The following is a 113,771-nucleotide window of genomic DNA, read 5'->3' as shown; positions in this document are numbered from 1 at the left end:
CAGGGCCCGCCGATCGGTATCGGCATCCTGTGCGCGGGCGTCATCCTCGCGATCATGATCATTCCGTACATCGCCTCGGTCATGCGCGACGTGTTCGAAGTCACGCCGGTACTGCTGAAGGAATCGGCTTATGGCATCGGCTGCACGACCTGGGAAGTGATGTGGAAGATCGTGCTGCCTTTCACCAAGACCGGTGTGATCGGCGGCGTGATGCTCGGCCTTGGCCGCGCGCTCGGCGAAACGATGGCCGTGACTTTCGTGATCGGCAATACGAACCTGCTGGACAACGTCTCGCTGTTCTCGCCGGGCAACAGCATTACGTCGGCGCTCGCCAACGAGTTCGCCGAAGCGGGCCCGGGCCTGCACACGTCGGCGCTCATGGAGCTCGGCCTGATCCTGTTCGTGATTACCTTCATCGTGCTGGCCATCTCCAAGATCATGCTGCTGCGCCTTGAAAAGTCGGAGGGTGCGCGATGAGCGAGCCGATGCTGAAAATTCCCGGAGCGATCTACGGCTCCGAGCTGGACAAGATGCGCGGCAAGCTGCAAAGCCGCCGCCGCGTGACCAACGCGATTGCGCTGACGATGTCGCTCGCCGCGATGGCTTTCGGCCTGCTGTGGCTCGTGTGGATTCTCTATACGACGCTCTCGCTGGGCCTTGGCGGTCTGTCGGTCGAGCTCTTCACGCAGTCGACGCCGCCGCCGAACACCGATGGCGGCGGTCTGGCCAACGCGATCGTCGGCAGCCTGCTGCTGGTCGGTATCGCCACGGCCGTCGGCACGCCGATCGGCATTCTGGCGGGCGTGTATCTCGCCGAGTACGGCCAGAAGGGCTGGCTCGCGAGCGTGACGCGCTTCATCAACGACATTCTGCTGTCGGCGCCGTCGATCGTCGTGGGTCTGTTCGTCTACGCGCTCGTGGTGGCCAAGATGGGTCACTTCAGCGGCTGGGCCGGTGCGATTTCGCTGGCGCTGCTGCAGATTCCCATCGTGATCCGCACGACCGAGAACATGCTCAAGCTGGTGCCGAACGCGCTGCGCGAAGCGGCCTTCGCACTGGGCACGCCGAAGTGGAAGATGGTGCTGTCGATCACGCTGAAGGCGTCGATCGCGGGCATCGTGACGGGCGTGCTGCTCGCGATCGCCCGTATCGCCGGCGAAACCGCGCCGCTGCTGTTCACGGCGCTGTCGAACCAGTTCTTCTCGGCCGACATGAATCAGCCGATGGCGAACCTTCCGGTCACGATCTACAAGTTTGCGATGAGCCCGTTCTCGCAGTGGCAATCGCTTGCGTGGGCCGGTGTTTTCCTGATCACGTTGGGCGTGCTGGGTCTGAATATCCTTGCACGTACCATCTTTTCGAAAAAGTAAGGGCGGAGTCCATCCGATGAATATGGCAGAGAGTCACCTCAACACTACCGCGCCGTCCGGCTTCGACCCCGCCCAGGGCAACCGTGGTGCGATGTCGTCGCGTCCGAAGATCGAGGTCAAGGATCTCAACTTCTTCTACGGCAAGTACCACGCGCTCAAGAACATCAACCTGCAGATTCCCGAAGGCAAGGTGACGGCGTTCATCGGCCCGTCGGGCTGCGGCAAGTCCACGCTGCTGCGCACGTTCAACAAGATGTACGCGCTCTATCCGGAACAACGCGCCGAAGGCGAGATCCTGATGGAAGGCGAGAACCTGCTCACGACGAAGCGTGACATCTCGCTTTTGCGCGCGCGCATCGGCATGGTGTTCCAGAAGCCGACCCCGTTCCCGATGTCGATCTACGACAACATCGCGTTCGGCGTGAAGATGTTCGAAAAGCTGTCGCGCCCGGAAATGGACGACCGCGTCGAATGGGCGCTCACCAAGGCCGCGCTGTGGAACGAAGTGAAGGACAAGCTCGGCCAGAGCGGCTACGGCCTCTCGGGCGGTCAGCAACAGCGTCTGTGTATCGCACGCGGTATCGCGATCCGTCCGGAAGTGCTGCTGCTCGACGAACCGTGCTCGGCGCTCGACCCGATTTCGACGGGCCGTATCGAAGAGCTGATCGCCGAACTCAAGAGCGATTACACGGTGGTGATCGTCACCCACAACATGCAACAGGCCGCGCGTTGCTCGGACTACACTGCGTACATGTATCTCGGCGAGCTGATTGAATTCGGCGATACCGAGAAGATCTTCATCAAGCCGGTCCGCAAGGAAACGGAAGACTACATCACGGGCCGCTTCGGCTGATCCGTCTGGTAGCACATCAAGCGGAAGAAGGGAGAAAACACATGTCCGACAAGCATCTGTCCAGCCAGTTCGACGCCGACCTGAACCTCGTTTCGTCGAAGGTTCTGGAAATGGGCGGCCTCGTGGAATCGCAGATCATCACGGCGATGCAGGCCCTGAACGAGTTCGACGGCGAAGCCGCCGAGCGCGTGATCGCCGCCGAAGAGCGTCTGAACACGATGGAAGTCGAGATCGACGAAGAGTGCAGCAACATCATCGCGCGTCGCCAGCCGGCGGCACGCGACCTGCGCCTCGTGCTCGCGATTTCGAAGACCATCACGAATCTGGAACGCGCCGGCGACGAAGCCGAAAAGATCGCCAAGCGCACCAAACGCCTGATGGAAGACGGCAACTCGCGCGCGGTCAATATCGCCGAGATCAAGGTCTCGGGCGAAATGGCCGTGTCGATCCTGCGCCGTGCACTGGATGCGTTCGCGCGTCTGGACACGGTGGCCGCCGCGCAGATCGTGCGCGACGACAAGGCCATCGACGAGGAATTCCGCGCGTTCGTGCGCAAGCTGGTGAGCTACATGATGGAAGATCCGCGCACGATTTCGGCGGGCCTCGACTATCTGTTCATCGCCAAGGCGATCGAGCGCATCGGCGACCACGCGAAGAACATCGCCGAATTCATCATCTACATCGTCAAGGGCACCGACGTGCGGCACAAGTCGCGCGACGCGCTCGAACGCGAAGCGCTGAGCTAAGTTGTCCAGCGGGCGGTCCGGAATGCGCCTTGAGGGCGCATTTCAAACGTCGAGTTCTGAAATCGATACCGCCCATGTCACTTTCGTTATTCGTATCAACTGGTCTTAAGGTCAAGAGGTGCCGATGCCTAGCAGCATTCTCGTCATCGAAGATGAGCCCGCTATTTCCGAGCTGATTTCGGTGAACCTGCAGCACGCAGGTCATTGCCCGATCCGCGCCTACAACGCGGAGCAGGCGCAGAATCTGATCAGCGACGTGCTGCCCGATCTCATCCTGCTCGACTGGATGCTGCCGGGCAAGTCGGGCGTGAATTTCGCGCGCGACCTGCGCAACAACGAGCGCACGAAGCATATTCCGATCATCATGTTGACCGCGCGCGGCGACGAACAGGACAAGGTGCTCGGCCTCGAAATCGGTGCCGACGACTATGTCACCAAGCCGTTCTCGCCGAAGGAACTGATGGCGCGCATCAAGGCGGTCCTGCGCCGCCGTGCACCGCAGCTCACGGAAGACGTGGTGGCGATCAACGGCCTGAAGCTCGATCCGGCGACGCATCGCGTGGCGGCTCACGCGGAAGGCTCGGAGATCAAGCTCGATCTCGGCCCGACCGAGTTCCGCCTGCTGCACTTCTTCATGACGCACCCGGAGCGCGTGCACAGCCGCACGCAACTGCTCGATCAGGTCTGGGGCGATCACGTGTTCGTGGAAGAACGCACCGTGGACGTGCATATCAAGCGCCTGCGCGCCGCGCTCAAGCCGGCAGGGTGCGATGCTATGATCGAAACGGTGCGCGGCAGCGGCTACCGTCTCGCGAAGAGCGCATAACGCGCTTCTGCGCCAGGCTGATCAGCCGCAGTCACACACCGGCGTCGCATTGCGTGCGGCGCCGGTGCTCCGAATCCGCAGCGCCCCGGTACGGACAGTCACTCTCTTCGATCGCAGGAACATGAACATCATCTGGGCGCGCGCCCTCGTATCGATCGTGCTGCTTGCGCTCGTCTGCACGGGCGTTGGCGCGATTGTCGGCGTCAAGTACGGACTGGCCCTCGCCGTGGTGGCGCTGGTCGGCCAAATGGTTTTCAGCACCTTCCACAAGCAGCGCCTCTGGCGTCTGCTCGATGCTCCCGTGTACGGCGAAGTGCCGAGCGCGCCGGGCGTGTGGGGGGAAATCTACTACCGCCTGCACAAGCTCGCGAAGCGCTGGCACGCCCAGGTCCGCCAGGTCGAGCAGCAGCATTCGCGTTTCATCCAGGCAATCCAGGCGTCGCCCAACGGCGTGGCCATGCTCGACGATCACGATCAGATCGAGTGGTGCAACGCCATCTCCGAAGTCCACTTCGGCCTCGACGCCAAACGCGATCTGCGCCAGCACATCACCCATCTCGTTCGCCAGCCCGACTTCGTGCGCTATCTGAATTCGCACGACTACAAGGACATGCTGATCATGCGTGGCATGGGGACGAAGCGGCAGAACGTGCTGTCGGTGCAGGTGTTTCCGTACGGCGATAACCGCAAGCTGGTGCTCTCGCAGGACATCACCGAACTCGAGCGCACGGACGCCATGCGGCGCGACTTCGTCGCCAATGTCTCGCACGAACTGAAGACGCCGCTCACGGTGCTCTCGGGCTTCCTGGAGACGATGCGCGAGTTGCCGCTATCCGAAGAAGAGCGCATGCGCTACTTCGATCTGATGGAGCAGCAGGCGTCGCGCATGCGCCATATCGTGACCGATCTGCTGGTGCTCGCCAAACTCGAAGGCGAAGCGCGTCTGCCGGGCGACCAGATCATCGACATGCGTGCGGTGCTCGGCCACGTGCGCGAGGACGCGGAAAGTCTCTCGGGCGGCCATCACCGTATCAATGCCGATTTCGATGATGGCTTGAGCGTGACCGGTTCGGAAACCGAAGTGCTCAGCGCGCTGGGCAATCTCGCCACCAATGCGGTGCGCTACACGCCGGAAGGCGGCACCGTGCAACTGTCGTGGCGTCTTGAAGGCGGCAACGCGGTGTTCTCGGTGACGGATAGCGGCTACGGCATTCCCGCGAGCGATATTCCGCGTCTCACCGAGCGTTTTTATCGCGTCGATCGCAGCCGTTCGCGCGATACCGGCGGCACGGGGCTGGGGCTTGCGATCGTCAAGCACGTGCTGCAACGCCACGATGCCGCGCTCGAAGTGAAGAGCGAGGAAGGGCGGGGTAGTACCTTCACCGTGCGCTTTCCGGCCGCGCGCACGACGCGGCGTCAGCCTGCGCCGGTTTGAGGTGAATCGCTGAATTCCGCCGGATAGCAGAAGAAGAAAAAGCCGCTTCGTCATCCAGACCGAAGCGGCTTTTTTGCATCTTGCGCCTTAAACACCGGCGCAAGACAGCGTTACGGACAGAACTTCGCCAGCAGGCTCATCTGCGCATTGCGGATGGCTTTGCCCGCGCGGCGGCGCTTGTAGTGGCCGTCGCTTTGCATGAGCCACGCCGATTGATTGTCGCCGAGGAAACACGACAGACCTTCGGCGATCACGCGGCGCTTCAGACGTCGATCGTGAATCGGGAACGCGACTTCGACGCGGCGGAACAGATTGCGATCCATCCAGTCGGCGCTCGACAGATAGACGTTTTCCGCGCCGCCCGCATAGAAGTAATAGATGCGATGGTGCTCGAGGAAGCGCCCGACGATCGAGCGCACCGTGATGTTCTCCGAGAGCCCCGGCACGCCCGGCTGCAGCGAGCACACGCCGCGGATGATCAGATCGATCTTCACGCCGGCCTGCGATGCTTCGTACAACTCGTCAATCACCGTCGGTTCGAGCAGCGCATTCATCTTCGCGACGATGCGCGCTTTCTTGCCTTCGCGCGCGGCCTGAGCTTCGGCGCGAATCGCCTCGACGAGCTTCGGATGCAGCGTGAACGGCGACTGCCACAGTTCGTGCAACTGCAGTTCGCCGCCGATACCCGTGAGCTGCTGGAACACGTGATGCACGTCCTCGCAGGTTTTGGGTTCGGACGTCATCAGGCCGAAATCGGTGTACAGACGTGCGGTGCGCGGATGATAGTTGCCGGTGCCCAGGTGAACATAGCGGCGCAACTGCATGCGGCCGTTCACGGGCGTGCGGCGCACGATCAGCATCATCTTGGCGTGGCACTTGTGGCCGACCACGCCATAGACCACATGCGCGCCCACGGCTTCGAGCTGCGAGGCCCAGTTGATGTTGGTTTCTTCGTCGAAGCGCGCGAGCAGTTCGACCACCACCGTGACTTCCTTACCGTTGCGCGCGGCCTGCATGAGCGCGTCCATCAGCGGCGAGTCGGTGCCGGTGCGGTAGATGGTCTGCTTGATGGCGACCACGTTCGGATCGTTGGCGGCCTGCAGCAGCAGTTCCAGCACCGGCTGGAAGCTCTCGTACGGATGATGGAGCAGCACATCGCCCTGATCGATCACGTCGAACATATTGCCGCTCGCGGCGATACGCTGCGGAATCGCAGGCACGTGCGGCACGAACTTCAGGTCGGGACGATCGACCATCTCGGGCAACTGCATCAGGCGCACGAGATTGACGGGGCCATCGACGTAATAGCAGTCCTTTTCGTCGAGTCCGCTTTCGTCGAGCAGACGGCGCACCAGATGCACCGGCGTTTCCGCCGACACTTCCAGACGCACCGCATTGCCCAGATGGCGCGCGGGCAATTCGCCCTGCAGCGCCACGCGCAGATTGGTGATTTCGTCTTCGTCGACGAACAGTTCGCTGTTACGCGTGATGCGGAACTGGTTGCAGCTACGCACCACGAGGCTCGGGAACAGTTCGCCCACGAAGCGCTGCAGCAGCGAGCCGAGCAGCACGAAGCCATGCTGGAAACCCGACAGTTCCTGCGGCATGCGCACGAGGCGCGGCAGCGCGCGCGGCGCCTGCACGATACCCATCACGGCCTGACGCCCGAAGGCATCCTTGCCTTCGAGTTCGACCACGAAGTTCAGGCTCTTGTTGAGCACGCGCGGGAACGGGTGGGCGGGATCGAGGCCGATCGGCGTGAGCACGGGCAGCAGTTCGTCGAGGAAGTACTTGCGCGCCCAGGCGGTCTGCGCTTCGTTCCAGGCGTCGGTGCCGTGAAAGTAGATGCCTTCGAGTTCGAGCGCCGGCAGCACGGTGTCGTGCAGCATGCGGTACTGGCGATGCACGAGACGCTGCGCGCGCTCGACCACGAGGTCGTACACGTGTTGCAGCGACATGCCGTCGGGCGAGAGCGCGCCGGGGTTGTCGCGCATCTGTTCCTGAAGCCCGGCCATGCGGACTTCGAAGAATTCGTCGAGGTTGCTGCTGGTGATACAGATGAAGCGCAAGCGCTCCAGCAAGGGAACGGATGGGTCGGCGGCCTGTGCGAGCACACGCTCGTTGAATCCCAGAATGCCCAGTTCGCGGTTAAGGAGTGGATAGCGGATGGACATTGGTATTGAAAGCGGAATTTCAGGGGATGATTCGAACGGACGCTCGGAAATTCTCACAGTAATGTGACTTTATTGTGACATTGGGTGTGTCATAAATTTTACGCTGCAAATTCACGCTCCCGACACTCTGGAAAGTAATGATGCACAGTGGGTCAAGGCGTCCAAAAAGGGCGTTCCTTGCCGTCTGCTGACGATTACCTGAGCGAGGAGCGCCATGGGGAAGTCGGGTACGCTTAAAATGGCATATTTGGACAATGCGGCCGCCGCTCAGCGAGCGAGAATGGCTGCGTTCGCACGCATGGAGCCCGCCCCCTCGATGGTCACCAATCCGCAACTGCTTGCCGCCGTCGATCTCGGTTCGAACAGCTTTCGTCTGATCGTCGGCCGGGTCGAGGAAACCGACGCCGGCAGCCAGATCTATCCCGTCGATGCCTTGCGCGAACCCGTGCGGCTTGCCGCGGGTCTGTCGAAGGACAAGATGCTCGACCGCGCCTCGCAGGTGCGCGGCTGGGACGCGCTCAAACGCTTTGGCGAACGCCTGCGCGACTTCCACCCGGATCACGTGCGCGCCGTCGCCACCAACACGCTGCGCGTCGCCAAGAACGCGCGCGAATTCCTTGTCGAAGCCGAAAAGGCGCTCGGCTTCCCGATCGAAGTGATCGCCGGGCGCGAAGAAGCGCGCCTGATCTACGCGGGCGCCGCGCACTCGGTCCCGGCGAGCGCGGGCAAGCGCTTCGTGGTGGACATCGGCGGCGGCTCGACGGAATTCATCATCGGTTCGCACTACACGCCGATCCGCATGGAAAGCCTGTATATCGGCTGCGTGAGCCATAGCCGGCAGTTCTTCCCGGCCGGCAACGTCGACGAATACACCATGCGCCAGGCCGAACTGGCCGCGTCGCGCGAAATCCAGATCATCTCGGCCGATTACCGCAAGACCGGCTGGGATCAGGCGATCGGCTCGTCGGGTACGGCGCGGGCGCTGGCCGAACTGGTCGAAGCGAACGGTTTCAACGATCCGGGCATTACGCACGGTATTTCGCGCGGCGGCCTCGAGCGCCTCAAGCGCGCGCTCATCAAGGCCGAGAACGTCAACCGCCTGAAGCTCGTCGCGCTCAAGCCGGACCGCATTCCGGTGCTGGCGGGCGGGCTGTCGATCATGATCGCGGTGTTCGAGGAACTGGGCATCGACTACGTCGATACCACCGACGGCGCGCTGCGTCTGGGCGTGCTGTACGACCTGCTGGGCCGCTCGCAGCACGAAGACATGCGCACGGTCACGGTGGAGGGCTTCATGCGCCGCTACGGCGTGGATCGCGCGCAGGCGAGCCGTATCGGCGAACTGGCGACGAGTTTCTACGACCAGTTCGAGGAAGCCGACGAAGAGCGCCGCGAAGAAAACCGCATGTTCCTGAACTGGGCGGCGTCGCTGCACGAGATCGGTTTGTCGATTTCGCATAGCGCGTATCACAAGCATTCGGCCTATATCGCCAGCAACGCCGATATGCCGGGCTTCTCGCGCACCGATCAGGCGCGTCTGGCGGCGCTGGTGCTCGGCCACGTGGGCAAGCTCGGCAAGCTCTCGCAGACGCGCGACGTCGAATGGCCGCTGCTGTTCTGTCTGCGTCTGGCGGCGCTGCTGAGCCGCCGTCGCGCCGATGTCGGTTTGCCGAAGATCACCGTGGTGCAGGAGCACAACGGCTACGAAGTGATGTTGCCAAACGCGTGGGTGCAGAACAATCCGCTCACCGATTACAACCTCGTTCAGGAAGCGGCGGAGTGGGGCAAGATCGGCATTCCGTATCGTGTGGTGTATACGGACGAGTGATCGTGTTCGAATCGACGAGCCCGGCCGCGCGCCGGGTTTCTCCCGCGGATCGCTGAAAACGACAAAGCCCGGCTTCAAGCCGGGCTTTGTGTTTCTAGGCGCGGTTTCGGCGCGCCGCGCTTAACCGAGGAAGTGGCGCGCGTAACGCTCGTTGATGTCCGACAGGCGGAACAGCGTGAGGAAGTCGGCGGTATTGAAGTCGGGGTCCCAGGCCGGTGCGCCGCAGATCTTCGCGCCCAGGCGCAGATAACCCTTGATCAGCGGCGGCGGCACGGCCGACGCGCCGGTGCGCAGTTCTTCGACCGGCAGCGGCGTGTGCGGGAAGGCGCGGTATTCCGGGTCCGTCAGCGCGTCCGCGCCCATCGAGACGTACAGATTCGCCGCATAGTGACCGCCGTCGACCATCGCGACGCTCGCGCAGCCGAGCATCGTCTCGTAGCCGTTGTGCTTCATGTACGAGCCCAGACCGCCCCACAGCGACATGATGACGGAGCCGCTGCGGTAGTCGGGGTGCACGCACGAGCGGCCCACTTCGACCATCTTCGGGCGCAGGTGCGCGAGACGCGAGACGTCGAATTCGCTTTCGGCGTACAGGCGGCCGATGCGCGTGGCCTGGTGCGGCGGCAGCACGCGATAGGTGCCGACGACCTTGAGCGTGTCGAGGTCGCGGACGAGCAGGTGATCGCAGTAATTGTCGAAGGTATCGACGTCAAGGCCAGCCGGGCCGGACAGACGTGCGCCCATTTCTTCGGCGAACACGCGGTAGCGCAGGCGCTGGGCCTCGCGCAGTTCTTCGTCCGTGCGCGCCCAGGCTACCTGCAAGCGGTGCTGCGCGGTGACCGTCTCTTCGGCACGCGGCAGGCTCCGATTCGACTCGAAGAGGCTCGAGGCAAACGGCAGGGAGGGCGTCGGCAGATCTCGCATGGGGCGTCCTGTTCGAGAAGTAAGAGAACTTTCCCGGCAATGTAGTAAGACGCGGTTACGGTTCCATGAAAACGCAATGACGATTCGATGACGGGCTGTAAGCCGAAGGCAATGCAGCGGTGGCGCAAGCCCGCGCGGAGCCGTCTGTGCGGGGCCGCACACGGCTTTGAGGGGAAAGGTCAGGGCGCCGCAGTAAGACGGCGCGCAGGATGCGGGATGGGTAGGTTGTTGGATCGGCGCGACGCCGGGGGTTGCAAGGCGCCTGAGCGCGGCAGATGCGCTTCAGACCAGATCGGGCGTGATGGCGGCGAGCAGGACCGCTTCGCCATCGCCGTTGCGCTCGCGGCTCTTGACCCAGTAGACGCCGGACTTCTTCACGGCCCAACTGCGGCGGATGGCGCCGCTTTCGCTGACTTCGTTGCCGAGCAGGCGCGCCAGCACCTCGCCAAGCGTCGGCTGATGGCCGACCACCACGACGGTCGAGGCGAGGCCCTCAGGCCAGCCAGCGGCCTCCAGCACGGCTTCCACGCTGGCATTGGGGGCAAGTTCGCGCACTACGCGGTACTGGTCGGTGAGCGCCTCGGCGGTCTGCATCGTGCGCGCGGCCGGACTCGCGAGGATCAAAGCGTCCTCGGGCAGGCGCGTGCGCAGCCAGCGCGCGACGCTCTGCGCCTGCTTGCGCCCATGCGTGGTGAGCGGGCGGGCGAGGTCGCTGGCGGCGATTTCTTCGGCTTCGGCGTGGCGCCAGAGGATGAGGTTCATGGGCGGCTCTCCTGGGGGGATGGCGGAATGCCGCCATTGTAGTGGCGAGGCCAGGGCAGGATGACGTCAGGCGCGCACGGTCTGGCCGCGCTCGCGCCTGAGCGCACGACCCGGATCAGGACGCGTTGCCCGCCGTCATGCTGAGCGCGACGGCCTGCGCCACTTCGATGCCGTCGATGGCCGCCGAATAGATGCCGCCCGCGTAGCCCGCGCCTTCGCCGGCCGGATACAGACCTTCGACGTTCATGCTCTGATAGTCGTCCTTGCGGCGAATGCGCAGCGGCGACGAAGTACGCGTTTCCACGCCCGTGAGCACCGCATCGTGCATCGCGAAGCCGGCGATCTTGCGATCGAGCTGCGGCAGCGCTTCGCGGATCGCTTCGATCACGTAGTCGGGCAGCGCCGTGCTCAGATCGGTCGGCGTCACGCCCGGCTTGTACGACGGCACCACCGAACCCAGCGACGTCGACGGCCGCCCGGCGATGAAGTCGCCCACCAGCTGGCCCGGCGCCTGGTAATTGCTGCCGCCGAGCTCGAACGCGCGCTCTTCCCACTTGCGCTGGAACGCGATGCCCGCGAGCGGACCGCCCGGATAATCCTCCGGCGTGATGCCGACGACGATGCCCGCGTTGGCGTTACGCTCGGCGCGCGAATACTGGCTCATGCCGTTGGTGACCACGCGGCCCGGTTCGGACGTCGCCGCCACCACCGTGCCGCCCGGGCACATGCAGAAGCTGTAGACCGCGCGGCCGTTATTGGCGTGGTGGACGACCTTGTAGTCGGCCGCGCCCAGTTCCTTGTGGCCCGCAAACTTGCCGAAGCGGCTGCGATCGATCACGCCCTGCGGATGCTCGATACGGAAACCCAGCGAGAACGGCTTGGCTTCCATGAAGACGCCGCGATCGTGCAGCATCTGGAAGGTGTCGCGCGCGCTGTGGCCGACGGCCAGTACGACGTGGTCGCACGGCAGCGTCTCGCCATTCGAGAGCTTGAGCGCGCGCACCTTGCCGTTTTCGATATCGATGTCTTCGACACGGGTTTCGAAACGCACTTCGCCGCCCAGTTCGTGGATGGTCGCGCGCATCTTTTCCACCATGCTGACGAGGCGGAACGTGCCGATGTGCGGACGGCTCAGGTACAGGATGTCTTCCGGCGCGCCCGCCTTGACGAACTCCTCCAGCACCTTGCGGCCGTAGTGGTGCGGGTCCTTGATCTGGCTGTACAGCTTGCCGTCGGAGAACGTGCCGGCGCCGCCTTCGCCGAACTGCACGTTCGACTCCGGGTTCAGCACCGACTTGCGCCACAGGCCGAAGGTGTCCTTGGTGCGCTCGCGCACGGCCTTGCCGCGTTCGAGGATGATCGGACGAAAGCCCATCTGCGCGAGGATCAGCCCGGCGAACAGACCGCACGGCCCCATGCCGATCACCACCGGACGCTCACGCGTCGAATGCTCGGGCGCCTTCGCCACGAAGCGGTAGGTCATGTCCGGCGTCGGGCCGACATGCGGCTTGCCGGCGACCCGCTTGAGCACCTTCGCTTCGTCCTTGACCTCGATATCGACGATGTAGGTCAGCTTGATGTCCGAACGCTTGCGCGCATCGTGCGCGCGGCGGAACACGGTGAAGCTGACGAGGCCGTCCGCCGGAACGCCGAGATCCGCGAGGCGCTCCCGAATCGCGGCTTCAAGTTCGCTTTCGGCGTGGTCGAGAGGGAGTTTGACTTCGGATAGACGTAACATGAGTGCCAGGGTGCGGTCGCCACGGGATTCGTGGCCGATCTGTATTTTATAAGTTCGGCGGCTTTGCCAATGCAAAGGAGCCGCAGGACGAAACGCGAGCGCTTGTTTGACGGAGCCGGCGTGCGGGGTGAGCGCTGGCGAACCCGGTCGAGCGACCGCAGTTGATGTTGGGTTTGTTTTCCCTGGGGGGCAGGAAAAAGAAAGGGGCTACAGGCCAATGGCGTGTAACCCCTCGGTATTGCTGGTCGGAGCGATAGGATTCGAACCTACGACCCTCTGATCCCAAATCAGATGCGCTACCAGGCTGCGCTACGCTCCGACGAATCGTGGATTGTAGCGTCACTATTGCCGCGGCGTCAAATGGGTTTGTATCGCAAGGCGATATTTTTGTGCGGGCCGGGTTGGTGTGGCGTGCGTATGCCGCGTATTTGCCGTGCATGTGCCACTGTGCATACCGCTGGCAAGGCGGATTTTCCTCTGCACCGTCCCTAAAAAACCTCCTTCCAGGAAGCGTCACAAATACTGTATAAATATACAGGATAACGGCGCTCACTCATGCGTCCCGGAAACGTCCTCGTCATGCCCCATCCAGCGTCGGGCAGGGCGTCCTATTTTCTTTTTCCAGAGCGCGATCATGGCAGCAGCACTCCAGCTAGCGGCGACACACCTGCCGCCCCGGCTGCAAAGCCGGATCTGGCAGGGCAACCAGGTCGCCTGCGCGAGCGGGCGCACGGTGTCCAGCGGCCATGCCGCGCTCGATGCGCTGCTGCCCGGCGCGGGCTGGCCCGCAGGCAGTCTGACCGAGTTGCTGGTCGAGCAGGGCGGGATCGGCGAAATGCGTCTGGTGGCGCCCGCGCTGCGCGCGCTCACGGCGCGGGCCGGGCGCCACGTGCTGCTGGTCGCGCCGCCGTGGCGGCCCTATGCGTGCGCGCTCAAGGCGTGGGGCATCGCGCTCGAACGTCTGGTCTGGATTCGCGCGAGCGAGGACGAAGCGCCGTGGGCTGCCGAGCAGGCGCTCAAGCAGGACGGCATCGGCGCGGTGCTGCTGTGGCAGCCCAAGGCGCGCGCCGACGCCCTGCGTCGTCTGCAGGTCGCCGCGCAGGATTCGCAGGCGCTGGCTTTTCTGATGCGTCCGCCCGCGGCGCGCAACCAGTCGTCGCCGGCGCCGCTGCGCATGGTCTGCACGCCGGTGCCGCCGCCCGAAGCGGACACGCGCCTGAATCGCCGGGAGTGGATGCAGTTCACCGGCGTCAGCGTCGAAATTTTCAAGCGTCGCGGGCCGCCGCCCGCCCAGCCACTCGTCGTCACTTTGCCGTTGCAGGAGTCGGTGCTGCCCCAACCGGGCGCCGCGCCGGCCATGCCATGGCCCGGGGTCAATCATGCTGTGGATCGCCGTCACCTTGCCGTTGTTGCCGCTGGAGGCCGTGCGGCCGCCGCTTCCGCCGACCGGGGCGATCGCGTCGATCGCGTCGTCTGAAAGCGCAGCGCGCAGCGAAGCAGCCCAGCCCGAACGCTGCTACGCGCTCGCCGATCACGCGCGCATCCTGATCGCCGATCGCGATGCGTTCCGCCTCGGCGTGCAGCCCGGCAGCACGCGCGCGCATGCGCTGGCGCTCGCGCCCGGCCTCGTGCTGCTGGAACCCGATGCGGCGCGCGAGACGCGCACGTTCGAGGCGCTGGCGCTCGCGTTGCTCGCCTATACGCCGAAGGTGTCGCTCGCGCAGGCGGCGGGGCAGCCGCATACGGTGTTGCTCGAAGTCGGCTCCGGGCTGCGGCTGTTCGGCGGCGTGCGCGCGCTGCTGGCGAGAGTCGCGGCCACCGTGGCCGATTGCGGTCACGCCGCGCGCATGGCCTGCGCGCCCACCGCGTGGGGCGCCTGGACGCTCGCGCAGGCGCATGCGTGTGCCGGTGCGCACGCCGCGCGACGCTTCCACGTGCTCAAGGACAGCACGCTCGCCCACGCGCTCGACGCGCTGCCGGTCACGCTCGCGCCGTTCGCCGCGCAGCACGAACACGCGCTCACGCAGATCGGCTGCGCCACGCTCGGCGATCTGCGGCGTTTGCCGCGCGACGGCATCGTGCGGCGTTTCGGCGATGGCGTGCTCGCCTGGCTGGCGCAGGCGCGCGGCGAGGCGCCCGATCCGCGTGCGTGGTTCGTCGCGCCGCCGTCGTTTCTGGCCGCGCTCGAATTGCAGGCGCGCGTGGAAAGCGCCGAAGCGCTCCTGTTCGCCGCACGCCGCCTCGTGATGCAGCTGGCGGGCTGGCTCGCCGCGCAGCATGGCGCGCTGTCCGGTTTCGAGCTGCGTCTGGAGCACGAACTGGCGTCGCGTCACGCGTCGCGCACCTCGAGTCTGCGGCTCACGTGGGCGGCGCCTTCGCGCGACGCCGCGCATCTGCTGTGGCTGCTGCGCGAAAAGCTCAACCAGACCGAGCTGATCGCGCCGGTGATCGGCCTTGCGCTGGTCGCCGATCAGGTGAGCGAGTACGCGCCGCCTACCGACACGCTGTTCCCGTCGCCCGAGGCATCGGATGCGTCGCTCGCGCAGCTGTTCGAGCGCATCGGCGCGCGCATCGGCGAGCAGAACGTGTTGCAGCTGTTCGTCGAGGACGATCATCGGCCCGAGCACGCGATGTCGGCGCGCACGTATCGCGCGCCTACGCGTCGCCAGGCGTCGCGCAAGCCGGGCAAGTCGCATAAGCCGAATGGGCGCGCTGCGGCGCAGGAAGCGCTGGAAGAAAGCGCGCCGGTGCAGAGCGCCTTCGATCTGCCCGAGGTGCCGCTGCCTGCCCAGCCGCGCCCGGCATGGCTGCTCGAAAAGCCGCTCAAGCTGGCCACGCGCGACGACCGGCCGGTGTATCGGCGGCCGCTCAAGACGCTCACGCGCACCGAGCGCATCGAAGCGGTCTGGTGGGACGGCGAGGGCGTCGGGCGCGACTACTACGTGGCCGCCGACGATCAGGGGCGCATGTTCTGGCTTTACCGCGAACGCATCGGCGGCCAGTGGTATCTGCAAGGGCTGTTTGGCTGACCACGTCGGCTGACCACGTGGCCGATGGTTTGGCTCATATTGGCCGCCGCATTTTTTAACGCATCATGTCGATCCACGGAGCGGGCGCATCGTTGCCCGCACAACCTTCACCGCCGGCGCGGTTGCCCGAGTACGCGGAACTGCACTGCCTGACCAACTTCACGTTCCTGCGCGGCGCGTCGCGCCCGAACGAGCTGGTCGAGCAGGCGATCCGCCACGGCTACAGCGCGCTCGCCATCACCGACGAATGCTCGCTCGCGGGCGTCGTGCGCGCCTGGAGCGCGCTCAACGATTTCGACGAAGCGCGCCGCAAGGCCCACGAAGCCGCCACGCGCGCCACGCCCTTCGTGCCTGCGCTGCAACTGCTGATCGGCAGCGAACGAATCTCGTCGATGAAGACGGCGCGCCGTTCTGCACGCTCGTCGCATTGGCGATGAACCGCGAGGGTTACGGCAATCTCTGCGAGCTGATCACGCTTGCGCGTTCGCGCGCGAACAAAGGCGAGTACCGCGTGAACCCGGCCGATTTCACCGATCCCGAGCCGGATTTCACGCATCTGCGCCATCTGCGCGACTGCGTGCTGCTGCTGGTGCCGCAGCGCACGGCGACGCTTGCGCAAACGCTGCGCGCCGCGCACTGGCTGGCGGGTTTCGCGAGCGGGCGCGCGTGGCTTGCGCTCGAACTCTGGCAGACCGGCGGCGACGATACGCAGATCGAAGTGTTGCGCCATGTCTCTCAGGAAAGCGGTTTGCCGCTCGTGGCGGCGGGCGGCGTGCTGATGCATGCGCGCTCGCGCAAGCCCTTGCAGGACACGCTGAGCGCCGTGCGCATCGGCAAGCCGCTGGCATCGTGCGGGCGCGCGCTGGAGCCGAACGCGGAGCGCCATCTGCGCTCGCGCGTGCGCCTGAGCGCGCTGTATCCGCACGAGGCGCTGGCGGCGACGCTGGATGTCGCGCGGCGCTGCACGTTTTCGCTGGGCGAACTGGCCTACGAATATCCCGAGGAACTGGTGCCCGCAGGCGAGACGCCCACGACCTGGCTGCGCAAGCTCGTCATGCAGGGCGCCGCCGAGCGCTGGCCCGACGGCATGAACGAGAAACGCGTCAGCCAGATCGAGCAGGAACTCTCGCTGATCACCGAACTGCAGTACGAGAAATATTTCCTCACCGTGCACGACATCGTGCGCTTCGCGCGCGAGCAGAAAATCCTGTGTCAGGGCCGTGGATCGGCGGCCAATTCGGTCGTGTGTTTCTGTCTGAAAATCACCGAAATCGACCCGGTACGCATGAACATGCTGGTCGCGCGTTTTCTGTCCCGCGCGCGCAACGAGCCGCCCGATATCGACGTCGATTTCGAACATCAGCGCCGCGAAGAAGTCATTCAGTACATCTATGGCAAGTACGGCACGCGGCGCGCCGCGCTCGCGGCCACGCTCATCACCTATCGCTCGCGCAGCGCGTTGCGCGATGTGGGCAAGGCGCTCGGGCTCGACAACACGCTGGTCGAAAAACTCTCGGGCGCGCATCAGTGGTGGGACGGCCCGGATTCGATCGCGCATCACCTGGCGGAAGCCGGTTTTTCGTCCGATTCGCACGTCACGCAGCAACTGATCCGCCTCACGCGCGAGTTGCGCGGTTTTCCGCGCCATCTCTCGCAGCACGTGGGCGGTTTCGTGATCGCGCGCGACAAGCTTTCGCGGCTCGTGCCGATCGAAAACGCGGCCATGAAGGACCGCTACGTGATCGAGTGGGACAAGGACGATATCGACGCGCTGCGCCTGCTGAAAGTCGATGTGCTCGCGCTCGGCATGCTGTCGGCGATCCGGCGCTCGCTCGAATTCGTGGCGCTGCGGCGCGGGCTGCCGCAGTTCGGCGTGAAGGATATTCCGATCGAAGACCCGGCCGTCTACGCGATGTGCAGCCACGCGGATACGGTCGGCGTGTTCCAGATCGAGTCGCGCGCGCAGCAGAGCATGTTGCCGCGGCTGCGTCCGCGCACTTATTACGACCTCGTGATTCAGGTGGCGATCGTGCGGCCCGGCCCGATCCAGGGCGATATGGTGCATCCGTATCTCAAGCGCCGGCACGGCGAGGAGCGCGTCGAATACGCGAAGGACGAATTGCGTCCGGTGCTGCAGCGCACGCTCGGCGTGCCGATTTTCCAGGAGCAGGTGATGCATCTGGCGATGGTCGCCGCCGACTATTCCGGCGAGGAAGCCGACAAACTACGCCGCGCGATGGCCGCGTGGCGGCGCGACGGCAATCTGAAGCCGTATCAGCAGGACCTGACGGATCGGATGATGGCCAAGGGATACACGCAGGAATTCGCCGATCGCATCTGCGCGCAGATCGAAGGTTTCGGCGATTACGGTTTTCCGGAAAGCCATGCGGCCAGTTTCGCGCTGCTCGTGTACACGAGTTCGTGGCTCAAGCGCTATGAGCCGGCGGCGTTTCTGGCGGGGCTGCTGAACAGCCAGCCGCTCGGTTTCTATTCGCCGTCGCAGCTCGTGCAGGATGCGAAGCGGCATGGCGTGCTGGTGCGCGCGCCCGATATCGCGCTGAGCGACTGGGAAACCGTGCTGGAAGCGCGCGGCAAACCCGGCGTGCGGCTCGACAACGACACCGCGCGCGTGCGCCGCCGCCGGGCGGCGCATTATCACGCGCGCCTGCAGGCGGCGGTGGCGTGCGGCGCTGTGCCGGGCCTGCAGGCGCTGATGGAGCGGCATCGGCGGATTGCGCGCGTGCGGGCGGCTCAGGCGCCGCAGCAGTACGGCAGCGGCGGCCCGGCGGTGCGGCTGGGCTTCAGCCTGATCAAGGGTTTTCCGGAAGCGGCTGCGCTGCGCGTGATGGCTGCGCGCCTGCAGGCGCCGTTCGCCGATGTCGATGACCTCGCGCGCCGCGCCGCGCTGTCACGCCGCGAACTGGAAGCGCTGGCGGCGTCCAACGCGCTCGAAAGCATCGCGGGACACCGGCGCGAGGCGTGGTGGGCCGTGACCGCGCAGCATGCGGTGCCGGAGTTATTGCGCGATGCGCCGGTGGCCGAGGCGCGTATCGATTTGCCGCAGGCGTCCGAAGGCGCGGAAATCGTCGCCGATTACGCGAGCCTGCGCCTCACGCTCAATCGGCATCCGCTCGAATTGCTGCGCGAAGGGCTGGCGAAACAGCGTTTTCTCAGCGCGGCGCAACTGGCGCAGTGCGGCCACGGCAAGCTCGCGCGCGCGTGCGGCATCGTCACGGTGCGGCAGCGGCCGGGCACGGCGAAGGGGACGATCTTCGTGTCGCTCGAGGACGAGACCGGTTCGGTCAATGTGATCGTGCATGCGGCGCTGGTGGAGACGCAGCGCAAGGCATTGCTGGGCGCGTCGCTGCTGGCGGTGGCGGGCGTGGTGCAGCGCCAGGGCGAGGTCGTGCATCTGGTCGCGAACCGGCTGGAGGACCATAGCCGCCTGCTCGGGCGGCTCGCGACGCAGAGTCGCGATTTTCATTGAAGCGGGAAACGCGAATCCCGCGCGAGTTTCCGCGCGAATCCCGCGCCGGACTCGCTGCCTATGCCTTCGCGTGCTCGCGTTCGAAGGCGTCGAGCACTGCAAGAATGCCCGCATCGAACGGCGTGCGGCGCCCGATGCCCAGCGCTTCCAGCCGCCCCGAATCGAGGTGGCAGTCGCGCGGGCGCGGCGTGGCGTCGGCGGGTTCGGTCTGCGCGATCAATTGCGCGTCGATGCCGAGTGCGCGCGCGATGCGTTGCGCGATCTCGTACTTGGTCATCGGCTCGTCGCCGGACCATTGGGCGATGCCGCACACGGCGTTTTTATCGGCGCAACGGGTCAGCAGTTCGCGGATCACGAACGCCACATCGGGCGTGAACGTGGGATAGCGCGTGGCCCACGCGTCCATCACGGCCGGCGTGCTGCCTGGCTGCGCGGAGGCTCTGATCGCCGGCACGAGGCTCGTGACCGCCGACTCGTGCCAGCCGACGATCGGACCGTAGAGCAGCGGCAGACGTAGCACCAGCGCGTTATCGGTGGCGTCGAGCAGCGCACGCTCGCCCTCGAGCTTGCTGTGTCCATAGGCGTTGAGCGGATTCGGCGTGGACTCGGGCAGATAGGGCGGCGCGCTGCCGTCGAACACGTAATCGGTGGAAATCGACAGCACCCACGCGCCGCGCGCGCGGGCCGCCGCCGCAATGTGGCGCACGGCATCGACATTGAGCGCGCGCGCCGCGTCCGGATCGTGTTCGCAGACATCGGGACGGCGCTCGGCGGCCGCGATCACGATGGCGTCGGGCGCCTCGCGCGCGACGAAGGCTTCGACCGCAGCCGCGTCGCGCACGTCGAGCGCAAGCTGCTGCGCGCCGACGCGGCTGAACGCCGTCTGCACGACCTGCCAACCGGTCTGCGTGGCCAGCTCGCGCACGAGCGCGCGGCCCAGCAGTCCCGATGCCCCGACGATGGCGACCTTGAACATGGCGCGCGCCTCGCGTCAGGCCGCGGCCGTGGCCGTGACGGTGTAACCGGCTTCGTCGATGGCGGCCTTGAGCACGTCGGCGCTCTGGCTCGATTCGACGCTCACGCGACCGGCGGCCAGATCGATCTGGACCTGGGCGGCGGCGTCCTGCTCGTGAATGGCGCGCGTGACGGCGCCGACGCAGTGCTGGCAGCTCATGCCTTCGACGTTGAACTGGATCATGGTGAATTCCTTTTAAGTGGAGCTAGAGAAAAGCGTCGCCCGATTATGCCAGCGGAGTCTGGGCGGATCGGGCGAGGCGGCTGGACCTTCCCACCATGGGAAGGTGTAGGATCAAGAAATTGGCAAATTGCAGGAGAACAGCATGAACATCGGCGAAGCGGCGCGCGCCTCGGGCGTCACGGCGAAAATGATCCGCTATTACGAAAGCGTGGACCTGATCGCGCCCAAAACGCGCACGGAAGCGGGCTACCGCGTCTACGGCATGGAGGAGGTGCATGCGCTGCGGTTTATTCGACAGGCGCGCCGGCTGGGCTTTCTCGTCGACGATATCCGCCGGCTGCTGGCGCTGTGGCACGACCGCTCGCGCGCCAGCGCCGAGGTCAAGGCCATCGCGCTCGAACACGTGGCCGAACTCGACGTGCGGATTGCCGAACTCACGCAGATGCGCGACACCCTGCGCCACCTTGCGGCTCATTGTCACGGCGACGACCGCCCGGACTGCCCAATCATCGAACGCCTCGCCGACCCGGAACCCGTGGCGCAACCCGCGGATATTTGACGCCGCGCAAGCGATCGGCAAAAGGTGCAACCCGAACGGATTGCCGATCGCAACTTTTCCGCTTTCTTGCACAATCGTGGTGCAATTTTTGGCGATGCCAGCGGCAAGGTTCTGCATTTCCCGAAAAATCTGCCGATAAATCATGGTGTTGCTCAATCGTTGCCAAACATTTGCGGTGCACCATTCCAGATTGGAATGCACTGTATGCGAGCAATTCACTGGAAAAGTCAGGTGCAACCGCTATAATGCGGGTTATCCCTTACGAGGGTAATCCCTGATGCAAATCCACCGGGGATACATACCGATCCTTGGAGAACATCATCATGTTTGCGTACTTCCTCGAAAAGCTGAGCACCTGGTTTGAAACTGCAGAACGTCGTCGCCGCGAAGCGTATCTCGCCTCGTCGTCGGACATCGTGCAGCTCGAACAGCGCATCCGCTCGCTCGAATCGAACGGCTACTCGCTGTAAGCAGTCCGCTGGCCCGGCATCAGGCCCAGCGACTCGCCGCAAGCCCCGCATCTGGCGGGGCTTTGTCATTTCTGGGCCGCTTTTCAATGTGTCGATGTGTGCAGTCTGAACCTTGCCACCACGGTAAGGTAAAGTCCTTTTTGCGATTAGCCGACAACACATAGGTAAGGCCGGCTTCGCGAGGCGCGGTCGGCGTGGCTTTTCATCCGGGGGCTTTTATGGCGTCAGAACGGTTTTCTGGGAATGCGTTGGGCAATGCGTTGAGCCAATCGCTGGCTGTCGCGCTGATGGCGGCGGTCGTGACGCTGGCGAGCGCCGGCGCGCATGCGGCGGGCAAACCGCTGATTCTCGACACGCAAACGGGGATCAACGACGGGCAATCGGGCACGGTGCTGCAAACCGCGCCGCTCTCGCATCAGCCGATGGTGCAGATGCAGCAGTTGCCCACGCTCGATGGGAACGGCACGAGCGGCTCGCAGCCGATCATCGTCGCGCCTTATGTGGAAGTGCCGGGAGGAGGCGGGCGTCCACCGCGTCCGCGGACGCAGCAGTACGCGCCACAGCAATAGCGCCGTAAAAACCGCCGCACAAAAGAAAACGGCCCGTCTATCGACAGGCCGCTGGCTGACTCAATTCAGGCTCAATCGCCGCGCGATTCGATCTTGAACTGCGCACCATCGTCGATGCCGAGCGTCTTCACGAGGAACGGCATGGTTTCCTTGAGCGACGCCGCGAGCGTGTAGGGCGGGTTCAGGATGAACATGCCGCTGCCGAACAGTCCAAAACCATCCTGCGGCGGGCGGCTCACCGACAGCGACACGTGCAGCCAGTTCTTTTCCTGCAGGCGCTTGAGCTGTTCCGGGAAGCGCTGCGATTCAGGGCGCGTCACCTGCGGATACCAGACCGCATACGTGCCGGTCGCGAAGCGCTCGAGACTTTCTTCCACACACTTGATGGTGCGCGAGTAGTCGCGCTTGTCCTCGAACGACGGGTCGATCAGCACGAGCGCGCGGCGCGGCGGCGGCGGCAGGAGCGCCTTGATGCCGTCGAAACCGTCGCCCGGATAGATCATCACGCGGCGACCCGCGTCGCGGAAACGATGGCGCAGCACGTCGATTTCCGTGGTGTGAAGCTCGAACAGGCGCATGCGATCCTGCTCGCGCATCATGCGCCAGGCCAGATACGGCGAGCCCGGATAGAAGCGCAGATCGCCGTCCGGATTGAGCGCCGCCACTTCGTCGACGTATTCCGAGAGCATCGCCGGCAGATCCGTGCGGCCCCAGAGCTTGCCGATGCCGGTGTCGAATTCCGCGTTTTTGGTCGCGTAACCTTCGCGCAGCGCGTAGGCGCCCGCGCCCGCATGGGTGTCGATGTACCAGTACGCCTTGTCCTTCTTGCCGAGATGGTTCAGCAATTGCACGGCGACGGCGTGCTTGAGGACATCGGCGTGATTGCCGGCGTGAAAGGCGTGACGGTAGCTCAGCATGATGGGGCCAAAGGCAAGTTCGGGTGGCGCGGCGCTCTGTGCTTATCGAGCGATTAACCGAGGCGCGCGGCCCGATGGCGGGTGAGACGGACCGGCGGCGCATCGTGCGCGCCGCCGGAGAAAGGCCGCGTATTGTACAGGGCCTCTGCAGCGCAGCCGCACAAGCTGCGGGCGGGCCCTGAACGCGGATCTTCGGGCGCGCGCCTTACTCGAAAGCTTCGCCGACGATCGCCTCGATCTTCTCCTTCACTTCGGGCGTGATCTTGTCCGCGACTTCGCGCGCCTTCATGTTTTCGCCGATCTGTTCGACCCGCGACGCGCCCGTAATGACCGTGCTCACGTTCGGGTTCTTGAGAATCCACGCGAGCGCCAGTTGCCCGACCGTGCAGCCCAGTTCCTTCGCGAAATCCGCAAGCTTGCCGACGATGGCGTTTTTATCCGCGTCCGTGACCTGCTTGCGCAGCCAGTCGTAGCCTTGCAATTGCGCGCGGCTGTCGGCGGGCACGCCGCCGCGATATTTGCCGGTCAGCAGACCTGAAGCCAGCGGGCTCCACGTGGTCAGACCGAGGCCGATGTCTTCATACAGGCGCCGATACTCGTCTTCCACGCGGCGGCGGTGGAACAGGTTGTACTGCGGCTGTTCCATGACGGGCTTGTGCAGATGATAGCGTTCGGCGATTTCCCACGCGGCGCGGATTTCGTCCGCGCTCCATTCCGAGGTGCCCCAATAGAGCGCCTTGCCGCGCGTGATCATGTCGCTCATCGCCCAGACGGTTTCCTCGACCGGCGTGTTCGGGTCGGGCCGATGGCAGAACACCAGATCGACGTAATCGAGCTGCAGGCGCTTGAGCGAATTGTCGATGGCGTCCAGCAGATATTTACGGTTGAGCGTGTGGTACTGGTTGGGCGCTTCGTTCAAGCCCCAGAAGAACTTGGTGGACACCACGTAGCTCACGCGCGGCCAGGCGAGCTCTTTCAGCGCCTGGCCCATGATTTCTTCGGATTGGCCGCCTGCGTAGACTTCGGCGTTGTCGAAGAAGTTGACGCCCGCGTCGCGCGCCGCAGCGAGCGATTCGCGCGCGAGATTGCGGTCGACCTGGTTGCCGTACGTGACCCACGAGCCGATAGATAGTTCGCTGACTTGCAGGCCGGAGCGGCCCAGTCGCCGGTAGTTCATGAACGTCTCCTTTGCGTAGAGCAGGCAAATTAGCACGATCTGCGCAAGGGCGCAGAAGGCCTGCGCCGCGCTGCATCAAGTGCGCTGCAAGTAAAAGGCAAGTCAGCCGGAAGTCTGCCGAAAGCCCTTGCCAGCTTCACGCGCGTGACAAGCGCCTTCATGCACAATAGCGCGATTGGCCGCGGCGCAACATTCCGGCGAATGGCCTATGCCATTCGGCCGATTTGACGGCGTGTGTGTGTCGAGGTCTCATCTTGTCCACTACCTGGAGGTACTCGATGTCGTCTCTCACCCTGAATTCGAAGCTCGATGGCAAGGTCGCAGTCGTTACCGGCGCCGCCAGCGGCATCGGCAAGCAGATCGCGCTTACGCTGGCCCAGGCCGGCGCGGCCGTCGCCATCGCCGACCTCAACCAGAGCGGCGCAGACGCCGTCGCGGAAGAGATCAAGGGCGCGGGCGGCAAGGCCATCGGCGTCGCCATGGACGTGACGAGCGAAGAGGCCGTCAACGAAGGCATCGACAAAGTCGCCGCTACCTTCGGCTCGATCGACATCCTGGTGTCGAACGCGGGTATCCAGATCGTCAATCCGATCGAAAACTACTCGTTCGCCGACTGGAAGAAGATGCAGGCGATTCACGTCGACGGCGCCTTCCTCACCACCAAGGCCGCGCTCAAGTACATGTACAAGGACGATCGCGGCGGCGTGGTGATCTACATGGGCTCGGTACACTCGCATGAGGCGTCGCCGCTGAAGTCGGCCTATGTGACGGCCAAGCACGGTCTGCTCGGCCTCGCGCGCGTGCTGGCCAAGGAAGGCGGCAAGCGCAACGTGCGCTCGCACGTCGTGTGTCCGGGCTTCGTGCGCACGCCGCTGGTCGACAAGCAGATCCCCGAACAGGCCAAGGAACTGGGCATTTCCGAAGAGGAAGTGGTCAAGAAAGTGATGCTCGGCGGCACGGTGGACGGCGTGTTCACGACCGTCGAAGACGTGGCGCAAACGGTGCTGTTCCTTTCGGCGTTCCCGAGCGCGGCGTTCACGGGACAGTCGTTCGTCGTCAGCCACGGCTGGTTCATGCAGTAACGCGGGGGCCGGCTATGGCGCAGCGCAAGAAAGGACAGGTCCAGTCGAGCGCGGTCGCTGACGAGGCCGTCGCGCTTACCGGGGCGGGCACGCAGCCGCAGCCCGGCGACACCTCGATTCACCACGAGCCGCACGATCAGGCGCACAACCAGGCGCGCACGTCGCGCTGTAGCAGCGACTCTGCGCAATGGGAAACCGTCGCGCTCACGCTGCAAGGCGGCGGCGCGCTCGGCGCGTACCAGGCGGGCGTCTATGAAGGCCTGTTCGAGGCCGGCATCGCGCCCAACTGGATCGCGGGTATTTCGATCGGCGCGCTCAATACGGCGCTGATCGCGGGCAACGCGCCCGAGCATCGCGTGGCGCGGTTGCGCGAGTTCTGGGAAACGATCTGCCAGCCGGCCTGGAGTCCGCCGTTGCCGGCTTTTGTGGAGCACGCGCTCTTCAACGCAGGCGATGCCGTGCGCAAGACGTTCACGGCATTCCAGGCGGCAGGCGCAGTGGTGGAAGGGCAGAAGGGTTTCTTCACGCCGCGCTTTCCGCCGCCGCTGCCGACGGCTTCCGGGCATCCGGGCAAGGCCAGCTATTACGACACCACGCCGCTGAAGGCCACGCTCGAGCGGCTATGCGATTTCGATCGCATCAACTCGGGCGAGGTGCGCGTGTCGCTGGGCGCGGTGAACGTGGGCACGGGCAACTTCGTGTACTTCGATAACACCGACACGAAGCTGCGTCCCGAGCATTTCATCGCTTCGGGTGCGTTGCCGCCGGGTTTCGCAGCCGTGGAGATCGACGGCGAGTATTACTGGGATGGCGGGCTGATGTCGAATACGCCGCTCTACGAAGTGATCCAGACCACGCCGCGGCGCGACACGCTCGCGTTCCAGGTCGACCTCTGGAGCGCGCGTGGGCCGGTGCCCGACAACATCACCGACGTGCAAGGCCGCATGAAGGACATCCAGTATTCGAGCCGCACGCGTCTCGTGACCGACATGCTGCAACGCTCGCAGCGTTTCCGTCATGTGTTGCGCGAAGTGCTCGATCGCGTGGCGCCGGAGCATCGGCACGATGCGTGGGTCGAACTGGCGGACGAACTCTCGTGCTCGAAGAAGTACAACGTGCTCCATCTGATCTATCGGCAGAAGGAATACGAAGGGCACTTCAAGGACTTCCAGTTCGGCACCACGACGATGCGCGAGCATTGGTCGAGCGGTTTGCAGGATATTCGCGCGACGCTCGAACAACCGGGCTGGCTCGACAAGCCGGATAACGACTCGGGCTTCGTCACGCACGATATCCATCGTGACCGACGCGGGCCGGGCACTGGCTCCAGGTAACACCGCAAGACGCCCGGCAGCAAAACAAAAGGCGCCCGTTCTTTCGAACGGACGCCTTTTTTATCGCGTTTTCGCCTGATCTGGCGTTAAAGCGTGTGGCTTACTTCAGCACAGCCGAAACAGCGCTGGCGACTGCATCGAGGTTACGCGTGTTCAGCGCAGCCACGCAGATGCGGCCCGTGCTGACGGCGTAGATGCCGAACTCTTCGCGCAGGCGGTCGACTTGCGCAGCCGTCAGGCCCGAGTACGAGAACATGCCGCGTTGCACGTTGATGAAGTTGAAGTCGCGGTCGACGCCGGCGGCAGCCAGACGCTCGACCAGGCCCGTACGCATCGCGCGGATGCGGTTGCGCATTTCGCCGAGTTCCGCTTCCCACATTGCGCGCAGCTCAACCGAGCCGAGCACGGCTGCGACCACCGAACCACCGTGCGTCGGCGGGTTCGAGTAGTTCGTGCGGATCACGCGCTTGAGCTGCGAGAGCACGCGCGACGATTCTTCCTTGCTCGACGTGAGGATCGACAGCGCGCCGACGCGCTCGCCGTACAGCGAGAACGACTTCGAGAACGACGACGACACGAACGCGTTCAGGTCCGACGCAGCGAACAGGCGCACGACTTCGCCGTCTTCGGCGATGCCGTCACCGAAACCTTGATAGGCGATGTCGAGGAACGGCACCAGGCCACGCGACTTGACGGCTTCGATGACCTGCTTCCACTGGTCGATCGTGAGGTCCACGCCGGTCGGGTTGTGGCAGCACGCGTGCAGCACGACCACCGTGCCGGCGGCGTAGCCGTTCAGCGCCGAGAGCATGCCCTCGAAGTTCACGCCGTTGGTCTGCGCGTCGTAGTACGGGTAGGCGACCACTTCGAAGCCTGCGCTTTCGAACAGGGCGCGGTGGTTTTCCCAGCTCGGATCGCTGATCGCGACCTTGGCGGCCGGGTTCACGCGCTTGAGGAAGTCGGCGCCGATCTTCAGCGCGCCCGTGCCGCCGATTGCCTGCGCCGTGACGACGCGGCCGGCTGCGATCAGCGGCGAGTCGTCGCCGAGCAGCAGCTTTTGCACAGCGGCGTCATAGGCGGCGATGCCTTCGATCGGCAGGTAGCCGCGCGGCAGGCCGGCTTCCACGCGGGCCTTTTCCGCTTCGCGCACGGCGCGCAGCAGCGGAATCTTGCCTTCTTCGTTGGTGTACACGCCCACGCCGAGGTTCACCTTGGTCGCGCGTGCATCGGCGTTATAGGCTTCGTTCAGACCCAGGATCGGGTCGCGGGGGGCGAGTTCGACAGCGGAAAAGAGGGACATGATGGTTCGGCAAAAGTGAAGGAAGAAGCTCGGTGGTCCGCGCGCCGCGGGTGTTTCTGATCGTCTCGTATGACTTCTGGTGCGCCCCGTGCAGCGAAGGAGCGCGAGGCGGCCGGCCACGCAACGCGCTATTGTAACGAATCCTCAAGCCGGTTTTTCGCCGACTGTGACGCCAGCGTGGCCTTTATGCCCACACGGTCGTGCGATCTCATCCCCGCCTGGTGCCGGAAATGCGCGCTTCGCCTCTTGCAGCACCGCGCTGGCAGCCCCATCTGCACGAAGTTGTCCGCTCCGCCCACGCCAGAAAGCGTCTCGCGCCCGCCAGGTGGCGAAACGCTAGAATGTTTGTTTGCTCCGCGCACAGGATGTCCCCCATGTCCGACCACACCGTCGCCGACGCCCCCGCGCTCGACGAGTCGAAATTCGTCCAGTACGAGGACTCGCCGTTCCAGCTTTACCAGCCGTATCTGCCGGCCGGCGACCAGCCGACGGCGATCGAAACGCTCGTCGAAGGCGTGGGCGATGGCCTGTCGTTCCAGACCCTGCTGGGCGTGACGGGCTCGGGCAAGACCTTCACGATGGCCAACACCATCGCGCGCCTGGGTCGCCCGGCGATCGTGTTCGCGCCGAACAAGACGCTGGCCGCGCAGCTTTACTCCGAATTCCGCGAATTCTTCCCGCGCAATGCCGTCGAGTACTTCGTTTCGTACTACGACTACTACCAGCCGGAAGCCTATGTGCCGCAGCGCGATCTCTTCATCGAGAAGGATTCGTCGATCAACGAGCACATCGAGCAGATGCGGCTTTCCGCGACCAAGAGCCTGATGGAGCGCCGCGACGTGGTGATCGTGGCGACGGTGTCGGCGATCTACGGTATCGGCAATCCGTCCGAATATCACAAGATGATTCTGACGCTGCGTCAGGGCGACAAGCTGGGCCAGCGCGAGGTGATCGCGCGCCTGATCGCGATGCAGTATTCGCGCAACGAGCAGGATTTCCAGCGCGGCACGTTCCGCGTGCGCGGCGACACCATCGACATTTTTCCGGCCGAGCACGCCGAAATGGCCGTGCGCGTCGAACTGTTCGACGACGAAGTGGAAACGCTGCAACTGTTCGATCCGCTCACGGGCCGCGTGCGCCAGAAGATTCCGCGCTTCACGGTCTATCCGTCGTCGCACTATGTGACGCCGCGCGAAACCGTGCTGCGCGCCGTCGAAACCATCAAGAGTGAATTGCGCGACCGGCTGGAATTTTTCTACGCCGAAGGCAAGCTCGTGGAAGCGCAGCGGCTGGAACAGCGCACGCGTTTCGACCTGGAAATGCTCCAGGAACTGGGCTTCTGCAAGGGCATCGAGAACTACTCGCGGCACTTTTCGGGCGCGATGCCCGGCGAGCCGCCGCCCACGCTCGTCGACTATTTGCCGCCCGACGCGATGATGTTCCTCGACGAATCGCACGTGCTGATCGGCCAGTTCAACGGCATGTATAACGGCGACCGCGCGCGCAAGGAAAATCTGGTCGATTACGGTTTCCGGCTGCCTTCGGCGCTCGATAACCGGCCGCTCAAGTTCAACGAGTTCGAGCACAAGATGCGCCAGGTGGTGTTCGTCTCCGCCACGCCCGCCGATTACGAAAAGCGGGTCACGGGCCAGATCGCCGAGCAGGTGGTGCGGCCGACCGGGCTGGTCGATCCGGTGATCGAGGTGCGTCCGGCTTCCACGCAGGTGGACGATGTGCTGGGCGAGATCAACGAACGCGTGGCCGTGGGCGAGCGCGTGCTGGTCACCACGCTCACCAAGCGCATGGCCGAACAGCTGACCGAATTCCTCGCCGATCACGGCGTCAAGGTGCGCTATCTGCATAGCGACATCGACACGGTCGAGCGCGTGGAAATCATCCGCGATCTGCGTCTGGGCACCTTCGACGTGCTGGTCGGGATCAATCTGCTGCGCGAAGGTCTGGATATTCCGGAAGTCTCGCTGGTGGCGATTCTCGATTCCGACAAGGAAGGCTTCCTGCGCGCCGAACGCTCGCTGATCCAGACGATCGGCCGCGCCGCGCGTAACGTGAACGGCAAGGCGATTCTCTACGGCGACCGCATCACCGATTCGATGCGCAAAGCCATCGACGAAACCGAGCGCCGCCGCGCCAAGCAGATGGCCTTCAACGAAGAACACGGCATCGTGCCGCGCGGCGTGGTCAAGCGCATCAAGGACATCATCGACGGTGTCTATAACGTGGACGACGCGCGCGCCGAACTGCGCGAGGAGCAGGAGCGCGCGAAGTTCGAGGATATGTCCGAGAAGCAGATCGCCAAGGAAATCAAGAAGCTCGAAAAGCAGATGATGGGCCACGCGAAGAATCTCGAATTCGAGAAGGCCGCGCAGGCGCGCGACCAGCTGGCGGTGCTGCGCCAGCGCGTGTTCGGGGCGAACGTGGGCGATCATCCGGCTTGAAGTCCGGGCCGACGCGATTGTCTGCGGCAAGGTAGAGAAAGCAGGGCGCGCGGTCACCGACCGTCGGCGCCCTTTTTATCGTCTTGCGCGCGCATGAAGCAAGCGCCGCCCGCTCTTAAACGCACGCTGAAATTAAAATGCCAGCTTGCCGTAAGCATGCGTTAACGCAACGCTGCTAAAACCCTGCTGCGAAGGGGTTTTCCTCACGCATCAATTTGTTCCCCATCGGCTTCGGTGTTAAACTTCGCCATTATTGAGAATTGTTCGCATTAACGTTTTTACGTAGATGCACTCGATGATTCGGTGGTACCTCTCATAAAAAAATCAGGAGTTTCGATGCGGATCCATTCTTTCGTGCGCGGCACTGCCGTCATCGCGGCTGCGGCTGCAGCGTTCTCGGCTCAAGCGGCTGAGTACCCGATCGGCAAGCAGGTGATTCAGGGCGGTATGGAGATCGGCGCGGTCTATCTGCAGCCGATCACGATGGAACCGGAAGGCATGATGCGCAAGGCGTCGGATTCCGACATCCACCTGGAAACGGACATCCACGCGGTCAAGAACAACCCGACCGGTTTCGCCGAAGGCGACTGGATGCCGTACCTGCAGGTGCACTACGAGTTGACCAAGCCGGGTTCGAGCTACGTGCAAAAGGGCGACCTGATGCCGATGGTCGCGAACGACGGTCCGCACTACGGCGACAACGTCAAGCTCGCAGGTCCCGGCAAGTACCACCTCAAGATGATCGTCGAAGCGCCGATGCAAATGGGCCACATGGCTTTCGGCCGTCACGTCGACAAGGAAACCGGCGTGGGTCCGTGGTTCAAGCCCATCACGGTCGAGTACGATTTCCCGTTCGCGGGCATCGGCAAGAAGGGCGGCTACTAAGCACGCCCGGCCAGGTTCGCCGCGCACGCGCAGGTATTGTTTAGTGCGCGGCGAGCGTGAAGTCCATCGCGGACATCAAGGAACAGGTAACACTGATGACTGGATTGCGTAAGTTTGCGGCGCTGTTTGCACTGGCTTCTGTGGCGTCGCTCGCGCACGCCGAAGATCTGCCGACTTTCAAGCTCGACATGAACGACGGCAAGCTCAACCCCGCGCGCATCGAAGTGCCGGCGGGCAAGCGCATCAAGATCGAGGTGCGCAATGTGGGTAAGGGCGCGGCCGAGTTCGAAAGCGTCCAGTTGCGCAAAGAGAAGGTGCTGGCGCCGGGTGCGGATTCGTTCGTGGTGATCGCGCCGCTCGATCCGGGCGAGTACAAGTTTTTCGACGATTTTCATCAGCAGGCGCAGGGCGTGATTGTTGCCAAATAAGCGTTGCCAGATGCGTGTTGCGCCGTGACAGGCGCGACGACATGAAATCGGCGTTGCAAAGTCAGTACGCGGCCGGCGCGAAAGCCGGCGGCAGGAGGTGTTGAATGGGTCAGGTATTGTTCATCGTCTGGCGTGAGAGCGTGGAAGCGCTGCTCGTCGTCGGCATTCTGTATGCGTGGCTGAAGAACGGCGACGCCGATGCGCGTCGCGGCCTGCCGTATCTGTGGGCAGGCGTCGGTGCGGGCATTCTGGCGGCGGTTGCGCTGGGCGCGGCGCTGGTCGGCTTCACGGAAGTGCTGTCGGGCGACGCCCAGGATTACTTCCAGACCGGCATGGTGCTGGTGGCCTGCGTGCTGATCGTGCAGATGGTGCTGTGGATGAAGCAGCACGGCCGCACGCTCAAGCGCGAGATGGAAGAGTCGCTGCAAAAGACCACGCGCGATGCCAACTGGTGGGGCATTACGTTGCTCGTCGCGCTGGCGATCGCCCGTGAAGGCAGCGAAACGGTGATCTTCCTGTACGGCCTCGGTTTCGGCCAGTCGGGCCATGTGGATGCGAGCCAGTATGTGGCCGTGCTGCTCGGTCTGGGCCTCGCGTTCCTGACGTTCTATCTCCTGCAACTCGGCGGCAAGGTGTTCTCGTGGCGTCTCTTTTTCCGCGTCACGGAAATCATGCTGCTGTTCCTCGGCGCGGGCCTGTTCCAGACCGGCGTGGACAAGCTGATCGACAAGGAGGTCCTGCCGACCATCGTCGACCAGGTCTGGAATTCGTCGATGATCCTCGACGATTCGAGCACCTTCGGTTCGCTGGTCGCGACGCTGACCGGTTACCGCGCCCATCCGGCGTTGATGAACCTGATCGCTTACGCGGTGTACTGGCTCGTGGTGTGGTTCCTGGCGCGCCGCGCCAGCGGCCGTAACGCCGCAGTGAGCAAAAGGAAAGCAGCATGAGTTGTGCATCGGCCCAGCCGCCCGGGATGCGGCGGCAGGGCAGGCTGGCCCAGGCGGGCCAATGGATGCAACGGCACGGCGCGATCATTCGCGGCGTGCAGTGGGTCGTGGTCGCCGTCTACGCGTTCCTGATTCTCGTACCCGCGGTTCTGCCGCTGCCCGACGATACCTCGCACCTCTGGAACAATCTGACGCTCGCCGCGCAGTTCGTGTTCTGGGGCATCTGGTGGCCGTTCGTGCTGCTCTCGATGGTGATGCTCGGACGCGTGTGGTGCGGCGTGCTCTGCCCCGAAGGCGCGCTCACCGAATTCGCCAGCAAGTTCGGCCGCGGCCGCGCGATTCCACGCTGGATGCGCTGGGGCGGCTGGCCCTTCGTGGCCTTCGGCCTGACCACCATCTACGGACAGATGGTGAGCGTCTACCAGTATCCGAAGGCGGTGTTGCTGGTGCTGGGCGGATCGACGCTCGGTGCGATGGTGATCGGCTTTCTGTACGGACGCGAGAAGCGCGTCTGGTGTAAATATCTCTGCCCCGTGAACGGGGTTTTTGCGCTTCTGGCGCGCCTCGCTCCGTTCCGCTTCAAGGTCGATGAAGACGCGTGGCGCAACTCGTACACGCACGGCGAGCACGGCGGGCATCGCGTGATTCCCGTCAACTGCGCGCCGCTGGTGCCGCTGCGCAATATGAAGGGCGCCGCGCAATGCCATATGTGCGGCCGTTGCAGCGGTCACCGCGATGCGATTGCGCTGACGTGGCGCTCGCCGGCCGAAGAAGTCGTCGAACTCGGCGACAGCCAGGCCGATGGCTGGGATACCGCGCTGATTCTGTACGGACTGCTTGGTATTGCTATCGGTGCGTTCCACTGGACCGGCTCGCCGTGGTTTATCGCCATGAAGCAGTGGCTCGCGGGCTGGCTGATCGATCGCGATATCACCTGGCCGCTCGAGACCAACGCGCCGTGGTTCCTGCTCACGCATTACCCCGAGCAGAACGATGTGTTCTCGTGGCTCGACGGCACGATGATCGTCGGTTATATCGTCGCCACGGGGCTGGTCTACGGCACCGCGCTGTTCGCGATTCTCGCGGCGTCGACGGCGACGCTCGGCCGCTTCGAAATGCGCCGTCTGCATCACTTCGCGCAGTCGCTGATTCCGCTGGCGGGCGCGGGCGTGTTCCTCGGTTTGTCGGCGACGACGCTGTCGCTGCTGCGCGCCGAACACGTGCCGCTCGACTGGGCGACCGAAGTGCGCATTGCAATTCTCGTCATCACGAATCTGTGGAGCGCGTGGCTCGCCTGGCGCGTGACGGGCCGCTACAGCACGCGCTTCTGGCAGCGCGGCCTCGCCATGCTGGGCTTCGCGCTCGCACTTGCGGTGGTCGATAGCGCCTGGTGGCTGATGTTCTGGGGCTGGACGCGTTGAGCATTTTTCCGGTGCTGCTGATATAGGCGGTATACGCCGCATCGGGGCGTCGCAGCGCAAGTGTGGGTGCTACTCTCAAAAAACCGGGTCGACGTTCCGTCACCCGGTTTTTGACTTTTCGGAGACACGCATGCGAACGCGAGCAGTATTGACGGACGAAGATGTGATCCGGGTAGCCGACGCAGCCGTCGCGCACGCCCGCGCGAATGAATGGAACGTGACGATCTCGATCGTCGACGATGGCGGCCATCTGCTGTACCTGCGCCGCCTCGACGGCGCACCGCCCATCAGCGCCGAAATCGCCCACGGCAAGGCGCGCACCTCCGCGCTGGGGCGCAAGGAAAGCAAGGTGTACGAAGAGGTGATCCGCCAGGGCCGCACGGCGTTTCTGAGCGCGCCGCTGCCGGCGATGCTCGAAGGCGGCGTGCCCATTGTCGTGAAGGGCGATGTGATCGGCGCGGTGGGCGTGTCGGGCGTGAAATCCGATCAGGATGCGGCGATTGCGCAGGCGGGCATCGCGGCGCTGAACATCGATTGAGCGCGATCTGGCAGGCGTCGCACCGCCGCCGATGAAATTCAGATCAACGAAAGGGTTTACGAGTAGGGGGAGGTCGCGGTTATAATCGCGGCTCGGTATCGCTGCTGATAAAACGCGAACCGCCGCTGCCTTCCCCATGCAGCATGCCTCGACGGCAAAAACAAAAGCCGCGGACTCTGCCGCGGCTCTCGCCCAGGGCGGCTACGCTTCACGCGCCGCTCCCGTAGTCAAAGGTGAGAACAAAAAAATGGCTTGGCTTGCTGTGACGGCCGGCTTGAAGGATGTGTGCACGAAGGGGTCTAGATCTCGCGTGCAAGCCGTCGTTGCTGGCTACTGCCCAACGCCTCTCGATGGAGGCGGTCCCCACAATACCCGGTACTAAAAAACTACCACCTCACTTGGTGAGAATCAGCTTGCCCAGACGCGTGGCGCGCAGCTGATAGGTCTCGCCGTTGTGCAGGATGCTCACATGGCTGCGGCCTTGCAGCAGGGCCGTGCTGTCCAGCGAGCGTTCGTTGCTGGGCGCGCTGGCGGCTTCCGTGTTGCGCGTGACGCTGGCCGGTGCGGCTGCCTTGGGTGCTCGCGTGGTGGTCAACGCGGAACCCGAACGGCGCAGGCTAAGAGTCGATGAGCGGTTGAATTCAGTCATGAACGTGACGGTCTGTCTGTGTCTCGATTCGATGGATGAATTCTAAATGATAATTGTTCTTATTTTCAATTGCGATAAATTGATCGAAATCGGGTAGCGATAGCTTTATGCCCGATGCGCGCGTTTATCCCTGAAAAAACAACGCCCGGCGCGAGGCCGGGCGTGTGGGATGGGTTGCCAGCGGGCAAAATTTTTAGTGCAGCGGCGCTTCCGGCTCGCCCGGACCCTGCACGTATTGGCGGATCAGCCGCACGGTGTCGATATCCGACTCGCGGTAGGCCGACTTCACGATCTCCGATGTCTCATGCTGCTCGCCCGAATCGGCGGTCGGCAGCGTCGTGCTGTATTCGAAGCGCAGGAATAGCTGCTGCGCGTCGGGTTCCTCGATCGTCATCGTCAGCGAGCCGCCCACGTAGTCGGCGGTCGCGAGGATGTCGTAGCGCACGCTCGCGTGAGGGGTGAACGTGACGCGATCGCGCACCGTGGCCTGACCGTAGTGCAGTTCGCGCTCGAGCACATCGCCTTCGCGCGAGAGGATCGTGCAGCTGTCGAGGCCGAGCACGAAGAGCTGCGGCTGTTCGGCGCGCAGCACGAGGCCTTCCCACAACTGCTCGCGCGTCATGGGCAGCACGAGCGGGTTGGTCGGATCGTTGATCTGGATAAGGTGTTCGAAATTCAAGGCGACGGCTTCCTGTGATGTCCGTCCGCGCTTACGCGGCCACGAGGCCCGAGCGGATGTGAATCGTGTTCGTGAGGATCTTGTGGACCGGGCAGGCGTTCGCGATCTGCAGCAGACGCTCGCGCTGCTCCTCAGAGAGCGGGCCTTCGAGGGCAATCTGCCGGTCGATTGTGGTGCCTTCGCTGCCGGTTTCCATCGACAACTTCACGCGCACGCCTTCGAGCGGCCACTCCTTGCGCTGCGCGTACATCTTCAGCGTGATGGTCGTGCACGCGCCCAGGCTCGACAGCAGCAGGGAGAAGGGCGTGGGCCCGCGGTCGCCGCCGCCGAGCGTCGCCGGTTCATCGGCGATCCACGTGTGAGTACCGTCGTCGAACTGGACCTGATAGTTGGTCGAGCCGATATGGGCTGTAACTGCGTGTGCGGTGACTGCGGTGTCGGCCATGCGCTCCTCGCGGACGGAACGGTTGAATGGAGACGGCCGCGCCCAGACCGAAGTCCGGCGCGCGGCCAGCAAAACCTTATTGTGACAAAAAGCGGCGCGGGCTGTGGCTTAGCCTCGGCGCGCATAGGGCGTGCCGGGGCCGCTCGATGTCAGCTCGCATCGCTCAATGCGCAATCCGCCCCATGCGTCCGGCCTGGTAATCGAGCACCGCCTGGCGGATTTCCTGCTCGGTATTCATCACGAACGGGCCGTAGCGCACCACCGGCTCGTTGAGCGGCAGACCGCCGATCAGCAGCACTTCCACCGCTTCGCTCGCATCGGCGGGCGCGGCGATCGTGACGGTTTCGCCGTCGCCGGCAAAGGCCACCATCTGCTGCGCGGCGATCGCTTCGCCTTCGGCGCCATACTGCGCCGTGCCCGAAATCCCGTAGGCGAACACATTCCACGCATGCGGCACCGGCTGCTCCACGCGCGCGCCGGGCGCCAGCGTGAAATGCAGATAAAGGATGGGCGTGCGCGTTTCGATGGCCGCCTTCGCGCCCAGCGATTCGCCCGCGATCACCTTTACCGTCGCCTTGCCGTCCGCCGAGCGCCCTTGCGGAATGCCCGCGTGCGGCATTTCCTGATAGCGCGGCGCGATCATCTTGTCCGATGCCGGCAGGTTCACCCACAGTTGCAGGCCGTGCATGCGGCCGCCCGTGCGCGTGAATTCGGGGTCGGGCATCTCGCTGTGAATCACGCCGGCGCCGGCCGTCATCCACTGCACGTCGCCGGGATTGAGCGTGCCCGAATGGCCGACCGAATCCTTATGGCCGAAGCGGCCCGCGAGCATATACGTGACGGTTTCGAAGCCGCGATGCGGATGGTCGGGCGCGCCCTTGGCCGCGCCGGGCGCGTAGTCGGTGGGGCCCATCTCGTCGAGCAGCAGGAACGGATCGAAATCCATCAGTTGACGGGTAGGGAAGGGACGATGGACGACGAACCCACCGCCCTCGGTTGTACGAACCGCGGGAAAAACGTGGGCGATCGAGCGGACGGCCGACATGGATATCACCTCGAAAAAATGGGAATTGCGCGATATGCGAAACAAACCGCTATTATAGGTAGCCGATTTGGCCTGTTTGACCGCCTGATCGCAATGGATTGTCCCATCGCTGGAACGACGACATGAAAATCGATTCGCACAACCTGAACGACCTGATGTACTTTTCGCAGGTGGTCGAACACGGCGGATTCTCGGCGGCCGAGCGGGTGCTCGGCATTTCCAAGTCGCGGCTGTCGCGCCGCGTGAGCGAGCTGGAGGCGTCGCTGGGCGTGCGTCTGCTGCAGCGCTCCACGCGCAAGCTCGCGCTCACCGAAGCGGGCGAGCTGTTCTACCAGCACTGCCGCGCGATGCTCGCGGAGGCGCAGGCCGCCGTGAACGTGGTGCAGTCGCTGCGTTCGTCGCCGCGCGGCACGGTGCGCGTGAGCGTGCCGGTCACGCTGTCGCAGACCATCTTTTCGCAGATCATTCCCGAATTCATGCATCGCTTCCCCGAGGTACGGGTGGTGATGCGCGTGACCAATCGTGTGATCGATCTGTTCGAGGATTCGGTGGATATTGCCCTGCGGGTGCGCTCGGAGCCGCCGCAGAACGCCAACATCGTCGTGCGGCCGCTGTGGCGCACCGAGCAGATGCTGGTGGGCGCGCCCAGCCTGCTGGCGCAGAATGCGCCGCCGCTCACGCCGGACGATCTTTCCCGCTTCGAAACACTCGATACGCCCACTGGCGACGGCCGTCATGTCTTTCATCTGATCGCGCCGGACGGCACGCGCCATTCGCACGAACACGAGCCGCGTCTCATCAGCGCCGATCTCACGACGATCCGCGAAGCCGCGCTGCAAGGTCTGGGTATCGCCGCAATGCCGGAGATGATGTATGGCGCCGCGCTGCGCACCGGCAAGCTCTCGCCGGTCATGCCGGGATGGACGCTGCCGGTGCCGCAACTGTATGCGGTATTCCTCTCGCGTCAGGGCATGGTTCCGGCCGTGCGCGCGTTTGTCGATTACCTCGTCGAAGTGCTCGATGCCGACAAAAGCCTGCAGCAGGAATGTCCGCTCAGAAGCGATGTTGCGGCCTTGATGGCAAAGAATGGTGTTCAGACGCAGCCGCCTGTGACGTCGGGTTTGCCTCGCACCAAGTCCACGAGCAACATCGAAACGGCCTGAAAACAAGGCTTTTTGTTACGTCATCGCCACGTTTGAGAGCTTTGCGAACATCGTGCATTTGCGTTTAGGCATTTAAGCGTCGCCGGCAATCGTTACTTTCAATGGGCAAAGTCTTGAAGCGGGCGAGCGAGAGGCATATATTGAAGTCCTCTCGCCAAGCACCGGTCTTGTGCGGGAACAGATGGCCGCTATCATAGCGAGCCTTCAGGGCTGAACGCGCAGTCCGTGTCGATCACGGCAGTCGCATGTGCCGACGTGAACCGAGCGATTGTCGGGGAGTGTCGCCACCGCCCGAATGCGCCGCGTGCGCTCGAAAAAAGGCCTTCATCCGACGATGAAGGCCTTTTACTTTGCACTGTAATTATTCGGTATCCGAAATAATTCGCCGCAAAAGAAAACGCGCGGCCGGTGAGCCGCGCGTTCGGTGCCTGCTAAAGCAAGCGGTGTGTTACTTGTGCGCCGGATCGGTCACGAAGCCGAGCTTCGTCAGACCGCCGCTTTGCGCCGCCGACATCACCTGCGCCACCTTCTCGTACTGGACCTTGCGATCCGCGTTCAGGTGCAGTTCGGGCTGCGGTTCCTGCTGCGCCGCTGCCGCGATCTTCGCGGTGAGCTGGTCGTCGCTGACGGCATTGCCGTCCCACAGCACCGTGCCGTCCGCTTCGATCGACACATTGATCTGCGCGGGCTTGGTGTCTTCCTTCTGGCTGCTCGCGTGCGGCAGGTCGATCTTCACGGCATGACGGATCACGGGGATCGTCACCATGAAAACGATCAGGAGCACCAGCATGACGTCGACGAGCGGCGTCATGTTGATTTCGTTCATCAGGCCATCGTCGTCATCGCTGGCAAAAGGGCTCATCGCCATGTTGCTTGCCTCCGCCGATTAATGGTTGCGTGCGGCGACGCGCAGGTTGCCGTTGCCCGCGTTGCTGCCCTTGGCCGTCGACGACAGGCGTGCGCCCGTCACGAAGAAAGCGTGCAGGCCGTGCGCGAAGCGGTTGAGCTTCGTGACGATGGCCTTGTTGGCGCGCGTCAGGGCGTTGTAGCCGAGCACCGCCGGAATCGCCACGAACAGACCGAAGGCGGTCATGATCAGCGCTTCGCCGACCGGACCCGCCACTGCGTCGATCGAGGTCTGGCCCGATGCGCCGATCGAGAGCAGGGCGTGATAGATGCCCCACACCGTACCGAAGAGGCCGACGAACGGCGCCGTGCTGCCGATCGAGGCGAGGATCGCGAGACCCGATTGCATCTTCGCGACGGATTCGTCCATCGTGTCCTTCAGGCAGCGCGTGACCCAGTCGGACACGTCCATGCGGTCATGCAGATGCGGTTGCGTCTGGTGATGGTGATCGGCGGCTTCCTGGCCTGACAGCGCGAGCGCGAGGAACGGGTTGTCTTCGCGCGTGCCGCTGCCGAGCTTCTTCACGCCATCGGCGAGATCGTCCGAGTGCCAGAACTTCTGTTCGGCGTTCTTGGTCTGGCGCTTGAGGCGCGCGACGTTCCAACCCTTCACGACGATCACGCACCACGACAGCACCGACATGATGAACAGTGCCAGCGCGATGCCGCGCGTCACGAAATCCCCTTGCGCCCAGACGTGAGCGATACCGTAGTTCTGCATGTTTTTTCCTTTAATTCAATTCATCAAAACAGTGTGATTCTCATTCAGACGCGCCGCGCCGGCAGCGTGCCCGAAACCCGCGCGATCAATCGTGCAGGCTGAAATCGAACGGTTGCGAGTAAGCCGCGCGCACCGGCTGGCCATCCTCCAGGTATGGCTTGCAGGAGCTGTTGCGCATCGCGTCCATCGCCGCGTCGTCGAGACGGCTGTAGCCGCTGGACTTGCGCAGTTCGATGTTCTCGATCTTGCCGGTCAGGCCCACCACGAAGTGCACGAGCGCGGTGCCGGTTTCGCCGCGGCGCTTCGAGAGCGTCGGGTAATCCGGCTCGACGATACGGCAGTCGAGGTGCGAAACGTTCTTTGGTGCGGACAGCGCCATCACCGGCTTGGCCGGCGCCGGAGCGGCGGCTTGTGGCGGCGGGGGCGCGGCGGGCGTGGGCGGCGACGGATCGGCGGGCGCGGGCGTTTCGATCGCGTGCTGCGAAGGCGCAGCGGCGACGGGCAACGGCGGCGTGGGCGTCGGTTTCTGCTTCGGCTGGGCCTTGGGCTTTTCGCGCTTGACCGGCACCGGCTTGGGCGGCGGCGGAGTCGGCGTGGACTGAATCGCGGCGGGCGCGGCGACCGGCTCGGGCTTGAGCAGTTCGGCCGTGATCGATTGCGATTCGAGTGCGATGGGCTTGGCGTCGTCGTGGTGCGTGAGCACGACGGCGATGAGCGCGGCGTGCAGCGCGAGCACGATCGCCGTCGCGGTCACGACTCGGCGGTTCGTGCGGAAGGCGGGGAACGTCAGCGCTTGGGCGGTGGTTTGAGAAGCCTGCATGTTAGCGTGGCCGCCCTGCAGACGACGGCGCAAAAGGCAGGCAACGCGTCGCTACGGGCAGCTTTATGGGCGAAAGATCAACAGCGAGATGCACACGGTGGTTACAAATCCGATCAGCAATTCCATCCCATCCTCCAGAGAAAGGTGCGAGGGCTAGCTGGCTGGTCGTGAAACTGGCTTGCTGTCGGCGATAAAGCGCTCGATGCCTTGAGCGTTTGGGCGATGCGCGTTTTTGCAGGCTGGAAACGCGCATCACGAAAATCAGGCGGCCTTGCGCTCGTAAAACGTCATCGGCACGACATGCGGCACGGCCACGACCGGCAGGCTGTGGTGATGCGTCACGCCGCAGCGGCTGGCGCACACGCCGCTTTGCGCCATCACGTCGCGCACGGACTCCTCGCACTTGCCGCAGCAGGTCGCGACGCCGAGCTCGAATTGAAGCTCGTCGAAAGAGTCCATGCCTTCCGCAATGGAAGCACGGATCGTACGGTCGGAGACGGACTTGCACACGCAGACAATCATGATGGAGCGCGAGAGTGAGTTAATGCGAATTATTATCATTATGTTTGTCCCGTTTGGCAAGCATACAGACAGAATTTTTGTAACAAAACCGGATGCTTAGCAGGGATTTTGCTCACTATCAGAGCGTGGCGAGCTTGGCGAAGAAAGTGCCGGATGGCTGCAGGAAGAGGGCCAGATGCCGAAAGATGGATGTAAGCGTGGGGTCAGAACGCACGCATCGATGTGCGCGATTTTGCTCTGCTCAGTTGCCCGCTCAGGCCGCGTTGGCTTCCAGTTCGCGGGTGCGGCGCGAAGGGATCTGGACGCACTCCACGGGCGCTTCGATGGCAAGTAACGCCGATGCGAGCGCGCGCAGATGTGCGCCGTCGCTGGTCGAACACAGGCGCACGCTGGCGCCGCCGCTTTCGCTGGAAGCCGTGGCGGCCCGCAAACCGTGCTGGTCGAGCACGCGTTCGAGCTGGCGCGCGATGGCCACGCTCGTATCCACCAGCGTCATGCGTTCGCCGACGATCGAGCGGATCGCCGCATCCAGAAACGGGTAGTGCGTGCAGCCGAGCACGAGAGTGTCCGCGCCGGCATCGAGCATCGGCTGGACGTAGCCGCGCAGCAGCGCGACCAGTTCAGGCGAGCCGATATCGCAACGCTCGACCGCTTCCACCAGACCGTGGCCCGGCTGGCTCAGCACGCGCAGGTCGTTGGCGTGGCGCTCGACCAGCGCCTGGAAGCGCGCGCTGCGCAGCGTCACCTGAGTGGCGAGCACGCCCGCCACGCGCGATTTCGACAGCGCCGCCGCCGGCTTCACACCGGGCTCCACGCCCACGAGCGGGATCGGCAGGCGCGCGCGCACGAATTCGATCGACTGCGCCGTGGCCGTGTTGCAGGCCACTACCAGCGCCTTCGCGCCCTGCGCCACGAGCCATTCGCCGATCGCGAGCGTGCGGTCGGCGATGAAATCGTCGTCGCGCTGACCGTAGGGCGCATAGCGCGAATCCGCCACGTAGATCACCGGTTCCTGACCCAGATGTGCACGCACGGCGCGCAGCACCGACAGGCCGCCCAGACCGGAATCGAAGATGCCGATGGGGGCGCCAGGCGCAGCGCTGACAGGAGCCGGATGATTCACGTGAGTCGGGAAGCGGGAAAAAATACGGGGAAGCGCTTGCGACGCAGGCCGCATCCGCAAGCGCGCGGATGCGGCCGTAGCGCAATCAGAATCAGGATTCTACCGAACCCATCATGGTCTGCTGGTAATTCTGGATGCCGACCTTGCCGATCAGGTCGATCTGCGTTTCGAGCCAGTCGATGTGCTCTTCGGTGTCGTCGAGAATCTTCGTGAAGATTTCACGCGAAACGAAATCGCGCACCGATTCGCAATAAGCGATGGCTTCCTTGCAGGTGCCCTGGGAAATGTACTCGAGCTTCAGATCGCATTCGAGCACTTCCTGGGTTTCTTCGCCGATCAGCAGCTTGTGCAGGTCTTGCAGATTAGGCAGGCCGTCGAGCATGAAAATACGTTCGATGAGCCAGTCGGCGTGACGCATTTCGCCGATCGACTCGTCATATTCGTGCTTGCCGAGTTTTTCGAGGCCCCAATGCTTGTACATACGGGCGTGCAGGAAGTACTGGTTAATCGCGGTCAGTTCGTTCTTGAGCTGCGCGTTCAGATATTCGATGACTTTCTTGTCGCCTTGCATAGTTTTTCCTTCCTTGTGGGGGCGTGCAGGTTTTAACACTGGGTGGAACAATAAACGCTCAATACACAAAAGCCAAGGTGCAATCTGCGTCAAATTGCAGCCAAATGCGATTATTTGCAGCGTGCTGAGAATTAGTCTCAGTACGTTTCGTGTTACCCAAAAAAAACCGGGACGCTGGGCCCCGGTTTTTTTATTTCGGCGTTTCTATTGAGCGCCGATTATCTCGCAGATCGCGAATCAAGCGATCAAGCCGTCGCGACCGGAATCTTGCCGATCTTTGCCTGCCATTCGGAGGGGCCCGTCTTGTGCACCGACGTACCCGACGAATCGACGGCCACCGTCACCGGCATGTCCTGAACGTCGAACTCGTAGATGGCTTCCATGCCGAGGTCTTCGAACGCCACGACCTTCGAGCCGCGGATCGCCTTCGACACGAGGTAAGCCGCGCCGCCCACGGCCATCAGGTAAGCCGCCTTGTGCTTCTGGATGGCTTCGATGGCGACCGGGCCGCGCTCGGCCTTGCCCACCATCGAAATGAGGCCCGTTTGCGAGAGCATCAGTTCGGTGAACTTGTCCATGCGGGTCGCGGTGGTGGGGCCTGCCGGGCCGACCACTTCGTCGCGCACCGGATCGACCGGGCCGACGTAATAGATCACGCGGTTCTTGAAGTCCACCGGCAGCTTTTCGCCCTTCGCCAGCATGTCGGCGATACGCTTGTGCGCGGCGTCGCGGCCCGTGAGCATCTTGCCCGAGAGCAGCAGCGTCTGGCCCGGCGTCCACGAAGCGACTTCTTCCGGCGTGAGCGTGTTCAGGTCGACGCGCTTGCTGGTTTCCGTGTTCGGTTCCCAGTTGACCTTCGGCCATGCGTCGAGCGACGGTGCTTCCAGCTTCGCCGGGCCCGAGCCGTCGAGCACGAAGTGCGCGTGGCGCGTGGCGGCGCAGTTCGGGATCATCGCGACCGGCTTCGAGGCGGCGTGCGTGGCCGTTGCCATGATCTTGACGTCGAGCACCGTGGCGAGACCACCCAGACCTTGCGCGCCGATACCCAGCGCGTTGACCTTCTCGTGCAGTTCGACGCGCAGTTCTTCGATCCAGTCCTGCGGGCCGCGCTTGATGATGTCCTGAATGTCGATGGACTCCATCAGCGATTCCTTCGCCATCAGCATCGCCTTTTCAGCGGTGCCGCCGATGCCGATGCCGAGCATGCCCGGCGGGCACCAGCCTGCGCCCATCGTCGGCACGGTCTTGAGCACCCAGTCGACGATCGAGTCGGACGGGTTGAGCATGACGAACTTCGACTTGTTTTCCGAGCCGCCGCCCTTGGCTGCAACCTGAACATCGACCTTGTCGCCCGGCACGATCTCGTAGTGGATCACGGCCGGCGTGTTGTCTTTCGTGTTCTTGCGAGCGCCTTCGGGCGGCGACACGATCGATGCGCGCAGGACGTTGTCCGGGTTCAGATAACCGCGGCGTACGCCTTCGTTGATCATGTCGGTGACGCCCATCGTCGCGCCGTCCCAACGCACATCCATGCCGACCTTCACGAAGATCGTGACGATGCCGGTGTCCTGGCAGATCGGGCGCTTACCTTCGGCGCACATGCGGCTGTTGGTGAGGATCTGCGCGATCGCGTCCTTCGCGGCCGGGCTTTCCTCGAGCTCATAGGCGCGACCCAGCGCCTCGATGTAGTCCTGCGGATGGTAGTAGCTGATGTACTGGAGCGAATCCGCAATGCTCTGGATCAGGTCTTCCTGCTTGATGACGGTCATGGCTAGCTTCTATGGGGACGGGGTGATTCGAATTGTGGAATTTTTTATTTTGACCAGGCGCCGGTTTGCATCGGCTTTATTCGGTTTCGGCGACCTCGCGCACTGGCGCGGACGCCGGATGACGCGCGGCGAGATCGTGATAATGCTCGGGATGCGTATGCGTGGTGATGCGGTCGATCCAGGCCATCACCAGCGCGGAGAGCAGGAACGCGATGTGAATGGCCACTTGCCAGATCACGGTGCGCTCGGAAACGGCGTCCGGGTTGATGAAGGTTTTCAGCAGATGAATCGACGAAATGCTGATCAGCGCCATCGCGAGCTTGACCTTCAGCACGCCGGCGTTCACGTGGTCGAGCCATTCGGGCTCGTCGGGATGGCCTTCGAGGCCCATGCGCGAAACGAAGGTCTCGTAGCCGCCCACAATGACCATGATGAGCAGGTTGGAAATCATCACCACGTCGATCAGACCGAGCACGGCCAGCATGATGCTGGTTTCGTCGAGCGACATCGCGTGGCTGACGAGATGCCAGACTTCCTTGATGAACAGCACGCAATAGACCGTCTGGCCGACGATCAGCCCCAGGTAGAGCGGCACCTGGAGCCAGCGGCTCATGAAGATGACGCTGGGCAGCAGACCCATACGGCGGCGGGACAGGGCAGCGGACTTCGCGGCGGACGACTTGGGGCGTGCGGCGGACATGGGCGTTTCACGTAGGGCGGAAATCGGGCGGGGTCCACGGGGCGCCGCGCGCGCCGCGCCGAGTCTGCTGTCTTGATGCAGGCTCTCGCCGATCGCGCCGCCGCGCCTCTGGGGCCGGGCGGGCGCTATTGTAACGCGTCGGCGCGACACTTCGCCGCGATGAGGGCAGCGAATCTTTCAGGGTCATTACACGCGTGGCGCCGATGCCGCGCGAGCCTTGTCAGGAGGCGACGGGCGGCACGCGTCGGGTCTTGAAACTCGCCAGCGCGATGCCGGCAATCACGCAGGCGAGCGCGATGCCGTGCGCGGGCGTGGGGCGCTCGCCCAGGAACACCATGCCGTAGAGCGCGGCCGCCACCGGCAGCACAGCCGTGAAGACCCCCGCGATACTGCCCGGCACGTGACGGATGCCCATCATCCACAACACGAACGAGAACACGCTGGCCGACAGCCCGTACCAGAGCACGAGGCCCCAGATGCCCGCGGGCACGCTCGCATAGTCGAACGAGAACGCGCTGTGCAGACCCACCGGCAGCATCAGCAGAAAGCCGAACAGATGGGTGTACGCGCAGATTTCGAGCGGCGCGAGCGTCTGCGTGAGACGGCGCGAGAGGATCACGTAAAGCGATTCGCAGCACACGGCGCCCAGCACCATCAGGTTGCCCGCGAACGAGCCGGGATTGGCGGCGCTCGCATCGACATGCGCCAGATTGATCACGGCGATACCCGCAATGGCGAGCGCGATCGATGCGAACGCACGGGCATCGGGCCGCTCGCGCAGAAACAGCCACGAGAACAGCGCGACGATGGCCGGAATCGTGCTGGTGATGACGCCTGCGGCCACGGCGCTGGTGCGATGCACGCCGCCGAGCATCAGCAGCGTAAACCCGAATGTACCGAAGAGCGCCTGCAGGAACAGATTGAGCCATTCCCCGCGCTTCACGCGGCGCATGCGGGCGACGCGCAGCAGGGGCCAGAGCACCGCGAGCGCGATCACGAAGCGCAGCAACGCAAACAGATCAACGGGTAAAAACGCAACGATCGTTTTGCCGATGCCGACATTGCTGCCCACGAGCAGCATGGCGGCGACGAGAAAAAGTGAATGACGGTTCAAGCTGGAATCCTGGCGCTCAGATCAGTTAGCATTCTAAATGGCCGTTTAAGAGGTCGCTATCGCGCGCCTGCGTAAGTAGCGGGTAAGTTGCAGCGCTTAATCTTCGAGGATGCGTTCGAGACAAGCGCCCGGACGCAACGCGCCAGCGCAGTCGCTCGCGAACGCGTCGCCAAAGATCACAGGAAAGCTCGCCGCCCGCGCTCAGGCCACAGAGGGCGCGGCGGCACACAGGAGACGGCGCGCGCAGGCATCGCAGATGCTGCGCGTGTCCACGAGTTTGACGTTTCATCTTCACCAAGGGGTTGTCGATGTCTGCGATTGAATCGGTTCTTCAGGAACATCGTGTGTTTGCGCCGTCCGCGCAAACGGTGGCCAACGCAACGGTGTCCGGCATGGAGGCTTACAAGGCGCTCGCCGCCGAAGCCGAACGCGATTACGAAGGTTTTTGGGCGCGCCTCGCGCGCGAAACGCTGACCTGGCAAAAGCCCTTCACCAAGGTGCTCGACGAGTCGAAGGCACCGTTCTACACGTGGTTCGAAGACGGCGAACTCAACGCTTCGTACAACAGCCTCGACCGTCACGTCGAAGCCGGTAACGGCGAGCGCGTCGCGATCGTCTTCGAAGCCGACGACGGCACCGTCACCAACGTCACCTACCAGGACCTGCTCGCGCGCGTGTCGCGCTTCGCCAACGCGCTCAAGAAGCGCGGCGTGAAGAAGGGTGACCGCGTCGTCATCTATATGCCGATGTCGGTGGAAGGCGTGGTGGCGATGCAGGCCTGCGCGCGCGTCGGCGCGACGCATTCGGTGGTATTCGGCGGCTTCTCGTCGAAGTCGCTCAACGAACGCATGGTGGACGTGGGCGCGGTCGCGCTCGTTACCGCCGACGAACAGATGCGCGGCGGCAAGGCGCTGCCGCTGAAGAATATCGCCGACGAAGCCCTCGCCATGGGCGGCTGCGACGCCGTGCAAACCGTGTTCGTCTACCAGCGCACGGGCGGCAAGGTCGCGTGGAAGGAAGGCCGCGATCTGTGGATGCACGAAGTCTCGGCGGCCGAAAGCGACACTTGCGCGCCGGAACCGGTGGGCGCGGAGCATCCGCTCTTTATCCTCTATACCTCGGGTTCGACGGGCAAACCGAAGGGCGTGCAGCACAGCACGGGCGGCTATCTGCTGTGGGCCGCGCAGACCATGAAGTGGACCTTCGACTACAAGCCCGACGACGTCTTCTGGTGCACGGCCGACATCGGCTGGATCACGGGCCATAGCTACATCGCCTACGGACCGCTGACGATCGGCGCGACCCAGGTGGTGTTCGAAGGCGTGCCCACGTACCCGAACGCGGGCCGCTTCTGGGACATGATCCAGAAGCACAAGGTCACGCTGTTCTACACGGCGCCTACGGCCATCCGTTCGCTCATCAAGGCATCGGAAGCCGATGCGAAGGTGCACCCGAAGAGCTACGACCTGTCTTCGCTGCGCATTCTGGGCACGGTTGGCGAGCCGATCAATCCCGAAGCGTGGATCTGGTACTACGAGAACGTGGGCGGCAAGCGTTGCCCGATCGTCGATACCTGGTGGCAGACCGAAACCGGCGGCCACATGATCACGCCGCTGCCGGGCGCGACGCCGCTCGTGCCGGGTTCGTGCACGCTGCCGCTGCCGGGCATCATGGCCGCGATCGTCGACGAAACCGGTCAGGACGTGCCGAACGGGCAGGGCGGCATTCTGGTCGTCAAGCGTCCGTGGCCCGCGATGATCCGCAACGTGTGGGGTCAGCCGGAGCGCTACAAGTCGGGCTACTTCCCCGAAGAACTTGGCGGCAAGCTGTATCTGGCCGGTGACGGCAGCGTGCGCGACAAGGAAAGCGGCTACTTCACGATCATGGGCCGTATCGACGACGTGCTGAACGTCTCCGGGCACCGCCTGGGCACGATGGAAATCGAATCGGCGCTGGTGGCGAATCCGCTTGTGGCCGAAGCCGCCGTGGTGGGCCGTCCCGACGATACGACCGGCGAAGCCGTGGTGGCCTTCGTGGTGCTCAAGGCCACGCGCCCGCATGGCGACGACGCCGTGAAGCTCGCCAACGAACTGCGCGCGTGGGTGGGCAAGGAGATCGGACCGATCGCCAAGCCGAAGGACATCCGCTTCGGCGAGAACCTGCCGAAGACGCGTTCGGGCAAGATCATGCGCCGTCTGCTGCGCTCGCTCGCGAAGGGCGAGGCAATCACGCAGGACGTCTCCACGCTGGAAAACCCGGCGATTCTCGATCAGCTCGGCGAATCGCTCTAAGTCGACGATTCAAGTCGACGCCTCAAGTCCAAGCTGGACGCCGCGACAGGCTCGCGGCGTCCTTCGCACTCTTCCCAATTGCAGCGTCTGCGCCTTTTTGCTAAACAGGCGCATGGCCGCGCCACGCACCCAACCGCCGAACAATCCCAATCCCTTGCCCGAGCCGCCGCCGGTCAGCCGGGCGATGGCGCTCGCGCATCGGCGCTACTGGCGTTTTAACGTCGCGCTGATCGCCGTGCTGATGACGATCGGCTTCTCGGTCTCGTTCGTCGCGCCGCTGCTCGCGCGCGCGCTCGACGGCGTGCGCTTTGCCGGCTTCAGCCTGCCGTTCTACCTCGGTGCACAAGGCGCGATCCTGGTCTACGTGGCGCTGGTGGTCATCTATATCGTGCTGATGCAGCGCGCCGACCGCGAATTGCAGGCCGCGCGCGAAGCCGAAGCCGCGATCCGCGACGCCCGCGAGGCGCCGCCACGATGAAGCTCGCGCATCGGCTTATCCGTTCCTACGCGCTTTATACGCTCGGTTTTCTCGGCTTTGTTTTCGTGATGTGGCGCATCGAACGCGTCACGGGCCCGGGCATGTGGATCGGCTACGTGTTCCTGTTCGTGCCGATCGCCGTGTATGCCGTGATCGGCCTGCTCTCGCGTACGTCGGACCTGGTCGAATACTACGTGGCGGGGCGGCGCGTGCCATCGGTGTTCAACGGCATGGCGACGGCCGCCGACTGGCTCTCGGCGGCTTCGTTCATTGGCCTCGCCGGTTCGCTCTACGCGAGCGGCTACGACGGCCTGGCGTATCTGATGGGCTGGACCGGCGGCTACTGCCTCGTGGCCTTTCTGCTCGCGCCTTATGTGCGCAAACTCGCGCGCTACACCATCGCGGATTTTCTCGGCACGCGCTTCTCGAGCAACCTCGTGCGCGCGCTGGCCGTACTCGCGACGATTCTCTGTTCGTTCATTTATCTGGTCGCGCAGATTCAGGGCGTTGGGCTGATCGCCGTGCGCTTTATCGGCGTGGATTTCGCCATTGGTATTTTCTGCGGGCTGGCGGGCATTCTCGTGTGCTCGTTTCTGGGCGGCATGCGCGCCGTGACGTGGACGCAGGTGGCGCAATACATCATCCTGATCGCGGCGATTCTGATTCCGGTTTCGTTGATTGCGCATCGAGATGGTTTGGGCTGGGTGCCGCAACTCGATTACGGCCGCGTGATGCAGCGCGTGGAAGCGCTCGAACGCGACGTGCGCGATGCCGGCGCCGAAGCGAACGTGCGCGAAGAATATCGTCATCGCTCGGCGCTCTGGCAATCGCGGCTCGACGCGTTGCCGCAATCGTATGTCGAAGAGAAGACGCGCCTGGTCGATTCGCTGGTGAGTCTGCGTCGACATAATGGCCCGCTGCGCGATATCGATTCGCTCGAACACGAGATCGCGCGTTTCCCGCGTGACCCGGAAGCCGCGCGTGCAGCCTGGACGCAGCAGCGCGACGACCTGCTCGCGCGCGCCACGCCGCCGGTGCCGATGCACGAACCCTTTCCCGCCGAAAGCGACGAAGCGCGGCAGATTCACGAGCGCAATTTTCTGTCGCTGCTGCTGTGTCTGTCGCTGGGCACGGCGAGCCTGCCGCATATTCTCACGCGCTATAACACGACGACTTCGGTGGCGTCGGCGCGGCGCTCGGTCGGCTGGACGCTGTTTTTCGTCGCGCTGTTTTATTTGACGGTGCCGGTGCTGGCGGTGCTGATCAAGTTCGAGATTCTTTCGCACCTGGTCGGGCAGCATTTCGACGATTTGCCGCATTGGGTCATGCAGTGGCGGCGTATCGAGCCTTATATGATTGGCGTCGCCGATGTGAATGGCGATGGCATCGTGCACTGGAGCGATATCCAGATGCAGCCCGATATGGTGGTGCTGGCCGCGCCGGAAATTGCGGGCTTGCCGTATGTGATGTCGGGCTTGATTGCGTCGGGTGCGCTGGCCGCCGCGCTTTCTACCGCCGATGGCTTGCTGCTGACGATATCGAATGTGCTTTCGCACGATGTCTATTACCACATGGTCGATCCGAATGCGTCGAGTCAGCGGCGCGTGACGATGTCGAAGATTCTGCTGCTGGGCGTGGCCTTGTTCGCTTCGTGGGTGGCTTCGCTCAATGCCGGGAATATCCTGTTTCTGGTGGGCGCGGCGTTTTCGCTGGCCGCTTCGAGTTTATTTCCGGTGCTGGTGCTGGGCGTGTTCTGGAAGCGCACGACGCGGCTGGGCGCGGTCGCGGGCATGGTGGCGGGGCTTGCCGTGTGCGTGTATTACATCGTTTCGACTTATCCGTTCTTTACCCAGCTTACGGGTTTTGAAGGCGCGCGATGGTTTGGCATCGAGCCGATCAGTTCAGGTGTGTTTGGCGTGCCAGCCGGGTTTCTGGTGGCGATTCTGGTGAGCCTGGTGGACCGCAAGCCGGATGAATATACTGTGGCGCTGGTAGATTATATTCGGCATCCTTAGTGTTTTATTGCGGTATCGATAAACGATACCTGCGGTGTTATCGGGTTGGCCTTTCTGAATGGAACAAGGCGGGTAGGGCGCGACGCGCGAGAATGCGTGCAGTGCAATCCGCCGGAGCTTCCCGATGTTTCCTTTTTCCCGTCGTCGCGAATTTCCCGATACTGAGCGCGTTGCGGCGCTGCTCGAAATCGGCGATCTGGTTTTTATTCGCGTCAAGGCGCGGCCCTTTCTTGAAGTATCGGCAGCCACGAATTGCTGGAGTAATCACGTGGGCATCGTGATCGATATTTCGGGTGCGCAGCCGCTTATTGCGGAGAGTACGTTTCCCGTTTCGCGTTATACGACCTGGCGGCGTTTTGTTGGGCGATCGGAGGCGGCGCGTTTTGCGGTGTGTCGGCTTGAAGGTGGAGCGTTGACGCATCGCCATGCGCAGATTCGACGCGCGGCTGGACGGCGGATGGGCGTGCTTTACGACACGGGTTTCAATCTGCATTCGTCGCGGCAATTCTGTTCGCGATTCGTGCGCGAGGTGCTCGATGAATCGGCAGGCGTGCAAATCGGTCGAGTGCAGACTTTCGACGAGTTGTATGCGGATCGGCCCGACGCGCGCTTGCGGTTCTGGAGGCTCTGGTTCTTCGGGCGGATTCCGTGGGCGCGCGAAACGGTGACGCCAGCGAGTTTGCTGCGCAGCGCGCGGCTGAGCGTGGTGGTCGAGGGGCGGTGCAGCCGTTGATCGGCGAGCGCAGGCACTTGCCATAGCCCAGAATGGACCAAAAGGAAAAGCCCCGTAGATCCATGATCTTACGGGGCTTTCCAGGTGTTCTGGCGGAGAGACGGGGATTCGAACCCCGGATAGGTTATTAACCTATACACGCTTTCCAGGCGTGCGACTTAAACCGCTCATCCATCTCTCCTGCGGGACGTGGATTATAGCAGACTCCTGGCGGGATTGGAAATGTCGATGCCAGGGCAAGCGATTAGCCGGCCTTGCAGCCCGCTCACGCGTCAGCCAAAAAAGCGCGCAAGACAGTTAGCACGCCTGTTTCAAGCAGCCGTACAACGGGTTTTACAGCCATGAACCCTTCACAGCACCGCACGAATCCTTGCCGCGACGGCCTCCAGTTCGGCCTTGTCCGCCATGTCGCGCGCGTGCATGCGCAGTTCTTCGCCCTTGCGGCGGGGAATCAGATGGAAATGCACGTGCGGGACGGTCTGCCCGGCGGCCGCGCCGTTGAACTGCGCGATCATCAGGCCATCGGGCTTGAGCGCGCTACGCAGCGCGTCGGCCATCTTCTGCACCATCGCCATCGCGGCCGTCAGCGCTTCGGGCGACAGCTCGTAAATTTCCTCGGCGCCTTCTTTCGGCAGCACCAGCACGTGACCTTCGGACTGGGGCATCACGTCCATGATCGCGACGGCCGCGTCGTTTTCGCAGAGTTTGATGGAGGGAATCTCGCCGCGCAGCAGCTTGGCGAAGATGTTGTTGTCGTCGTAGGCCATGGAGTCCTCGGGGTCTTGTTGGACGATCCTTCTGCATGACCGGTGCATATGCACCGGAACGCATCGGGGCCGCGCTGAAAGGGAAGTGTTGGGCAAGCCCTGCAACCGCAGCGCCCGATTATCGCCGAGACGTGCAGGCGTCTGTCCGTGTTCCTGCACGTTTTTTGAAGCGGGTGCATCATAATGTTTCTCGCAGCGCGCGCGACGACGAATGTCTGATACGGAGCACCACGTATGGCAACGACCGATCTCGAAGCAGCCCAATCCGCCCGCGAAGCCACTGGCTCAGGGGCGTGGCGATTCATATCCCAACTGCTGGCACGCGCCGATGTGATCGTCAACGGTCCGCGACCTTGGGACATGGCGATCCACGATCCGCACGTGCCCGAACGCGTGCTGGCGCTCGGCAATCTGGGCCTCGGCGAGGCCTATATGGACGAGCAGTGGGACTGCGAGCAACTCGACGAATTCTTCTCCCACGTCCTGCGCGCTCATCTCGACGATCAGATCGATCCTGCCCGGCTCGTTTTTCATTCGCTCAAGGCCCGGCTGATGAACCGGCAGACGGCGCGCCGCGCGTGGAAAGTCGGCCAGCAGCACTACGACATCGGCAATGCGTTTTACGAAGCGATGCTCGACAAGCGCATGACCTACACGTGCGGCTACTGGGCGGGCGGTGCAAAGACGCTGGACGAGGCGCAGGAAGCCAAGCTCGATATGATCTGCAGAAAGCTGGGGCTCAAGCCCGGCATGCGTCTGCTCGATATCGGCTGCGGCTGGGGCAGCCTGATGAAATTCGCCGCGGAGCATTACGGCGTGTCGTGCGTGGGCGTGACGATTTCGAAGGAGCAGGCCGCGCTGGGCGCCGCGCGTTGCGAAGGTCTGCCGGTGGAATTTCGTCTGCAGGACTACCGGCTGCTCGACGAAAAATTCGATCGCGTCGCCAGCGTCGGCATGTTCGAGCACGTCGGGCCCAAGAATTACCGCACCTATATGGAAGTGGCGCATCGTTGTCTCGACGACGAAGGCCTGTTCCTGCTGCACACGATCGGCAAGAATCGTCGCGATACGACGCCCGATCCGTGGGTCGACAAATACATTTTCCCCAACGGCGAATTGCCGACGATCGGTCAGGTAGCCGATGCATCCGGCGGCCTTTTCGTGACCGAAGACCTGCATAATTTCGGCGCCGATTACGATCGCACGCTGATGGCCTGGCACGCCAATTTCGAAGCGGCCTGGCCGCGCTTCGAAGCGGAAATGGGACGCCGTTTCTATCGCATGTGGCGTTATTACCTGCTGTCGTGCGCGGGCGCTTTCCGGGCGCGCGATATCCAGTTGTGGCAATTCGTGCTGTCGAAGAACGGCGTGCCGGGTGGTTATCGTCGTCCGTGAATGAGTTTTAGCCCATAAAAAAGGCTGCGAGCGATACACGCCGCAGCCTTTTTCTATTTGCGCGGATGAATTAGCGCATCACGGCCGCGACGGTCGCGATCCCCAGAATCGTCATCAATACCGAGGCGCAGACGTGAATCGCGATTTCGCCCGCGGCCCAGCCAAAGCGGCCGTTTTGCAGATGCGCGACGACTTCGGCGGAAAAGGTCGAGAACGTCGACAAGCCGCCCATGCAGCCGGTAATCACGAACAGACGCCATTGCGGCGAAACATCGGGCAGGCGCGCGAAGGCCGCGAGCGCGACGCCGATGACATAGCCCGCGATGATGTTCGATACGAGCGTGCCGAGCGGCAACGTCGGAAACAGCGCGTTCAGCCGCAGGCTGAGCACCCAGCGCAGCAGCGAGCCGAGCGCGCCGCCGATGCCGACGGCGAGAATGGACAGGTACATGGTCGGAGGTCGTTGGATGTGCAATGAAAGCCGGGCCACCTGGATGCCATTGCGCGCACGTCCAGTCAGCCCGGATTCGACCTCGGAGTGTAGCACCGCGTATTTCCCGCCGCGCCGCGTGAGTGACGTGGGCGGCGTAAGCGGCGCGAGCACGGCGGCGTCAGGCGAGTCCGCCGTTGGCGCGCAGCGTCTGGCCATCGACCCAGCCGCTATCCGGGCCTGCCAAGAACGAGACCACGGCGGCGATATCGTCGGGCTGACCGAGGCGTTCCAGCGGCGGCAGGCTCGCGAAATGGCGGATCTGTTCTTCGGTTTTGCCTTCGAGGAACAACGCGGTCGCAACCGGTCCCGGCGCCACCGCGTTCACCGTGATGCTGCGCCCGCGCAATTCCTTCGCGAACACGCGCGTGAGCGCTTCGACCGCGCCTTTGGTGGCGTTATAGATGCCGTAGCCCGGCAGATTGAGCGCCAGCGCCGTGGTCGAGAAGTTGATCACGCGTCCGCCATCGGCGAGCTTTGCAGCGGCCTCGCGCATCGTGTTGAGCGTGCCGCGCACGTTGATGTCGAACATTTCGTCGTAGACCGCGTCGGTGGAATCGGCGATCGTCGCCAGCTTCATCACGCCCGCGTTGTTGACCAGCACCGTGGGTTGGCCGAGCCGTTCGACCGTGGTGTCGAACAGATGGCGCACTTCTTCGGACTTCGCGATATTGGCCTTCACGGCGATGGCGCGGCCGCCTTCGCTGGCGATCTGCGCGACCAATGCTTCGGCCTCCTGCGCACTGGAAGCGTAATTGACGACGACCGCGTGGCCATCGCGCGCGAGCCGCAGCGCGAGCGCCGCGCCGATGCCGCGCGATGCGCCCGTCACGATGGCGACGCCGCGCGTCGTGGAAAGAGATTGGGTCGATGTGCTCATGATCTGGCTCCGTTCGGTTCGGGATGCTTCGGGATGCTTCGGGAAGCTTGTAAAGCGGGAACGGGCTCGATCATGCTGGAAAACCCGCCCCGGATCATTGCCCGGGTACGGGTTTCATCATTCCATTTCGATTAACAATGCGGCGGAAGCCGCCTTCAGTATGCGATGCAGACCGATTTCGTCTCGGTGTACGAGTCGATGATCGCGCGGCCGTGCTCGCGGCCGATGCCCGACGCCTTGAAGCCGCCGAAGGGCAGGGCCGGATCGACCATATTGTGCGTGTTGACCCAGACGGTGCCGGCTTCCACGGCATCGACCACACGCAGCGCGCGATCGAGCTGGTTGGTCCACACGCTCGCGCCCAGGCCGTACTCCGAAGCGTTGGCGGCGGCGATGGCTTCCTCCACGTCGTCGTAAGGCATGGCCACCAGCACCGGGCCGAAAACCTCCTCGCGCACGACGGTGAGCGCTTTGTTGGCGGCATTGGCGATCACCGTCGGCTCGACGAAGAAGCCCGCGCGTGGCGCGCTGCCGCCGCCCGCGACGATTTCGCCGCCTTCGGCGCGGCCCTGGGCGATCATGTCGGCGACCTTGTCGCGATGGCGTGCGGACACAAGCGGGCCCATCTGCGTCGCCGCGTCGAAGCCGGAGCCGAGCACCGTGTTGCGTGCGACCTGCGCAATGCCATCGACGATCTCGTCGAAGCGCGCGCGCGGCACATACAGGCGCGAGCCGGCCGTGCAGACCTGACCGTGATTGAAGAAGATCGCGCCCGCCGCGCCTGCGATCGCGCGCTGCGGATCGCAGTCGTCGAGCACGATCACCGGGCTCTTGCCGCCGAGTTCGAGCGAGACGCGCTTGAGATCGTCGGCGCACTGGCGGCCGATGATGCGGCCCACTTCGGTCGAGCCCGTGAACGTGACTTTATCGACGCCGGGATGACGCACGAGCGCCGCGCCCGCCGTTTCGCCCTGACCGGTGACGACGTTGAACACGCCGGGCGGGAAGCCGGCTTCGTGCGCGAGTTCGGCCAGACGGATGGCGGTGAGCGGCGTTTCCTCGGCGGGTTTGAGCACGACGGTGCAGCCGCAGGCGAGCGCGGGGGCGATCTTCCACACGGCCATCAGCAAGGGGAAATTCCACGGCACGATCGCGGCGACCACGCCCGCGGGCACACGGCGCGTCGAAGCGTTGTAGCGCACGCCCGGCGGAAAGGCGAGCGAGAGATCGACGGTGCTGCCTTCGATCTTGGTGGCCCAGCCCGCCATATAGCGCAGCCATTGCACGCTGCCGCCCACTTCGAGCATCTTCGAAAAGCCGAGCAGTTTGCCCTGATTGAGCGTTTCGAGCGCGGCGAGTTCGTCGCCGTTGCGCTCCACCAGATCGGCGAGTTTGAGCAGCAGACGCTCGCGTTCGGCGGGCGGCATGCGTCGCCACGTGTCGGCGCGAAAGGCGCGGCGCGCGGCGTGCACGGCGGCGTCGATGTCGGCGTCGCTGGCGTCGGGCACCTGGGCGATCTCGGCGCCCGTGGCCGGATTGAATACGGCGAAGGTGCGATTGTTGCCGCTCGCGCAGAAGCGGCCATCGACGAACATCTGCGTGCGGATCGTATGCGTGAAGTCCTGGCGGTCCATTGCGTCTCCTGAATAATGTGTCGAAGCGTGGGGCTAGCGGAAGTCGGCGGAGATGGCGCGCGTGCCGTAGTGCGCGACGCGCCGCTTCCGCGGTGTGGCCTGCGCCGAAGCACAGACAAGATTGAGTACGGCCGCGCCGAGAAACAGCACGTAATAGCCCTGACCAAAGCCCCAGGTGGTCGTTGCGAACGTTGCGCCTGCAACCATGCCGATGTGATGGGCGATGCCGGGGCAACGGCCTTGTCCGCCATGATGGGCGTGATCGTTGCGAAGCAGCGTGGGGAGTGTCAGTGCATCGAGTACCGTGAAAACAGGCGCGGCATAGGGCGCCCAGGGGGCGAAAACATCGAGCGTCAACGATGCCAGCAGCACGCCGCGCAGCATGAAAAGCCATAGCAGCGCGTGATGACGCTCGATTCGTTGCAGGTAAGCGCCCGCGCCAATTGCGGCGCCGAGCGGCACAAGCAGATGCGCAAGCGAAAGCGGACCCGCACCGCACAGCGCGAACAACTGGAAGCGCGCGAGAAGGCCGCTCGACATACCGGCGAGCCACGCAGCGCCGATCATCGCGCCGTTCAGATTCGGCGTTCCCGCTCTACGAGCAATGCTGACGAATTGACGTGCTTCCGGCGCGATCCTGCGAGCGCTCATCAGCAGCGCAATGCCCGCAAGCACAAGCGGCAACGCGATGTGCGTCGCGCCAGCGCGTGCCTGGTTCGCAGCGAAGCTCATTGCCGCCATCGTTAATACAAGTGCAGTCGCGGTAAATATCGTTGCGCGCGCACCTGAACGGCGAGCGAACATCGGCGGCAGCAGCGCCATCGCCAGCAACGCAACGGCGCTCGCGGCGAACGCAGCGACACGATCGCCGGCCTGCATCGCGCCCAGCGTCGTGCCGGCTGCGAGCGCCGCTGCGCCCGCCGTCACTGCGCACCAGAACATCGTTGCGCGCCACATGGCCTTGCCCTTACTTCTTGCTGCCGCAGCACGAAGGCGCGGCTTCGGGCGCGCCGTCCTGCACGCTATGCGGATCGCGTCCGCCCGGCAGATCCATCGCCGGATTGCCCTGGAAGAAGTTATTCGGCTTGAGCATGAAACCCGCGTACTCCACCGGCATGACCGGGAAGTCCTCGGGCTTGCAGACATGCGTATGACCGAAGCTATGCCACAGCACGATGTCTTCGTTTTCGATGTTGCGATTCGCCTCGATATAACGCGGCAGACCGTCGCCGCCTGCGTGCTGGTTCGGATAGTCGCCGCTCGCGTAGCGCTGCGTCGTGTCGAATGGCGTGACCCAGACATGGCGCGTGGCGAAGCCGCCGCGCTGGCGCACTTTCGAATTCGGATCGGCGAGCATCAAGGGCGAATCGTTGACGATGAGCTTGTAGCCCGGATTCGCGCCCACGCGATTTTTCACATTCGGATTGACGACCTTCCAGTAGCGACCGGTCTGACCGTTGGCGTTGCGCGCCGCTTCCTGTTCGGTCTTGAGCACGCGCTTCGTGGTGTCGAACACGTTGCCATAGGGATTGTCGCCACCCATCGGGCGCGGCACGAATTCGTGTTCGGTGACCGAGTTCTTCTCGCCGTCGACCATCATATGCAGACGCGCATTGAAGAAGTGCTGATGCGTGGGGCCGCCGAGGTTTTCGGTGATCATGCCGCCCCACGGATACGTACCGCCATCGGCCACCGCCGAGGTCTGCACGATGCCGGTGAGTTTGCATTCGAGCTGGATCGTGCCGTCCTGATAGAAGTACCAGTAAAATCCGTAGTCGTAATTGCCCACCGTGGCGAAGAAGGAAATCACGAGGCGGCGCGAGCGGCGCATTTCGAATACGCCGGTGCGGAATTCATAGTGTTTCCAGAGCGTGCCGTAATCTTCTTCGTGCAGGCACACGGCGTTCTTCATCGTGAAGCTATTGCCGAAATCGTCGGCGGAAGGAATGTCGAAATAGCGGATCGTGCCAAGACAATCGCAACCCAGTTCGAGTTGATTGGCGAGTTTGCCCAGACCATATTCGCCCGCATCGAACGCGCTCTTCCAGTAATGGTTCGTGGTGGGATCGGAATAGGGCACGCACATCTCCGTCACGCTCGCGCGATAGACGATCGGGCGCGGCGCGCTCTTGCCGTCGTCCCACGTGATCTGATGCAGCACGAGACCTTCGCGCGGCGTGAAGCCCACGCGGAATGTCCAGTTTTGCCAGGCAACCTGCCAGCCGTCGATCGTGAAGCTCGGGCCTTCGGGCTGGCTGATCGACAGCGGCTTGACGGTGTCGCGCGGCGCGCCCAGGCTCGGCGTGTCGTAGTTATGCTTTGCTTTGGGAACCGGAATGATGCGGCCATCGTCGACCAGATCGATCACTTTCTGTTCGAGCAGATCGACCACGGCCACCACGCCTTCGATCGGATGCGCGTAGCCGTTGTCCGTCACGTTTTCGCGGTAGTAACTCACGCAGCGCACCAGACGGCGACCGCCTTCGCCCGGGCGATCGAAGGCGCCCGCGGAAAACGGATCGACCTGTACATTGACCAGATCCGCTTCGCTCAGGCCGCGCTTTTTGATCGCCTCGCGCCACGCGAGATCTTCCTTGACGATGCGCTCCGCGTTGATGAACTCTTCGATCATCACCGGCGGCTGGCCGAACGGCGCGCTTTGCAGCGCGAGCGGCGTGCGCGACTGCACTTTCTTTTCGCGCAGATCGACCACGAACTCGATGGTCTGGCTGCGCGTGCGATCAATGGCGATCACAAAGGCGCAACGCGAAAAATAATCGCCCTGTTTCCACGCCACGACTTCAGCCTTGGGCGGCTCGTGCAATTCGGTCACGGGAAAGCGGCCGTATTCGTCTAACTGTTCGGCGGCCTTCACGATGTCACAGGCGAGCTGCATTTCGGCGAGGCTCAGCGGGTCGAGCGGATGCGCGTTCGGATTCGTGTTCATAAGCGTTTCGTAAGGATGACGATGGGCCGCAACGGCGGCGAAAAGCGGGCCGCTCCGTGGCGTTTCAGGGCATGACCGCAAGGGCGATGTCGTGTCGTCATCGTAGAAACGCCATATTTTTTTCGCGCTTGCAAAACGCGCCAAAGGGGCGATAGAGTGCGCCAGAGACAGAGCGAACCCAACATCAAGAAGCGGCCGCCGCGCATGCCGGCAACAAGGCGACGTGCATGCCTGTGCGTAGACGGCCCACTGGAGCGAGACATGAAACGAGTCCCTGTCAGCAACGGTTTTCCGATGATTCGCGGCGCCGTGATGGGGCCCATCGTGCGTGCGCTGGACGCAGCGGGCGCCGACTGCGATGCCGTACTGGCTGAATTCGGATTGAGCCGCAGACAGCTTTCCGACCCTTATGAAATTGTGCCGCTCGGGCGCTATGTGGGCGCCTTCGAACGTGCGGCGCAGGTGCTCGACGAACCGTCGCTCGGGCTGCGTTTAGGCAATGAATTGCAGCTCACGGAAATGGGGCCGCCTGGTCTGGTTTTTATGTCCTCGCCTACGCTGGGCGCCGCCATCCGTAAATTCACCGATGCACTGGCTTCTTGGCAAAGCGGCACGCTGGTGGACCTCGTGCGCGATAACGCCTGGCCGAAGTGGAGTTACCGCGTAGCGCACGCGTCGATCTGGCCGCGCAGTCAGGACGCCGAATACAGCATGAGCGCGATGTGCCACATGATTCGTCTGGTTTATGGCGCTTCGTGGATGCCGGTGGAAGTGCATTTCGAGCACGCCGCGCCCGCCGATCTCAAGCCTTATCAACGCATTTTTCGCGTGCCGGTGCGTTTTCAGCAGCCTGAAAACGGCGTGGTTTTGCATCCGCACGATCTGGACGCGCCGCTCAAGAGCGCCGATACGCAGATGGCCCGCATGATGGAGCGCCACGCGACCGATCTCATCAAACGCGATACCGTGCCGCATAACCTCGTCGATCAGGTGCGCGAACTCGTGACGCGGCGCCTCGCGCGCGAAAAGCTCGTGGTCGCCGATATCGCGCGCGATCTGGGTTTATCGGATCGATCGTTGCAGCGCCATCTGGCGGAGGCGGGCACGTCGGTGCGCGAGATCATTCGCGAGGAGCGCCAGCGCAGCGTCGCCACATTGCGCGAGCAGGACGGTATGACCAATGCCGCTGTCGCGCGTGCCGTGGGTTACGCGGACGCCACCGTCCTGTGGCGGGCGACGAGAAACTGGGGGTCGGCCTGATTAGGTCCGGCCGGGTTAGGTCCGGCCCGGATAGGTCCGCCTGGGTACTCCCGTTTGTAATGAATTTGTCGGTTTGACGAAGCCATCGACGATTAAAAAAATCATTCGTCATCCCAATCAAATTTCACGCCAATATCGCGTTAAGTAAAAACCCGCAGCCGTATTGGCGCACTTTATCGAGAATTTGGCGCGATCAGCCAGGTCGCCCGATTTTTTAGCTGCCTACCATGCGCTCCAATCGAATCTCGAAAACGCATCGGCGAGATCCGGTCCCCGAGCGCCTGAGGCACACGGTTCATCCATCGTGTCGTGTGGCGCAATCAGAACAGACCCCAGCAGAGGCAACGATGAACGAACCGTATTCAAGCGCCGGCCTTGTCGGCGACGCCGAGTCAGACCGCGTGGCCGCGCCGCGCAGTCTGCTCGGCCTGTGGCAAATCGTGTTTCTCGTGATCTCCGCAGCCGCACCGCTCACCGGCATGCTGGGCGCTGTGCCGCCCGCCATCAGCCTGGGCAACGGCGCCGGCATTCCGGGCGCTTTCGTGATCGCGGGCGCCGTGTTGCTCGTGTTCAGCGTGGGCTTTGCATCGATGAGCCGGCATATCGTGCGGGCCGGCGCGTTCTACGCGTACATCACCGCGGGATTCGGGCGGCCGCTCGGCATGGCAGGCGCGCTTGTCGCGCTGCTGTCGTACACCTGCATCCAGATCGCGCTGTACGGGCTATTCGGTTTCTTTTGCACCGTCGTGCTCGGGCCGCTGCTGCATAGCGCGATGCCCTGGTACGTTTATTCGTTAGCGTGCGTCGTCATCGTGCAGATCACGGGCTTGCGCGGCATCGATCTCAACAGCCGTCTGCTTGGCGTGCTGATGTGCCTCGAAATGGGCATCCTGCTGGTGCTGTCGATTGCCATCGTGATCCATCACGGCGGACCGGACGGCCTGACGCTCGCGCCGTTCTCGCCGCAACACGTTTTCAGCGGCCACATGGGCATTGCGGTGATGTTCGCGCTGGCGTCTTTTATCGGCTTCGAGGCCACCGCCATTTACGGCAAGGAATGCCGCGATCCCAAGGTCACGGTGCCGCGCGCGACCTATGTATCGGTCACGCTGATCTTGGTGTTTTTCGCCTTCGTGACGTGGGCGATCGTGTGCGCATACGGCCTGAAAGATGTCGCCGATGTGGCCACCAAACAGCCGGGCGATTTCTGGTTCATCCAGTCCGCGAAATATCTGGGCGGCGCGATGACGACCACCATGAGTTTCCTGCTGCTTTCCAGCATTTTCGCGAGCCTGCTGTCGTTCCATAACACCATCGTGCGCTATATCCACGCGCTTTCGGTCGAAGGCATTCTGCCCGCGAAGCTCGACCGCCTGCACCCGAAATACGGTTCGCCGTATCTTGCGAGCTATCTGCAGACGCTCACGGTGGCGGTGCCGGTCGCGCTCTATGTGGTCGCAGGCGCCGATCCGTTCAATATCGTCTTTAGCTGCACCTCGGCGCTGGGCACGATCGGCATCGTCATGCTGCAGGCGGTCACGAGTTTTTCGGTGGTGGCGTATTTCCGCGCGACGAAAAAAGACACGCGGCTCTGGCATGCGCTGGTTGCACCGGTGCTCGGCGGCGTCGGGTTGCTGTGGATCGGCTTCGTGCTGATCGGCAATCTGGACGCGCTCAGCGGTTCGGATAGCGCGATCGTGCGTTCGTTCCCGTGGATCGTGCTGGCGGTTGCATTGGCGGGTATCGCGCTGGGCTATGTGCTCAAGCGCAGCCGCCCGGACGTGTACGCCCGCTTCGGACAGTAAAACAGTAGGGCGGCAGGGCAGCAGGACGCCTGGCAGGGAAGAACCCAGGCCGCAGGTCTCGCCCTCTGCGCAAATCGATACGTAATCCTATTCATAGTTTTACCCACAATCTCCTCGCGGGCGGCGCGCGTTCGTGATTTTCGCGCGCCGCGAACCCACACCTCGAAACGATACCTACCGATATGGCAGATCAACTCGTCAAGCGCTCGGCGCTGGCGCTGGCTTCGTGCGCGCTCGCCACTCTCACGATGGGCGCTCACGCCCAGTCCTCCGTCACGCTGTATGGCACCGTCGATGCGGGCCTCGTCTATTCGACCAACCAGCAGACCACCCACGCCGATGGTCACACCGACGGCCATTCGAACTGGCAACTGGGCGGCGGCAATCTCGTGCCGTCACGCTGGGGTCTGACCGGCAGCGAGGAGATCGGCGGCGGCACCACGGTGAATTTCACGCTGGAAAACAGCATCCTGACGCAGAACGGCGCGCTGCTGCAAAGCGGCACGCTGTTCAATCGCAATGCGTGGGTGGGCGTCGCGAACGGCACCTACGGCACGCTCACGCTCGGCCGCCAGTACGATCCGTTCTCGGACAATATGGGCGCGTACGCGTCGAGCAATAACTGGGCGACGCTGTACGGTTCGCATTTCGGCGATGTCGATAACCTCAACGAAGCGTTCAATTTCAATAACTCGCTGAAATACATCAGCCCGAGTTTTGGCGGCTTGACGCTAGGCGGTTTGTTCAGCCTTGGCGGCGTGGCGGGCAATTTCTCGCAGAATCGCGGCTGGTCGCTCGCGGCGAATTACTCGCACGGACCGCTTTCGCTTTCGGCGGGCTATCTGCAATTGCATAATCCGTTGCAGGCGGCGCTGGGCGGGGAGAGCGGTTATATCGGCGATCTCAGTTGCGCGAATACCGACGCCTCGTATTGCGAATTGCAGAACGCGCAAAAGATCGATATCTGGGGCGCGGGCGGCTCGTACGTCTTCAACACCGTCACGGTGGCGCTGAGCTACACGCATACGCGTCTGTCGCAGAGCCAGTATTTCGCCAGCACTGCGCAACCGCAGGGCGCGAATATCTCATTCGATATCGCCGAACTCAATACGATGTGGCAATTCACGCCCGCGCTGCAATTCGGCTTTGCCTATATCTTCAACGACGCGCACCCGAGCGGCGGTTCGTCCACGCGCGTCCATCAGATCAATCTGGGCACCGTGTACAACCTGTCGAAGCGCACCGCGCTTTACGCGGTCGCCATCGGCCAGAAGTCGTCGGGTGCGGGGCTGGGTCTGGACGCTTCGGGCGGCACGCGCAATCTCGCGCAGATCCCGAATCTCGTGAACTCGGATAACGACAAGCAACTGGCAATCATCGCGGGCATTCGCCACAACTTCTAAGGCCGCTGGAGGGCTTCGCTGCGCTGCGGCACGGCCATGGGGGCGGCCGTGCCGCTTTAAGCGCCTGCTGGGCGGAACGGCGCTAGAATGGTCCGGTCCGCTTTCCGCGCGAGCCCCCGCATGAAAGTCGCCCTGTTCGTTCCGTGCTTCATCGACGCGTTTTATCCCGAAGTCGGGATCGCCACGCTGGAATTGCTCGAGCGGCTTGGCTGCGAGGTGGCGTATCCGCTCGACCAGACCTGCTGCGGCCAGCCCATGGCCAATAGCGGCGCACAGACCGAGGCGGCGGGCACGGAGCGCGTGTTCGCGCGCGCCTTCGCGGGTTACGACTATATCGTGGGGCCGTCCGCGAGTTGCGTGAACCACGTGCGCGACCATTTCACCGCCATCGAGCAAACCGACGAAGTCCGCCGCGTGCGCGCGAATACCTATGAACTCGTGGAGTTTCTGCACGACGTCATGGGCGTGCGCGAATTTCCCTGGGCCGAATTCCCCTGGCGCGTGGGCCTGCACAATAGTTGCAGCGCGCTGCGTCATTTGCACGAAGCCTCGATTTCCGAAATCGCGGGCACGCCGTTTTCAAAACCGCTCACTCTATTGCGCGCCGTAAAAGGCATTGAGTTCGTCCAGCCTAAACGTCCCGATGAATGCTGCGGATTCGGCGGCACGTTCGCCGTCACGGAAGAAGCGGTTTCGGTGCGCATGGGGCAGGACAAGATCGTCGATCACGTGAGCGCCGGCGCGCAATACATCGTCTCGGGCGATATGTCCTGCCTCATGCATCAACAGGGCTGTGCGGAGCGTATGAAGTCCGATGTGCGCTTTATCCATATCGCCCAGGTGCTCAATGGAGCGCGCGAATGAGTACGCCGGAGAAACCCTCGAAGCGTGTCGAGCACGCGAAACTCGCGGGGAGTTTTCTCGCGCATCCTGAGCACGTAGACTTCCACGACAAACGCCTCTGGGATCTGCGCATGAAACGCGACGCCCAGGCGCATGCGATTCCCGAATGGGAAACGCTGCGCGAACTGGCATCGCAGATCAAGGCGCATACGCTCTCGCATCTGGCCGATTATCTCGACGAATTTTCGCGCGCCGCCGAAGCGAATGGCGTCAAGGTGCATTGGGCCGATTCGGCGGGCGAGCACAACGAAACCGTGTTTCGTATTCTCAACGAGCGCGGCATGACGGCGCTGGTGAAAAGCAAGTCGATGCTCACCGACGAATGCGAATTGCGCCCGTATCTGGAGCAGCGCGGCATCGCCGTGATGGAAACCGATCTGGGCGAGCGTATCCAGCAACTCGACGATCAACCGCCCAGCCATATTGTCGTGCCGGCCGTGCACAAACTGCGCGACGACGTGGCCGAAGTGTTCGGCCGCACGATCGGCACCGACCCGGCCAATAACGACATTCACTATCTCGCGCAAAGCCAGCGCTTGAATACGCGCCCGTGGTTCGTGCGCGAAAAGACCGGCGGTATGACGGGCTGCAATTTCGCGGTGGCGGAAACGGGCACGGTGGTGGTGTGCACCAACGAAGGCAATGCCGATCTTTCCGCCAACGTGCCGCCCGTGCATATCGTGTCGATGGGGATCGAAAAACTGATTCCGCGCCTGTCCGATCTGGGCGTGTTTATTCGCATGCTTTCGCGCAGCGCGCTCGGCTCGCCGATCACGCAGTACACCTCGCATTTTCGTGCGCCGCGCGAAGGCGCGGAACTGCATTTCGTGCTGGTGGACAACGGCCGCAGCGCGCGCCTGGCGATGCCGGACTTCTGGTATTCGCTCAAATGCATACGCTGCGGGGCGTGCATGAATACGTGTCCGGTTTATCGGCGCAGCGGCGGGCTTTCGTATGGCAGTACCTATGCGGGGCCGATTGGCGCAATCATCAATCCGACTTTCGATCTCAAGCGTTTCAGCGCTTTGCCTTTTGCGTCCACGCTGAACGGTAGCTGCACGAATGTGTGCCCCGTGAAGATCAATATTCACGAGCAGATTTATCAATGGCGCGAGGTGATCGCCGCGCGTAATGCGGTGCCGTTCGTCAAGCAGGAAGTGCTCAAGATGGCGGGGCGATTGCTTGCCAGTCCGAAGCTTTATCGCGGTGCGGTTTCATCGCTCGATGGCGCGTTGCGGCGCTTGCCCAATTTCGTGCTCTACAACCCGCTCAATATCTGGGGCAAACAGCGCACGCTGCCGCACGCGCCGGGCATGACGTTTCATGCGTGGTATCGCAAGAACCGTAAAGGCGACAAACCCGCAGGAGGCGGCGATGGCGAGTCGTGAGGCCTTTCTCGCGCGCGTGCGCGCTGCGCAGCCCGCGCCGCAGGAGCGTCCCGAGGTGCCGCTATTCGATGCGCCGCCTGGCGATTTACGCGCACGCTTTGCGACTGCGCTCGCGCTGATGGGCGGCAAGGAAATCGAAGCGGCATCGGGCGAAACCGTACTGGCCGCTATCCGCGAGCGTTTCGGGCCCGATGTCTCGATCGCGTCGGCCGCGCCCGAAGTGCCGGGTACGCGCGTTCTTGCTGCGGGTACGCCGCCCGCGTCGCTCGAAAACATCGAGGTGGGCGTTGTGCGCGCGCGCTTCGGCGTGGCGGAAACGGGTTCGGTGTGGCTGAGCGAGCGCGAATATATCGTCAATGCGCTCGGCTATCTGGTGCAGCATCTTTATGTATTGCTCGATGCCGGCGCGCTCGTCGCGGGTTTGCAGGATGCCTATCGTCGCGATGATTTTCGTGCTGCGCGTTATGCGGCGCTGGTCACGGGGCCATCGGCGACGGCCGATATCGAAGGCGTGCTGATTCAGGGCGCGCAGGGCGTGAAATCGCTGACCGTGGCGTGGCTGCCGGCGCGCTGAGCGCTTCAGCAAGCGGCGTCGCGGGCACGCAGTTCATCAACGACGCAACACGCTACATCGCGCGGGAAACGATGGTCATCCACATTCTTCTCTTGAGCGGCTTTCTGCTGGCAAGTATTGCTTTGGTCCAGGCCGTGAGCCTGCGCTTCGCGCTGTCCGAATCGGTGCTGCTGGCTGCGTGGGGTTTTGCGCTCGGCGGCATTTATCTGGTGAGCGGGGAGGCCTGGCCGCAACTCGCGGCAAGCGTGGTGACGCCCGCGCTCGAGCCACGGTTGCCGCCCGAAGCCTATCTCTGGATCTTCCTGCCGCTGCTGCTGTTTCAGGCCGCGCTGAGCGTGAATGTACGCGAAATGCTCGGCGATGCCGCGCCCATTTTGCTGCTCGCCGTGGTGGCCGTGTTCGTTGCGACCGCAATGGTCGGCGGCGCGATCCGCCTGACCGGGCTCGGGCCGCTCACCGACGGCTTGTTGCTGGGCGCGATGATCGCCACCACCGATCCGTCCGCCGTGCTCGCCGTGTTCCGCGAAGTGGGCGCGCCCGCGCGACTGGTGCGCCTGGTCGAAGGCGAAAGCCTGCTCAACGACGCGGCGGCGATCGCCATCGCCAGCGTGCTGATCGCGGCCATCACCGGCGACGCCGCCGCGGCAACCGGCACCGCCGCGCTGCGCACGCTCGGCGTCGAGCTGATTGGCGGGCTCGCGGTGGGCGCACTCGCGGGCCGCATTTTCGCGTATCTGCTGCCCGCATTGGGCGGCGAAGGCAAGGCCGAGATTTCGCTGAGTTTCGCCTTGCCGTATCCGCTTTATCTGTTCGCCGATCAGGTGCTGCATGTGTCGGGCGTGGTGTCCGTGGTGGCGGCGGGACTGGTGATCAGCGGGCTGGGCAGAACGCGTCTGTCGCCGGTCAACTGGTTGCATATGCAACTGATCTGGGAGCAGGTGGCGGCCATGGCCGGTGCTGCGATCTTTCTGCTTGCCGCCATGCAGATTCCCGCCACGCTGCGCGATGCGCACCTCCGCGATCTGGTTGCGCTCGCGGTCGTGGTAGTGACGGCGCTGATTGCACGGCTCGTGGTGGCGTTCGGCATGTTGCCCTTGCTGAGCCGCTTCAAGCTCACCGAGCCCGTGAGCGCCGCCTACAAACTCGTGATTGCGTGGGGCGGACTGCGTGGCGCGGTGACGCTCGTTTTGGCACTCGGTCTCGCGCAGAACGAGGCGCTGCCCGAAAGCACGCGCCGCTTCGTGGCGATCCTCGCAACGGGCTTCGTGCTGGTGAGTCTGATCGTCAATGGCACGTCGCTCAAGCTGCTGATTCGCAGGCTCAAACTCGATCTGCTGTCGCCGCAGGAAGAAGCGATACAGCAGCAGGCCGTGCGGCTGTCGTCGATCAGCGTATCGGAACAGGTGCATGCGGCGGCGCGCACGTTCCGCATTGCCGATGCGATTGCCAATGAAGCCTGCGCCACGTTTCGCCGCAGCATCGACCTGAGCGCGACGGCTTTCGATATCGAAGCGGCGCTTTCCGAGCGCGAACGGCTTGCCATCGGCCTCGTGACGCTCGCGGGCAAAGAGCGCGATCTGATCCCGCAATATGGCAGCGGCATTGTCACGATCCGTAATCTCGACGCCATGACGCGCAACACCGACGCCATGATCGAAGCCGCGCGCGAGAGCGGGCGCATTGGCTATCAGCGCGCGGCGGCAAAGATTCTTGCCGATACACCGGGCTTGCGCATGGCGCGCTTCGCGGCGCGCTGGCTGCATATCCGCCAACCGTATTCGGACGCGCTGGCCGATCGTTTCGAACTCCTGATGTGTCGGCGGGTGGTCCTGCACGAATTGATCTTTTTCGCCGATACGAGCCTCACGCCGTTGTTAGGCGAGCGGCTGGCAAAACTGCTGGGCACGATCTTACGTTTGCGGATCGAAAAAGCCGAGCGCGGGCTCGACGAAGTTCGCAGTTGCTTCGGCCAGGGCGCGCAAGTATTGGAGCAACGCATGATGCTGCTTTACGCGCTGCGCGAAGGGCGCGCGCGCGTGGTGGCGATGTACGAAGACCGCTCGATTTCGAAAGAGATCTACGATTCGATCCGCAGGGAACTGGACGTTGCGTGGAAACGCGCGGTGCCGCGCGCGCATCCGGCCGTGCGGCTCGCGGGCGGATGGAAGGCGAAGGCGAAAGTGCAGGAAGAACCGCAAGAGGGACCGCAAGAAGAAGCGCAAATCCAGGATCTGCCGCCACCTCGACCGCCCAGGATGGAGCCGCAGACAGCCGTCCACGCCGATGAAGCGGGCGAGCCGCCCGGGAGCGCCGGATCATGATGGAGATCGGCATGGCGCTGCTGGTGTTCGTGCTGCTGCTCGGCGGCACGGGGCTGGGCGTGTTGTTGCGGCCGCTGCTGCCGGAAGAACATCGCAAGCACGAGACCGTGCAACTCGTGCAACTGGTGTTGGGCATGCTGGTCACGTTCGCGGCGCTGGTATTGAGCCTGCTGACCGCATCGGCGAAAAGCAGCTACGACACCGCCACCAACGATTTGCGCGCGTATTCGGCCGATCTGATTCAACTGGATGCGCGGTTGCGCGATTACGGCCCGAATGCACAATCCGCCCGCGCCGCGCTGCGTCGATATACGGCGGCCGCGATTGCCTCTACCTGGCCGCAGGAACGCGCGCCTGAAGGCGATTATCCGCGCGTGGCGGACGCGCATGACGGCCAGCTCGAAAGCGTGCCGCTGGGCGCGATGCTCAATACGGTGGGACGCGAGATCGACCGTTTCGCGCCGCGCGACCGTTATGAAACGACGCTGGCCGCGCGGCTGGACGAAGTATTCGGCCGCGTGCGCGATACGCGCTGGCGTTTGATCGAAGAAGCGCACGGCACCATTTCGAAGCCATTTTTCGCGATGCTCACGCTCTGGCTGATTCTGATTTTTCTGAGCTTCGGGCTGATCGCGCCGCATAACGCACTGGCGATGGTGATGATTGCGCTGGGCGCGGTGTCGATATCGTCGGCGGTTTATGTGGTCGTCGATCTCGATACGCCTTTTACCGGGCAGATCGTGTTGCCGAGCGATTCGATGCGCGACGCGCTCGTGCATATGAATCAGCCGCTCGAGCCGCGTTCGCCTTTGCCTGCGCTGCCGTCGCCGCAATGAGTGCGTTAGACTCGCGCGTGCTGGTTATCGTGTCGAGTTTGAACAAGGAGGTGCCCGATGCATCGTAAGACTCTCAACGCGTCGCGGCTGCAGGAAGAGGTGAAGCGTCGCCTGCAGCGTTTGCAGGAAGTGGTGGAGGACGGCGTGAAGATCGTCGTGCCGCGTCCGCAGGCGCAGGAACCCGACCGCACGGGCTGCAACTGGACGATGCGTCATTTCGGTAACGCAGCAGGCTTCGAGTCGAGCATCGCGGGCGTGCTGGCGCAGGTGCAGGCCGAATACCAGCTCGCCGTGGACGCCGATGAAGCGGACGAAGCCGATACAGCAACTGCCGCGCGCGTCGATCCACTCGACCCATTTGGCGGCGCGCATCGTCAGGCGAATGAAAACCCGTTTGGCGAAACGTCGCGCGCGCCGCAAGCCAATGCATTCGGCGAAAAAAAGCCCGCAAAAGCGGGCGATCCTTTTGGTGTTCAGCGTAACGAAAACGCGGAAAGCGCAGAAAGCGCCGAAAGCGAAACGCCGCGCAAACGGCCGGCGAATCCTTTCGGCGACTGATTGCCCTTTTAGCTTTCTTCAGCCGCCTTGCGCGGACGGCGTGCGCGTGCAGGCGCTTTCTTCGCCGCTTTTTTCGCGGGCGCAGGCTCGGCGGCCGGTTCAGGCGCCGGTTCGGCTTGCACAGCGACATCGACGGCAACTTCCGCGGTTTCGGCGGCCGGCTTCGCCGCCTTCTTGCGCGCAGTCGTCTTGCGTGCCGCGGTCTTGCGCGCGCGGCGCGGCGCTTTTTCAGCGGCTGCTTCTTCGGCTTCTTCTACGGTTTCGGGCGCGTGCTCGACCGTTTTCTGTGCAGCAGGCTCGAAGAGCGGCAGGGCGGATTCGTGCGAACGCGGCTCGGCGAAGAGGTCGCCATGCGGCTGCGCCGGGGTTTCTTCGGCGGCAAGCACGGTTTCGATGTCGAAAATCTCGTCCGTCTGGGCGGATTCCGATTTGCCCGCGTGCGGCTGACGCTGACGGTTGCCGCCGCGAGACTCACGGCCTTCGCGACCTTCACGTCCATCGCGCCCATTGCGACGGTTCTTGTTACGGCGCGAACGGGATTCCTCCGCGCGCGGTGCGGGCGCTTCTTCAGCCGCCACCGGAGCAGCAACCGGTTCCACCACGGCAACCGCCGCTTCAACGGTTTCAGCCGTTTCAACCGCCTCAGCCGCCGGCTGGCTCGTGCGCGTCACGAACGTGCCTGATTTATCGTCGCGGCCCACTTCGAGCAGCCCGCGCGCCTGCGCTTCGTCCAGCAGATTGCCGAACGCGCGGAAACCATAACGCGACTCGTTGAAATCCGGCCGGCGACGCTTGATCGCGCTCTTGAGCACCGAAGCCCAGATCTTGCCGCTATCGCCGCGCTCATAGCCGAGCGCATCGAGCGTCTCGACCACCAGCGTGATCGCCTTGAGCTTGCGCTCTTCGCCGCGGTCTTCGGCGTTCTCGCCTTTTTGCTGGCGTTCGTCGCCATCCTTGCGTTTGGCGTTCGCGCCAGCTTCGCCGCGACCCTTGCCGCGCGCCGGCTGCTCGCGCGAAAGCTCACGCACGAGATCGTCGTAAAAAATGAATTCGTCGCAATTCGCGACCAGCAGATCCGACGTGGAATGCCGCACGCCCACGCCAATCACCTTCTTCGCGTTTTCGCGCAGCTTGGAGACGAGCGGGGAGAAGTCCGAGTCGCCGCTCACGATCACGAAGGTGTCGACGTGCGACTTCGTATAGCAGAGATCGAGTGCGTCCACCACAAGGCGAATATCGGCGGAATTCTTGCCGGACTGGCGCACGTGCGGAATTTCGATGAGTTCGAAACTCGCTTCGTGCATCGACGCCTTGAAGCCCTTGTAACGCTCCCAGTCGCAATAGGCTTTCTTGACGACGATGCTGCCCTTGAGCAGCAGGCGCTCGAGCACGGGCTTGATATCGAAGCGGTCGATCTTCGCGTCGCGCACGCCGAGCGCAACGTTCTCGAAGTCGCAGAACACCGCCATGCTGACGTTTTCTTGAGGGGAGGCCATGTGATTCGATTGTTCCATCTACGGTACGAATTCACATGATAGCCGGTTGCGCGCAGCGAGTCCGCGTTTCATCCATGAACTGCCGGCGCCCAGCGTTATCAGGGTAATCCCATACCGACCGGTTGGTTGCGTGCGCAAGCAAATGGAATTGAACGCATATACCGGAAATATGGCGATGGCAGCCCATGTTTTCACGGTTCCGTCACACACGCTCCTTAAGCTTGCGCGGCCCATTCATGGTGCAAATCATTGTGCATGGGTGGGCGAAAAAAATATCGGTTTAAACCGGATTATTCCTATAACGACTCGACACAACAGAGGACACACCCATGGCAGTTCGCTTCACCGGCAAGATCGGCGCGTTGTTCGCCGCGATCTTTGCTGCGCTTCTGTGCGCGCTTTTCGTCAGCGCGTGCGGCTCCAGCGTCAACTCCACGACCGCGGGAACGACCCAGCAGATCAAGCACGTTTTCATCATCACGCTCGAAAACGAGAACTACACCACCACCTTCAGTTCGACCACCAAGGCGCCGTATCTGGCCAATACGCTCACCGCGCAGGGCGCGCTGGTGCAGCAGTATTACGGAACGGGGCACGTGAGCCTCGACAACTATATTTCGATGATCAGCGGCCAGTCGCCCACGGTGCAAACCGACAACGACTGTACGACCTATGAGGACTTCAGCCTCACGGGCATGACCTCGGACGGCCAGGCGATCGGCACGGGCTGCGTGTATCCGGCAAGCGTGAAGACCATCGCCGACCAGCTCAAGGCGGCCAATCTCACGTGGAAGGGCTACGAAGGCGACATGGGCAACGACCCGGCGCGCGAAGCCGCCACCTGCGGTCACCCAACGCTCGGCACGACCGACCTGACCAACACCCAGGAAGCGCCGAACTCGACCACGCCGCTCGGCGATTCGTACGCGACGCGTCACAACCCGTTCATGTATTTCCATTCGATCATCGATTCGCCGGATTGCGAAACGAACGTGGTCAACCTGAACAACCTGACGACCGACCTGCAGCAAGTCGCGACCACGGCGAACTTCAACCTGATCACGCCGAGCACCTGCGACGACGGCCACGATTCGCCTTGCGCGAACGGCGCGACGGGCGGCCTCGTATCGGCGGACGCCTTCCTGCAGAAGTGGGTGCCTATCATCACGGAATCGCCGGCGTTCAAGCAGGACGGTCTGCTGATCATCAATTTCGACGAAAGCAGCTACGCATCGGTGACGATGCCGAGCACGAGCGAAGTGGACTTCACGTTCTCGGGCGACACCTGCTGCAGCCAGCAGGAAGGTCCGAACCTGGGCACCTTCCCGCAATCGGCGACGATGGGCACGGTGCCGGCCGCGTATCTGACGAAGCTGGGCATGACGGTGCCGGCGGGCGTGACGGGCAACATCAACCTCGTGCTGGCCAAGACGAGCTACGGCGGCGACCGCACCGGCGCAGTGATGATCTCGAAGTTCATCAAGCCGGGTACGGTGTCGACGGTGGCCTATAACCACTACTCGATGCTCAAGAGTGTCGAGGACATGTTCGGCCTCGGTCATCTGGGCTACGCGGGGCAGGCTGGCCTCACGGGCTTCGGCAAGGACATCTTCACGAATCTCTGAGCCGATCGAATCCGATGACTGTTTTCCACGCAAGTCTGGCGGCGCGTCGCGCCGTCACGACTGCGCTGGCCGCCGGCGCTACCGCGCTGGCGGCTTTTGTCGTACCGGGTATCGGTGCGGCGCAGGCGCAGTCGCATGGCCCCGCAGCGACGTCTGCAGTGACATCCGTAGCGACACCCGCGGTCACGCCGCTCAGCGATACCGCCGCGCTCGGCAAGCTGATTTTCAACGATCCTGCGCTGTCCGCATCGGGCCGCATGTCGTGCGCGAGCTGCCATAGCCCCGCGCACGCATACGGGCCGCCGAACGGTCTGGCCGCGCAACTGGGCGGCCCCGAATTGCGCACGCAGGGCACGCGCGCGGTGCCCACACTCGGTTACGTGCTCAATCGCACGCCCGTGTGGACGCACGTGCAGGCCGCGAGCGTGTTCGAGCGCCTGACCGATGCCGATAGCCCGCCCGCAGGCGGCTTCGCCTGGGACGGCCGTTTCAACAGCCTGCACGATCAGGCCTTGTTTCCGCTGTTCAGCGCGAACGAAATGGCCAACCGAGATCCCGCCGATGTGGCCGCGAAACTCGCGCGCGCACCGTACGCGGCGCGCTTCAAGCAGCTTTTCGGCGAGACCATTTTCGATTCGAAAGACGCCGCGCTGCGTCAGGCGATGATGGCGGTCGAGCGTTTCGAACTCGAAGAGCCGTCGTTCCATCCGTACACCAGCAAGTTCGACGCGTATCTCGACGGCAAGACCGAACTCACGGCCAGCGAAATGCGCGGCAAGAAGCTCTTCGACGACCCGAACAGCGGCAACTGCGCGTCCTGCCATATCGATCAGGTGGGCGCGAACGGCGCGCATCCGCTCTTTACGGATTTCCAGTTCGAGGCGCTGGGCGTGCCGCGTAATGCGGACCTGCGTGCGAACCGTGATCCGAACTACTACGACGAAGGCCTGTGCGGTCCCGTGCGTACCGACAAGTCGAGCATGAAAGCGTATTGCGGCCTCTTCAAGACCCCGACGCTGCGCAACGTCGCCACGCGCCAGGTGTTCTTCCACAACGGCCGCTTCCATACGCTGCGCGACGCGCTGCGCTTCTACGTCGAACGCGATACGTCACCGCAGAAGTGGTATTCGAAGGACGCGCACGGCCATGTCGTGAAGTTCGACGATCTGCCGGCCGCAGTGCGCGATAACGTCGATGTGCTGGACGAACCGCTCACGCGCAAGGCGGGCGGCAAGCCCGCCTGGAATGCGCGCGATATCGACGATGTGATCGCGTTCCTGAAGACGCTCGACGACGGCTATCTGGCGCATCCGCAGCCCAATCCGCCGGTACGCGCGCCGCTCAAGCGCCCGTAGTCAGACTGCCGGCGCGACGTAACCGAGCAGGCGGCTCGCAGCCGCCGCTTCGCTGCGCACGGCAAGACCGATGGCACTCTCGGGCGACGGATCGAATCCACCCGTCGCGCCGAGAGCCGTGAGCACCGCGCAAATCTTGCCGCTGTGATCGAACAGCGGCGCGGAGACCGCGCTGATTCCTTTTAGATAGGTATCCTTGACACTTGCGCAGCCGCGCGCGTGAACCTCGCGACGCAATGCGCCAACCGGGTCCTCGATGTCCACGGCTTCCAGCAGCGCGCGCAGATCGGGCGCCGCGTGCGCAAACTCTTCCTGCGCCATCTCCAGCGTGCGCCGGTCGTCGAGCAGGCCGAGAAACACACGTCCCGTAGACGACCACAGCAGCGACATCACCGAGCCCACGCGCGCGTTCACGGTCACCGGCAGGCCCGATTCCTCGAAGCGCACGATGGTCGGCCCCTTGTTGCCCATCACCGCGACAAACGATGTCACCTCCAGCGTTTCGCGCAGACGCGCCAGCGCGGGTTCGGCCACGCGCACCGGATCGGCCTGACGCATGGCGGCCACGCCGATCATCATCGCTTCCGTGCCGAGCCGGTATTGCTGCGTCGCGCTGTCCTGCGCCACCAGTCCTTCCTCGATCAGGCTCACCAGATAGCGATGCACCTTGGCCGGGCTTTCGCCCACATGCGCGGCGAGGCCGGAAAGGCTGGCGCGCCCGCCCAGCCGCGCCAGTCCCTTGAGGACGGCCATGCCGGTCTGCGCGGACTGCACACGCTGACGCCGCTCGCGCGGCGCTGCGGCTTCGGGAACGCTCCCTGTTATCTCTTTTTTCATACGGCGATTGTAGAAGGGCGGCCACGCCACCGGGATACATGCAGGTTTCGAGGTTAACCCCAATCTCGTAATTACGCTATGCGTACTAGAGTTACGCAAAGCGAAACACAATGCAGGAGACGGCATGACCCGAGAAACCTCATCCCAGCCAGTCGCGGCCGGGCGTTGTCCCTTTCCCCATGGCGCGCCGGCAGCATCGCCATCGGCTTGTCCGGTCAGCGCGAACGCGGCAGCATTCGACCCGTTCAGCGACGGCTATCAGCAGGACCCGCCCGAATACGTGCGCTGGGCGCGCGAGCAGGAACCGGTGTTCTACAGCCCGCAACTGGGCTATTGGGTCGTGACGCGTTATGACGACATCAAGGCCATCTTTCGCGACAACCTCACGTTCTCGCCGTCCATCGCGCTCGAAAAGATCACGCCCACCGGCCCCGAAGCCAATGCGGTGCTCGAGTCCTATGGCTATGCGATGAACCGCACGCTCGTGAACGAGGACGAACCCGCGCATATGCCGCGCCGCCGCGTGCTGATGGAGCCGTTCACGCCCGAGCATCTCAAGCATCACGAACCGATGGTGCGGCGCCTCACGCGCGAATACATCGACCGTTTTATCGACGATGGCCGTGCCGATCTGGTCGATCAAATGCTCTGGGAAGTGCCGCTCACGGTGGCGCTGCATTTTCTCGGCGTCCCCGAAGAGGATATGGATCTGCTGCGCCAGTATTCGATCGCGCATACGGTCAATACGTGGGGACGTCCGCGCCCGGACGAGCAGGTGGCGGTCGCGCATGCCGTGGGCAACTTCTGGCAGTTCGCGGGCAAGGTGCTCGACAAGATGCGCCAGAATCCCGATGGTCCGGGCTGGATGCAGTACGGGATTCGCCGGCAGAAAGAGCATCCTGAAGTTGTCACCGATTCCTATCTGCATTCGATGATGATGGCCGGCATCGTCGCCGCGCACGAAACCACCGCCAACGCCACGGCGAATGCGTTGAAGCTGCTCCTGCAGCATCCGCACGCGTGGCAGGCGCTTTGCGAAGATCCGAGCCTGATTCCGAACGCGGTGGAGGAATGCCTGCGCCACAACGGTTCCGTGGCGGCGTGGCGCAGACTCGTGACACGAGACACGCGTATCGGCGGGATTGAGATTGCGGCGGGCGCAAAGCTGCTGATCGTGACGTCGTCCGCGAATCACGACGAACGTCATTTCGCCGATGCGGATCTATTCGACATCCGTCGCGACAATGCCAGCGATCACGTGACCTTCGGCTACGGCTCGCATCAGTGCATGGGCAAGAATCTCGCGCGCATGGAGATGCAGATTTTTCTCGAAGCGCTGACGCGTCGTTTGCCTCATATGCGGCTTGCCGAGCAGCGTTTCAGCTATGTGCCGAATACATCGTTTCGGGGTCCAGAACATCTCTGGGTCGAATGGGATGCGGCGAAAAACCCCGAGCGCGCACAACCGGCGCTGCGTGACGTGCAGGTGCCGGTGAGGATTGGCGAGCCGTCTTCGCATGCGTTGAGCCGCCCGGTGGTGGTCGAACGTGTGGACGTGGTGGCGCAGGATATCGTGCGTTTGCGCCTGGCGGCGTCTGCCGGCGGCACGCTGCCGCGCTGGGCGCCGGGCGCGCATATCGATGTCGAATGCGGCGAAACGGGCCTCTCGCGTCAATACTCGCTATGCGGCGACCCGGCCGATACCGGCGCGTTCGAAATCGCCGTGCTTCGCGAGGCGGCCGGCCGTGGCGGCTCCGCATGGATGCACGACACGCTGCGTGCCGGCATGCGCGTAAAGATTCGCGGGCCACGCAATCATTTCCGTCTCGACGAAGCAGGGCGCCGTGCGATCTTTATCGCGGGTGGTATCGGCATCACGCCGGTTAGCGCCATGGCGCGCCGCGCGCGCGAACTCGGCATCGACTACGTGCTGCATTACAGCGGCCGTTCGCGTGCGACGATGGCGTTGATCGACGAACTCGCGCAACGGCATGGCGAACGCCTGCAGCTTCATATTTCCGACGAAGGCACGCGCAACGATTTCAACGCGCTGCAGGTGGATGAACACACGCGGGTTTATGCCTGCGGCCCGGCACGCATGCTCGAAGCGTTGCAGGCGGCGAGCGAGGCTTGGCCCGAAGACGCACTGCGCGTGGAGCATTTCGCTGCGAGCACAGGCAAGCTCGATCCGGCCAATGAACACGCCTTCGAAGTCGAGCTCAAGGATTCGGGCCTCGTGCTCAAGGTCGCGCCCGATCAGACCGTGCTGGACGCCTTGCGGCGCGCCAATATCGACGTGCAAAGCGATTGCGAAGAAGGTCTGTGCGGCTCATGCGAAGTGCGCGTACTGGCGGGCGAGATCGATCATCGCGATGTGGTGCTCACGCGCGCGGAACGCGACACGCAATCGCGCATGATGACCTGCTGTTCGCGTGCCAAAGGCGCGCGTCTGGTGCTGGAACTGTAGCGGAAACGCCCGGTCGTCGATCAAGACGATTTTCATATCGGTTGGAGCGAGGCATGGAAAAAAACGTAGAAGTGACGGCCATCATCGACGATAGCCGCTTCGGGCCGTATCAGTTGCTGGTGGTGGTGCTCTGCGCGCTGTGCCTCGTGATGGACGGCTTCGATGTCCAGGCGATGGGCTATGTCGCGCCGGTCGTGATCCGCGAATGGGGGATCGCGAAAGAGACGCTCGCGCCGGTGTTCGGCGCGGGACTGTTCGGCATGCTGGTGGGCTCGCTCACGTTCAGCACGGTGGCGGACAGAATTGGCCGGCGTCCGGTGCTGGTCGGCGCGACGCTGTTTTTCTCGGCGTGCATGATCGCCACGGGCTTTGCGAACACGATCGGCGAACTGGTGTTCTGGCGCTTCGTGGCGGGCCTGGGACTGGGCTGCATCATGCCGAACGCGATGGCGCTGGCGGGCGAATACAGCCCGCGCCGCATCCGCGTGACGCTGATGATGATCGTCTCCTGCGGTTTTACGCTTGGCGGCGTGGTGGGCGGTCTGATTACCGCCGCGTTGATTCCGGCTTTCGGCTGGCGCGCGGTGTTCTTTGTCGGCGGTGCGATTCCGCTGGCGATGGGCGTGCTGATGTGGCTCGCGCTGCCGGAATCGATCCAGTTTCTGCTGTTGCGCCGCCGGGCGACGCAGCATGAAAGCGCCGCGAGCGAGCGCGTGCGCCGTCAGCTTGCGCGTGTCGCGCCCAATGTGCCGCTGCCCGCCGATACGGTGTTCACCAGCAGCGAAACGCGCTCGCGCGGCGTGCCCTTTGTCGAGCTGTTCAAGGAGGGCCGCGCGCGCGTGACGCTGCTGCTGTGGATCGTGAACTTCGCGAATCTGCTCGATATGTATTTCCTCTCGAACTGGCTGCCGACGGTCGTGCGCGACGCGGGTTTTTCCACGCAGACTGCCGTGCTCGCCGGCACGGTGCTGTGGGGCGGCGGGGTGATCGGCACGCTGTTGCTCGGGCGTCTGATCGACATGGCGGGCTTCACGCGCGTGCTGGCCACGACGTTCGTGATCGCCATCGCGGCGACGGCGGCGCTCGGCAATGCTGCGGTGATGGTGTCGGTGGCGGCGATGTTCCTCGCGATATTCCTTACGGGCTTTTCGATTATCGGCGGGCAGCCCGCGCTCAATGCGCTGGCGGCCACCTACTATCCGAGTGCGCTGCGCTCGACTGGAATCGGCTGGAGTCTTGGCGTCGGGCGGATCGGCTCGGTAGTGGGGCCGGTGCTGGGCGGCGCGCTGATGCATCTGCACTGGTCGTCGGCGTCGCTCTTTGCGGCCGCTGCGGTGCCGGCCTGCGTTTCGCTCGCGGGGATCGTCGCGATTCATCGCGCGAATGCCAATGCAGGCGGCCCGGATTCGCGCGATGCACGCGAGGCAGCCGCGCAGGCGCATTGACGCGTCGACGTGCATTTATCGATCTACTCGACGATCAGGAAAGCGGTAGAGCGAGGCACGGGAATTGCGCACGCGCACGGTCCGTCACTCTCTCAACGGAAGCCTGCCTGTGCGCATCCTGTCGATCTTTGGAACGCGGCCCGAAGCCATCAAGATGGCACCGCTCGTGAAGTGTCTTGAAGCCGAACCCGGCGTGGAGTCTATCGTCTGCGTGAGCGGGCAGCATCAGAGCATGCTCGACCAGGTGCTCGATCTGTTCGAGATCGCGCCCGCGCACCGGCTCGACGCGATGACCGCGAACCAGTCGCTCAACGGCCTGGCCGCGCGGCTTTTCGCAGGCATCGACGCGGTGCTGGCCGATGTGAAGCCGGATCGCGTGCTGGTCCATGGCGATACGGCAACCAGCATGGCGGGCGCGCTCGCCGCGTTTCATCGGCGCATTCCGGTGGGGCATGTGGAAGCGGGGCTGCGCACCGGCAATCTGTTCGAGCCCTGGCCCGAGGAAACCAACCGGCGCGTGGTCGATGCGGTGAGCGATCTGCTGTTCGCGCCAACGGCGAGCGCGCAGGCCAACCTCGAAGCGGAAGCGCTCACCGGACGCGTGATCGTGACGGGCAATACCGTGATCGACGCGCTTCGTCTCATGTGCGCGCGCCTCGATCGCGATGCACACCTGCGCGCGCAGATCGACGCGCGTTTTCCCTTTATCGAGACCGAATCCGAAGCCGAAGGCAAAGGGCGGCCGCTGCTGCTGGTCACGGGACATCGGCGCGAGAGTTTCGGCGCGGGTTTCGAGCACATCTGCGCGGCGCTCTCGGCGCTCGCTGCGAGCGGCAAGATGCAGATCGTCTATCCGGTCCATCTGAATCCGAATGTGCGCGGCCCGGTGCTGGCCGCACTCGGCGACGCGCCCAATGTCCATCTGACCGATCCGCTCGACTATCCGGCGTTTGTGCGCCTCATGCAGCGCGCCGCGATCGTGCTGACCGATTCGGGCGGCGTGCAGGAGGAAGCGCCCGCACTCGGCAAGCCGGTGCTCGTGATGCGCGACGTGACCGAGCGGCCCGAAGCGCTTGCGGCCGGGACGGTCAAACTGGTCGGCACGCATCGCGAGACGATCGAGCGCGCGGTGATGGAGCTAGTCGACAACGAAGCGGCGCGGCGAGCCTACACGCGCCGCGTGAATCCTTATGGCGATGGCGAGGCATCGGCGCGCATCGTCGCGGCGCTGATGGGGCGGCGCGTGACACCGTTCGCGAGCGAAGCGCTGCCGGGTTATCGGCATCCGGTGCTTGCGCAGCGGGCCGTGGCGTAGCGCTGGAGCGCGCGGTGAGCCGCTTCCTGCAAAAGCGCAGAACGCTGCGCGCGTTGGCTTCGTTCGGGGCTTTCGGTGCGTCGGCAGCGTACGGTCTGACCGGCAAGCACGCATTGGCTCTTGCCGACGAACGCCACGCGCCTTCTGTCCCAGCGCTTGCACAAGGCGTCGTCTGGCAGCCCGACAACGCGCATCTGGACCCGCGCGGCGAATGGCAACGGCTTGGCGTGCGCGATCTGCTGATCCAGTGGATTGCCGTCGACGATGTGGCCTTCGTGCCGGGCGCCGGTTTGCCCGCGCCGCGCGTGCCCGACTGGACGCGCATCGCGGCGCAGCCGTGGGCGCGCGATGTGATCGTCGGCCTGGCCGGTTATGCCGATGAAAAGAAGGCGCGCGCGAATCTCGAAGAACTCGTCGAGCGTTCGCTGAAGCTCGCCGATGCGCGCCCGCCCGTGCATATCGCCGGCTGGTATTTTCCAGTGGAAGTCGACCCTGGCTGGACCGACGCGGCGCGCATGGCGCCCTTGCTCGAACGCTTGCCGCGGCCGCTGTGGATCAGCGTGTACGACACGCGCAATATCGGTGGCGCGGCGCTGGCCCAGTGGCTCGATAGCTGGTTGCCGCGCGACGTAGGCGTGTTCCTGCAGGACGGCGGCGGCGTCTATGCGCGCGGTCCGGCAGCCGCGCGCGGTTACGCGGATGCACTCGCCGCGAAGCTGGGCAAACGGCGCGTGCGCGTGATCGCCGAAGCCTTCCGGCCGAAGCAGGGCGGCGGCTTTCGCGCCGCCACGCCAGCGGAACTCGCGCCGCAACTCGACGCGTATCGCGGCTATCGTGTTTATCTTTTCGACGGGCCGCATTATCTGTCGCCCGAACTCGTCGACGGTTTATTGGCGATCCGTCGTGCGCAAACGCAAGCGCAGTGAGCGTCGTTCAGCGCAGCTGCGTCACCGCAATCAGCAGCACCATCGAACCGATCGCACCGTCGAGCACACGCCAGGCGCCCGCACGCTTGAAGAGCGGCGCGAGTGCGCGTGCGCCATAACCCAGCCCGATGAACCACACCGCGCTCACCGCCATCGCACCGATCGCGAAGGCCAGTCGCGCACCTTCCGGCTCGCGCGCGCCCGCCGTGCCGATCAGCAGAAAAGTATCGAGATACACATGCGGATTGAGCCAGGTGAACGCGAGCGTCATCAGCATGATCGGCCAGGCGCGCTGCTCGGGCGTGTTTCTGGCATCGTCGGCGCAAGCGGCATCCATGACATCGTGCGTGGGCTTGACCGCGCGCCGCAGCGCGTTGATGCCGAACCAGACGAGCCACGCGAGGCCCGCATACAGCACCAGATGCACGAAAGTCGGATAACGCTCGACGAGGGCGGACGCGCCGCCCACGCCCGCGCCGATCAGGATGAAATCGGACAGCGCGCACAGCAGCACGATCTTGCCGATATGCGAGCGCAGGATGCCCTGGCGCAGCACGAAAGCGTTCTGCGCGCCGATGGTGACGATGAGCGAGGCGCACAGCGCGGCGCCATGGGAAAAAGCGAGCCAGTTCATGATTGGACATTGCGGGGGAACGGCGCTAGTCTGCCGTCGGAAGCAGCTTAAGCAAAGCTGATTTTCTTAATCTGGATTAAGGAACGCTAATGCTCGACTATGCGCTGCTCGATGCGCTGGCCGCCGTGGTGCGCCACGGCTCGTTCGACCGCGCGGCAGGCGCGCTCAATATCACGCCGTCTGCGGTTTCGCAGCGAGTGAAGCTGCTGGAGGAGCGCGTGGGCACGGTGCTCGTCAAACGCAGCCAGCCGTGCGTGGCAACGGCGGCGGGCGCGCTGCTATGCCGTCATACCGAGCGCGTGCAATTGCTCGAAGCGGAACTCGGCGGCGGCATGCCGACGGTGACGGGCGGCCTCGACGCCTCGCGGCCCACCTTGCGCGTGGCCGTCAACGACGACAGCGTCGGCACCTGGTTTATCGATGCGGTCGCGCCGTTCTGCGTCGAGCGCGGCATCCTGCTCGATCTCGTCATCGACGATCAGGATCACACGGCGCAGCGTATGCGCGACGGCAGCGTGCAGGGCGCGGTGACGACGCAGGCCGAGCCCGTGCAAGGGTGCCGATCGACGCGTCTGGGACGCATGCGCTATCTCGCGGTCTGTTCGCCTGAATTCTTCGAGCGCTATTTTTCCGCGGGCGTGGGACGCGAGTCGCTGCGCCGCGCGCCGTGCATCGAATTCAATCCGAAGGATCAACTGCAAAAGCGTTTCGTGCGGCGTATCACGCGTGCGCAGGTGGACGCGCCGCTGCACTGGATTCCGCATGTGGCGGGTTTTCTGCGCTGTTGCGCGAGCGGGCTGGGCTGGGGCATGTGCCCGGAGCGCATGATTGCGCCGCATCTCGCGCGCGGCGAACTGGTCGAACTCACGCCGGGGCGCGCGCTCGACGTCGAGTTGTATTGGCAGAGCTGGCGCCTGTCGATCGGCTGGCTCGACGATTTCGGCACGATGTTGCGGCAGCGCGCCGCGGACTATCTCGACCAGGGGCGCGGCGCCTGAGCCGTCATGCCTCGGCGGTTCCGCCTTGGCGGCCTCACCTTGGCGGCCCCAAGATTCGCCGATGAATGCCTGCCGGCACCCGCCATTCATGCAGTCATTAGCCGCCATTTGAATTGTTGTTATCCGTGCAGGGAATCGTCGCGACTTTTGCCGCGTATTGACAGTAAGGCGTTTGAGATGATTGGATGCATTTGCGCATGACAAAATGGCTAATGCGCAATTCAATTTCGATTAATGTTTCAGAAAATTGAGTCGTGTCTCGCAATTGACACTGTTCGGCACGACGCTAGTCCGTGCGACAATTCTTCGCGCCAAAAAGCATGACCGGCCATGCCTATTTTCCTGATGCCGTTGACATAAGCCTGTAATGCGTTTCATTGATCGGACGACATGCCGCACGCGCCGCCGGTGCCGGGCGTGCGCCACGAAGGGCAGGGCGCTGCGCCCGCACAGGCAAGCCAGACGGGGCGTTGCGGCATTGTCGGGCCGGCGCGTCCGGCCCATGTTCAGGCCTGCCAATAGGTTCGCTAATGCGTTTGTATCACTTGCATAAGAAGGGTCTATCCGGTTATTTTTTCCTGGATGCAATGTTAAACATCAACAAATCGGAAAAAAGTTCGAATGTAAAGAAACCAGCATTGCTATCCTGCAATGTGACTTGAAAGCCTCGCGTCTGGTCTTTTGGCGGTAGCCGGGATATATCGTGTGAAAGTTCAGTTTTTTCTGTGGAGTGCCAGAATCGCACGCTATAATCCCGACGTGGCAGAGTGCTTATTCGACCGGCATATTTGAATCGTTTCCACGTGCACGAGGTGCATTATGACGAAATTAGATACCGGCAGCGCATGGCAACAAACCATTGATCTTCTGACCGCCGCCTCGGAGCCGCTTGGCCCGGACGGCGAACCCGAGATCATCAGGAGCTGCAAACCGGTACCCATCACGCGCAGCGCATCGGAGGCGGCCAACCGGCGCCGCGCCACCGTGCGTTCGTGGGATGCGCAAGGCATTACCTTGATCCGGCGTCATGATCCGGACAGCATCACCGTTTGCTGGAGTGACGCCACGTATGGCCGCTACTCCGACCAGTTGTGGCGGGTTTGCACGGCGCGTCGCAGCGCTGTGTGTGCGTTGACCGGCGAGAAGATCCGCCGCGGCGACGCCGTGTTCCGTCCGAGCCCGAATCGCCGTCATCGTCCGGCCAATGCCGACGCGATGATACTCGCGAGCAAGCTCGACAACTTCCCCAGCGGCGTGGTGGCCGCGCGTCTCGACGAGGCGCTCGCAGCCTGAGCTTGAGTTTGAGTGGGTCTGCTGGTGAAGTCCGATCCGCGCGAAGCGGATCTGCAGTCGCAAAGCCGTAGCTTCCGGCCTCTCCTGTAGTGAAATCAGCGGTTCGTCATGGCGGTTCGATCGCCTGACGGGCGCAGATTTCGCTGCGGGCAGCCGCCCTCGCATTGTCTTTCGCGTTCCTCAGGACGCGTCTTCTGGCCTCACACATGCAGGCCACGCTTTTGCACATCTATCGGTTTATTTTGTCTGTTGAATAAGGGCGTGCGTTATTGCGTCTTTATCGGCGATAAAACGTCGCGCGCAATAATCGGCTGCGCAAATGAAGCGGGGCGCCACTGCCGCGCCCGGATGGGTTGCGGCGGTGGCGCCCCGTGTCGGGCGCGTCTGATGCAGTGCGAACTGCAGGCGCAGGCGTTGCTACGCCGTCTTGTCGCTGGCGGTTTCCTCTTCGATCGCGTCGCGCGTTTCGGGCATCACGAGCCACACCATCAGCACCGCAGTAGCGCCAGCGGAAGCCAGCGCGAGGAAGCTGACCGTATTGCCGAGGTGATCGGCGATAAAGCCCGCGAGCGCCGTGGACAGCGTTGCGCCAATTCCCGCCGAAAGCCCGAACAGGCCGATACACAGGTTGTAGCGGCCTTTGCCGCCCGCCACGTCGGCGGCGATCAGCGGCAGCATCACGCCGAACACGGCAGCCGAAAGGCCGTCGAGCATCTGCACCGGCACGAGGAAGTACGGGTTGCCGACCGCCGCGAACAGCAGCGCGCGCAGCGGCAGGGCGCTGAAGCCCAGGATCAGCACCGGGCGGCGGCCCCAATGCTGGGCCGTGCGCCCGACCCACGGCGACATCATCGCGACAATCGCCTGCGGCACGATGATGCACGCCGCAATCACGAGCTGCACGTTGTCGCCCATGCCCGCCGTCACTTCGCCGGCGGCGAGGTTCAGCATCGCCGCGTTCGAGAGGTGGAACAGGATCACGCAGGCCGCGAAGGTCAGCATGCGGCGGTCGCGCAGCAGATCGAAGATGGTTTCGCGTTCGCCGTCGGCCTCGGCAGCCGGCGCCTTCGTGGCTTTGAGCGGCTTCGGCGCATTCGCGTGCTTGTCGTATTCGATCATCGCGAGCGCCACCAGCGCGGGCAGCGCGAGCGCGGCGGTCAGCCAGAACACGGCGCGCGGCGAGACGTACTCGCCGCACAGGCCCATCAGGCCCGCCGCGACGGCGCTGCCGATCGAAGCCCAGCGTGCATTGCGCCCGAGCCGGTCGCCCAGATTCTGGCGGCCGACCAGCGCCAGCGCGAGCGCCGCCATCGCCGGCACCAGCATGCAACTGGCGAAGCCGTGGAACACTTCGGCGGCCATCACCGGCACGACGGTCGGGCTGACGGCCAGCAACATCGCCGAAATAATGATCGCGATGATCGCCCAGGCGGCGGCAGCCTTCTTGTTCTTGAGCGCGTCGACCGCCGCGCCGCCTGGCACCTGGCTGACCATGGCGCTGATCGTGCCGACCGACAGCGCGAGGCCGATCTCGCCCTGGGTCCATTTGTGCGAAGCCAGATACGAGGCGATGAACGGACCGAAGCCGGTCTGCACATTCGCCACGAAGAAGTTCAGCCAGTCGAGCGCGCGCACGCTTCGCAGGCTGGGGGTGAGTTGCGTCGTGGTGCCTGTCGTCATTGGGCACCGCGCGCGGAAGCTGCAGGCGCGGCCGGCGCGGCCGCCGCGGTTGCCGGGCTGACGGCGCGCACCGGCTGGTCGTTCAGGTAGGGCGGCGAAGCATCCACCTGCTGGTCGCTCATTTCGAGCTGCGCTTCGAGCGCGTTGTTCTTCGTGACGAAGTGCAGCGCCGACCAGTCGGCGGCGATGGTGCGGCGTTTCTCCAGCAGATCGCTGACATCGAGCACCACGGCGAGCGGCGAGGCGCTGCCGTCGATCAGCACGTCGACCACGCGGCCGACCTTGGCGCCGTTCGGACGCTCGACGGTGGTGTCGAGCATCGGCAGACGCGTCGGGCTGGCTTCGGGTGCGCCCGCCTGCGCGCCGCCGGCCTTGGGCCGGTCGGGAATCTGCAGTTGCTGTGGCGTGAGCGCGAGCGTGACGGCCGGCGTCTTCGCCTGCGTGTTGATGCGCACGGCGCTCCACGGGAAGTTCGCCTTGCGGTCGCCCACGCCCATGAAACCCTGCAGGTTCACCACGACTTCCTGCGGCTTGCCGCCGGGGCCCGCGACCATATCGACGGCGCGGCCCACGACCTTGCCGTCGGGCTTTTGCACTTCGCTGTCAAGCAGCGTGCGGAAAGTGCCGCGCTCGATCGTGCGGGTCTGCACCAGCGGTGCGGGCGGCGGCGCGGTGGGCGTGCTGGCCGGCGCGGGCGGCGGCGGTGTCACGCGATGTGGTTTGCGCGGGGCCGGGCGCGGCTTGCGCGGCGCGGGGCGGGCGTTGGTTTCGGTGTCGCTGGCGGCTTCGGGCGCGGAGGCGGCTTCGGGCTCGCTCGCGGGCACGTCCGGCTCGCTGGCGGCGATGGGCGGCTCCGGCTCGGGCGGCGGGGGCGAGCGGAACAGCGAACAGCCCGACAACGCCAGCACGGCGAGTAAGGTCAGGACCGACGTAAGGGATACAGCAGGACGTGCGAAACCGCCTCTCATCTACAGAAACTCCAGGAGCGGCCGGCGCTGGGCGCGCGGCGGGGGAAAACCGGGTCGTGAGAGTTTAACCCGCATGGGGCGGTCATTCGCCTTAATCAGCCATTGAGCAGCCATTAATCAGCCGCTGATCAGCCGTTATTCGGCCGGCAAAAACCAGCCGGTTTGCCCGCCGATTCACTGCAGATTTGCCGTTCATACTGACTGTTTGAAAGAACTGTAATTAAAAGCGCATTCGGCAATCAGGCAGCAATGCGCCTGGCTTATTTCGCCGCTTTCCCGTCAGCGGATTGAACCGATTCTGAACCGACCCCAGCAAACCGCGCGCCCGGCGGCCGCGCACCGCGAATGCCCTGAATCGCACCGGGGTATACGCCAAGCCCGGCGACCCGGTGCGCCTTGCATACGGCGATATAAGCATCGCGGCATGACCTCAATGCGATTCTCACGATGGGAGCCTATGACGCCTTGGCCTAACCTTCGAACCTGTCAAAAGATGTCAAAACAGACTTCAAAAATAGACATGCGCCAAAAGAGCGCATCTGGCTGTGCGTCGACACCCACAAGTCAAAAACCTGCGAGACGAACCTGATGACGGCTCCCCAAGGAGATGCGGGACCGTTTCAGCATGCTGATAAAGGAGGCACTCACCATGATGGAACCGCACGCACAGCCGTTGTCGGACGTAGCAAGCCTGACCGACCCGGCCCTTCGCGACAGCGAAGTCGATGAAACCCTCGCCGAAGCAAGCGGCTTTCTCGACCGATATTTCGGCATCCTCCAGCGCGGCAGTTCCGTGCGCCAGGAGTGTATTGCCGGCGTCACCACCTTCCTTGCGATGGTGTATTCCGTGTTCGTCGTGCCGGGCATGCTCGGCAAGGCGGGCTTCGACACCAGCGCCGTATTTGTCGCCGTGTGTCTGACCACCGCATTCGGCTCGCTGCTGATGGGGCTGTGGGCGCGCCTACCGATCGCCATCGGCTGCGCGATTTCGCTGACCGCGTTCACCGCCTTCGGTCTGGTGCTCGGCAAGGGACTCAAGCCCGAAGTCGCGCTCGGCGCGGTGTTCCTGATGGGCCTCGTATTCACGGCGATTTCCGTGACCGGCGTGCGCTCGTGGATTCTGCGCAATCTGCCGCACGGCATCGCGCACGGCACGGGTATCGGCATCGGCCTGTTCCTGCTGCTGATCGCGGCCAACGATGTGGGCCTCGTGGTGAAGAATCCCGGCGCGGGTCTGCCGGTGTCGCTCGGCCATATCACGTCGCTGCCGGTGATCATGTCGGTGATCGGTCTCGCGGCGATCTTCGGCCTCGTGCGCCGTCGCGTGCCGGGCTCGATCCTGATCGTGATCGTGGCGATTTCGGCGCTCGGTCTTGCGCTCGATCCGGCCGTGCAATTCCATGGCGTGTTTGCGTGGCCGTCGCTGTCGGCGCCGGGTCATGCTTCGCTGATCGGCGCGATGGACATTAAGGGCGCGCTCTCGCTCACGGTGTTGCCGAGCGTGCTCGCACTCGTGATGACCGCCGTGTTCGATGCGACCGGCACGATCCGCGCCGTGGCGGGGCAGGCGGGCCAGCTCGACGCGAATGGCCGCATCATCAACGGCGGCCGCGCGCTGACGGCCGACTCGGTCAGCTCGATTTTCTCGGGCTTCTTCGGTGGCGCGCCGGCGGCGGCGTATATCGAATCGGCAGTCGGTGTGGCGGCGGGCGCCAAGACGGGTCTGGCCGCGGCGCTCGTGGGCCTGCTGTTCCTCGCGGTGATGTTCTTCGCGCCGCTGACGGGTCTCGTGCCGTCCTACGCCACGGCGCCGGCGCTGATGTACGTCGGCCTGATGATGCTGTCGAGCGTCGCGCGTCTGGACATGGAAGACATGGTCGATTCGATGGCGGGCCTCGTGTGCGCCGTGTTTATCGTGCTGACCGCGAACATCGTCACGGGCATCATGCTGGGCTTTTCGACGCTGGTGATCGGCCGCGTCGTCAGCGGCGAGATCAAGAAGCTCAACGTCGGCACGGTGATCATCGCCGTGGTGCTCGCGACGTTCTACCTGGGCGGCTGGGCTATCTGATGCATTGCACGCAGCTGTCACCGCGTCATTGATATCGATGGTCCGCCATCGGCAAGACGGAACGCCTGGCGGCCCGTCCTGCCGGCTTCACGGCCCGCGTCCGCTTTGCTGCGGCGCGGGCCGTGCGGCATTCCGGGGCCGCGCGCAATGCGCTTATCCCGGCAGGATGCTGTTGTTGCGGCCGCCGCCGCCGCGCTTGCGCGGTTTGGGTTCGACGCCGATGCGCGGATCGCGCGCAAGCACGAGCGCGACGAGCGCTTCGGCGGTGTCCTCGAAAGCCTCGTCGTCCTGCGGCACGTACAGCCATTTGCCGAGCACGGGATGCACACGCAGCGCGGCAAACGATTCGATCAGCGCGGCGTGCTGCTCGCGCGAGGTGGCCACCAGCAGGCCGTTGAAGGGCTTCGCGCGGTCGGCGGCGATCAGGCAGAGCAGGCCGTCCACATAGGCGGCGTCGCAGCCGAACATCGGCTTGCGCACGTAGGTGGCTTCGCGCTCGAAGGCGTCGAAGATCCAGAGCAGCGAATTGCGGATTCTGGACGGCATGGGCAGGCGGGGCAGGTGAAGGGAGCGAACCGTCATTCTAGTAGCGTGGCGGGCGAGCTTGACATCGGCGCGATGCGACCTATGCTAAACCACATGGTTAAGTATGAAGACGACGCGCTGAACCGCACCTTCGCGGCGCTCGCGGACCCCACGCGGCGGGCCTTGCTCGCACGCCTTGCGCAGCAGGACGTGCTGTCGGTGAGCGCGCTCGCGCAGCCGTTCGCGATGTCGCTGCCCGCGGTCATGAAGCATCTGGACGTGCTCGCGGAGGCCGGTCTCGTCACGCGCGAGAAGACCGGGCGCACGGTCGCGTGCCGTCTCGCGGCGGGGCCGATGGAGGACGCGATGCAGTGGCTCGCGCACTACGAACGCTTCTGGAGCGCAGCGCTCGATCGTCTGGCCGCATTCGTGGAGGAAGATCCATGTCAACCCAACCCGACGCCGCTCCAGCCGGCGCTGCAAACACCAACGCAAACACAGGCGCTCACGCCGGTGCCCCCAGCCTCATCCTCCGGCGCCGTATCAACGCGAGCGCCGCGAAGGTCTACGCGGCATGGACGCAAGCCGCGCAACTGATGCGCTGGATGCATCCGCTCGACACGATCTGCCTGCACGCCGAGGCCGATGTGCGGCCAGGCGGGCGCTTTCGGGTCCTGATGCGCTCGCCGGATGGCGAAGAACATGACGTAAGCGGCCGCTATCTGGAAGTCGTGCCTGAATCGAAACTCGTATTCACGTGGGCCTGGCGCAGCACGCCCGAGCGCGAATCGCGCGTGACGCTCACGCTGCGCGCCGACGGCAGCACCACGGAACTGACGCTGCGCCACGAACGTTTCTTCGACGAAGAAGCCCGTGACTCGCACCGCGAAGGCTGGTCGAGCGCGCTCGATCATCTGGTGGAACTGTTCGAATGATGGCGTGAACGGTGCATCCACAGCGCCGTTTTATCGATGCAAACCCGCAAGGAGGCAGACACGATGGAATCGCACAAGATTGTTTCGGAGGCCGAATGGATGGCGGCGCGCGAGGCGCTGCTTGCCGAAGAACGCGCCTTTACGCACGCGCGCGACGCGCTGGTGGCAAAGCGCATGGCGCTGCCCTGGGTGAAAGTGGAGCAAACCTATACGTTCGACACGCCGCAAGGCTCGCGCACGCTGGCGCAGTTATTCGGCCCGCGCAGCCAGTTGCTGACTTACCACTTCATGCTGGGCCCGGATTGGGAAGAGGGATGTCCAGGCTGCTCGTTTCTGTCCGATCACGTGGACGGCATGCTCACGCATCTCGAGCACCACGACGTCACCTATGTCGCTGTTTCGCGCGCGCCGCTCGCGAAGATCGAGGCCTTTAAAAAGCGTATGGGCTGGCATTTTCCGTGGGTGTCGTCGAACGGCAGCGACTTCAATTTCGACTATCGCGTTTCGTTCAGCGAAGCCGACAAGGCGCGCGGCAAGGCCATTTACAACTACGTCGAGCAGGACTATATGAGCGACGAATTGCCCGGCATCAGCGCGTTCTATCGCGATGAACAGGGCAACGTGTATCACACGTATTCGGCGTATGCGCGAGGCGTGGAGATGGCGCTGGGCACTTACGCGATGCTCGAATTCACGCCGAAGGGCCGCAACGAAGAGAAGGATATGCGCGAATGGATGCGCCATCACGACCGCTACGAAGACAGCGCACAGGCGCACGCGTGCTGTGCGCACGAGCAGAAGCCTTCATAGCTTGCGAGGGATGTAAAGCAGAAGAAATGTGCCTGTAAGCGTAGGCGAAAAGCGTCGATTGCAAGCACAACGAAATCGACCGCGCGCCCGCGCTAGAGCGACATTTCGAAGGCTGGCCGCAGCAACACTTCGATCGCCATCACGATGAGTCCCATCGCAGCGGCGGCGAGCGTCAACGTGCCATATTCGTCGTAGCGCGCGTCGTAGAGGCACGCAACCACGAACAGAATGGCGAGCAGATTGGTCAGCCAGTCGAAGTTCAGCGCGAGGAGCATCGGCGTATCCGGGTGCCGGGCCAAAGAACGCGCCGGCGGGTAGTGCAAACCGGCGCGATTTTATCGGATTGACCTTACGGATAAGCAACAATAGTGTGGTGCAGCCCACTTATTTTTGCGTCGAACTTCAGACGGGACTGAAGGCGGGACTGAAGAAGATGCCTCAACCTACCGGCATTTCGTCGCGAATCCAGTCCGTGACCGAGGTGCGTTGCGGCGTCCAGCCCAGCAGCTTGCGCGCGCGTTCGCCGCGCACCCGGCTGTTCGACCCCAGACCATACGACGCCATTTCGTAGCCCCATTCCTCGATAGCCTGTTCGAGCGGCCAGTCCTGCGGCGCGCCCAGACCCATCTTCTGCGCGAGCGCGGCCGTCATGGTGCGGAAGTCCGCTTCGCCGCTGTCGACGAAATAGAACGTGCCCGCAGGCGTTTTCTCGAGCGCGAGCCGATAAAGCTCGGCCACATCGTCGACATGCACGTTCGACCAGATGTTCAGCCCGCGCCCGACATGACGCATCACGCCGCTCTTTTGCGCCTGACGGATCAAGCGCGGCAACTGCACGCTGGCCGTATTGGGCACCGCGCCCACGCCGTAAATCAGCGTGTTGCAGAGCACCGCGCTCTTCACGCCGCGCTGCGCGCCGGCCAGCACGAGATCGTCGATGGCCACGCGCGGCGCCTTGTCGGGCGTCGGCGCGGGCAGGGCGTCTTCGTAATAGATCTTGTCGGTGGCTTCGCCGCCCGAAGCGTCGCCGACGATGCTCGACCCGCTCGTATGCAGCAGCGTCTTGCCCGAGCCTTCGAGCGCGTCGAGCAGCGCCTGCACCGCGCCGCGATGGTCGCTGCTGGCGGCGTTGATCACGGCGTCGGCGGCGCGCGCTTCGCGCATCAGCAGGTCGCGGTCGTCGAGCGTGCCCGCCGCGGGCGCAATGCCCAGCGCTGCGAGCGCGCCGAACTGTTCCTCGCGGCGCACGAGGCCGCGCACTTCATGGCCCGCGCGCACCAGATGCGCCGCAATCGTGCCGCCGATAAAACCGCCTGCGCCTGTCACAAATACTTTCATGGTTACTCCTGCGTTTTCCATTGATCCATTGAGTTCTGGCAGTGAGTATCGCGGCATTCGCGTCTTGCAAAAACCGTGTTAGTCTCAAATGAATCTTGACTGCGGATCAATAATGAAAACCTCCACCGACGAATTGCTCGTATTCGTCACCGTGATCGATGCGGGGTCGATCACCGCCGCCGCCGAAAAACTCCAGCAGACCGTTTCAGGCGTGAGCCGCGCGCTCACGCGGCTCGAAAAGCAGCTTGGCGTCGCGCTGATTCTGCGCACCACGCGCCGCCTGCAACTGACCGAAGAGGGCGAACTCTTTCTCGAACGCGCCCGCACCATTCTCGCGGCGATGGAAGACGCCGAGGAAGCCGTCACGCGCCATCGCGAACAGCCATCCGGGCGCTTGCGCGTGGATGCGGCCACGCCGTTCATGCTCCATTGCATCGTGCCGCACACGGCGGCCTTTGCCGCGCGTTACCCGGACATCCAGCTCGAACTGACGAGCAACGAACGCATCGTCGATCTGCTGGAGCAGCGCGTGGATATTGCGATTCGTATCGGCGCGCTGCAGGATTCGACGCTGTATGCGCGCTCGCTCGGCGTGAGCCGGCGGCGCGTGGTGGCCAGTCCCGCGTATCTCAAGGCGCACGGCACGCCGCGCACGCTCGACGCCTTGCGCGGGCATCGGCTGATCGGCTTCACGGCGCCGCAGCAGTTGAACCGCTGGCCGCTGCGCCTGCAAGCCACGCGCAGCGATGCCGATCCCGAAGCACAACAAGGCGCACAGCAAGCCGCACAACAAGGCGCGCTTTTCGGCGACGAAGCCAATGAAGGCCTCGCGATTCAACCGGCGCTGTCCGCATCGAGCGGCGAGACCATCCGACAGCTCGCGCTGGGCGATGCCGGCATTGCCTGCCTGTCCGACTTCATGACCGCCGCCGACCGCGCGGCCGGCCGTCTCGTCACCGTGCTCGACGACGCGCTGCTCGCCGAGCGTCAGCCGATCCACGCGGTCTACTACCGCAGCGCCGCGCTGGCCGCGCGCGTGCAGTGCTTCCTGGCGTTCATCGCCGGCCGGCTGGCGCTTTAAGGGCGCAAAGGCGGCGTCAGACTGCCGGATCGGCTAGTGGATAGTCCCAGGCCGCGCTGCTGCATGTCGGAGTTGTCTATACATGCGCGCCAGGCTAGACTGCCCGTCACTTGTATAGACAGGATTCGATCATGCTCCTCACGCCCGGCCATCTGACCCTGCCGCAACTGCGCCAAATCGCACGCGAATCGGTGAAACTCGAACTCGATCCGGCGAGCTTCGACGCAATCGACGCCTGCGCGCGCGCCGTCGCCGACATCACGGCCAAGGGCGAGCCCGCCTACGGCATCAACACGGGTTTCGGCCGCCTCGCGAGCACGCATATCCCGACCGACCAGCTCGAACTGCTGCAGCGCAATCTGGTGCTCTCGCACGCCGTGGGCGTGGGCGAGCCGATGTCGCGTCCGGTCGTGCGTCTGTTGATGGCGCTCAAGCTGTCGAGCCTGGGCCGCGGTCATTCGGGCATCCGCCGCGAAGTGATGGACGCGCTGATCACGCTGTTTAACGCCGACGTGCTGCCGCTGATTCCCGTCAAGGGTTCGGTGGGCGCATCGGGCGATCTGTCGCCGCTCGCGCATATGTCGGCGGTGCTGCTGGGCATCGGCGAAGTGTTTATCCGCGGCGAGCGCGCCAGCGCCGAAGCGGGCCTCGCCGCCGCCGGACTCAAGCCGCTCGCGCTGCAGGCCAAGGAAGGGCTCGCGCTGCTCAACGGCACGCAGGCGTCCGCCGCGCTCGCGCTCTACAACCTGTTCGCGATCGAAGACCTGTATCGCACGGCGCTGGTTTCGGGCGCGCTCTGCGTGGACGCGGCCGCCGGTTCGGTCAAGCCGTTCGACGCACGCATCCACGAACTGCGCGGCCATCGCGGCCAGATCGAAGCGGCGGCGTCGTACCGCGCGCTGCTCGAAGGCTCGGCGATCAATCTCTCGCACCGCGACTGCGGCAAGGTTCAGGACCCGTATTCGCTGCGCTGCCAGCCGCAGGTGATGGGCGCGTGTCTCGACCAGATGCGCCACGCGGCCAACGTGCTGCTGATCGAAGCGAACGCGGTGTCGGACAATCCGCTGATCTTCCCGGAAACGCACGAAGTCCTCTCGGGCGGCAACTTCCACGCCGAGCCGGTGGCGTTCGCCGCCGACAACCTCGCGCTGGCCGCCGCTGAAATCGGCGCGCTGGCCGAACGCCGCATCGCGCTGCTGATCGACGCGACGCTCTCGGGTCTGCCGCCTTTCCTCGTCAAGGACGGCGGTGTGAACTCGGGCTTCATGATCGCGCACGTGACGGCGGCGGCGCTCGCATCGGAAAACAAGACGCTCGCGCACCCGGCTTCGGTCGATTCGCTGCCGACTTCGGCGAATCAGGAAGACCACGTGTCGATGGCCACCTTCGCCGCGCGCAAGCTCGCCGATATCGCCGAGAACACCGCCAACATTCTCTCGATCGAGCTGCTGGCGGCGGCTCAAGGCGTCGATCTGCGTGCGCCGCATTCGACCAGCCCGGCGCTGCATCGCGTGATGCAGGCCGTGCGCGCCGAAGTGCCGCATTACGATCTGGACCGCTACTTCGCGCCGGATATCGCGGCCATCACGAAGCTCGTGCAGGACGGCGCGATCGCGGCGCATAGCCCGTTCGCGTTCGAATCGCAGGCGCATTAAGCGCTGTGAGAACCGTGACCTGCGGCGGCGGGTTTCGACCGAAGCCCGCCGCCGCCGGATCGAACCCGCGATGAACGCACCCGCCTATCAAGGCATCAAGGACTTCATCCTCGCGCGCATTCATGCGGGCGAGTGGGGTGAGGGCGACCAGGTGCCGTCGGAGAACGAGCTTGCGCGCGACTTCAAGGTCGCGCGCATGACCGTGAACCGCGCGCTGCGCGAACTGACCGCCGAACAGGTGCTCACGCGCGTGCAGGGCGCGGGCACTTTCGTCGCGCGGCCGAAGTACGAATCGACGCTGGTGGCGATCCGCAGTATCTCCGACGAGATCCTCGCGCGCGGTCACGCCTATCACGCCCAGGTGCTGGAGATCGGCAGCATCGACGCCGACGACGCGCTGGCCGATGAAATGAATCTGCGCGCAGGCGCGACGCTGTTCCGCTCGCGCCTGCTGCACTTCGAAAACGACGAGCCGGTGCAGCTCGAAGAACGCTGGGTCAATCCCGCGCTCGCGCCCGACTATACGGCGCAGGACTTCACGAACATCACGCCGAATCAGTATCTCGTGCGCGTCGCGCCTTTGCAGCGCGTCGAATACCGCATCGAGGCGCTCGCGCCCGAAGACGACACCCGCACGCATCTGGCGATGAAAGCCGCCGAGCCCTGTCTCGTGCTGCATCGCCGCACGTGGTCGCGCCAGGCGGTGGCATCGGTGGCGAATCTCTGGCATCCGGGCAGCCGCTATCGCTTTACCGGGCACTTCTGAAACGCGTCGTCGCGCGACGCGAACGCGCAGTTTGCAACGGACTCCGAAATATATTGGCGGTAGTCATCTTTCGTTTCGACCCCGCTTTTTAGCGGACGAAATCGCGTTTCTCTCATTTTCCTTTCGATTGCAACGATTCGTACGCGGGTTGCATCCTTCCTTGCAATGCAGCTAACCTTGAGGCATCGGCCTGTTGGTGATGGCCCGCAAGGGAGGTTTTGGGCGATGGAAGATTCCGGCGCAACGCTCATGCCCGTGTGGCGCGCGAATCTCGCGATGCTCACTCGCGAAGTGGGCGCGGTCACGCGGCTCGCGCGGATGATGACGTTTTCCGAGAGCTATATGAAGCTGATCGTGTCCGGCAGGCGCGACTTCAGCGCGGAGTTCGTGCGCGGCGTGGAAGCCGTCACGGGCCTGCCAGAAGGCTGGATGGACGATAGCCACGAGGGCGAGGTGCCGCCGCAGGCGCGCGCCGCGATCGCCGATGAAACGCCGCACGCGCGCTTTCGCGGCACGGCGCACCCGGTGCGCAAGGCGCCGGTGCTGCGCGCGGAGCCGATTTTCGGGCAGCGGCCGGGCGCGCGCTTGGAGAGCAACGCAACGCCAGGTGCCGCGAAGCGCCCGGCAGGCACGCGCAAGATTCGCGAACTGGCCGCACAGGACGTGCGCAAGCTCGAACGTCACCTGAGCATGCTGCCGGTGGAGCCGGGCACCTTGCGCGCGCGCATCGAAGATGTCATCGCCCAGGCCGAACCCGACGAGCGCGCCCGCGCCGATCTGGAAGGGCGGCTCGAACAGATCGAGAAGCACCGCGAGTTGCTGTTACGCCACGTTTCGCGCCTGCACGCGCTGCTCACACGCTCGGGCGAAGAAGACGAACCCTGAGCGCCGATCCGATCAAACCCGCAGTTCCGCCAGAATCTGCTCGGCGAGAAAGTCGCACGGCGGGCGATTCGAGCGCGCGCTGCGCGCCAGCACCACTTCGAGTTCCGGCAACTCGGGCAGGCCGTGCTGGCGGCCCAGCGTCACGAAGGTCTCCGGCACCGCGCAGCGGGCCAGCGGCGCAATCGCCAGACCCGCCGCCACCATGCTGCACAAGCCCATCAGACTCGGGCTTTCGTATGAGGTGCGATAGGTGATGCGCTCGCGCTCCAGCGCTTCGATGGCGTTCTCGCGCGCCACGCTGCCCGCGCTGAAAAGCGCAATCGGCAGCGGTCGTTCGCGCCAGATTTCACGGCCGATTGCCGCCGTTGCCGTGGCGGGCGGCCCGGCCCAGACCATCGGTTCGAAGCGGATAAATTCGCCGGCGAGGCCGCCCGAACCCGTCGTGCCCGTCACGCAGGCCAGATCGATCTTGTTTTCGCGCACCAGCGGCGCAAGCGCGCTGCTCGGCAGCCCCACCACCTGAATCTCCACCTTCGGCCAGTTCGCCGAGAACTTGCGCAGCACCGGCGGCAATAGCGAGGACGCGTAATCGTCGGGCATGCCGATCGACACGCGGCCCTTGACCTCCGGGTGCGCCAGCGTCGCCCAGGCCTCGTCGCGCAGCGCCAGCATGCGCCGCGCATAGCCGATCAGCGTATGGCCGTCGGGCGTGGGCGTGACGTTGCGCGGCGCGCGAATAAAGAGCGGCTTGCCGATCGCCTCTTCGAGCGCGCGGATCTGCATCGATACGGCCGCCTGCGAGCGGTGCACGATCGCCGCGCCGCGCACGAAACTGCCGGCGTCGGCGACGGCCACCACCATGGCCAGGACGTCGAGGTCGAGGGTCTTCATGAAATCGGGGTCAAAATCGGAACGATGACGGGATTTCGATCAGAAAATCTGATCGAAAAGTTCAATATAACGCGTTTGTCTGAAGATGGCGACGCCCGTATGCTGGTCTCGGTTCGCCGCATCTTTCGCATCATTTCATTGACCCTCGAGACCGGGAAACGCGATGTCGATCAGCTCGTCAAGCTCGCCAGATACTTTGAACTACGAACGATTCCAGCAACTGCAGATGCGTCTGGATATGTCGCGCGGCAAGCCCGCGCCGGAGCAGCTCGATCTCTCGCAGGCCTTGATCGACGAAGCGGGCAAGGCCGGATATCGCGCCGCCGACGGCTTCGATTGCCGCAATTACGGCCTGTTGCTGGGCCTGCCCGAAGCGCGCGAACTGGGCGGCGAACTGCTCGGCGTGGCCGCCGCGCAGGTGGTGGCGGCCGGCAATTCGAGCCTCGAACTGATGCACGACGCGATGGCGTTCGCCTTGCTGCATGGCGTACCGCAAGGCGTACCGCAAGGCGAGCAAGGGGCTGACGCTCAGCGCGGTACGCCGTGGCGCGCGCAGGGCGATATCGCGTTTCTCTGTCCCGCGCCGGGCTACGACCGTCACTTCGCGATCTGCGAAGCGCTGGGCGTGCGCATGATTGCCGTGCCCATGCGCGACGACGGCCCCGATATGGACATCGTGGAAGCGCGGGTGCGCGAGGACGCGTCGATCAAGGGCATGTGGTGCATGCCGCTCTACAGCAACCCGACGGGCGCGATCTACGCCGATGAAGTCGTGCAGCGGCTCGCCGCGATGCCAACCGCCGCACCGGATTTCCGCCTGTTCTGGGACGACGCTTATCGCTTCCATCATCTGGGCGATGCGGCGCACACCACGCTCGACGTCATGGCGGCGAGCGCGGCGGCCGGACACGCCGATCGCGTGCTGATGTTCGCCTCGCTCTCGAAGGTGACGATCGCGGGCGGCGCGATGGCGTGGCTGGCGGCCTCGCCGCGCAACGTGGCCTGGTGGCAGCGCAGTGTTTCGGCGCGCACGATCGGGCCGGACAAGCTCAACCAGTTGCGCCACGTGCGCTATCTGCGCGACAAGGCGACGCTCGAAGCGTTGATGGCGCGTCATCGTGCGCTGCTCGCGCCGAAGTTCGACGCCGTGGACGAGGTGTTCCGCACGCGTCTTGCTCAGGTGCCGGGCGTGCACTGGAACCGGCCGCAAGGCGGCTATTTCATCAGTCTGTTCGTGCCGCCGGGCACGGCGCGGCGCACGGTCGAACTCGCGGGCGAGGCCGGGCTCGTGCTCACGCCGGCCGGTGCCGCGTTCCCCTATGGCGTCGATGCGCAGGACAGCCATTTGCGTATCGCGCCGTCGTTTCCGTCGCTCGACGAGGTGCGGCTGGCGGCGCACGGCATCGCGCTTTCGGTGTTGCGTGCGATTGAAATGCGCGAAGAAGCGCACGAAGAAGCGCACGAAGAAGCGCGCAAAGAAGCGCGCAAAGAAGCGACCGCCTGAACGACGGCGGGGGAGCGCCCGCGCCGATGTGCTAAAACGACAGGCGCGTCCCTTCGTCCCGAGGTTCCGGTGTCCGCTTCGCCCCGATTCACCGTCGCACGCCTGTCACGCGCGCTCGCCTGTGCGGGCGCGTTGATGCTGACGGGCGCGCACGCCCAGACGTCCGCCGATATCGACCTGCCGCCCGCCACGCTGGAGCGCGACGTCCATCTGTTCGTGATCCAGAAAGACGGCTCGGTCGAGGAACACGACGATTCGACGATGCGCGCCAACACCACCGCGGGCGTCGATGCCGTGGCGCAGCGCTACGTCTGGTTCAATAAGGATATCGAAACGATCACGGCGTTATCCGCGCAGACCATCGACCCCGATGGCAACGCGCACGAGGTCGGCGCGAGCAGCATCCGCGACGTGCAGGAGCCGCGTTCGGCAGGCGCGCCCACGTTTCAGGACGGCGTGCTGCGCACCGTGATTTTCCCCGGCGTGCAGCCGGGCGCGCGCGTGCGGCTGGTGTTCGCCAAACGCCGCGCGCAGGCGCTTCAGGCGGGCACGTTCGCGTATTTCGTCGAGCCGCCTGGCGAGCCGGTCGCGTTCCAGCGCCTGATCTTCGATCTGCCCGCCGATGTGCCGCTTTACGCCGATGCGCGCGGCTTCGATGCGCTCGCGCCCGTCACCGAAAACGGCCGTACCCGCTACACCTTCGATTTTCGCCAGGGCCAGCCGGTGCCGCTGGAAGCGGGCGCCGTCGCGCGCGTGAACTGGGGCGCGCGTCTGATGGTGAGCACGGTGCCCGACTACGCGAGCTTCGCCGCGCGTTACCGCGAAGCCGCCGCCGATGTCACCGCGACCGATCCCGCCATCGCCGCCTTTGCGCAGTCGCTCACGGCGGGGATCGCCGATCCGCGCGAGAAGGCCGCGCGCATCTACGACTGGATGCGGCTGAACATCCGCTACGTGGCGCTCTTTCTCGGCCAGACGGCTGCCGCGCCGCATCGCGCGGTCGACATCCTGCGCGACCGCTATGGCGACTGCAAGGATCACGTCGCGCTGTTCACGGCGCTGCTGGCGGCCGTGGGCATCCGCGCCGAGGGCGCGCTGCTGAACCTCGGGCCGGTGTATTCGCTGCCGGCGGTGCCGGGTTACGGCGAGGAGGCGATCAATCACATCATCGCGTGGCTGCCCGATCTGGGCGTGTTCGCCGATACCTCGTCGGGCGGCGTTGCCTTCGGTTTTCTGCCCGCGGGCGTGATGGACCGCCCGGCGCTGCTCGTCGATGAAGGCGTGCTGGTGCGGACGCCCGCGACCCAGCCGCGCGCGCGATCGGCGCAACTCGATATCGACGTGGGCGAGGACGGCAACGCGTCGTATCGCTATCGTGCGGAAGATGTGGGCGCGGGCGCGGAACCCGAGCGCAATACCTTTCGCCGCGCGACGCATCAGGCCGCGCAACTGATCGCCGCGCAGCGTCTGCGTCAGACCGGGCTGGCGGGCACGGCGCATCTGGTCACGAGCGCTACCGCGCTCACCAGCGGCCCGTTTGCGACCACGATGGACGGCACGCTCGACCACATCGTCTGGCCCGACGGCACCACGGCGCTGCCGGCCTTGAGCAGTCTTTCGGGCGGCATCGCCACGCAGCTCGACAACTGGCTGGCCGTGCAGCAGCGCACGCAACCGTGGGCGTGTATCGGCGGGGATTACGAGGAACATGCGCGCATCGTGCTGCCCGCGTTTGCGCGCGTGACCGATCTGCCGCGCGATATGCAGGCGAGCATCGCGCCGCTCGACTACAGCGCGCATTACGGGTTCGATGCGGCGACGCGCACGGTGGAGATTTCGCGCCGGATGTCGGCGCATGTCGGGCGGCAGATGTGCACGCCCGAGCAGTTCGCGCAGATGCGCGAGGCGCTGTTGCGCATGCAGCGCGACGCGCACGCGCAGATCGTCGTGCGCGCGAAAGCGCCTTGAGTCAGCGGCTGACTAAGGTAACAGCGCGGTTCAGCCGCCGCGCGTCGTCACCGGCACCCAGGCGCCTTGCTTGACCTGATAGAGCGTCGATGCGCCATTCTTGAGCGCGCCGGTCGCATCGAATGCGATGTGGCCGGTCACGCCGTCGAAGGTCAGGGTTTTGAGCGCGGCGCGAAACACATCGGGATTCGCCGATTTCGCCGCCGTCATCGCGTGAATCGCGGCCCAGGTCGCGTCATAGCCGAACGGCGCGTAACCGAGCACATCGGTGCCGAAGCGGCTCTTGAACTTCTGCGCGAAACGCGGGCCTTCGGGCAATTGCGCGAGCGGGCGGCCGTATTCCCAGGCCATCGCGCCTTCGCCGGCCGCACCGGCCAGTTGCACGAAATCGGGCAGCGCCACGCCGCCGCCGCCCACGAACTGCGTGTTCATGCTGCGCGCCTTCATCTGCTTGACGAGCGCGGCCGCCTGATGGGCGAGACCGCCGAAGTAGAGCAGGTCGGCGTCGGCGGCCTTGATGCGCGCGAGCTGTGCACCGAAGTCGCCCGCGTCGGTGGGCGCGAAGTCGCGCGCGACCACGTTGCCGCCGTGCTCCTTGACGGTGCGCTCGAACACATCGGCTTCGCCCTGGCCGAACGCGCTGCGATCGTCGACGATGGCGATGCGGCGCGCCTTCACCACGTCCACGGCCCACGCGCCCGCGATGCCGGCGTTCTGCGCGTCGTTGGCGATCACCGTGAAGGTGTTGGCGAAGCCCTGCGAGGTGATGACCGGATTGGTCGCGGCCGGGTCGATCATCGGAATGCCGGCGCTCTCGTAGATGCGCGAGGCCGGAATCGCCGTGCCCGAATTGAAGTGGCCGACCACGGCGGCGACGTTTTCGTTCGCGAGGCGCGCGGCGGCCTGCACGCCCATGCGCGGATCGGCGCGGTCATCGACGGCGACGAGTTCGAAATGCGCGACCTGATCGCCGATCCTGATGCCCTGGGCGTTGGCGTCGTCGAGCGCCAGTTGCACGCCGTTCTGCAGGTCGTGGCCGTAGTTCGCGTAGTCGCCGCTGAGCGGCGCCACGAAGCCGATGCGCACCGTGAGTGGCCCGGCCGCGCGCGCGGTGCCGCCGGGCGCCACGGCGAGCGTGCACGACAGCGCGAGCGCGGCGAGCGCAAGCAGGGCGTTGCGACGCGCGCCATGGCGCTTCGGCAATGCGGATAAAACAGTGGATGGGCCAGGCGCCGTTCGGGCGGCCGAAGGCGCGCGCGATTCGAGGCGTGGCGTAGGGCGCGGTCTCATCGTGACTCCTGGCGCTGTGCGGCGCGGCGGTGTTCTTGTTCGTTGCGGTTGCGCGCGGCCTGAACCGGTCAGGCTGAGGCAGCTAACAGTGGTCCAGACAGTGATCGAAGCACTGACGACGGCGCTTGCGGTATGGCTTGACTTTGACGTGGCCGGACCGGCTGCCCCTTTTTCGTGCTCCAGCGGTCCGCGCCGCCGCGGCAAAACGCGCGCGGGGCTTGAGTGCAACTGAATGCAATATAGCAGGCCCGCATGACGCGGGTTGGCGTCGTGCGGACCGGGGCTTTAGTAGCCCGACTGCAGCGCCATCAGCGTTTCGCGCAGATGCACGAGCGGCGCCATGGTGCCTTCGTTGGCCCAGCCTTCGAGGTCGTCGAGCGCGCGGTTGCAGCCGTCGAGCACCACGTCCAGATCGACCGGCACGCCGTTGGCAAGCGCGAAGCGGATGATGGCTTCGAAGCGCTGGCAGTCGTCGTCGCCATAGGCGATGTCGAGGTTATCGGCGATCGTCTGGGCGATGTCGCTGCGCTCGCGGTCTTCGGCATCGACGAAATCGATGATGCCGCGCGCCACGTCGGGCGCATGGTAAAGCGCGATATCGAGCCACTGGGCGGCATCGAAACCGGGTTCGTGGCTGTTTTCTTCGAAGAATTCGATAGCTTCCTGCTCGTGCGTTTCGCCGCCGTCGACGGCGAGGCACAATTGCTCGAAAGTTTCTTCCTGTTCGCTGCGGATGGGATCGGACATCGGTGAATCTCTTGCTTCTTGACTAACGGGGTAACGCGGAAAAAGCGTGTGAGTGCCGCAACGGGAACGCGCCGGTCGCGAGCACATGCGCAACGCATTATAGGATGCGCCGCGCCCCGTCGCCGGATTCGGCCGTAGAGGCCGCGTTCAGCCTGACTTCAGACCAGATCGACCGACCACGCATCGAACCACTCGCGCGGCCGCGCGATATGGTCCTGCGCCGCGACGATTTCCAGCTCGTAACGCCCCGCGTCATACGTGGTCCTGACCACCGCGTTGACGGCCGCGAGCGTGTGTTCGAAGGCGCGCCGCAGCGTGTCGCCGAGCATCAGGCGCGCCACGAAAATCGCGCTCGTGATATCGCCCACGCCCACCGGCTGGCGCGCGAACGGGTAGAGCGGGCGCTGTGCGAGCCACGCTTCGCGCTCGCTCACGACCAGCATGTTGAAGGTATCGGCGGGGCTGTTGCGGTCGAGCAGATGCTTGACGAGCACGAGCTTCGGACCGCGCGCGATCAGTTCGCGGCAGGCATCGACGGCTTCTTCGGCGGTTTCCAGCTCGCGCCCGACGAGCCGTTGCAACTCGCTGTGATTGGGCATCATCGCGTCGGCCACTTCGGGCATATGAGTGACGAGGAATTCCTGGATGCCCGGCTCGACGCGGCAGCCGTTGTCGCCCGCCTGCGCGTTGAGCGTGCCCATCACCGGATCGCAAAAGTAGCGCGCCTGCGGATTCGCGGCCTTCACGGCCCGCACCACGTCGATCACTCCCTGCGCCTGCTCGGGCGTGCCGAGATAGCCGGACAGCACCGCATCGCAGCGCGGCAGCATGCCGATCGCGCCAATCCCTTCCACGAGTTCGACCATCTGCCCGGCGTCGATCGCGCTGCCGGTCCAGTGGCCGTATTGCGTGTGATTCGAGAACTGCACGGTATTGAGCGGCCACACGTTCACGCCGAGGCGGCGCATCGGGAACACGGCGGCGCTGTTGCCCGCATGGCCGAACACGACGTGCGACTGGATGCTGAGTACGTTTTTCATGGTCGGTTCGCTTCGGTCTGCCCGGAAGGCCCGGAATCGCTCGAACTGCGCCGCGAGGCACGCAGCATGGGCGTTGGCGCGCTTTTTGTGCGCAGTGCAGCAACGATAACCGAATTCGCCGCGCCCGGTCGATGGGCGCGTGCGAGCGGTGTTGTGCCGATGTTGCGTCGATGTTGAGTCGAAGTTGCGTCGAAGTTGCGTCGATCTTGCGTGGCGATGACGTCGATCTTGCGCACCCGAGCGCGCGCCGCGCGGCCTCAGGCCAGTTCGCGATACAGCGCCATATAGCGCTGCGCCGATGCCGACCAGCCGAAGTCCTCGCGCATCCCGCGCGCGCGCGTCTCGCGCCAGTCGCGCCCGCGTGCGTGCAGCGCGAAGGCGCGGCGGATCGCAGCGGCGAGCGCGTCGGGTTCGAAGCGCTCGAACACGAAGCCGGTGGCGGTGCCATCGGCGAGATTTTCGAGCGAGGCGTCGGTGACCGTATCGGCGAGACCGCCCACCCGATGCACGAGCGGCAGCGCGCCGTAGGCAAGTGCGTAAAGCTGCGTGAGCCCGCACGGTTCGAAGCGCGACGGCACCATCATCACGTCGGCGCCCGCGACGATCTCGTGCGCGAGCGCTTCGTCGAAGCCGAGTTCGACGGCCACCGAATCGGGATGCTGATGCGCCGCGCGCGTGAAGCCCTGTTCGAGGCTGGCGTCGCCAGTGCCGAGCACGACCAGTTGGCCGCCACGCGCGACGATCTCGGGCAGCGCCGCGAGCAGCAGGTCGAGGCCTTTTTGCTCGGTCAGCCGGCTCACCACGCCGAACACCGGCGCGTCGTGTTTCTGCGTCAGTCCAAAGCGCTGCTGCAGGGCCGCCTTGCAGCGCAGCTTGCCGCTCATGCGCGTGACCGAATAGCGCGCGGCGATGGCGGCGTCTTCGGCCGGACTCCAGACGGTGTAATCGACGCCATTGAGGATGCCGACCAGATCGTGCGCGCGGCCCTTGAGCAGCGCTTCCAGGCCGCCGCCCTGCGCCACGGTCTGGATCTCGCGCGCGTAGGTCGGGCTCACGGTGGTGATCTTGTCGGCGTAAAAGAGGCCCGCTTTCAGGAACGAGAGCTGACCGTAGAACTCGACGCCGTGCATGTCGAAGAAGTCGTTCGGCAGGCCCAGTTCGTCGAATTGCCCGGCGGGGAAAATGCCCTGATAGGCGAGGTTGTGGATCGTGAAGACACTGCGCGCCACGCCAGCCGCGCGGGTCGCGCCGCCCTCGCGCGCCGCCGCGCGCAGATACGCGCCCGCCAGACCCGCGTGCCAGTCGTGCGAATGGACGATGCGCGGCGCCCACGCGGGATCGAGATGCAGCGCGAGCTGCGCGGCCGCCCAGCCGAGCAGCGCGAAACGCTGGGCGTTGTCGCCGTAGGGCACGTGTTCGGCGTCGAGGTAAGGGCTGCCTGGGCGCGCGTAAAAGGCATCGGCGCGAATCATGTAGACGGGCAGATCGTTGCCGGGCAGACGGCCCAGTTCGAGCGTCGCCTCGGGCGCGCCAAAGCTGCGTTCGAGCCGCGCGATCGGGCGCAGATCGGCCAGACCCGCCGCCACGGAGGCGAAGCCCGGCAGCAGCACGCGCGCGTCCGCGCCCAGTTCGATCAGGGCGGCGGGCAGGGCGGCCGTTACATCGGCGAGACCGCCGGTCTTGAGGAGGGGATAAAGTTCGCTGGCTACATGCAGGACGCGGATCGTCATCGGGCGGGAATCCTCTCGTGGGCGCGACGCGCTCAGGGTTCAGGTCGCTTCGGGCAACTTCAGTCAGCTTCGGGCAATTTCAATCAGCTTCAGGCAGGCATCGGCACGAGCCGCGCGGATTCACGCGCCGCCCGGCTGGTTCGCCAGCGCCTCGCGTGTCACCAGCACGATGCCGTTTTCGGTGCGGTAGAAGCGCTCGCCGTCGCGCACCGGGTCTTCGCCGATCACCGTGCCGTCCGGGATCACGCAGCCGCGATCGACCACCACCTTGCGCAACCGGCAACTCGCGCCCACGCTCACCTGCGGTAACAAGACTGCCTCGGCAATGTTGCAGAACGACTGCACGACCACATTTGTCGACAGCACCGAGCGCGAAATTTGCGAACCCGAAATCACGCTGCCGCCGCACACGATCAGGTTGGTGCCCGAACCCTGCAGGCCGTTGAGGTCGCGCACGAACTTGGCGGGCGGCAACTGTTCCATATAGGTCCAGATCGGCCAGTTGCGGTCGTAGAGGTCGAGCGCCGGGATCGTCGAGGCGAGGTCGAGATTCGCCGACCAGTACGCGTCGATCGTGCCGACGTCGCGCCAGTAAGGCTCGGCGCTGGCATCCGACGACACGCAGGACATGCTGAACGGATGCGCGATCGCATGCCCGTCGCTGACCACGCGCGGAATGATGTCCTTGCCGAAGTCGTGTTCGGCGCCGCCGCGCGAGATGTTGTCTTCGAGCAGATGAATCAGGTAGGCGGTCTCGAACACGTAGATGCCCATGCTGGCGAGCGCGATATCGGGGTGGCCGGGCATGGCGGGCGGATCGTCCGGCTTCTCGACGAAACCTGTGACGCGGCGCTGCTCGTCCACGGCCATCACGCCGAAGGCGCGCGCCTCCATGCGCGGCACCTCGATGCAGCCGACCGTGCAATCGGCGCCGCTGGCGGCGTGATCGGCGATCATGCGCGTGTAGTCCATCTTGTAGATGTGGTCGCCGGCCAGCACGACCACGTACTTCGGCTTGATCGAACGGATGATGTCGATGTTCTGGTAGACGGCGTCGGCCGTGCCGCGATACCAGTGCGCGCCTTCCACGCGCTGCTGCGCGGGCCAGAGATCGAGGAACTCGTTGAATTCGCCGCGCAGGAAACCCCAGCCGCGCTGCAGATGGCGCAGCAGCGAGTGCGCCTTGTACTGCGTCACCACGGCAATGCGGCGGATGCCCGAATTCAGGCAGTTCGATAAAGCGAAATCGATGATGCGGTATTTGCCGCCGAAGTGAACCGCGGGTTTGACGCGCTTGTTCGTGAGGGGGCCGAGGCGCGTGCCGCGACCGCCCGCGAGCACGATGGCGAGCGTGCTGCGCTGCAGATCGTTGAGGCTTGCCGGAGTTTCCATGGTCGTCTCCTTGTTGTGCCCCCGGTGTCCCTGGTCTTTGCCGATGTCCGTGTGCACTGCAAGGTGCAGCACAGGACTGGCGTCATTTTTGTGACCGCGCTCTGAATGTTCTAGCACCGAAAACGGCGTTGCGCGAATTCGTCGCGCCGGGAGCGCTCAGGTCTGCCCGATCTGTTGAGGAAGCAAACGGCTTGCCTGGAGCGTGGAGTCGGCAGATTGACGGTATCGGCGCTGTCGAAGACGTTCGCGGCGCATGCCCGCTAGAATCGCTGGCGGTCCGCGTGACCGTGCCCTTCATCATCCCATTGCCCATGCCATCGATCCGCAAGCTTTCCGCCTTCGCCGCCTGCTGCGCTGCCGCATTGAGTCTCGTTGCGTGCGCGAGCGCGCCCACTTCGTCGACGTCGACCGTTTCAAACCCGGACGGCCCGGCCTACGGGCCCGAACTCCAAGGCTTCGATTACCCGTATCCGGTTCACGATTTCAGTTTCACGTCGCAAGGGCAGACGCTGCATATGGCCTACATGGACGTGCAGCCGCAGCATCCCAACGGCCGCACGGCGGTGCTGCTGCACGGCAAGAACTTCTGCGGCGCGACCTGGGACGACACGATCACGCGTCTTTCGGCGGCGGGTTATCGCGTGATTGCGCCCGACCAGATCGGCTTCTGCAAATCGAGCAAACCGGCCGCGTATCAGTTCAGCTTCCAGCAGCTGGCGCGTAACACGCATGCGTTGCTGGCTTCGCTGGGCATCGGGCGCGCGACGGTGATCGGCCACTCGACGGGCGGCATGCTGGCGGTGCGCTATGGTCTGATGTATCCGCAGGAAACCGGGCAACTGGTGCTGGTGAATCCCATTGGTCTCGAAGACTGGAAGGCGAAGGGCGTGCCCTCGCTTTCGGTGGACGACTGGTATGCGCGCGAACTGAAAACGAGCGCCGACAGTATCCGCCGATACGAACAATCGACCTATTACGCGGGCACGTGGAACGCGCGCTATGAGCCGTGGGTGCAGATGCTCGCGGGCATGTATCGCGGTCCGGGCAAGGCGCAGGTCGCGTGGGATTCGGCGCTGCTGTACGACATGATCTACACGCAGCCGGTGATCTACGAATTTGGCCAGTTGCGCGTGCCCACGCTGCTGCTGATCGGCGATAAGGATACGACCGCGATCGGCAAGGACGCCGCGCCGCCCGAGGTGCGTGCGCAGCTTGGTCACTATCCGGTGCTGGCAAAAGCCGCGCAGAAAGCGATTCCGGACGCGACCCTGGTGGAGTTTCCGGATCTGGGCCATGCGCCGCAGATGCAGGACCCGGAGGCGTTTCATGCGGCCTTGCTCAAGGGACTGGCGGCGTTGCACTGATTCGCAGACGTTCGCAGATAGACGCAAGCACATAGACGCAAGCACATAGACGCAAGCACATAGACGCAAGCACATAGACGCAAGCACATAGACGCACGCACTTAACGCAAAGCGGGCGCATCCCACCAGGATGCGCCCGCTTTTTTTATCGCCTTGGCGACGTGGTCAAACGGCCGCTGCCATCTCCTCACGCACTTCGGCGGTGATCTCGAACGAGCGCAGACGCTTCGCGTGATCGAAGATCTGCGCGGTGACGATCAGTTCATCCGCGCCGGTTTGTTCGATCACCGATGCGAGGCCCACGCGCACGTTCTCGCGGTCGCCGATCACCGAGCACGCGAGCGAATGCGACACGCCCGCCAGTTCGTATTCGTTGGCGGCGATCTGCTCGACCGGCGGCGGCAGTTGTCCCGGCGTGCCGCGACGCAGATTGACGAACTGTTGCTGCAGCGAAGTGAAGAGGAAGCTGGCTTCTTCGTTGGTTTCGGCGGCGAACACGTTGACGCCCACCATCGCGTGCGGCTTCGCAAGCGTCGCGGAAGGGCGGAACTGCGAGCGATAGACGCGCAGCGCGGTGAGAAGATGATCGGGCGCGAAGTGCGAGGCGAACGCGAAGGGCAGCCCCATCTGCGCAGCCAGTTGCGCACCGAACAGGCTCGACCCGAGGATGTACAGCGGCACGTTCAGACCCGCGCCCGGCACCGCGCGCACGCGCTGGCCTTCGACGGGCGCAGCAAACAGACGCTGCAATTCGGCGACATCGTCGGGGAACGCTTCGGCGCTGGCCTGCAGATCGCGGCGCAGCGCACGCGCCGTGGTCTGGTCGGTGCCGGGCGCGCGCCCCAGACCCAGATCGATACGGCCGGGATAAAGCGCCTCGAGCGTGCCGAACTGCTCGGCGATCAGCAGCGGCGCGTGGTTGGGCAGCATGATGCCGCCCGAACCCACGCGGATCGTCTTCGTGCCGCCCGCCACATAGCCGATCACCACCGAGGTCGCGGCGCTCGCGATACCCGTCATGTTGTGATGCTCGGCGAGCCAGTAGCGCCGGTAGCCCCAGCGTTCGGCGTGCTGGGCGAGGTCGAGCGTGTTGCGCAGGGCAGCGCCGGCATCCGAGCCGGCGGGCACGGGCGAGAGGTCGAGAACGGAAAAAGGAATCATGGGGCGTTCCGGTGGCTTATGTCGTGTTGGAGCGTCGCGGGCAGCTTCGTGAGCCGCCGCAAGGCAGACGCAAGGTGGCGGTCATTGTGCCAAAGCACTTCCGATCCTGCTGACGGCCAGCCGGAACCCATACGCCCGGCGTGGTTTCCATTTGCGGCGCGTGAATCGTGAGCGAATCGTGAGCAAATCGGGAGCCAGGCAAGAGTCAATCGCGAATTGATTTAAATCGCATGCATTATCTCAACTGAATCGAAATTATTCTTATTTAATTGAAAGTGCGTGGTCTTTAATTCAAATTTATTAAAACTACTTTGCGATATGCTTACTGATTTTTTCAATTCATAAAATCCTGGAAGGCCAATGTGGATAGCATGAAAAGATTTCAATTATCGCAATCCTGAGAAGGTTTTTTGCACAGTAGGAAAGAGCGGCAAACCGGTGTTGCTGCTACAATTTTTTCCGCTGAATCAGGGAGGAAGCCCCCCACATGCATTCAATTTTCAGAGCTTCCTTAATCAAGTTGTCAACTTGATTTGCTTTGCATCAAAACAACGTGTTCTCAATTGGGGAGTCGCGGGTCGCGTCTATGCGGCATCGATTCGATACGCGTCTGGTTTATTTATGAAATTCTGGGCTGGACAAAGGGTCCGAGGCGCCATGCGTAATCTCGCCAATATGTCGCACGATGCGCGGCCTATGGGTTTTGAGAAAGCACGGCGGCCTGCGGCAATGCGCGCGCCATGCCCCGTTCGCATGCGAGGCGCCGCGGCATGACGACATCGCTCTATTCCTTCTCGCCGCTCGCCTGGTGGCTGCTCGCCGCGCTGTGCGGCGCGGCCACCTTCTACGCCATCTGCGCCGCGCTGACGATGCCGCGTTTCGGTTCCGCCGCGCAGGTGCGCGAGGCCGCGCGTCTCGCCCGCACGCGCAAGCCGCTGGCGGTGAGCGTGCTCAAGCCGTTGTGCGGCGCCGAGCCGCGTCTCTACGAAAACCTCGCCACCTTTTGCGAGCAGCACCATCCGCGCTATCAGCTGATCTTTGGCGTGTCGTCGCCGAATGATCCGGCGATTGCCGTCGTCGAGCGCCTGCAGGCTGCGTGGCCGGGGCACGACATCACGCTCGTGGTCGACGCGCGCGTGCACGGCAGCAATCTGAAGGTCAGCAATCTGATCAACATGGCCGAGCAGGCGCGTCATGACGTGCTGATCGTCGCCGATAGCGATATCGCCGTGGCGCCCGACTATCTGGAGATCGTCACGGCGCCGCTGACCGATCCGCGCGTGGGCGTGGTCACGTGTCTCTATAGCGCGCGCAGCATCGGCGGCTTCTGGCCGCGCGTGGGCGCGCTCTTTATCAACGAATGGTTCGCGCCTTCGGTGCGCGTCGCGCATTCCACCGGCTCGCGTGCGTTCGGCTTTGGCGCCACGCTGGCGCTGTCGCGCATGACGCTCGAGCGCATCGGCGGCTTTGCGGCCCTGAAAGACTGTCTCGCCGATGACTACCTGCTCGCGCGTTTCGCCCGCGATCATGGTCTTGCCACGGTGCTTGCGCCCGTGCTGGTCGCCACCGACGTGATCGAGCCGACTTTCCGCACGCTCTGGCTGCGCGAGACGCGCTGGCTGCGCACGATCCGCTCGGTCAATCCGGCGGGCTTTTCGTCGCTGTTTATTACCTTCACGACGCCGTGGCTGCTGACCGGCGCGCTGGGCTATGCCGCGCTGCTCGCGGGCAGCGGCGGCGTGCCGGTGTGCGCGTCGACGCGTGCCGTGCTGGCTGCGCTGGGCACGAGTACGGCTGGCGGTATCATCGCCCGGTTGGCGCTGCATGCGCGCAGCAGTGGCAGCCTGGGCACCTTTTTGCGCGATCTGCCGCTGGTGCCGCTGCGCGATGGGTTGCTGCTGCTGCAATGGCTGGCGGCGGTGTTCGGCTCGCACGTGATGTGGCGCGGTGTGCGCGTGCCGGTGGCGAATGCGGATAGCGGGACGCCGGCGGGCACCAGGCAGGCTGTGAAGCAGACTGTGAAGCCGGTGATCAAGCCCGTCGTGAATCCGGCATCGGCGCCGCGTCGCGCGGCCGTCAAGATCACGGATGGACGTTAAGACGCCGCCAGACACACGCCAGGCACGAACCGATTCCTCGCGCGCTGCACGCGTCTTGCCAGTGCGCGCGCCAACATTTATTTTTGGCCTCACTCACGCAGGCTAGACGGAGCATCTCT

100 protein-coding genes, 2 tRNA genes and 1 pseudogene (1 of these 103 running past the window's edge) are annotated in these 113,771 nt (G+C 64.2%); 58 read left to right on the top strand and 45 right to left on the bottom strand.

All coding sequences use genetic code 11. The annotated features are described in order from the left end of the window. The 6 genes from pstC to phoR all read left to right on the top strand — a co-directional run. Positions 1 to 477, top strand: the final stretch of a protein-coding gene (gene pstC / locus U5A67_RS35465) for a phosphate ABC transporter permease PstC (protein ID WP_205986576.1). The gene continues 510 nt to the left of window position 1, outside the view; only the last 477 of its 987 coding nucleotides appear in the window; the start codon falls outside the window, past its left edge; the stop codon is at positions 475 to 477. Further along, the gene (pstA, locus tag U5A67_RS35460; RefSeq protein ID WP_205986575.1) at positions 474 to 1,370 is read left to right on the top strand and encodes a phosphate ABC transporter permease PstA; all 897 of its coding nucleotides are present in this window, start codon (positions 474 to 476) and stop codon (positions 1,368 to 1,370) included. Before pstC ends, pstA begins: the two co-directional genes overlap by 4 nt. 16 nt (positions 1,371 to 1,386) lie before the next feature. Further along, positions 1,387 to 2,223, top strand: coding sequence for a phosphate ABC transporter ATP-binding protein PstB (gene pstB / locus U5A67_RS35455; protein WP_027817260.1), 837 nt, complete (start codon positions 1,387 to 1,389; stop codon positions 2,221 to 2,223). A gap of 41 nt (positions 2,224 to 2,264) precedes the next feature. After that, positions 2,265 to 2,969: a phosphate signaling complex protein PhoU gene (phoU, locus tag U5A67_RS35450; protein WP_027817259.1), complete on the top strand. Its 705-nt coding sequence runs from the start codon at positions 2,265 to 2,267 to the stop codon at positions 2,967 to 2,969. Positions 2,970 to 3,093: 124 nt separating this feature from the next. Then, complete coding sequence (phoB, locus tag U5A67_RS35445) at positions 3,094 to 3,795, top strand: phosphate regulon transcriptional regulator PhoB (protein WP_027817258.1); 702 nt, start codon at positions 3,094 to 3,096, stop codon at positions 3,793 to 3,795. Between the two features lie 121 nt (positions 3,796 to 3,916). Continuing rightward, on the top strand, positions 3,917 to 5,230 hold the full coding sequence (phoR, locus tag U5A67_RS35440) for a phosphate regulon sensor histidine kinase PhoR (RefSeq protein ID WP_205986574.1): 1,314 nt from the start codon (positions 3,917 to 3,919) through the stop codon (positions 5,228 to 5,230). A 110-nt stretch (positions 5,231 to 5,340) separates the two neighbouring features. Here phoR and ppk1 read toward each other — a convergent pair whose 3' ends face one another. Then, entirely contained in the window at positions 5,341 to 7,404 is a 2,064-nt protein-coding gene (gene ppk1 / locus U5A67_RS35435; RefSeq protein ID WP_205986573.1) for a polyphosphate kinase 1, read from the bottom strand. A gap of 238 nt (positions 7,405 to 7,642) precedes the next feature. Here ppk1 and ppx point away from each other — a divergent pair, with 238 nt between their 5' ends. Next, positions 7,643 to 9,232, top strand: a complete 1,590-nt coding sequence (gene ppx, locus U5A67_RS35430; RefSeq protein ID WP_415768080.1) for an exopolyphosphatase — start codon at positions 7,643 to 7,645, stop codon at positions 9,230 to 9,232. 120 nt (positions 9,233 to 9,352) lie between these two features. On the opposite strand, the gene U5A67_RS35425 is transcribed toward ppx, so the two are convergent. From U5A67_RS35425 to U5A67_RS35410, 4 genes are all read right to left on the bottom strand, one after another. Next, complete coding sequence (locus U5A67_RS35425) at positions 9,353 to 10,156, bottom strand: GNAT family N-acetyltransferase (protein WP_321817935.1); 804 nt, start codon at positions 10,154 to 10,156, stop codon at positions 9,353 to 9,355. A gap of 282 nt (positions 10,157 to 10,438) precedes the next feature. Continuing rightward, positions 10,439 to 10,918 carry a phosphohistidine phosphatase SixA gene (gene sixA / locus U5A67_RS35420; RefSeq protein ID WP_321817936.1) on the bottom strand — a complete coding sequence of 160 codons (480 nt, stop codon included), beginning with the start codon at positions 10,916 to 10,918 and terminating at the stop codon, positions 10,439 to 10,441. 115 nt (positions 10,919 to 11,033) lie between these two features. Beyond that, entirely contained in the window at positions 11,034 to 12,656 is a 1,623-nt protein-coding gene (locus U5A67_RS35415; protein ID WP_321817937.1) for an NAD(P)/FAD-dependent oxidoreductase, read from the bottom strand. 242 nt (positions 12,657 to 12,898) lie between these two features. After that, positions 12,899 to 12,975, bottom strand: a tRNA-Pro gene (locus U5A67_RS35410). Positions 12,976 to 13,290: 315 nt separating this feature from the next. Here U5A67_RS35410 and imuA point away from each other — a divergent pair. From imuA to U5A67_RS35395, 3 genes are all read left to right on the top strand, one after another. Beyond that, entirely contained in the window at positions 13,291 to 14,133 is an 843-nt protein-coding gene (imuA, locus tag U5A67_RS35405) for a translesion DNA synthesis-associated protein ImuA (RefSeq protein WP_321817938.1), read from the top strand. Beyond that, a complete protein-coding gene (locus U5A67_RS35400; protein ID WP_321817939.1) occupies positions 14,036 to 15,685 on the top strand; it encodes a DNA polymerase Y family protein in 1,650 nt (549 codons plus the stop codon). The genes imuA and U5A67_RS35400 overlap by 98 nt, the downstream gene beginning before the upstream one ends. 88 nt (positions 15,686 to 15,773) lie before the next feature. Continuing rightward, the gene (locus U5A67_RS35395) at positions 15,774 to 19,172 is read left to right on the top strand and encodes an error-prone DNA polymerase (protein WP_415768085.1); all 3,399 of its coding nucleotides are present in this window, start codon (positions 15,774 to 15,776) and stop codon (positions 19,170 to 19,172) included. Positions 19,173 to 19,230: 58 nt separating this feature from the next. On the opposite strand, the gene U5A67_RS35390 is transcribed toward U5A67_RS35395, so the two are convergent. Both U5A67_RS35390 and U5A67_RS35385 read right to left on the bottom strand, forming a co-directional pair. Then, positions 19,231 to 20,148 carry an SDR family oxidoreductase gene (locus U5A67_RS35390; RefSeq protein ID WP_321817940.1) on the bottom strand — a complete coding sequence of 306 codons (918 nt, stop codon included), beginning with the start codon at positions 20,146 to 20,148 and terminating at the stop codon, positions 19,231 to 19,233. Positions 20,149 to 20,163: 15 nt separating this feature from the next. Beyond that, complete coding sequence (locus U5A67_RS35385; RefSeq protein WP_205986564.1) at positions 20,164 to 20,370, bottom strand: heavy-metal-associated domain-containing protein; 207 nt, start codon at positions 20,368 to 20,370, stop codon at positions 20,164 to 20,166. 142 nt (positions 20,371 to 20,512) lie between these two features. On the opposite strand from U5A67_RS35385, the gene cueR reads away from it, so the two are divergent. From cueR to U5A67_RS35365, 4 genes are all read left to right on the top strand, one after another. Beyond that, positions 20,513 to 20,929, top strand: coding sequence for a Cu(I)-responsive transcriptional regulator (cueR, locus tag U5A67_RS35380; RefSeq protein ID WP_205986563.1), 417 nt, complete (start codon positions 20,513 to 20,515; stop codon positions 20,927 to 20,929). Positions 20,930 to 20,953: 24 nt separating this feature from the next. After that, on the top strand, positions 20,954 to 21,175 hold the full coding sequence (locus U5A67_RS35375) for a hypothetical protein (protein WP_321959792.1): 222 nt from the start codon (positions 20,954 to 20,956) through the stop codon (positions 21,173 to 21,175). A 77-nt stretch (positions 21,176 to 21,252) separates the two neighbouring features. Next, entirely contained in the window at positions 21,253 to 21,399 is a 147-nt protein-coding gene (locus U5A67_RS35370) for a DUF3563 family protein (protein ID WP_205986562.1), read from the top strand. A gap of 260 nt (positions 21,400 to 21,659) precedes the next feature. Next, entirely contained in the window at positions 21,660 to 21,968 is a 309-nt protein-coding gene (locus U5A67_RS35365; RefSeq protein WP_321817941.1) for a hypothetical protein, read from the top strand. 71 nt (positions 21,969 to 22,039) lie between these two features. Here the strand turns inward: U5A67_RS35365 and U5A67_RS35360 are convergent, their stop codons facing one another. Both U5A67_RS35360 and U5A67_RS35355 read right to left on the bottom strand, forming a co-directional pair. Next, a complete protein-coding gene (locus tag U5A67_RS35360) occupies positions 22,040 to 22,885 on the bottom strand; it encodes a 23S rRNA (adenine(2030)-N(6))-methyltransferase RlmJ (protein ID WP_205986560.1) in 846 nt (281 codons plus the stop codon). Positions 22,886 to 23,090: 205 nt separating this feature from the next. Beyond that, positions 23,091 to 24,062 (bottom strand): aldo/keto reductase, encoded by a 972-nt coding sequence (locus U5A67_RS35355; protein WP_321817942.1) that lies wholly within the window; start codon positions 24,060 to 24,062, stop codon positions 23,091 to 23,093. A gap of 278 nt (positions 24,063 to 24,340) precedes the next feature. Between U5A67_RS35355 and U5A67_RS35350 the strand changes: the two genes are divergently transcribed. Both U5A67_RS35350 and U5A67_RS35345 read left to right on the top strand, forming a co-directional pair. Beyond that, on the top strand, positions 24,341 to 25,144 hold the full coding sequence (locus U5A67_RS35350) for a 3-hydroxybutyrate dehydrogenase (protein WP_205986558.1): 804 nt from the start codon (positions 24,341 to 24,343) through the stop codon (positions 25,142 to 25,144). A gap of 14 nt (positions 25,145 to 25,158) precedes the next feature. Continuing rightward, positions 25,159 to 26,478, top strand: a complete 1,320-nt coding sequence (locus U5A67_RS35345) for a patatin-like phospholipase family protein (RefSeq protein WP_321817943.1) — start codon at positions 25,159 to 25,161, stop codon at positions 26,476 to 26,478. A gap of 100 nt (positions 26,479 to 26,578) precedes the next feature. Here U5A67_RS35345 and U5A67_RS35340 read toward each other — a convergent pair whose 3' ends face one another. After that, positions 26,579 to 27,778, bottom strand: coding sequence for an amino acid aminotransferase (locus U5A67_RS35340; RefSeq protein WP_205986557.1), 1,200 nt, complete (start codon positions 27,776 to 27,778; stop codon positions 26,579 to 26,581). Between the two features lie 374 nt (positions 27,779 to 28,152). Between U5A67_RS35340 and uvrB the strand changes: the two genes are divergently transcribed. The 6 genes from uvrB to U5A67_RS35310 all read left to right on the top strand — a co-directional run bounded on the left by uvrB (position 28,153) and on the right by U5A67_RS35310 (position 34,456). Beyond that, entirely contained in the window at positions 28,153 to 30,234 is a 2,082-nt protein-coding gene (uvrB, locus tag U5A67_RS35335; protein WP_321817944.1) for an excinuclease ABC subunit UvrB, read from the top strand. 336 nt (positions 30,235 to 30,570) lie between these two features. Continuing rightward, positions 30,571 to 31,119: an iron transporter gene (locus tag U5A67_RS35330; RefSeq protein WP_205986555.1), complete on the top strand. Its 549-nt coding sequence runs from the start codon at positions 30,571 to 30,573 to the stop codon at positions 31,117 to 31,119. 95 nt (positions 31,120 to 31,214) lie between these two features. Next, positions 31,215 to 31,547, top strand: coding sequence for a cupredoxin domain-containing protein (locus U5A67_RS35325; RefSeq protein ID WP_205986554.1), 333 nt, complete (start codon positions 31,215 to 31,217; stop codon positions 31,545 to 31,547). Between the two features lie 104 nt (positions 31,548 to 31,651). Continuing rightward, positions 31,652 to 32,497: an FTR1 family iron permease gene (locus U5A67_RS35320; protein WP_321817945.1), complete on the top strand. Its 846-nt coding sequence runs from the start codon at positions 31,652 to 31,654 to the stop codon at positions 32,495 to 32,497. After that, complete coding sequence (locus tag U5A67_RS35315; protein WP_415768072.1) at positions 32,494 to 33,918, top strand: 4Fe-4S binding protein; 1,425 nt, start codon at positions 32,494 to 32,496, stop codon at positions 33,916 to 33,918. The genes U5A67_RS35320 and U5A67_RS35315 overlap by 4 nt, the downstream gene beginning before the upstream one ends. Before the next feature lie 130 nt (positions 33,919 to 34,048). Further along, positions 34,049 to 34,456: a GlcG/HbpS family heme-binding protein gene (locus tag U5A67_RS35310; protein ID WP_321817946.1), complete on the top strand. Its 408-nt coding sequence runs from the start codon at positions 34,049 to 34,051 to the stop codon at positions 34,454 to 34,456. Positions 34,457 to 34,850: 394 nt separating this feature from the next. On the opposite strand, the gene hemP is transcribed toward U5A67_RS35310, so the two are convergent. From hemP to U5A67_RS35290, 4 genes are all read right to left on the bottom strand, one after another. Next, positions 34,851 to 35,105 (bottom strand): hemin uptake protein HemP, encoded by a 255-nt coding sequence (gene hemP / locus U5A67_RS35305; RefSeq protein WP_205986551.1) that lies wholly within the window; start codon positions 35,103 to 35,105, stop codon positions 34,851 to 34,853. A 193-nt stretch (positions 35,106 to 35,298) separates the two neighbouring features. Further along, a complete protein-coding gene (locus U5A67_RS35300) occupies positions 35,299 to 35,784 on the bottom strand; it encodes an SRPBCC family protein (protein ID WP_205986550.1) in 486 nt (161 codons plus the stop codon). A 31-nt stretch (positions 35,785 to 35,815) separates the two neighbouring features. Beyond that, complete coding sequence (locus U5A67_RS35295) at positions 35,816 to 36,229, bottom strand: OsmC family protein (RefSeq protein ID WP_321817947.1); 414 nt, start codon at positions 36,227 to 36,229, stop codon at positions 35,816 to 35,818. 163 nt (positions 36,230 to 36,392) lie between these two features. Continuing rightward, positions 36,393 to 37,274, bottom strand: a complete 882-nt coding sequence (locus U5A67_RS35290) for a pirin family protein (protein ID WP_205986548.1) — start codon at positions 37,272 to 37,274, stop codon at positions 36,393 to 36,395. Between U5A67_RS35290 and U5A67_RS35285 the strand changes: the two genes are divergently transcribed. Together U5A67_RS35285 and U5A67_RS35280 are read left to right on the top strand one after the other, a co-directional pair. After that, positions 37,200 to 37,400, top strand: coding sequence for a hypothetical protein (locus U5A67_RS35285; RefSeq protein ID WP_321959793.1), 201 nt, complete (start codon positions 37,200 to 37,202; stop codon positions 37,398 to 37,400). The genes U5A67_RS35290 and U5A67_RS35285 overlap by 75 nt on opposite strands. Beyond that, a complete protein-coding gene (locus U5A67_RS35280; RefSeq protein ID WP_241024451.1) occupies positions 37,397 to 38,437 on the top strand; it encodes a LysR family transcriptional regulator in 1,041 nt (346 codons plus the stop codon). Before U5A67_RS35285 ends, U5A67_RS35280 begins: the two co-directional genes overlap by 4 nt. Positions 38,438 to 38,885: 448 nt before the next feature. Here U5A67_RS35280 and U5A67_RS35275 read toward each other — a convergent pair whose 3' ends face one another. From U5A67_RS35275 to U5A67_RS35235, 9 genes are all read right to left on the bottom strand, one after another. Next, a complete protein-coding gene (locus U5A67_RS35275) occupies positions 38,886 to 39,305 on the bottom strand; it encodes an ExbD/TolR family protein (protein WP_205986547.1) in 420 nt (139 codons plus the stop codon). An 18-nt stretch (positions 39,306 to 39,323) separates the two neighbouring features. Continuing rightward, the gene (locus U5A67_RS35270) at positions 39,324 to 40,064 is read right to left on the bottom strand and encodes a MotA/TolQ/ExbB proton channel family protein (RefSeq protein WP_321817948.1); all 741 of its coding nucleotides are present in this window, start codon (positions 40,062 to 40,064) and stop codon (positions 39,324 to 39,326) included. An 85-nt stretch (positions 40,065 to 40,149) separates the two neighbouring features. After that, on the bottom strand, positions 40,150 to 40,884 hold the full coding sequence (locus tag U5A67_RS35265) for an energy transducer TonB (RefSeq protein WP_321817949.1): 735 nt from the start codon (positions 40,882 to 40,884) through the stop codon (positions 40,150 to 40,152). A gap of 261 nt (positions 40,885 to 41,145) precedes the next feature. Next, entirely contained in the window at positions 41,146 to 41,406 is a 261-nt protein-coding gene (locus U5A67_RS35260; protein WP_321817950.1) for a bacterioferritin-associated ferredoxin, read from the bottom strand. A gap of 253 nt (positions 41,407 to 41,659) precedes the next feature. Then, a complete protein-coding gene (gene murI, locus U5A67_RS35255) occupies positions 41,660 to 42,583 on the bottom strand; it encodes a glutamate racemase (RefSeq protein WP_415768067.1) in 924 nt (307 codons plus the stop codon). A gap of 37 nt (positions 42,584 to 42,620) precedes the next feature. Beyond that, positions 42,621 to 43,100: a bacterioferritin gene (gene bfr, locus U5A67_RS35250; protein ID WP_027817224.1), complete on the bottom strand. Its 480-nt coding sequence runs from the start codon at positions 43,098 to 43,100 to the stop codon at positions 42,621 to 42,623. Between the two features lie 245 nt (positions 43,101 to 43,345). Further along, a complete protein-coding gene (locus U5A67_RS35245; RefSeq protein WP_321817952.1) occupies positions 43,346 to 44,869 on the bottom strand; it encodes a fumarate hydratase in 1,524 nt (507 codons plus the stop codon). A gap of 76 nt (positions 44,870 to 44,945) precedes the next feature. After that, a complete protein-coding gene (locus tag U5A67_RS35240; protein ID WP_321817953.1) occupies positions 44,946 to 45,569 on the bottom strand; it encodes a TIGR00645 family protein in 624 nt (207 codons plus the stop codon). A gap of 220 nt (positions 45,570 to 45,789) precedes the next feature. Continuing rightward, positions 45,790 to 46,683: a DMT family transporter gene (locus U5A67_RS35235; protein ID WP_321817954.1), complete on the bottom strand. Its 894-nt coding sequence runs from the start codon at positions 46,681 to 46,683 to the stop codon at positions 45,790 to 45,792. Between the two features lie 308 nt (positions 46,684 to 46,991). Here U5A67_RS35235 and acs point away from each other — a divergent pair, with 308 nt between their 5' ends. The 4 genes from acs to U5A67_RS35215 all read left to right on the top strand — a co-directional run bounded on the left by acs (position 46,992) and on the right by U5A67_RS35215 (position 52,200). Then, positions 46,992 to 48,974: an acetate--CoA ligase gene (acs, locus tag U5A67_RS35230; protein ID WP_321817955.1), complete on the top strand. Its 1,983-nt coding sequence runs from the start codon at positions 46,992 to 46,994 to the stop codon at positions 48,972 to 48,974. Positions 48,975 to 49,086: 112 nt separating this feature from the next. After that, positions 49,087 to 49,452, top strand: coding sequence for a DUF4212 domain-containing protein (locus U5A67_RS35225; protein ID WP_321817956.1), 366 nt, complete (start codon positions 49,087 to 49,089; stop codon positions 49,450 to 49,452). Further along, positions 49,449 to 51,467, top strand: a complete 2,019-nt coding sequence (locus U5A67_RS35220; RefSeq protein WP_321817957.1) for a sodium:solute symporter family protein — start codon at positions 49,449 to 49,451, stop codon at positions 51,465 to 51,467. Before U5A67_RS35225 ends, U5A67_RS35220 begins: the two co-directional genes overlap by 4 nt. A 124-nt stretch (positions 51,468 to 51,591) precedes the next feature. Continuing rightward, the gene (locus U5A67_RS35215; protein WP_321817958.1) at positions 51,592 to 52,200 is read left to right on the top strand and encodes a YebB family permuted papain-like enzyme; all 609 of its coding nucleotides are present in this window, start codon (positions 51,592 to 51,594) and stop codon (positions 52,198 to 52,200) included. A gap of 90 nt (positions 52,201 to 52,290) precedes the next feature. Here U5A67_RS35215 and U5A67_RS35210 read toward each other — a convergent pair. Together U5A67_RS35210 and U5A67_RS35205 are read right to left on the bottom strand one after the other, a co-directional pair. Beyond that, positions 52,291 to 52,381 (bottom strand) — tRNA-Ser (locus tag U5A67_RS35210). Positions 52,382 to 52,550: 169 nt separating this feature from the next. Next, positions 52,551 to 52,967 carry an HIT family protein gene (locus U5A67_RS35205; RefSeq protein ID WP_205986580.1) on the bottom strand — a complete coding sequence of 139 codons (417 nt, stop codon included), beginning with the start codon at positions 52,965 to 52,967 and terminating at the stop codon, positions 52,551 to 52,553. 234 nt (positions 52,968 to 53,201) lie between these two features. Between U5A67_RS35205 and cfa the strand changes: the two genes are divergently transcribed. Next, complete coding sequence (cfa, locus tag U5A67_RS35200; protein WP_205986536.1) at positions 53,202 to 54,362, top strand: cyclopropane fatty acyl phospholipid synthase; 1,161 nt, start codon at positions 53,202 to 53,204, stop codon at positions 54,360 to 54,362. A gap of 70 nt (positions 54,363 to 54,432) precedes the next feature. Here the strand turns inward: cfa and crcB are convergent, their stop codons facing one another. The 5 genes from crcB to U5A67_RS35175 all read right to left on the bottom strand — a co-directional run bounded on the left by crcB (position 54,433) and on the right by U5A67_RS35175 (position 60,313). Next, positions 54,433 to 54,813, bottom strand: a complete 381-nt coding sequence (gene crcB, locus U5A67_RS35195) for a fluoride efflux transporter CrcB (protein WP_205986535.1) — start codon at positions 54,811 to 54,813, stop codon at positions 54,433 to 54,435. Between the two features lie 160 nt (positions 54,814 to 54,973). Further along, positions 54,974 to 55,732, bottom strand: a complete 759-nt coding sequence (locus tag U5A67_RS35190; RefSeq protein ID WP_321817959.1) for an SDR family oxidoreductase — start codon at positions 55,730 to 55,732, stop codon at positions 54,974 to 54,976. Between the two features lie 155 nt (positions 55,733 to 55,887). After that, positions 55,888 to 57,366, bottom strand: a complete 1,479-nt coding sequence (gene styD, locus U5A67_RS35185; protein WP_415768062.1) for a phenylacetaldehyde dehydrogenase StyD — start codon at positions 57,364 to 57,366, stop codon at positions 55,888 to 55,890. A 33-nt stretch (positions 57,367 to 57,399) separates the two neighbouring features. Beyond that, the gene (locus U5A67_RS35180) at positions 57,400 to 58,308 is read right to left on the bottom strand and encodes a hypothetical protein (RefSeq protein WP_321817960.1); all 909 of its coding nucleotides are present in this window, start codon (positions 58,306 to 58,308) and stop codon (positions 57,400 to 57,402) included. A gap of 25 nt (positions 58,309 to 58,333) precedes the next feature. Continuing rightward, positions 58,334 to 60,313 carry a primary-amine oxidase gene (locus U5A67_RS35175; protein ID WP_321817961.1) on the bottom strand — a complete coding sequence of 660 codons (1,980 nt, stop codon included), beginning with the start codon at positions 60,311 to 60,313 and terminating at the stop codon, positions 58,334 to 58,336. Positions 60,314 to 60,574: 261 nt separating this feature from the next. Here U5A67_RS35175 and U5A67_RS35170 point away from each other — a divergent pair, with 261 nt between their 5' ends. From U5A67_RS35170 to U5A67_RS35130, 9 genes and pseudogenes are all read left to right on the top strand, one after another. Further along, positions 60,575 to 61,573: an AraC family transcriptional regulator gene (locus U5A67_RS35170; protein WP_321817962.1), complete on the top strand. Its 999-nt coding sequence runs from the start codon at positions 60,575 to 60,577 to the stop codon at positions 61,571 to 61,573. Between the two features lie 347 nt (positions 61,574 to 61,920). Then, the gene (locus U5A67_RS35165; protein WP_321817963.1) at positions 61,921 to 63,378 is read left to right on the top strand and encodes an APC family permease; all 1,458 of its coding nucleotides are present in this window, start codon (positions 61,921 to 61,923) and stop codon (positions 63,376 to 63,378) included. 182 nt (positions 63,379 to 63,560) lie between these two features. Beyond that, on the top strand, positions 63,561 to 64,781 hold the full coding sequence (locus U5A67_RS35160; protein ID WP_321817964.1) for a porin: 1,221 nt from the start codon (positions 63,561 to 63,563) through the stop codon (positions 64,779 to 64,781). Between the two features lie 120 nt (positions 64,782 to 64,901). Beyond that, positions 64,902 to 65,645 (top strand): (Fe-S)-binding protein, encoded by a 744-nt coding sequence (locus U5A67_RS35155; protein ID WP_205986527.1) that lies wholly within the window; start codon positions 64,902 to 64,904, stop codon positions 65,643 to 65,645. Beyond that, positions 65,642 to 67,072: a lactate utilization protein B gene (locus U5A67_RS35150; RefSeq protein ID WP_321817965.1), complete on the top strand. Its 1,431-nt coding sequence runs from the start codon at positions 65,642 to 65,644 to the stop codon at positions 67,070 to 67,072. The genes U5A67_RS35155 and U5A67_RS35150 overlap by 4 nt, the downstream gene beginning before the upstream one ends. Beyond that, complete coding sequence (locus U5A67_RS35145) at positions 67,059 to 67,646, top strand: LutC/YkgG family protein (protein ID WP_321817966.1); 588 nt, start codon at positions 67,059 to 67,061, stop codon at positions 67,644 to 67,646. Before U5A67_RS35150 ends, U5A67_RS35145 begins: the two co-directional genes overlap by 14 nt. Further along, entirely contained in the window at positions 67,628 to 69,967 is a 2,340-nt protein-coding gene (locus U5A67_RS35140) for a cation:proton antiporter (RefSeq protein ID WP_321817967.1), read from the top strand. Before U5A67_RS35145 ends, U5A67_RS35140 begins: the two co-directional genes overlap by 19 nt. After that, positions 69,964 to 70,803: a hypothetical protein gene (locus U5A67_RS35135; RefSeq protein ID WP_321817968.1), complete on the top strand. Its 840-nt coding sequence runs from the start codon at positions 69,964 to 69,966 to the stop codon at positions 70,801 to 70,803. The genes U5A67_RS35140 and U5A67_RS35135 overlap by 4 nt, the downstream gene beginning before the upstream one ends. Before the next feature lie 57 nt (positions 70,804 to 70,860). After that, positions 70,861 to 71,109 (top strand): annotated as a pseudogene (locus tag U5A67_RS35130) (hypothetical protein); the annotation flags it as partial. A 260-nt stretch (positions 71,110 to 71,369) separates the two neighbouring features. On the opposite strand, the gene U5A67_RS35125 reads toward U5A67_RS35130, so the two are convergent. Then, entirely contained in the window at positions 71,370 to 72,857 is a 1,488-nt protein-coding gene (locus U5A67_RS35125; RefSeq protein WP_321817969.1) for an NYN domain-containing protein, read from the bottom strand. A 329-nt stretch (positions 72,858 to 73,186) separates the two neighbouring features. Between U5A67_RS35125 and U5A67_RS35120 the strand changes: the two genes are divergently transcribed. Both U5A67_RS35120 and U5A67_RS35115 read left to right on the top strand, forming a co-directional pair. Beyond that, positions 73,187 to 74,482 carry an alkaline phosphatase family protein gene (locus tag U5A67_RS35120; protein ID WP_321817970.1) on the top strand — a complete coding sequence of 432 codons (1,296 nt, stop codon included), beginning with the start codon at positions 73,187 to 73,189 and terminating at the stop codon, positions 74,480 to 74,482. A 14-nt stretch (positions 74,483 to 74,496) separates the two neighbouring features. Next, positions 74,497 to 75,837 (top strand): cytochrome-c peroxidase, encoded by a 1,341-nt coding sequence (locus tag U5A67_RS35115; protein ID WP_321817971.1) that lies wholly within the window; start codon positions 74,497 to 74,499, stop codon positions 75,835 to 75,837. Here the strand turns inward: U5A67_RS35115 and U5A67_RS35110 are convergent, their stop codons facing one another. After that, entirely contained in the window at positions 75,838 to 76,674 is an 837-nt protein-coding gene (locus U5A67_RS35110) for an IclR family transcriptional regulator (protein ID WP_205986520.1), read from the bottom strand. 124 nt (positions 76,675 to 76,798) lie between these two features. On the opposite strand from U5A67_RS35110, the gene U5A67_RS35105 reads away from it, so the two are divergent. From U5A67_RS35105 to U5A67_RS35090, 4 genes are all read left to right on the top strand, one after another. Next, positions 76,799 to 79,141: a cytochrome P450/oxidoreductase gene (locus U5A67_RS35105; protein WP_321817972.1), complete on the top strand. Its 2,343-nt coding sequence runs from the start codon at positions 76,799 to 76,801 to the stop codon at positions 79,139 to 79,141. Positions 79,142 to 79,194: 53 nt separating this feature from the next. Beyond that, on the top strand, positions 79,195 to 80,586 hold the full coding sequence (locus U5A67_RS35100) for an MFS transporter (RefSeq protein WP_321817973.1): 1,392 nt from the start codon (positions 79,195 to 79,197) through the stop codon (positions 80,584 to 80,586). Between the two features lie 103 nt (positions 80,587 to 80,689). Beyond that, positions 80,690 to 81,901: a non-hydrolyzing UDP-N-acetylglucosamine 2-epimerase gene (gene wecB / locus U5A67_RS35095; protein ID WP_321817988.1), complete on the top strand. Its 1,212-nt coding sequence runs from the start codon at positions 80,690 to 80,692 to the stop codon at positions 81,899 to 81,901. 113 nt (positions 81,902 to 82,014) lie between these two features. Beyond that, the gene (locus U5A67_RS35090) at positions 82,015 to 82,827 is read left to right on the top strand and encodes a hypothetical protein (protein WP_321817989.1); all 813 of its coding nucleotides are present in this window, start codon (positions 82,015 to 82,017) and stop codon (positions 82,825 to 82,827) included. A 7-nt stretch (positions 82,828 to 82,834) separates the two neighbouring features. Here the strand turns inward: U5A67_RS35090 and U5A67_RS35085 are convergent, their stop codons facing one another. After that, on the bottom strand, positions 82,835 to 83,461 hold the full coding sequence (locus U5A67_RS35085; RefSeq protein WP_321817974.1) for a LysE/ArgO family amino acid transporter: 627 nt from the start codon (positions 83,459 to 83,461) through the stop codon (positions 82,835 to 82,837). Between the two features lie 89 nt (positions 83,462 to 83,550). Between U5A67_RS35085 and U5A67_RS35080 the strand changes: the two genes are divergently transcribed. Together U5A67_RS35080 and U5A67_RS35075 are read left to right on the top strand one after the other, a co-directional pair. Continuing rightward, complete coding sequence (locus tag U5A67_RS35080) at positions 83,551 to 84,459, top strand: LysR family transcriptional regulator ArgP (protein ID WP_205986516.1); 909 nt, start codon at positions 83,551 to 83,553, stop codon at positions 84,457 to 84,459. 819 nt (positions 84,460 to 85,278) lie between these two features. Beyond that, a complete protein-coding gene (locus tag U5A67_RS35075; RefSeq protein WP_205986515.1) occupies positions 85,279 to 85,752 on the top strand; it encodes a DUF3331 domain-containing protein in 474 nt (157 codons plus the stop codon). Positions 85,753 to 86,169: 417 nt separating this feature from the next. Here the strand turns inward: U5A67_RS35075 and U5A67_RS35070 are convergent, their stop codons facing one another. Together U5A67_RS35070 and U5A67_RS35065 are read right to left on the bottom strand one after the other, a co-directional pair. Further along, positions 86,170 to 87,432: an MFS transporter gene (locus tag U5A67_RS35070; protein WP_321817975.1), complete on the bottom strand. Its 1,263-nt coding sequence runs from the start codon at positions 87,430 to 87,432 to the stop codon at positions 86,170 to 86,172. Continuing rightward, positions 87,429 to 88,400: a PRC-barrel domain-containing protein gene (locus U5A67_RS35065; RefSeq protein ID WP_321817976.1), complete on the bottom strand. Its 972-nt coding sequence runs from the start codon at positions 88,398 to 88,400 to the stop codon at positions 87,429 to 87,431. Before U5A67_RS35065 ends, U5A67_RS35070 begins: the two co-directional genes overlap by 4 nt. Before the next feature lie 649 nt (positions 88,401 to 89,049). Here U5A67_RS35065 and U5A67_RS35060 point away from each other — a divergent pair. Then, positions 89,050 to 90,471: an NCS2 family permease gene (locus U5A67_RS35060; protein ID WP_205986434.1), complete on the top strand. Its 1,422-nt coding sequence runs from the start codon at positions 89,050 to 89,052 to the stop codon at positions 90,469 to 90,471. 153 nt (positions 90,472 to 90,624) lie between these two features. On the opposite strand, the gene U5A67_RS35055 is transcribed toward U5A67_RS35060, so the two are convergent. Then, entirely contained in the window at positions 90,625 to 91,017 is a 393-nt protein-coding gene (locus U5A67_RS35055; RefSeq protein ID WP_321817977.1) for a hypothetical protein, read from the bottom strand. A gap of 93 nt (positions 91,018 to 91,110) precedes the next feature. On the opposite strand from U5A67_RS35055, the gene U5A67_RS35050 reads away from it, so the two are divergent. The 3 genes from U5A67_RS35050 to U5A67_RS35040 all read left to right on the top strand — a co-directional run bounded on the left by U5A67_RS35050 (position 91,111) and on the right by U5A67_RS35040 (position 92,741). Beyond that, a complete protein-coding gene (locus U5A67_RS35050) occupies positions 91,111 to 91,593 on the top strand; it encodes a metalloregulator ArsR/SmtB family transcription factor (protein WP_321817978.1) in 483 nt (160 codons plus the stop codon). Continuing rightward, the gene (locus U5A67_RS35045; RefSeq protein ID WP_205986512.1) at positions 91,593 to 91,931 is read left to right on the top strand and encodes an SRPBCC family protein; all 339 of its coding nucleotides are present in this window, start codon (positions 91,593 to 91,595) and stop codon (positions 91,929 to 91,931) included. The genes U5A67_RS35050 and U5A67_RS35045 overlap by 1 nt, the downstream gene beginning before the upstream one ends. A gap of 63 nt (positions 91,932 to 91,994) precedes the next feature. Next, entirely contained in the window at positions 91,995 to 92,741 is a 747-nt protein-coding gene (locus tag U5A67_RS35040; protein WP_321817979.1) for a thioredoxin family protein, read from the top strand. Positions 92,742 to 92,833: 92 nt separating this feature from the next. On the opposite strand, the gene U5A67_RS35035 is transcribed toward U5A67_RS35040, so the two are convergent. Continuing rightward, entirely contained in the window at positions 92,834 to 93,016 is a 183-nt protein-coding gene (locus tag U5A67_RS35035) for a hypothetical protein (protein WP_027821027.1), read from the bottom strand. A gap of 163 nt (positions 93,017 to 93,179) precedes the next feature. Beyond that, positions 93,180 to 94,079 (bottom strand): NAD-dependent epimerase/dehydratase family protein, encoded by a 900-nt coding sequence (locus U5A67_RS35030; RefSeq protein WP_321817980.1) that lies wholly within the window; start codon positions 94,077 to 94,079, stop codon positions 93,180 to 93,182. A 112-nt stretch (positions 94,080 to 94,191) separates the two neighbouring features. On the opposite strand from U5A67_RS35030, the gene U5A67_RS35025 reads away from it, so the two are divergent. From U5A67_RS35025 to U5A67_RS35010, 4 genes are all read left to right on the top strand, one after another. Beyond that, positions 94,192 to 95,160, top strand: a complete 969-nt coding sequence (locus tag U5A67_RS35025) for a LysR substrate-binding domain-containing protein (protein ID WP_321817981.1) — start codon at positions 94,192 to 94,194, stop codon at positions 95,158 to 95,160. 131 nt (positions 95,161 to 95,291) lie between these two features. Continuing rightward, positions 95,292 to 96,815, top strand: coding sequence for a histidine ammonia-lyase (gene hutH, locus U5A67_RS35020; protein ID WP_321817982.1), 1,524 nt, complete (start codon positions 95,292 to 95,294; stop codon positions 96,813 to 96,815). A 70-nt stretch (positions 96,816 to 96,885) separates the two neighbouring features. Then, positions 96,886 to 97,581, top strand: coding sequence for a histidine utilization repressor (gene hutC / locus U5A67_RS35015; protein WP_205986441.1), 696 nt, complete (start codon positions 96,886 to 96,888; stop codon positions 97,579 to 97,581). Positions 97,582 to 97,806: 225 nt separating this feature from the next. Further along, a complete protein-coding gene (locus U5A67_RS35010) occupies positions 97,807 to 98,466 on the top strand; it encodes a hypothetical protein (RefSeq protein WP_205986442.1) in 660 nt (219 codons plus the stop codon). Between the two features lie 12 nt (positions 98,467 to 98,478). On the opposite strand, the gene U5A67_RS35005 is transcribed toward U5A67_RS35010, so the two are convergent. Further along, entirely contained in the window at positions 98,479 to 99,357 is an 879-nt protein-coding gene (locus U5A67_RS35005) for a LysR substrate-binding domain-containing protein (protein WP_205986443.1), read from the bottom strand. A 163-nt stretch (positions 99,358 to 99,520) separates the two neighbouring features. Between U5A67_RS35005 and U5A67_RS35000 the strand changes: the two genes are divergently transcribed. Then, entirely contained in the window at positions 99,521 to 100,861 is a 1,341-nt protein-coding gene (locus U5A67_RS35000; RefSeq protein WP_321817983.1) for an aminotransferase class I/II-fold pyridoxal phosphate-dependent enzyme, read from the top strand. A gap of 135 nt (positions 100,862 to 100,996) precedes the next feature. Then, positions 100,997 to 102,829, top strand: coding sequence for a DUF3857 and transglutaminase domain-containing protein (locus tag U5A67_RS34995; RefSeq protein WP_321817990.1), 1,833 nt, complete (start codon positions 100,997 to 100,999; stop codon positions 102,827 to 102,829). A gap of 30 nt (positions 102,830 to 102,859) precedes the next feature. Here U5A67_RS34995 and U5A67_RS34990 read toward each other — a convergent pair whose 3' ends face one another. The 5 genes from U5A67_RS34990 to glgC form a co-directional block, all read right to left on the bottom strand. Next, positions 102,860 to 104,119 carry a branched-chain amino acid ABC transporter substrate-binding protein gene (locus U5A67_RS34990; RefSeq protein ID WP_321817984.1) on the bottom strand — a complete coding sequence of 420 codons (1,260 nt, stop codon included), beginning with the start codon at positions 104,117 to 104,119 and terminating at the stop codon, positions 102,860 to 102,862. 285 nt (positions 104,120 to 104,404) lie between these two features. Beyond that, on the bottom strand, positions 104,405 to 104,866 hold the full coding sequence (locus U5A67_RS34985) for a hypothetical protein (RefSeq protein WP_205986446.1): 462 nt from the start codon (positions 104,864 to 104,866) through the stop codon (positions 104,405 to 104,407). 158 nt (positions 104,867 to 105,024) lie between these two features. Next, entirely contained in the window at positions 105,025 to 105,906 is an 882-nt protein-coding gene (pdxY, locus tag U5A67_RS34980; RefSeq protein ID WP_205986447.1) for a pyridoxal kinase PdxY, read from the bottom strand. A 257-nt stretch (positions 105,907 to 106,163) separates the two neighbouring features. After that, positions 106,164 to 107,636: a glycogen synthase GlgA gene (gene glgA, locus U5A67_RS34975; protein WP_321817985.1), complete on the bottom strand. Its 1,473-nt coding sequence runs from the start codon at positions 107,634 to 107,636 to the stop codon at positions 106,164 to 106,166. Positions 107,637 to 107,756: 120 nt separating this feature from the next. After that, entirely contained in the window at positions 107,757 to 109,028 is a 1,272-nt protein-coding gene (glgC, locus tag U5A67_RS34970; protein ID WP_205986449.1) for a glucose-1-phosphate adenylyltransferase, read from the bottom strand. A 311-nt stretch (positions 109,029 to 109,339) separates the two neighbouring features. Between glgC and U5A67_RS34965 the strand changes: the two genes are divergently transcribed. Next, the gene (locus tag U5A67_RS34965) at positions 109,340 to 110,392 is read left to right on the top strand and encodes an alpha/beta hydrolase (protein ID WP_321817991.1); all 1,053 of its coding nucleotides are present in this window, start codon (positions 109,340 to 109,342) and stop codon (positions 110,390 to 110,392) included. A gap of 165 nt (positions 110,393 to 110,557) precedes the next feature. On the opposite strand, the gene U5A67_RS34960 is transcribed toward U5A67_RS34965, so the two are convergent. Next, complete coding sequence (locus tag U5A67_RS34960) at positions 110,558 to 111,553, bottom strand: LLM class flavin-dependent oxidoreductase (RefSeq protein WP_205986450.1); 996 nt, start codon at positions 111,551 to 111,553, stop codon at positions 110,558 to 110,560. A 740-nt stretch (positions 111,554 to 112,293) separates the two neighbouring features. Here U5A67_RS34960 and hpnI point away from each other — a divergent pair. After that, positions 112,294 to 113,652, top strand: a complete 1,359-nt coding sequence (gene hpnI, locus U5A67_RS34955) for a bacteriohopanetetrol glucosamine biosynthesis glycosyltransferase HpnI (RefSeq protein WP_415768049.1) — start codon at positions 112,294 to 112,296, stop codon at positions 113,650 to 113,652. Positions 113,653 to 113,771 lie beyond the last annotated feature (119 nt).

The sequence above is a fragment of the Paraburkholderia sp. J69-1 genome (genome assembly GCF_905220255.1).
Lineage (GTDB): Bacteria > Pseudomonadota > Gammaproteobacteria > Burkholderiales > Burkholderiaceae > Paraburkholderia.
The sequence above is the reverse complement of the archived record's forward strand: the minus strand, read 5'-3'. Positions and strand labels throughout refer to the sequence as shown.

What these genes read in the sequence shown, in the direction of transcription:
- bfr (WP_027817224.1), bottom strand. Translation starts at nt 43,100, where the DNA reads ATGCAAGGCGACAAGAAAGTCATCGAATATCTGAACGCGCAGCTCAAG.
- U5A67_RS35125 (WP_321817969.1), bottom strand. Translation starts at nt 72,857, where the DNA reads ATGGCCTCCCCTCAAGAAAACGTCAGCATGGCGGTGTTCTGCGACTTC.
- U5A67_RS35350 (WP_205986558.1), top strand. Translation starts at nt 24,341, where the DNA reads ATGTCGTCTCTCACCCTGAATTCGAAGCTCGATGGCAAGGTCGCAGTC.
- U5A67_RS35370 (WP_205986562.1), top strand. Translation starts at nt 21,253, where the DNA reads ATGTTTGCGTACTTCCTCGAAAAGCTGAGCACCTGGTTTGAAACTGCA.
- U5A67_RS35290 (WP_205986548.1), bottom strand. Translation starts at nt 37,274, where the DNA reads ATGTCGGCCGTCCGCTCGATCGCCCACGTTTTTCCCGCGGTTCGTACA.
- U5A67_RS35260 (WP_321817950.1), bottom strand. Translation starts at nt 41,406, where the DNA reads ATGATTGTCTGCGTGTGCAAGTCCGTCTCCGACCGTACGATCCGTGCT.
- U5A67_RS35080 (WP_205986516.1), top strand. Translation starts at nt 83,551, where the DNA reads ATGCTCGACTATGCGCTGCTCGATGCGCTGGCCGCCGTGGTGCGCCAC.
- pstA (WP_205986575.1), top strand. Translation starts at nt 474, where the DNA reads ATGAGCGAGCCGATGCTGAAAATTCCCGGAGCGATCTACGGCTCCGAG.
- U5A67_RS35270 (WP_321817948.1), bottom strand. Translation starts at nt 40,064, where the DNA reads ATGCAGAACTACGGTATCGCTCACGTCTGGGCGCAAGGGGATTTCGTG.
- U5A67_RS35045 (WP_205986512.1), top strand. Translation starts at nt 91,593, where the DNA reads ATGCGCTGGATGCATCCGCTCGACACGATCTGCCTGCACGCCGAGGCC.
- U5A67_RS35075 (WP_205986515.1), top strand. Translation starts at nt 85,279, where the DNA reads ATGACGAAATTAGATACCGGCAGCGCATGGCAACAAACCATTGATCTT.
- U5A67_RS35355 (WP_321817942.1), bottom strand. Translation starts at nt 24,062, where the DNA reads ATGAACTACCGGCGACTGGGCCGCTCCGGCCTGCAAGTCAGCGAACTA.
- U5A67_RS35190 (WP_321817959.1), bottom strand. Translation starts at nt 55,732, where the DNA reads ATGAGCACATCGACCCAATCTCTTTCCACGACGCGCGGCGTCGCCATC.
- U5A67_RS34995 (WP_321817990.1), top strand. Translation starts at nt 100,997, where the DNA reads ATGCTGACGGGCGCGCACGCCCAGACGTCCGCCGATATCGACCTGCCG.
- U5A67_RS35340 (WP_205986557.1), bottom strand. Translation starts at nt 27,778, where the DNA reads ATGTCCCTCTTTTCCGCTGTCGAACTCGCCCCCCGCGACCCGATCCTG.
- U5A67_RS35000 (WP_321817983.1), top strand. Translation starts at nt 99,521, where the DNA reads ATGTCGATCAGCTCGTCAAGCTCGCCAGATACTTTGAACTACGAACGA.
- U5A67_RS35050 (WP_321817978.1), top strand. Translation starts at nt 91,111, where the DNA reads ATGGTTAAGTATGAAGACGACGCGCTGAACCGCACCTTCGCGGCGCTC.
- sixA (WP_321817936.1), bottom strand. Translation starts at nt 10,918, where the DNA reads ATGAACCTCATCCTCTGGCGCCACGCCGAAGCCGAAGAAATCGCCGCC.
- U5A67_RS35295 (WP_321817947.1), bottom strand. Translation starts at nt 36,229, where the DNA reads ATGGCCGACACCGCAGTCACCGCACACGCAGTTACAGCCCATATCGGC.
- phoU (WP_027817259.1), top strand. Translation starts at nt 2,265, where the DNA reads ATGTCCGACAAGCATCTGTCCAGCCAGTTCGACGCCGACCTGAACCTC.
- U5A67_RS35165 (WP_321817963.1), top strand. Translation starts at nt 61,921, where the DNA reads ATGAACGAACCGTATTCAAGCGCCGGCCTTGTCGGCGACGCCGAGTCA.
- U5A67_RS35110 (WP_205986520.1), bottom strand. Translation starts at nt 76,674, where the DNA reads ATGAAAAAAGAGATAACAGGGAGCGTTCCCGAAGCCGCAGCGCCGCGC.
- hutH (WP_321817982.1), top strand. Translation starts at nt 95,292, where the DNA reads ATGCTCCTCACGCCCGGCCATCTGACCCTGCCGCAACTGCGCCAAATC.
- uvrB (WP_321817944.1), top strand. Translation starts at nt 28,153, where the DNA reads ATGTCCGACCACACCGTCGCCGACGCCCCCGCGCTCGACGAGTCGAAA.
- phoB (WP_027817258.1), top strand. Translation starts at nt 3,094, where the DNA reads ATGCCTAGCAGCATTCTCGTCATCGAAGATGAGCCCGCTATTTCCGAG.
- phoR (WP_205986574.1), top strand. Translation starts at nt 3,917, where the DNA reads ATGAACATCATCTGGGCGCGCGCCCTCGTATCGATCGTGCTGCTTGCG.
- ppk1 (WP_205986573.1), bottom strand. Translation starts at nt 7,404, where the DNA reads ATGTCCATCCGCTATCCACTCCTTAACCGCGAACTGGGCATTCTGGGA.
- U5A67_RS35100 (WP_321817973.1), top strand. Translation starts at nt 79,195, where the DNA reads ATGGAAAAAAACGTAGAAGTGACGGCCATCATCGACGATAGCCGCTTC.
- U5A67_RS35285 (WP_321959793.1), top strand. Translation starts at nt 37,200, where the DNA reads ATGGACGACGAACCCACCGCCCTCGGTTGTACGAACCGCGGGAAAAAC.
- U5A67_RS35065 (WP_321817976.1), bottom strand. Translation starts at nt 88,400, where the DNA reads ATGAGAGGCGGTTTCGCACGTCCTGCTGTATCCCTTACGTCGGTCCTG.
- U5A67_RS35330 (WP_205986555.1), top strand. Translation starts at nt 30,571, where the DNA reads ATGCGGATCCATTCTTTCGTGCGCGGCACTGCCGTCATCGCGGCTGCG.
- U5A67_RS34990 (WP_321817984.1), bottom strand. Translation starts at nt 104,119, where the DNA reads ATGAGACCGCGCCCTACGCCACGCCTCGAATCGCGCGCGCCTTCGGCC.
- U5A67_RS35325 (WP_205986554.1), top strand. Translation starts at nt 31,215, where the DNA reads ATGACTGGATTGCGTAAGTTTGCGGCGCTGTTTGCACTGGCTTCTGTG.
- U5A67_RS35105 (WP_321817972.1), top strand. Translation starts at nt 76,799, where the DNA reads ATGACCCGAGAAACCTCATCCCAGCCAGTCGCGGCCGGGCGTTGTCCC.
- U5A67_RS35170 (WP_321817962.1), top strand. Translation starts at nt 60,575, where the DNA reads ATGAAACGAGTCCCTGTCAGCAACGGTTTTCCGATGATTCGCGGCGCC.
- acs (WP_321817955.1), top strand. Translation starts at nt 46,992, where the DNA reads ATGTCTGCGATTGAATCGGTTCTTCAGGAACATCGTGTGTTTGCGCCG.
- cfa (WP_205986536.1), top strand. Translation starts at nt 53,202, where the DNA reads ATGGCAACGACCGATCTCGAAGCAGCCCAATCCGCCCGCGAAGCCACT.
- U5A67_RS35025 (WP_321817981.1), top strand. Translation starts at nt 94,192, where the DNA reads ATGAAAACCTCCACCGACGAATTGCTCGTATTCGTCACCGTGATCGAT.
- cueR (WP_205986563.1), top strand. Translation starts at nt 20,513, where the DNA reads ATGAACATCGGCGAAGCGGCGCGCGCCTCGGGCGTCACGGCGAAAATG.
- U5A67_RS35425 (WP_321817935.1), bottom strand. Translation starts at nt 10,156, where the DNA reads ATGCGAGATCTGCCGACGCCCTCCCTGCCGTTTGCCTCGAGCCTCTTC.
- U5A67_RS35345 (WP_321817943.1), top strand. Translation starts at nt 25,159, where the DNA reads ATGGCGCAGCGCAAGAAAGGACAGGTCCAGTCGAGCGCGGTCGCTGAC.
- glgA (WP_321817985.1), bottom strand. Translation starts at nt 107,636, where the DNA reads ATGACGATCCGCGTCCTGCATGTAGCCAGCGAACTTTATCCCCTCCTC.
- U5A67_RS35180 (WP_321817960.1), bottom strand. Translation starts at nt 58,308, where the DNA reads ATGTTCTGGTGCGCAGTGACGGCGGGCGCAGCGGCGCTCGCAGCCGGC.
- U5A67_RS35245 (WP_321817952.1), bottom strand. Translation starts at nt 44,869, where the DNA reads ATGACCGTCATCAAGCAGGAAGACCTGATCCAGAGCATTGCGGATTCG.
- U5A67_RS35215 (WP_321817958.1), top strand. Translation starts at nt 51,592, where the DNA reads ATGTTTCCTTTTTCCCGTCGTCGCGAATTTCCCGATACTGAGCGCGTT.
- murI (WP_415768067.1), bottom strand. Translation starts at nt 42,583, where the DNA reads ATGCGGCCTGCGTCGCAAGCGCTTCCCCGTATTTTTTCCCGCTTCCCG.
- U5A67_RS35275 (WP_205986547.1), bottom strand. Translation starts at nt 39,305, where the DNA reads ATGGCGATGAGCCCTTTTGCCAGCGATGACGACGATGGCCTGATGAAC.
- U5A67_RS35310 (WP_321817946.1), top strand. Translation starts at nt 34,049, where the DNA reads ATGCGAACGCGAGCAGTATTGACGGACGAAGATGTGATCCGGGTAGCC.
- U5A67_RS35060 (WP_205986434.1), top strand. Translation starts at nt 89,050, where the DNA reads ATGATGGAACCGCACGCACAGCCGTTGTCGGACGTAGCAAGCCTGACC.
- U5A67_RS35010 (WP_205986442.1), top strand. Translation starts at nt 97,807, where the DNA reads ATGGAAGATTCCGGCGCAACGCTCATGCCCGTGTGGCGCGCGAATCTC.
- U5A67_RS34965 (WP_321817991.1), top strand. Translation starts at nt 109,340, where the DNA reads ATGCCATCGATCCGCAAGCTTTCCGCCTTCGCCGCCTGCTGCGCTGCC.
- hemP (WP_205986551.1), bottom strand. Translation starts at nt 35,105, where the DNA reads ATGACTGAATTCAACCGCTCATCGACTCTTAGCCTGCGCCGTTCGGGT.
- U5A67_RS35400 (WP_321817939.1), top strand. Translation starts at nt 14,036, where the DNA reads ATGCTGTGGATCGCCGTCACCTTGCCGTTGTTGCCGCTGGAGGCCGTG.
- U5A67_RS35150 (WP_321817965.1), top strand. Translation starts at nt 65,642, where the DNA reads ATGAGTACGCCGGAGAAACCCTCGAAGCGTGTCGAGCACGCGAAACTC.
- U5A67_RS35085 (WP_321817974.1), bottom strand. Translation starts at nt 83,461, where the DNA reads ATGAACTGGCTCGCTTTTTCCCATGGCGCCGCGCTGTGCGCCTCGCTC.
- U5A67_RS35220 (WP_321817957.1), top strand. Translation starts at nt 49,449, where the DNA reads ATGAAGCTCGCGCATCGGCTTATCCGTTCCTACGCGCTTTATACGCTC.
- imuA (WP_321817938.1), top strand. Translation starts at nt 13,291, where the DNA reads ATGGCAGCAGCACTCCAGCTAGCGGCGACACACCTGCCGCCCCGGCTG.
- styD (WP_415768062.1), bottom strand. Translation starts at nt 57,366, where the DNA reads ATGGACCGCCAGGACTTCACGCATACGATCCGCACGCAGATGTTCGTC.
- hutC (WP_205986441.1), top strand. Translation starts at nt 96,886, where the DNA reads ATGAACGCACCCGCCTATCAAGGCATCAAGGACTTCATCCTCGCGCGC.
- U5A67_RS35390 (WP_321817940.1), bottom strand. Translation starts at nt 20,148, where the DNA reads ATGTTCAAGGTCGCCATCGTCGGGGCATCGGGACTGCTGGGCCGCGCG.
- U5A67_RS35070 (WP_321817975.1), bottom strand. Translation starts at nt 87,432, where the DNA reads ATGACGACAGGCACCACGACGCAACTCACCCCCAGCCTGCGAAGCGTG.
- U5A67_RS35265 (WP_321817949.1), bottom strand. Translation starts at nt 40,884, where the DNA reads ATGCAGGCTTCTCAAACCACCGCCCAAGCGCTGACGTTCCCCGCCTTC.
- hpnI (WP_415768049.1), top strand. Translation starts at nt 112,294, where the DNA reads ATGCCCCGTTCGCATGCGAGGCGCCGCGGCATGACGACATCGCTCTAT.
- U5A67_RS35005 (WP_205986443.1), bottom strand. Translation starts at nt 99,357, where the DNA reads ATGAAGACCCTCGACCTCGACGTCCTGGCCATGGTGGTGGCCGTCGCC.
- pstB (WP_027817260.1), top strand. Translation starts at nt 1,387, where the DNA reads ATGAATATGGCAGAGAGTCACCTCAACACTACCGCGCCGTCCGGCTTC.
- U5A67_RS35120 (WP_321817970.1), top strand. Translation starts at nt 73,187, where the DNA reads ATGGCAGTTCGCTTCACCGGCAAGATCGGCGCGTTGTTCGCCGCGATC.
- U5A67_RS34985 (WP_205986446.1), bottom strand. Translation starts at nt 104,866, where the DNA reads ATGTCCGATCCCATCCGCAGCGAACAGGAAGAAACTTTCGAGCAATTG.
- crcB (WP_205986535.1), bottom strand. Translation starts at nt 54,813, where the DNA reads ATGTACCTGTCCATTCTCGCCGTCGGCATCGGCGGCGCGCTCGGCTCG.
- U5A67_RS35225 (WP_321817956.1), top strand. Translation starts at nt 49,087, where the DNA reads ATGGCCGCGCCACGCACCCAACCGCCGAACAATCCCAATCCCTTGCCC.
- U5A67_RS35175 (WP_321817961.1), bottom strand. Translation starts at nt 60,313, where the DNA reads ATGAACACGAATCCGAACGCGCATCCGCTCGACCCGCTGAGCCTCGCC.
- U5A67_RS35145 (WP_321817966.1), top strand. Translation starts at nt 67,059, where the DNA reads ATGGCGAGTCGTGAGGCCTTTCTCGCGCGCGTGCGCGCTGCGCAGCCC.
- glgC (WP_205986449.1), bottom strand. Translation starts at nt 109,028, where the DNA reads ATGGAAACTCCGGCAAGCCTCAACGATCTGCAGCGCAGCACGCTCGCC.
- ppx (WP_415768080.1), top strand. Translation starts at nt 7,643, where the DNA reads ATGGCATATTTGGACAATGCGGCCGCCGCTCAGCGAGCGAGAATGGCT.
- U5A67_RS35205 (WP_205986580.1), bottom strand. Translation starts at nt 52,967, where the DNA reads ATGGCCTACGACGACAACAACATCTTCGCCAAGCTGCTGCGCGGCGAG.
- U5A67_RS35280 (WP_241024451.1), top strand. Translation starts at nt 37,397, where the DNA reads ATGAAAATCGATTCGCACAACCTGAACGACCTGATGTACTTTTCGCAG.
- U5A67_RS35030 (WP_321817980.1), bottom strand. Translation starts at nt 94,079, where the DNA reads ATGAAAGTATTTGTGACAGGCGCAGGCGGTTTTATCGGCGGCACGATT.
- U5A67_RS35055 (WP_321817977.1), bottom strand. Translation starts at nt 91,017, where the DNA reads ATGCCGTCCAGAATCCGCAATTCGCTGCTCTGGATCTTCGACGCCTTC.
- U5A67_RS35385 (WP_205986564.1), bottom strand. Translation starts at nt 20,370, where the DNA reads ATGATCCAGTTCAACGTCGAAGGCATGAGCTGCCAGCACTGCGTCGGC.
- U5A67_RS35135 (WP_321817968.1), top strand. Translation starts at nt 69,964, where the DNA reads ATGATGGAGATCGGCATGGCGCTGCTGGTGTTCGTGCTGCTGCTCGGC.
- U5A67_RS35315 (WP_415768072.1), top strand. Translation starts at nt 32,494, where the DNA reads ATGAGTTGTGCATCGGCCCAGCCGCCCGGGATGCGGCGGCAGGGCAGG.
- U5A67_RS35155 (WP_205986527.1), top strand. Translation starts at nt 64,902, where the DNA reads ATGAAAGTCGCCCTGTTCGTTCCGTGCTTCATCGACGCGTTTTATCCC.
- U5A67_RS35320 (WP_321817945.1), top strand. Translation starts at nt 31,652, where the DNA reads ATGGGTCAGGTATTGTTCATCGTCTGGCGTGAGAGCGTGGAAGCGCTG.
- pdxY (WP_205986447.1), bottom strand. Translation starts at nt 105,906, where the DNA reads ATGAAAAACGTACTCAGCATCCAGTCGCACGTCGTGTTCGGCCATGCG.
- U5A67_RS34960 (WP_205986450.1), bottom strand. Translation starts at nt 111,553, where the DNA reads ATGATTCCTTTTTCCGTTCTCGACCTCTCGCCCGTGCCCGCCGGCTCG.
- U5A67_RS35115 (WP_321817971.1), top strand. Translation starts at nt 74,497, where the DNA reads ATGACTGTTTTCCACGCAAGTCTGGCGGCGCGTCGCGCCGTCACGACT.
- U5A67_RS35415 (WP_321817937.1), bottom strand. Translation starts at nt 12,656, where the DNA reads ATGTTACGTCTATCCGAAGTCAAACTCCCTCTCGACCACGCCGAAAGC.
- U5A67_RS35160 (WP_321817964.1), top strand. Translation starts at nt 63,561, where the DNA reads ATGGCAGATCAACTCGTCAAGCGCTCGGCGCTGGCGCTGGCTTCGTGC.
- U5A67_RS35240 (WP_321817953.1), bottom strand. Translation starts at nt 45,569, where the DNA reads ATGTCCGCCGCACGCCCCAAGTCGTCCGCCGCGAAGTCCGCTGCCCTG.
- U5A67_RS35040 (WP_321817979.1), top strand. Translation starts at nt 91,995, where the DNA reads ATGGAATCGCACAAGATTGTTTCGGAGGCCGAATGGATGGCGGCGCGC.
- U5A67_RS35360 (WP_205986560.1), bottom strand. Translation starts at nt 22,885, where the DNA reads ATGCTGAGCTACCGTCACGCCTTTCACGCCGGCAATCACGCCGATGTC.
- U5A67_RS35035 (WP_027821027.1), bottom strand. Translation starts at nt 93,016, where the DNA reads ATGCTCCTCGCGCTGAACTTCGACTGGCTGACCAATCTGCTCGCCATT.